Below are 115343 nucleotides of genomic sequence, written 5' to 3' on the forward strand. Positions count from 1 at the left end.
TCACCCTGGATAACACCGGGGTCAGTGATGCGAATGGCAACCAGGGCCTCGGCACCACCAGCTCCAACAACTACACCATCGACACCCAGCGTCCGGCTGCATCCATCGTGATGGCCGACACGGCCCTGAAAATCGGCGACACCTCGTTGGTGACCATCACCTTCAGTGAAGCCGTGACGGGTTTCACCAATGCCGACCTGACGATTGCCAACGGCACATTGACGTCCGTCAGCAGCAGCGACGGGGGGATTACCTGGACAGCGACGTTTACCCCTGCCGCCAGCACCAGCGACACCACCAACCTGATCACCCTGAACAATACCGGCATTGCCGACCAGGCCGGCAACGCCGGCAGCGGCACCACCGATTCGGCCAATTACGCCGTCGATACCGCCCGGCCGACCGCGACCATCGTGGTCGCCGACCCGGTGTTGAGCGCCGGTGAGACCTCGTTGGTCACCGTAACCTTCAGTGAGGCCGTCAGCGGTTTCACCAATGCCGACCTGTCGATTGCCAACGGCACGTTGACGGCCGTCAGCAGCAGCGATGGCGGGATCACCTGGACCGCCACCTTCACGCCGACGCTTGGCGTCAACGACGCCACCAACCTGATTACCCTGGCCAATACCGGCGTCGCCGACCTCGCCGGCAACGCCGGGTCCGGCACCACCAACTCGGCCAACTACACGATCGACACCGTACAGCCGACAGCGACCATCGTGGTCGCGGACACCGCGTTAAGCGTCGGCGAAACGTCACTGGTCACCATCACCTTCAGCGAAGCGGTCAGCGGGTTCAGCAACGCCGACCTGGCCATCGCCAACGGTACGCTGAGCGCGGTGAGCAGCAGCGACGGCGGTATCACCTGGACGGCGACGTTCACGCCCGCCAGCGCCATTACCGATGCCAGCAACCTGATCACCCTCGACAACAGCGGTGTACAGAACGGCTCGGGCAACGTCGGCACCGGTACCACCGACTCCAACAACTACGCCATCGACACCCAGCGCCCGACCGCCAGCATTGTGCTTGCCGATACCGCCCTCGGCGTCGGCCAGACGTCGCTGGTAACGGTCACTTTCTCCGAGGCGGTCACAGGCTTTACCCTCGCTGACCTGACGGTTGCCAACGGTACCTTGAGCGCCTTGAGCAGCAGCGATGGCGGCATTACCTGGACCGCAACCTTCACGCCGACGGCCGGAATAACCGACACCAGCAACCTGATCACGCTGAACAATACCGGCATCGCCGACTCGGCCGGCAACGTCGGCAGCGGCACCACCGATTCGAACAATTACACCATCGACAGCCAGCGCCCAACGGCCACGATCGTGGTCGCCGACCCAGTGTTGAGCGCCGGTGAGACCTCGCTGGTGACCATCACCTTCAACGAGGCGGTTTCAGGTTTCGACAACAGCGACCTGAGCGTGCCCAACGGCACGCTCTCGGCGGTGAGCAGCGCCGACGGTGGCATCACTTGGACGGCAACCTTCACCCCAAACGCTAGCGTGCGCGACACCACCAATCTGATCACCCTGAACAACGCCGGGGTCGCCGACCTGGCCGGTAATGCCGGTACCGGCATCACCAACTCGGGCAACTTCACCATTGATACGGTGCAACCGACGGCAACCATCGTGGTCGCGGACACCGCGTTAAGCGTCGGTGAAACCTCACTGGTCACCATCACCTTTAGCGAAGCGGTCAGCGGTTTCAGCAACGCCGACCTGGCCATCGCCAACGGTACGCTGAGCGCGGTGAGCAGCAGCGACGGCGGCATCACCTGGACGGCGACGTTCACGCCCACCAGCGCCATTACCGATGCCAGCAACCTGATCACCCTGGATAACAGCGGTGTACAGAACGGCTCGGGCAACGTCGGCAGCGGCACCACCAGCTCCAACAACTACGCCATCGACACACAGGCCCCGACTGCGAGCATTGTGCTTGCCGATACCGCCCTCGGCGTCGGCGAGACGTCGCTGGTAACGGTCACCTTCTCCGAGGCGGTCACAGGCTTTACCAACGCCGACCTCGCGGTTGCCAACGGTACCCTGAGCGCCTTGAGCAGCAGCGATGGCGGCATTACCTGGACCGCAACCTTCACGCCGACGGCCGGAATCACCGACACCAGCAACCTGATCACGCTGAACAATACCGGCATCGCCGACCAGGCCGGCAACGCTGGCAGTGGCACCACCGATTCGAACAACTACACCATCGACAGCCAGCGCCCAACGGCCACGATCGTGGTCGCCGACCCGACCCTGGCCGCCGGGGAAACCTCGCTGGTCACCATCACTTTCAGCGAGGCGGTTGCAGGTTTCGATAACAGCGACCTGAGCGTGCCCAACGGCACGCTCTCGGCGGTGAGCAGCGCCGACGGTGGCATCACCTGGACGGCAACCTTCACCCCGAACGCCAGCGTGCGCGACACCACCAATCTGGTCACCCTGAACAACGCCGGGGTCGCCGACCTGGCCGGTAATGCGGGCACCGGCATCACCAACTCGGGCAACTTCACCATCGATACGGTGCAACCGACAGCGACCATCTTGGTCGCGGACACCGCGTTAAGCGTCGGCGAAACCTCACTGATCACCATCACGTTCAGCGAAGCGGTCAGCGGTTTCAGCAACGCTGACCTGGCCATCGCCAACGGTACGCTGAGCGCGGTGAGCAGCAGTGACGGCGGCATCACCTGGACGGCGACGTTCACGCCCACCAGCGCCATCACCGACGCCACTAACCTGATCACCCTGGATAACAGCGGTGTACAGAACGGCTCGGGCAACGTCGGCAGTGGCACCACCGACTCCAACAACTACGCCATCGACACACAGGCCCCGACCGCCAGCATTGTGCTTGCCGATACCGCCCTCGGCGTCGGCCAGACGTCGCTGGTAACGGTCACCTTCTCCGAGGCAGTCACCGGCTTTACCCTCGCCGACCTGACGGTTGCCAACGGTACCCTGAGCGCCTTGAGCAGCAGCGATGGCGGCATTACCTGGACCGCGACTTTCACGCCGACGGCCGGGATCACCGACACCAGCAACGTAATCACGCTGAACAATACCGGCATCGCCGACCAGGCCGGCAACGTTGGCAGCGGCACTACCGATTCGAACAACTACACCATCGACAGCCAGCGCCCAACGGCCACGATCGTGGTCGCCGACCCGACCCTGGCCGCCGGGGAAACGTCGCTGGTGACCATCACCTTCAGCGAGGCGGTTTCAGGTTTCGACAACAGCGACCTGAGCGTGCCCAACGGCACCCTCTCGGCGCTGAGCAGCGCCGACGGTGGCATGACCTGGACGGCAACGTTTACGCCGACCAGCGACATTCACGACACCACCAACCTGATCACGCTGGATAACGCCGGTGTCAGCGACCTGGCAGGCAATGTCGGCAGTGGCGTGACGGGCTCCGATAACTTCAGCATCGACACGCTGCGGCCGACCGCGACGGTTGTGGTCGACCACGGCGCATTGAAGGTGGGTGAGACCGCCCAAGTCACCATTACCTTCTCCGAGGCAGTCAGTGGCTTGAGCACCGGCGACCTGAGCGTGGCCAATGGCACTCTGGGCAACCTGGCCTCCAGCGATGGCGGCGTGACCTGGACCGCGACCCTGACGCCGACAGCCAACATCACCGACACCAGCAATCTGGTCACGCTGAACAACAGCGGCGTGCAGGACGCGGCCGGCAACGCAGGCAGCGGCACCACCGATTCCAACAACTATGCCGTCGACACCCAACGCCCCACCGCGAGTATTTCCGTGGCCAACGGCACCTTGGGCATCGGGCAGACCACCACCGTTACCATCGCCTTCAGCGAAGCAGTGAGCGGCTTTGACCTGTCGGACCTGAGTGTGGCCAATGGTGTGCTGTCCAACCTGGCAAGCCAGGATGGCGGTAAAACCTGGACCGCCTTCCTGACCCCGACTGCGGTGATCAGCGATGCGACCAACCTGATCGTGCTGGATGCCGGCCAGGTCAATGACACGGCGGGTAATGCCGGCAGCGGCATTGCGATCTCCAACAACTATGCGATTGATGGCGAACGTCCCACCGCGACGATCAGCATCGCCAACCCGAACCTGACGGTGGGCCAGACCACCACCGTGACCTTCACCTTCAGCGAAAAAGTCAGTGGCTTTGACCTCGATGACCTGAGCGTGGCCAACGGCAGCTTGTCCAACCTGGCTACCAGCGATGGCGGCCAGACCTGGACGGCCACTTTGACCCCGGCAGCTAACCTCAACGACCCGAGCAACTTCATCACCCTCGATACCGGGCTGGTGAATGACCTGTCGGGCAATACGGGCAGCGGTTTTGCCAACTCCAACAACTTCTCGATCAATACCGTCACGTTGACTGGCGACCCGCTGTTTCGCGTCACCGAGCCGGCACCGTCGCAGGTGGCGACGAACGTGCCATTGCAGCCCGTTATCTTCGGCCAGCCGACCGGCAATCTCGGCTCACTCATCGGCTTCTCGCCGTTGTTTGCACCGCGCGAAATAGGCGCGGGCTTGCCGCCCCTGGGCAGTATCTTCATTCAAAACGGTGCGTCGGCGCCGAGCTTTATCGCCCAGGTGTTCAGCAACAACGACGCCGGTGATGGCAGCGGCAAGGGCTTTCTCGGCTTTGGCGGCGGCGATGGCGGAGTGTTTGGTTCAAGCTCCTTGTCGAGCCTGTTCAACCGTGAAAGCGGTGGCGACGAGAGCGGCCTCAAGGCGTTCGACAGCAAGTCGATCAAGGGCCAGTCCGACCCGGCCCACGGGTTGCGTGGCGTATTTGGCGCGCCGACCCTCGGCCAGCAATTGCAGCAACTCAAGGACACCGAACAACGCCAGGTGATTGACCTGGCGCATGCACTGCAACAGGTCGGCATCAGCGAAATGCAGGCTTGAACATACTTAACTCAAGACGCAGGAACAGGGGCGCTCCAAGGATGAAAACAGGTCATAAGTTGTTCGGCGCCAGCTTGCTGGCGCTGGCGATCGGCGGTTGTGCGGTCACCAGCGAGCCGATTGAACGCAGTGTCAGTGAGCAGCGAGCCCGCAGCGATCTGCAAGGCATGTACAAGGACCAGGAGCCGCTGAGCGGCCCGCTCACGTTGCACCAGGCCATGGCCCGTGCGGTGAAGTACAACCTCGAAGGCCGCTTGAAGATCATGGAAGAAGCCCTGGCCATGCGTCAGTCCGACCTTTCCAGCTTCGACATGCTGCCGCGCATGGCCCTGTCCGCGGGCTACGCCGGGCGCAACAACACCAACGCCTCCAGCAGCCAGAGCGTGCTCAGTGGCAACCAGTCGCTGGAACCGTCCACCTCCCAGGACCGCGACCGCCGCGTGGCGGACCTGACCATGGTGTGGAACGTTCTCGACTTTGGTGTGAGCTACATCAGCGCCAAGCAGCAGGGCGACCAGCGCCTGATCATCCAGGAACGTCGGCGCAAGGTGATCAACACCATCGTGCAGGACGTGCGCTCGGCCTATTGGCGCGCCGTGGCGGCTGAACGCTTGCTGACCCAGATCGACAGCCTGATGGCGCGGGTCAACCAGGCCCAGACCAACAGCCAGAGCATGAGCGAGCAGCTCATCGGCGACCCGGTGCAGGCCCTCGGTTACCAGCGCTCGCTGATCGAAGCCACGCGCCAGTTGCAGGAACAGCGCCGCGCGCTGTCCCTGGCCAAGACCGAACTGGCTACCCTGATCAACCTGCCCATGGGCACCGACCTCAAGCTGGTAACGCCGGATGACTACAGCGTGCCGCAACTGAAGGTCAAGCTGGCCAGCCTGGAGCAGGAAGCCCTGGCCAACCGCCCTGAACTGCGCGAGCAGGACTACCAGACCCGCATCAGCGCCGCCGAAACCCGCAAAGCCATGCTGCGCCTGCTGCCGGGCCTGGAGTTTTCGGCCGGAGGCCATTACGACAGCAACTCGTTTCTGGTCGACAACCGCTGGGCCGACTACGGCGCCAAGATCACCTGGAACCTGTTCAACGTGATCTCCGCACCGGCCGCCATCGACGTCGCCAAGGCCGGTGAAAACGTCGCGACAGCCCGACGCCAGGCGATGTCCATCGCGGTGCTGGCCCAGGTCTACGTGGCCAACGCCAATTACCAGGAAGCCGTGCGCCAGTTCAAGACCAGCGAACAACTGGCCAGCATCGACGGGCAAATCCTCACCCAGTTGCGCAACCGCCATGAGGCCGCCGGGTTAGGTGAGCTCGACTTGATCCAGGGCGAACTCAACACCCTGCAAGCCGACCTGCGCCGCGACCTGGCCTACGCCGACCTGCGCAACGCCTATGGCCAGATCTTCGCCAGCGCCGGGCTCGACCCGTTGCCCGAAGAGCTGGACTCGGACCGCGTGCAGTCCATCGCCACGGCGTTGGCTGGCCGCGAATCAGCGTGGGCTGCCGGCAATATCACCACGCCGGTGCCACGTGCCGTCGCCAAATAACCTGGTGGCGCCGACGGCGAGCGTCACTCGCCGTCAACGCGAAGCGCGCAATGGGCATCGCGGCGTGGCGATCCTGCTCACCGGTTTGCCTGCCTCGGGCAAATCCACCCTGGCCCAGGGGCTGCACGCAGCGCTGTTCGAACAGGGCCGGCAGAGCCTGGTCCTCGACGGCGACGCCTTGCGCGGTGGCCTCAATAAAGACCTGGGTTTTGCCGACAGCGATCGCCTGGAAAACATCCGCCGCGCCAGCGAACTCGCGGCATTGCTGGTGGAAAACGGGCACATCGTGATCCTGGCGTTGATCGCGCCGCTGGTTGAGCTGCGCGCGGTGTTTGCCGAGCGCCTGGGCGCGGATTATCGCGAAGTATGGTGCAGCGCCTCACTGGCGGTGTGCGAAGGCCGCGACCCCAAGGGTCACTACGCCCGGGCGCGAAGGGGAGAACTGCCGGGGTTCACCGGCATCGGCTCGCCTTACGAGCCACCGCCCCATGCGTCGCTGGTGCTGGATACCGGCGTGCTGTCGGCACAGCAGTGCGTCGAGCGGTTGCTGGCGTGGCTGGCGCCTGGGCTAGACTCTGGGAAATCGTCTTCTTAGGAGCCCGCCATGGAATCGCCTGTGCATAGCTTGTCGTCACTGTTCAAACAGCTTGGATTAGCGGATGACCCGGTGAGCATTGAGCAATTTGTGGCGGTTCATTCACCGCTCAAGCCGGAGCTGAAACTGGCGGATGCGTTTTTCTGGACCGATAGCCAAAGAGCGTTTTTGCGTGAGGAGATTCTGGAAGATGCGGATTGGGCGGTAGTGGTGGATGAGTTGAATGTGATGTTGCGGGGCGGGCGAGATGTGCAAAAAAATGTGTGAAAAGGCCAAAACTTGAAAAAAAATGGTGAGGGTTGAAAAAAACCGAGCTTTAGTTGGCTAGGTGAATTTTTTTTGAGGTTGCATGATGTCTTTACGCCTCTCTAAATGTGGGAGGGGGCTTGCTCCCGATAGCGGAGTGTCAGTCGACAGTTTATTGCCTGTTTCACCGCTATCGGGAGCAAGCCCCCTCCCACATTCGTCCAGCGGTGTCAGCGCTATACCGCTCCACTCATCCGCGAAATTGTTTCCAAACTTGACGGACGCGCATCGTTCCACCATATTGATAGTTAGCAAACTAACTGTATGCGAACGATCCCGTGCCTCAATCCCTCGAACAACTCCAGATGAACCTCAGCAGCAGCATGGTGGTGGGCGCCCGTAATTGGCGCAAAATCTGCCAGACCACGCTGGTGAGCTATGGCATCTCCGAAGCCTGCGCCGTGCCGCTGCTGATGATCGGCCGCCTGGGTGACGGCGTGCACCAGGTCAAGGTGGCCCAGGCTTCCGGTATGGAGAGCCCCTCGTTGGTGCGCCTGCTCGACCGCCTGTGCAGCGACGGCTACGTGTGCCGCACCGAGGACATTCACGACCGCCGCGCCAAGGCTTTGAGCCTCACCGAGCGCGGCCGCGAACTGGTGCAGGCGGTGGAGGCGCAGCTGGTGCGCCTGCGCAGGGACGTCCTGGCGGATCTGCCCCCCGACGACCTGCAAGCGGCATTGCGCGTTCTGCGCGCCTTCGAGGCGGCCGAGGCTGTGGCGCCTTGAACGGATTCTTGACCGGCTTTCCGCCCGCTCGCGACTGGTTCTACGGGGTGCGTACGTTCGCCGCTTCGATGATCGCGCTGTACATCGCCATGCTCATGCAAATGCCGCGTCCCTATTGGGCGATGGCCACGGTGTATATCGTCTCCAGCCCCTTTGTCGGCCCCACCAGTTCCAAGGCGTTGTACCGCGCCATCGGCACCTTGATGGGCGCGGCGGCGGCGGTGTTTTTTGTGCCGATGTTCGTGCAGTCGCCCTACATCCTGGTGGTGGTGATCGCGTTGTGGACCGGGACCTTGCTGTTTCTCTCCCTGCACCTGCGCACCGCCAACAACTACGCGCTGATGCTGGCCGGCTACACCTTGCCGCTGATTGCCCTGCCGGTAGTGGACAACCCGCTGGCGGTGTGGGATGTGGCTGAGGCGCGTACCGAGGAAATCTTCCTCGGCATCGCCGTGGCGGCGGTGGTGGGCGCAATGTTCTGGCCGCGTCGCCTGATGCCTGTGTTCGATGGCTCCGTGGCCAAGTGGTTTACCGACGCCCAGGTCTACAGCCAACGTTTTCTCACCCGCGATGTAGACCCGGAAGCCGTCAGCAGCCTGCGCGGTGGCATGGTCGCGACCTTCAACACCCTCGAATTGATGATCGGCCAGTTGCCCCACGAAGGCGCGCGGCCGCAGACGGTGCGCAACACCAAGGAACTGCGCGGGCGCATGATTCACCTGTTGCCGGTGATCGATGCCCTGGACGATGCGGTGTACGCCATCGAACATCGCGCCCCCGAGTTTCTCGCTCAGCTCACGCCATTGCTCCAAGAGGCCAACGCCTGGCTGGACAGCACCACCCAAGCAGCCCCGCTTGAACGTTGGCGCGTGCTGCGCGACCAGATCGACGCCGCGCAACCCCAAGGCGAAGCGCTGGACGACCGCCACACGCTGCTGTTCTCCAACGCCCTGTACCGCCTGGGCGAATGGGTCGACCTGTGGCAAGACTGCCGCAGCCTGCAAGCCGCCATCCAATGCGAAAGCCAGGACACCTGGCGCGCCGTGTACCGTCACTGGCGCCTGGGCCGGCTCACGCCGTTCCTCGACCGAGGCCTGATGTTCTACTCGGCGTTTTCCACCGTCAGCGCGATCATCGTCGCCTCGGTGCTGTGGATCCTGCTGGGTTGGACCGACGGCGGCAGCGCAGTGATCCTGGCCGCCGTCGCCTGCAGCTTTTTCGCCTCGATGGACGACCCCGCACCGCAGATCTACCGGTTCTTTTTCTGGACCGCCATGTCGGTGCTGCTCGCCAGCCTGTACCTGTTCCTGGTGCTGCCCAACCTGCACGATTTCCCGATGCTGGTGCTGGCGTTCGCCGTGCCGTTCATCTGCATCGGCACCCTCACCGTGCAGCCACGCTTTTACCTGGGCATGCTGCTGACCCTGGTCAACACCTCATCGTTCATCAGCATCCAGGGCGCCTATGACGCGGATTTCCTCAACTTCGCCAACGTCAACCTGGCCGGTCCCGTAGGCCTGCTGTTTGCCTTTATCTGGACCCTGATCGCGCGGCCCTTCGGCGCGGAACTGGCGGCCAAGCGCCTGACCCGTTTCAGCTGGCGCGACATCGTCAGCCTCACCGAACCTGCGACCCTGGCCGAACACCGGCATATGGCCGCGCAAATGCTCGACCGCCTGATGCAGCACCTGCCGCGGCTGGCCCTTACCGGCCAGGACACCGGCACCGCGCTGCGCGACTTGCGCGTGGCGCTGAACCTGCTCGATCTGCTCGCCTACTCGCCGCGCATCCTCGGCGTGCCACGCGTGCTGCTCAATCAGGTGGTGGAAGGCGTGGGCGGTTATTTCAAGGCGTGCCTCAAGGCCGGTGAACGCTTGCCCGCGCCCAGCGGTCTGCTGATGACCCTGGACCGCACACGCCGCGCCCTCAGCGGCCAGGGTCTGCAAGACGACGGCGACACGCGCCTGCACCTGCTGCATGCCCTGGCCGGCCTGCGCCTGGCGCTGTTGCCTGGCGTGGAGTTCATTGGCGGCACGGAAATGGAAGCGCCGCTACCCGATGGAGCGCCTTTATGATCGGTGACCTGGATATCAGCGGCGTATTCCTGCCCACGCTGCTGGTGCTGATGGGCATTACCTATGTGTTGTTTCTGGTGGTGCACGGGCTGTTGACGCGCATGCACTTCTATCGCCTGGTCTGGCACCGGGCATTGTTCAATGTGGGGCTCTACGCGCTGTTGCTGGGCGCGGTGGACTCACTCAGTCGATATTTGATGACATGAAAAAACCTTTTTTGACCATCGGCCGTGTAGTCCTGACGCTGTTGATCGTGAGTTTCGCGGTCGTCGTCGTGTGGCGCATGGTCATGTACTACATGTTTGCGCCCTGGACCCGCGACGGGCACATCCGCGCCGACATCGTGCAGATCGCCCCGGACGTGTCCGGGCTGATCCAGCGGGTGGACGTGCGCGACAACCAACTGGTGACCAAGGGCCAGTTGCTGTTTGCCGTCGACCAGGACCGCTTCAAGCTGGCCCTGCGCCAGGCCCAGGCCGCCGTGGCCGATCGCCAGGAAACCCTGGCCCAGGCCCAGCGCGAGTACAAGCGTAACCGTGGCCTGGGCAACCTGGTGCCCAGCGAGCAACTGGAAGAAAGCCAGTCCCGCGTGGCCCGTGCCCAATCGGCGCTGGCCGAGGCGCAAGTGACGGTGGATTCCGCCCAGCTCAACCTCGACCGTTCGGTGATCCGCAGCCCCGTGGACGGCTATGTCAACGACCGCGCGCCGCGCACCCAGGAGTTCGTCACCGCCGGGCGGCCGGTGCTGTCGGTGGTGGACAGCAATTCCTTCCATATCGACGGCTACTTCGAAGAGACCAAGCTCGACGGCATTCACGTCGGCATGGGCGTGGATATCCGCGTGATCGGTGACAACGCCCGCCTGCATGGGCATGTGCAGAGCATCGTCGCCGGTATCGAAGACCGTGACCGCAGCAGCGGCTCCAACCTGCTGCCCAACGTCAACCCGGCGTTCAGCTGGGTGCGCCTGGCCCAGCGGATTCCCGTGCGTATTGCCTTTGATGACGTGCCGCCGGACTTTCGCATGATCGCCGGCCGTACGGCGACGGTGTCGATCATCGATGACAAGGCCAAAGCCGGAGACCAGCCATGAAGCAACTGCTGGCCACCGCTGCGCTGGGGGTGTTGCTGTCGGCCTGCCAGGCGGTCGGCCCGGATTACAAACTGCCGGACACCGCTGCCGTCAACCGTGGCGACCTGCAAGGCGCTATCGCGGGGGAGGGCAATAACGTGGTGTCCGCGCCCGTGCCGACGGACTGGTGGAAACTCTACAAAGACCCGCGCCTGGATGAGCTGGTGCGCCAGGCCATGGCCTCCAACACCGACTTGCGCGTGGCGGCCGCCAATTTGCAACGCGCGCGCTATCAGACCCAGCAGGCCGAATCCGCAGGCGGCTGGAGCGCCGGCGCCAAGGCCGAAGCCCAGCGGTTGCAGGAGTCCGGCGAAGCCTTCTTGCTGGAAGACAAAGTCCCGGTGGGCAACATCGGCAGTGTCGGCATCACCACCTCGTATCAATTCGACCTGTTCGGCACCCTGCAGCGTGGCATCGAAAGCGCCCAGGCCAGCGCCGATGCGGCCCAGGCGGCCGCCGATATCGCGCGCATTACCCTGGTGGCCGATGTGGTGCGTTCCTACACCCAGGTCTGCGCCGCCAACGAAGAGCTGGCGATTGCCAACGAATCCCTCGACCTGCAAGCGCAAAGCACCCGGCTCACCCAGCGCCTGCGCGACGCCGGGCGTGGCGATGAAACCCAAGTCACGCGCTCGCAAACCCAGTACAAATCCCTGCGCGCTGATATGCCGCGCTACGAAGCCGCGCGCCAGGCGGGGCTGTTCCGGCTGTCGATGCTGCTCGCCAAACCGCTCGAGCAACTGCCGGCCGGCACCGCCAGTTGCGCCGAGCTGCCGCACATTGCGCAACTGTTGCCGGTGGGCGACGGCGCGGCCCTGCTCAAGCGCCGCCCGGATGTACGCCAGGCCGAACGTCAACTGGCCGCTGCCACCGCACGCATCGGCGTGGCCACCGGCGCCTTGTACCCGGACATCGCCATCGGAGCCACGGTGGGCACGGTGGGCCTGCTCGACAACCTCGGCCAGCCGGCGACCAATCGCTGGGGCTTTGGCCCGATGATCAGCTGGACAGTGCCGACCAATGGCGCCCGCGCCCGTATCCACGAAGCCGAAGCCGCGACCCAGGGCGCCCTGGCGCATTTCGACGGGGTGGTGCTCAACGCGATCCGCGAAACCCAGACCGGCCTGGCGCAGTACACCGCCATGTTGCAGCGCCGTGAGGCGCTGGCCGATGCCGAACGCTCGGCACGTGAGGCTGCGGACCAGACCCACCGGTTCTTCCAGGCCGGGCGCGAGTCGTTCCTCGCCGACCTGCAAGCGACTCGTACCTACACCACCATGCGCGCGCAATTGGCGGCGGCCAACACCCAGGTTGCGATGAGCCAGATCGACCTGTTCCTGGCCCTGGGCGGCGGCTGGGAAAGCGGACGAACGCAAGGGGTAAAACCCGGCAATCCATGAGGTGATAGCTATGCTGTGTCTAAGGGGCGTAACGCCTCGCCTGACACTGCTCGCGTTTGCTCATGGGGATTCCAATAATGAAAAACCCTTATGCTCCCGCTTTCTGGTGCGTGCTCTTCGCACTGGTGCTGTTATCGGCCGCGTATTTCTACGGGGTCATGCTCGCCCACCAACTCGACAAGGCCATGGTGTTTCTCGACAGCGCCTGTCTGGTTATCGGCACCTTGTCCATCGGCGTGGTGGCCTGGGCGTCCTATCAAAACCAGCGGGTGAAGCGAAAACTGCTTGAGCAAGGCAAGACCCGCGTAACGATCTGGGACACCAAGGTTGCCCTGCGCCGTGTCGAAACCGTGTTCGATCGCTATTTCTGGGGCAGCTACTGGCAACCCGGGCGCACCTTCCAGGAAGTCATGGGCGACCTCACCGGCACGCCCCTGGAAAAAAGCCTCGAAGTCCTCAAGAAACAGTGCGTGGTGCTCGACCGGCAGGTCGCGGACGGTAGGCACTGGCTCAATAATGCGCGGGAATTGTCCGATGTCGCCACGCAGATGGCCCGTGAGCGCTATCAGCTGGACTTCTGTGACCCCAAGACCGACACCCCCGGCAATGCGGTCATACACCGTGAGTTTGAGGTGTTGGTCTACACCTGGACGGCGCGCCTGAAGAGCTTCGATCACCAGTTGGATGAAATTGAACTGGAGTACTCCTGAACTCCTGCTGAACTGATCCCTCTGAAAGGCTGGGCCGTTTGCGCCCGCCAGTGCTAATCTTCCCCAGCCTTTCGGCCATACGGGCCAGTACTGTAGGAGCGAGCTTGCTCGCGAAAAACGTCAACGATAACGCGTGCATTCTGAATGAACGCGGTGCCTATGCGTTCTTCGCGAGCAAGCTCGCTCCTACAGTTCAAGGAAGACAGCCCACCTCTCACAGGATTTGATCAGGTCACTTCATGAATAAGCCAGCAGTCGTTCTTTTGGGTTTCGTTGTCGCCGTTGGCGTCGTCAGTGCAGGCGGCGCCTGGTACACCGGTAAACAACTGGAGCCGGTCCTGCAAACCGCGATCCAGAACGCCAACAAGGAACTGCAGACCTCCATGGCCGGGGTCGACGGCAGCGTGTCCCTGGAACTGGTATCCCTGGACCGCGGCGTGTTCAGCAGCACCGCCCATTACCGCCTCAAGGGCCAGGGCAGTGTGTTCGGCGAGCAAAACCCGAACCCCGAGCTGCTGTTCGTCGACCATATCGAACACGGCCCGTTGCCGTTCTCGCGCCTGGTCAGCCTGAAGTGGTTGCCAGTGATGGCCACCAGTCACTACGCACTGGAAAAGAACGCCACCACCGAACAATGGTTCGCCGCCAGCAAAGACGTGTCGCCGCTTAAAGGCGTGGCCAATATCGGTTACAGCCGTTCGGTCAGCGGCAATGTCGAGCTGCTGCCCCTGGAATTCAAGGACGACAAGTCCTCGGTGAGCTTCTCCGGCGCCAACCTCGACTTCGACAGCAGCGCCGAAGGCCAGAAGGTCAAGGCCGACGGCTATATGAACAGCCTCAAGGTCGCGGCGGTCGATGCCAACGGCGACGCGTTCGAAGCCGAGCTGGCCGGCCTGACCGTCGCCAGCAACCTGGCCAAATCCACCTTCGGTTTCTACACCGGCCAGAACACCATCGAACTGACCGACACCAAGGTTACCTTCGGCCCGCAGAAAGCCGTGCTGACCCTCAAGGGCTTCGAGCAGAAAGACTCCAGCGAAACCAAGGACAACAACCTGGCCGGCCGCGTCGACTACAAGATCGACGAGATCGGTTACCAGGGTAAGCCGGTGGGCTCGGCCGCCATGGCCGTCAGCATGAAAAACGTCGATATCCCGGCGATGCTGGTGCTGACCAAGCTCTACCAGGACAAGATGCAGCCGGTGCAAGCCGCTGCCGCTGCCGGCCAACCCGCGCCGGAGCTGCAACTGACCGAAGCCGAGCAGACCCTGGCCGAAGCCAACGTCAACCAGGTGCTGGCCGCCAAGCCGCAACTGGCCGTGGAAAACCTGTCGCTGAAAACCACCCATGGCGAAAGCAAGTTCAGCCTGGTACTGGACCTGGCCAAGCCGGCCTCCATGGAACTGCCGCCGGTTGAACTGGGCAAGCAGATGATCTCGCTGCTGGACGCCAACCTGAGCCTGTCCAAGCCGATGATCGGCGACGTGGCCGCGCTGCAGGCGCAGGTCGGCGGCGTGACCGACCCGAAAGCCATCGAACAGCAATCGCAGATGGCGGCCGATATGGTCAGCGGCGTGGCCGTGGGTACTCAACTGGCAACCCTGGAAGGCACCGATGTGGTGTCCAAGCTGCACTACGCCAATAACGAAGTGACCTTCAATGGCCAGAAGATGACTGTCGAGCAGTTCATCAGCTTCGTGATGTCCAAGGCCGGCGCAATGAGCGGCGCGCAATAACCCTGAAATGCAGTTAAAAATGTGGGAGGGGGCTTGCCCCCGATAGCGGAGGGTCAGTTAAAAATTTACTGACTGACACTTCGCCATCGGGAGCAAGCCCCCTCCCACATTTTGTTTTGTGCTTGGCAAAAAAACGCGTTCAGCCAATTCTGAACAATTGTTCTGAATTGCCCTTGGCCTCGCCTGGCTGAGGGATAGTTCCCATAGGAAAGCTAGGTCGGGTCCCGAGACGCCGACACCCTGATGCACATCGCTCAGGATCACCCATCGTTGCAGCTTTCCTTGTAAGGAAGCTGACGCCATGTTGCCAATCCATTCACTCAGTGCATCAGGCCGGTTGCGGTTGCTCATCGGAGCAGCCCTGTGCAGCCAATTGCTGATGCCCGCCTATGCCGTGGCCGACCCTGCCTATGACGCGCTGATCATCCAGGCCCGCAACGGCCACTTCACGCCGGCCCTGACTCAACTGCGCCAACTGTCCGCCGAACGTCAAACCCCTGGGCAGGTCAGCGATCACCTGGTGATCGCCGGTTGGGCCGGGCAGGACGCCGAAGTGCTGAAGGTGTATGAAGCCCAGGGCAAAAATCGCAACCTGACCAGCCAGGCGCTGGCCACCGTGGCGCGCACCTATCGCAATCAAAAACAGTGGGCCCAGGCCGAGGCGGTCTATCGCCAGGCGCTGGTGCGTGAACCAAACAATATCGACCTGCAACTGGGCCTGGCGCTCACCCAGGCCGATGGCGGCAAAGCCACCGAGGCGGTGCAACGTTTGCGCGCGCTGGTGGCCGCGCAGCCGAATGACCCCAACCGTCGCATGGCCCTGGGCTACGCGCTGAGCCGTGCCGGCTTGAACTACGACGCGCTGTTTGAGTTCGACCAGGCGTTTATACGCGCCGGCGACAAACCCGACGTGGCCCGTGAATACATCGTCGCCCTGCAAAAGGCCCGCCTGCCGGAAGCCGCGCTGCGCCTCTCGGCCAAGCGCCCAGGTCTGGTGGACGCGGTGACCCAGCGCCGCCTGGAAGGCGACCTCGCCGCCGAGCGCGTGCGCATCGCCGAGTTCGCCACGCGTACCGAAAAAGAACGCTACGTGGTGGCCGACCGCGCGCTCAATGACTACGACCGGCTGATCGCCCGCTGGGCCCCGGACGCCAGCGCCCATGACGACGTGGTGCGCTGGCGCATCGACCGCCTGGGCGCGCTGAAGGCCAGGGCGCGTACCGCTGAAGTGATCCGCGAGTACCAGACCCTCACCGGCGAAGGCGTGCAGTTGCCCACTTACGCGTTGCGTTGGGTTGCCGCGTCGTATCTCGACCAGCGCCAGCCGGAGAAAGCCGAACCGCTGTACCGCCAGGTGTTGACCGCACCGGATGCCGACGCCAGTTACCGCGTCGACGACAGCACCGCGTTGTTCTACGCGCTGCTGGAAAGCGACAAGATCGAGGACGCCCGCCAGGTCGCCAACACCCTGGCCAAGGAACAGAACCCCCGCGTCGAACTCAAGGGCCTGCCGATTGGCAACCCCAACGACAACTGGATGGACGCGCAACAACTGGCCGCCCAGGCCGGCACCTTCGGCGGCGACCTGCCGGGCAGCGAAGCCAGCCTGGAAGCCCTGGTGGCCAAGGCGCCAGGCAACGTCGGCCTGCGCATCGCCCAGGCCGACATGTACCGCGCCCGTGACTGGCCGCGCCGCGCCGAAGGCACTCTCAAGGAAACCGAAGCCCAGGCCCCACGCGACATCGGCCTGGAAGTTTCCCAGGCCTACACCGCCATGGACCTGCAGGAGTGGCGCCAGATGGACGCCCTCACCGACGACGTGGTTGCGCGCAACCCGGACAACCGCCAAGTGCAACGCCTGCGCCGCCTGCGCGATGTACATGACATGGCCGAACTGCGTGTCGAGGCCTACACCGGCAAAAGCTATGGCGGTGGCAATGACAACGACGCGGGTGCCGTGGCCGGTAGCCGTGACTGGGGCATTGAAAGCGTGATCTACACGCCGCCCATCGACGAAGACTGGCGCCTGTTCGCCGGTGCCGGCTACGCCACCGCCGACTTCAGCGAAGGCACCGGCCAGCACCGTTGGCAGCGCGTGGGCGTGGAGCGGCGTACCCGCGACATGACCATTGAGGCCGAAGTGTCCAACCATTCCTACGGCGATGGCTCCAAGCAAGGCGCGGCAGTGTCGATTGCCCGCGACATCAATGACCACTGGCAGTACGGCGGCAGCGTCGGCTACCTGCTCACCACCACGCCATTGCGCGCCTTGAACGACGGCGTCACCGCCAATGGCGGCAGTGGGTTTATCCGCTGGCGCGCCAATGAAAGCCGCGAGTGGAAACTGACCCTCAGCCCGTCGCACTTCAGTGACGGCAACGACCGCTTCGAAGCGCTGCTCAGCGGCCGCGAAGGCCTCTACAGCTCACCCAATGTGCAAGTCGACCTGGGCCTGGAAGTGGGCGCCAGCCGCAACAGCAAGGAAGACACCGCGTACTTCAACCCGAAGTCGGACTTCACGGTGTTACCGATGATCAACGTCAATCACGTGCTCTATCACCGCTACGAGACCCAGTGGAGCCAGCAGTTCCAGATCGGTGCGGGTACCTACAGCCAGCGCGACTACTCCACCGGCGGCATCGGCCTTATCGGTTACGGCCAGCGCTTTCGCTGGAACGACGTACTGGAAATGGGCGCCAATCTCAGCCTGATCAGCCGACCTTATGACGGTGATCGCGAACGCGATCTGCGCCTGCTCGTCGACCTCACTTACCGTTTCTAGAAGAGCCTGACCATGACCGTCCTCAGCCGTTGCTTGTTGGTCCTGGGTGTAATGCTGGCCGCCGCCTGCGCCCAGCAACCCGCGCCCTACACCCCACCCGCGCAGCGGCCAACAGCGCCGAACGAAGCGCCTTGGCCGAAAAACCATTTCCTGGGCATTGCCTATCACGACGTCAATGATCGCGACCCCGACCAGACGGTGGTGGCGGTACGCACCGAACGCTTGATCGAGCAACTGTCGTGGCTGCGGGAGAACGGCTACCAGGCGGTCAGCGTCGACCAGATCCTGGCGGCGCGCAACGGCGGCCCTGAACTGCCGCCCAAGGCCGTGATGCTCAGCTTCGACGACGGTTATACGAGCTTCTACACCCGCGTGATGCCGATTCTGCGCGCCTACCACTGGCCGGCCGTGCTGGCGCCGGTGGGCTACTGGATCGATACGCCACTGAACAAGCCGGTGGACTTCGCCGGCTCACCGCGACCGCGTGGCGAATTCCTCACCTGGCAGCAGATTCGTGAAGTGTCCCAGTCGGGCCTGGTGGAAATCGCCGCGCACACCGACGCCAGCCACACCGGGATTCTGGCCAACCCCCAGGGTAACCTGGAGCCGGCGGCGACCTCGCTGCGCTACGACCCGGCGACCCAGCGCTATGAAACCCAAGCGCAGTTCCAGGCGCGGATGCGGGCCGATGTGGCGGCCATCACGCAGAAAATCCGCAGCGTGACCGGCAAGGCGCCACGGGTTTGGGTATGGCCGTACGGCGCGGCCAAGGGCACGTCCCTGGCGGTGGTCAGCGAGCAGGGCTACCAGATGGCTCTGACCCTGGAAGACGGCCTCGACAGCCCCGGCAACCTGATGAACAGCCCACGCTTCCTGGTGGCCTCCGACCCGGACGGCGAGCACTTCGCCAACAGCATCGTCGCGGCGCAGACCCCGGCGCCGCTGCGCGTATTGCATGTGGACCTGGACAACGTCTACGACCCCGACCCGGCCCAACAGGCGCGCAATCTCGACGTACTGGTCCAGCGGGTAGTGGATATGGGCGTCGGCACGGTATTCCTGCAGGCCTTCGCCGACCCCAAGGGTGACGGCCTGGTGCATTCGCTGTATTTCCCCAACCGTCATCTGCCGGTGCGCGCCGACTTGTTCAACCGCGTCGCCTGGCAACTGCACACCCGCGCCCATGCTGCGGTGTATGCGTGGATGCCGGTGCTCAGTTTCGCCCTCGACCCCAAGCTGCCCCGCGTGACCCGCTGGGACCCGCAAAGCGGCAAGCTGGGCGCCGATCCTGATCAGTACAAACGCCTGTCGCCGTTCGACCCGCAGGTGCGCAAAATCATCGGCGAGATCTACGAAGACCTCGCCCGCAACAGCGCCATCGACGGTGTGCTGTACCACGACGACGCCGTGCTCTCGGACTTCGAAGACGCCAGCCCCGCAGCGCTCAAGGCCTATACGGCCAATGGCTTGCCGGGCAGCATCGCGGCCTTGCGCGCAGACCCGGCAACGCTGCAACGCTGGACCCGCTTCAAAAGCCGCTACCTGATCGATTTCACCCAGGAGCTGACCACCAAGGTGCGCGCCATCGCCGGGCCGCAGGTGCTGACCGCTCGCAACATTTTTGCCGAGCCGATGCTCAACCCGGCCAGCGAAGCCTGGTTCGCGCAGAACCTCGATGACTTCCTGCAGGCCTATGACTGGACCGCGCCGATGGCCATGCCGCTGATGGAAGGCCAGTCGCTGGAAAACTCCAACGCCTGGCTGGAAAAACTGGTCGCCACCGTCAAGGCCCGCCCCGGTGCGCTGGAGCGCACCGTATTCGAACTGCAAGCCAAGGACTGGCGTACCCAGCAGGCCCCCGATATCAACGCTGTGCAAATGGCCGAATGGATGGGTGTGCTCAAACGCCAGGGGGTCAAGAGCTTTGGCTACTACCCGGACAACTTCCTGGAAAACTCGCCGGACCTGAAGACCGTACGCCCGGCCCTTTCCAACCAGTGGAACCCTTGATCATGTTCGACAGAATCCTGGCTTTATTCGTGTTGGCGTTGGTACTGGGCGTGCCCCTGGGCCTGATCTTCCTGGTCACCGGGCAGTTCCTGATGGACTTCGTGTTTTTCTACCCGTTGTTCATGTCTGCGCTGTGGATCGCCGGCGGCCTGTACTTCTGGCTGCACTGGGAGCGCCACTGGCCGTGGAAGGAAGACACCCCGGCGCCGATCCTGGCCGGCAACCCGCTGATCTCGATCATCATCCCCTGCTACAACGAAGGCGATAACGTCGCCGACACCATGGCCGCCGCATTGGCCCAGGTGTATCCGAACATCGAAGTGATCGCGGTCAACGACGGTTCCAGCGACAACACCGCCGCCGTACTCGACGCGCTGGCGCTGCAACACCCACGCCTGCGCGTGCTGCACCTGGCGCAGAACCAGGGCAAGGCCGTGGCCCTGCGCATGGGGGCGGTGGCCGCGCGCAGTGAATACCTGGTGTGCATCGATGGCGATGCGTTGCTCGACAAAAACGCGGCGGCCTACATGGTTGCGCCGATGCTCGACAACCCGCGCCTGGGCGCCGTGACCGGCAACCCGCGTGTACGCACACGCTCAACCCTGATCGGCCGGGTACAGGTGGGCGAGTTCTCCTCGATCATCGGCCTGATCAAGCGTACCCAGCGCGTGTTCGGGCGGATCTTCACCGTGTCGGGGGTGGTGGTGGCGTTCCGTAAGAAGGCGCTGAACCGCATCGATTACTGGAGCACCGACATGATCACCGAGGACATCGACGTGAGTTGGAAGCTGCAGCTCGATCACTGGGCGATCTTCTACGAGCCGCGCGCGCTGTGCTGGATCCTCATGCCCGAAACCGTCGGCGGCCTGTGGAAACAGCGCCTGCGCTGGGCCCAGGGCGGCGCTGAAGTGCTGTTCAAAAATATCCGTGGCATCTGGCAATGGCGCCATCGCTACCTGTGGCCGCTGCTGTTCGAGTATTGCCTGTCCACCGGCTGGGCGTTCACCTTCCTGCTCTCGGTGTTTTTCTGGGGGCTGGGTAAATTCATGGTGTTGCCGCAGGCGATTACCGTCGTCTCCCTGGTGCCCCCGGCGTTTACCGGGCTGGTGCTGGCGATGGTATGCCTGCTGCAGTTCGCGGTGAGCATCCTGATCGACCGGCGCTACGAAAAAGACCTGTGGAAAACCCTGTTCTGGACCGTGTGGTACCCGATGGTGTTCTGGCTGGTGAGCCTGTTCACCACGCTGGTCAGCTTTCCCAAGGTGTTGTTCAACCAGCACCAGAAACGCGCCCGCTGGGTCAGCCCGGACCGTGGTATCAAACCTGCCCAAGAGGAGGCGTGACGATGAAACTGGTCAGAACCCGCCAGCACCTGGTGATGTGGATCATCGATGTATTGCTCACCCTGCTGGCCTGGGGCGGCCTGGTCTGGCTGCTGGCCCGGGGCATGAGCGCCATGCTCGAAACCCACGGCGGCCCGCGCCTGGAAGCACCGATTTTTGCCGCGCTCAATACCTTGCAGATCTATCTGTGGATCGCCCTGTTCAACGCCGTGATCCTGATCGCCTGGGCGCGCTACCAGCAGCGCAAAGGGCGCAAATTCGCCCAGCGTCGCGCCGAGGCGAATGCGCTCAGCGATCAGCACTTGAGTGAAAGTTTCAACCTCGGCGCGGGCGACCTGGAACAACTGCGCCGGCCTGGCGTGCTGGTGATCCACAACGATGAAGAGGGTGGCGTGGGAGAAGTGAAGTCCCACGTGTCCCGCGACGTCGAACGCCCCGGCCTGGCCCTGGTGCCCGGCTCGGAAAAAGACAAGGGCATTGGCTAGGCTCTTCAATGCTGTGAATACCCAATGTGGGAGGGGGCTTGCCCCCGATAGCGGTCTATCAGCCAAATAAAGATCATTCCCACGCTCCCGCGTGGGAATGCCTCCTCGGACGCTCCGCGTCCCGCCAACCGCTCACACAGGTGACGCGGAGCGTCACGGGCTGCATTCCCACGCGGAGCATGGGAACGATCCCCTAGGCGCAGCGGTTCAATCCCTGTTCTCGAAATTCCGATAAGTGGGATCCAATTCACAAAACCCCCGCGAACTTTCCTCCAATCCCCGGTACTAACCTAGCGACGACACCTGATGGCTAAATAATGGCGATCAATGGCTGCTCAGTCGAATCCTCATCGAAATAGCTGCCGCCGGTCGGATTAAACGTTTCCGCGATCAGCCTGAAAGCTGCTAGATGATTAAATTTTGTTACTAATCAATACATTAACGGCCAGGCGCACTCAAACACCCAACAGCCCAGCTTCTTGGACTGCTGGAAGTTCGATGTTAGTTTGCCGGCCCTTGATTTTCGACGGATCGAACATGCCTCTGTTAATGCCACGGACTCGGTTTCTTCTTTGCACTGTGTTGCTCACTTGCCTGGGCCTGAACACTGCATTCGCCGCCCCCACCCCCGGCGACCAGGACCTGATCCGCGACCGTCAAAACCGCCTGCTCGAAGAGCAGCAGCGGCGGCTGCAGGAACTCCAGGACCTGCCCGGCAAAGCAGCCAAGCCCGAAGCCCCGGCCACCCCCGCCGACACGCGCTGCTTCCCGATAAACGACATCGAACTCAAAGGCGCCGACAGCCTGCCGGCCGCCGACCGCGAGCGCCTGCTCAAGCCGTATATCGGCCAGTGCCTGGGCGTGTCCCAGCTCAACGAACTGCTCAAGGCCATCACCGACTACTACCTCGGCAAAGGCCGCGTCACCAGCCGTGCCTACCTGCCACAGCAGGACCTTTCCAGCGGTCACCTGCAAGTGTTGGTGGTGGAAGGCAAGCTCGAAGCCCTGAAAAGCGCCGAGGGCAGCACGGTGACCGAGCGCGAATTGGCCATGGCCTTTCCCGGCAAGGTCGGCGAGGCGCTGAACCTGCGCGAAATAGAGCAACTGGTGGACCAGCTCAACCGCCTGCCGTCCAAACAGGCGCAGATGGAGCTGACCCCCGGCAGCCAGGTCGGCGGCAGCGACGTGGTGGTCAAGAACACCGCGCAAAAGCCCTGGCGCGCCAGTCTGTCACGCAATAACGACGGCCAGAAAAGCACCGGCGAACAGCAATGGGGCGCCGGCCTTGAGTGGGATAGCCCGCTGGGCCTGGGCGACCAGTTGATGCTGCGCGGCGGCCACGACGCCATCAGCGACCATCAGAAAACCTCGAAAAACACCCTGCTCTACTACAACGTGCCATGGGGCTGGTGGAACTTCAGCTACAGCTACAACGAGAGCGACTACCGCACCTACCTGTTCGTCGATAACGCCAAGTACAAGCAGGACGGCGACAACCAGAACCACCAGCTGCGCGCCGAGCGGGTGATCCATCGCGATGACGTGAGCAAGACCTCGGTCAACGTCGGCCTGGCGCACCTGCGCACCAACAACTACCTCCTCGACGTGCGCACCGCGCCCAGCAGCAACCGCCTCAGCGAACTGCAACTGGGCATCAACCACGGCCGCCGTATCGGCAGTGCCTTCGTCAACCTCGACTTGGGCATGCAAAACGGCATCGGCCTGCTCGACGCCCAGTCGCAGGAAGAGCGCGATGAATTCGGCCGGCGCCAGCCGAATTCGCGCTACCGCAAATACACCGCCACCGTCAGCTACCTGCAACCGTTCAGCCTGTGGGGCGAGTCGTTCAGCTTCAGCAGTTTGGCCACCGGCCAACGCAGTGAAGACATCCTGTTCAGCCCGCAACGCATGAGCCTCGGTGGCTCGGCCTCGGTGCGTGGCTTCAAGGACCAGTTGCTGACCGGCGACAGCGGCGGCTACTGGCGCAACGAAGTGCGCTGGGCGCGCCCGGTGACCCTCGACTGGATGCGCCCGGCCTTCTTCGAATACGGCGCCAGCGTCGGCTACGACCAGGGCGTGATCAGCAACGACCGCTACAACGACAACCTGCATGGGCGGGTCTCCAGCAACTCCCTGGAACTGTTCGCCCGCGGCAAAAACGTCAGCACCAGCGTGACCTTTGCCCACTCGTTAGAAAGACCTGGCGTGATCACCGAGCGCGAAGCGCCGATCTACTTCCGCATGGATTTCTTCCTGTAATTCAACGCCCCGCTGCAATGAGAACCTGACAATGGACGTTCGCCAATTCGCCTTCCTGGCCCGCCAACCTTCTGCCGCCCTGAAGCCGCGCAACGCGTTCTTCGGCCTGCCCAAGCGCGGGCTGGCGTTGATCCTCGCCAACGCGCTGTTCTGGCAGCCGCTGCTGGCCCAGGCCGAGGGCATCGTGGTCAGCGCGCCGGGTACCACGGTGGGTGCGGCGGGCAATGGCGTGCCGGTGGTGAACATCGCCACGCCCAACGGCGCAGGCTTGTCCCATAACCAGTTCCAGCAGTACAACGTCGGCCCCAACGGCGTGATCCTCAACAACGCCACCGGCACCGTGGTGAATACTCAGCTGGGCGGCTACATCGTCGGCAACCCCAACCTCAAGGGCGGCGCGGCCAGCGTCATCCTCAACGAAGTCAACGGCGGCAGCGCCAGCCAGTTGCGCGGTTATACCGAAGTGGCGGGGCAGTCGGCCAAGGTCATCGTCGCCAACCCCTACGGGATTACCTGCAGCGGCTGCGGCTTTATCAACACGCCCAACGTCACCCTCACCACCGGCAAACCCATTATCGACCCGACCGGCCAGCTGAAAAGCTACCAGGTCGACGGCGGCGCCGTGACCATCGACGGCGAAGGCCTGAACGCCAGCAACGTCGACCGCTTCGACATCATCACCCGCTCGGCCAAGATCAACGCACAGATCAACGCCCGCGAACTCAACGTGATCGCCGGGCGCAACGACGTCGATGCGCAAAGCCTGAACGCCACGCCACGCGCTGACGACGGCAGTGCCAAGCCGGAACTGGCGATTGACTCGTCGGCCCTGGGCGGCATGTATGCCGGTGCGATCAAACTGGTGGGCACCGAGGCTGGCGTGGGCGTGAAGCTCGACGGTACGTTGGCGGCCAGTGGTGGGGATATTCAGCTCGATGCCAATGGGCGGTTGAGCATGGCGCAGGCGGCGGCCACCGGGAACATCAAGGTCACGGCGCAGAATGTCGATCTGACCGATAAGGTCTACGCCAACGGCAACGTGCAGGTCACCAGCGCTCAGAACCTGGTCAACCAGAAAAGCATCGCCGCCGGCCAGCGCATCGAACTCAACGCGGCCAACGTGAACAACCCCGGCATCATCGAAGCCGGCGTCGCCGCCGATAACACCCGCAACACCACCGGCGATCTGGTGGTCAACGCGCAAACCGTCACCACCTCCGGCAACCTGCTGGCCAGCCGCGCCCTGGCGATCACCGCCGCGCAGGCGCTGACCAATCAGGGTGCAATCATCCAGGCTAAAACCGTCGACCTCAGCAGCGCCAAGCTGACCAACCAGGGTGCCAGCGCACGCCTGTTCGGCGAGCAGAGCCTGGCGATCAACTCGCCGGCCATCGTCAACCTCGGCGGGCTGATCCGCTTCGGCGAAGGCCAGGCCGCCACGCTCAACAGCGCGTCCCTGGACAACCGCCAGGGCCGTATCGAAATGTCCGGTGGCAGCCTCGCGCTGACCAGCGCCGACCTGAACAACAGCGGCGGGCAAATCATCGCCAACGACCTTACCGTCAACGCCGGCAACCTGAACAACCAGAACGGCGTGCTGGTGGGCAAAACTGCCACCGTCAATGCCAGTAACCTCGACAACAGCCTCAAGGGCCTGATCCAGGCCGACGGCGGCGCGCTCAACCTCACCGTTGCCAACACCTTCAACAACAACCAGGGTTTCGCCCAGGCCAGCGCTGACCTCAACGTCACTGCCGGCAACCTCAGTAGTAATGCCAACGGCGTGCTGAGCGCCGACACCGGCAAGCTGACGCTCACCGCCGCGCAACAGCTCAACAACGCCCAGGGCCGCCTGCAGGCCGGGCAGGGCGATATCGCACTGCACGCCGCGAACCTGGATAACCAGAACGGCGTGATCGTCGGCAAGCGGCTGCTGCTCGACGTTGCCGGCGGTGACATCGACAACCGTGCCGGGCGCGTATTGGGTGACCAACTCGACGTGCGCGCTTCCGGCCTCGACAACCGCAGCGCCGGCCTGCTCGCCGGTGGTGCCCAGGGCGTCAGCCTGCTGCTCAAAGGCCCGGGCCAGTTGCTTAACGCCCAGGGCCGCATCCAGAGCGAAGGCCTGCTGCAATTGCAGGGCGAGCGTTTCGACAACAGCGCCGGCATCCTGCTGGGCCAGACCGTCGACGTGACCGCGCAAACCTTCAACAACAGCAACAAAGGCGCGCTGGTCAGCGATGGCGGCGACGTGGTGCTCAAGGTCAGCGACCTGCTCACCAACGTCGGCGGCCAGATCGATGCGGGCGAGCGCAGCGTATTGGTCAAGCAGCTCACCACCCTCAACAACGACGGCGGCACCCTGCGCGGCAAGCGCCTGGACATCGCCGCCCAGCACCTGAAGAACGACAACGGCCAACTGCTGGCCGGCGCCGGAGGCTTGAGCTACAGCGGCCACGACCTGAGCAACCGCAAGGGCCTGATCCTCAGCGGCGGCGCCCTCACCGAATTGACCACCGCCAGCCTGGATAACCAGGGCGGCACCGTGCAAGGCGATAGCTTGAGCGTCACCGCCGACAGCGTCGATAACGGCAGCGGCGGCCTGATGGCAAGCCTGGTCGGCAACCTGCAACTGACCGTTGAAGCCCTGGCCAACCGTGGCGGCAAGCTGTTCGGCAAAGAGCAGGTGACCGTCAGCGGCGCCACCCTCGACAACAGCGCAGGCGGCCAGATCAGCGGCAACCAGCTCAACCTGATCTCTCGCGACACCCTCACCAACCAGGGCGGCCTGATCGAAGCCAACCAGGGCCTGACCCTCACCGGTGGCAACCTGGATAACAGCGCCAACGGCCAACTGCGTGGCCTGGGCGGCGCCAGCAGCAGCCTCAACCTCAGTGGGGCGGTAAACAACCAGAATGGCACCCTGGAATTCGGCAGTCAGGCCTTCAACCTCGACGCGGCCAGCCTCAACAACCAGAACGGCATGCTGCAACACGCCGGCACCGGCCTGTTCCACCTCAACACCGCCAGCCTCTCCGGCAGCCAGGGCAATATCCAGGGCATGGGCAGCGCCGACTGGGCGTTCGGCAAAGTCGACGGCCTGGGTCGCGTGCAACTCAACGACGTGCTCACCTACAAGAGCGACCAAGCGCTGGCCCTCAAGGCCGGTGACCGTATGGCCAGCGCCAAGGGTTTGGTCCTCAATGTGGCCAGCCTGGACAACGGCGGCGAACTGCTCAGCGATGGCGACCTGAGCATCACCACCGGCGATATGAGCAACAGCGGCCGCGTCTCGGCCCTGCAAACCCTCACCGTCAAGGCCAACAACCTCAGCCAGAACGGCGGCCGCCTGGCTGGCGTACGCACTCAGCTCAACCTGAGCGGCACCCTGGACAACCTCGGTTTCCTCACCGCCCGCCAGCAACTGGATATCGCCGCTGCGCAAATCGACAACCGTGGCACCCTCGGTGCCCAGGGCGCGGTGAACCTGACCGCCGTCAACGGCATCACCAATGCGGCCGATTCGCTGTTGTTCAGCGGCGGCGACATGACGTTGCGCGCCAATGGCTTCAGCAACCTTTACGGTGACGTCTACAGCAAGGGCAATCTGAGCTTTGCGGCGGTAGATGGCGGGCGTGCGGCAGGTTTCAGCAACCTTTCCGGCACTGTGGAAAGCGAAGGCAATATCGGCATCAATGCCGCGTTCGTAGAAAACGCCAAAGCAGAGTTCGAACTGGGCCAAACTCTGACCAGTGGCCGTATAGAGTGGATTTGTGGCCAGCATTGCGCCGGCCACGACTGGTTCAAGCGCGGGCAGATCAACATTTACCAGACCTACCTCGAGTCGGCGATCAAGGACTCGGCACCTGCTCGCCTGGTCGCTGGCAAAGACGTGGTCATCCAGGGCGACAACGTTCAGAACCGCTACAGCCTGCTGGCCGCCAATGGCAACCTGAGCATCAGCGCCAACGACCTGCTCAATCAGGGCGCGGGCACCCGCACCGGCCAAAACAGCATCGTCGTGGGTACACCCAAAAAGATCGACACCGATTATTGGGACCAGATGGAGTTTCACGACGTCCCAGCGTTCAATGCCGCCGTCGCAGCCGGCAACTTCGATCTGGCACGGTTTGAAGCACTTAAGACGCGGTCTTCCGATGCCCGTTTTGCCGAGGTCAGTAACGTCACTACCTGGACCGACAACGGCGGCCCTGGCTACGCGGCGACGCTACAAGCCGGCGGCACGGTCAACCTCAACGTTGCTCGCACCCTGCAAAACGGCACGCTGCACAACAACACCCTGGCCCAGTTGACCGGCACCCTCGGCGACGACCAGACCGGCATCCCCGTCGGCGGTATCAACATCAACCTGAGCAAACACGCCAACGACCCGAGCGCCCAGGCGCCCGGCAGCGTATTGCCTGTAGTGAGCGTGGCCCCCGGCGGCGGCTTCGTGCCCGTGGACTACACCGGCACCGCCTTCGCCCCGGTCGACCCCACCACCTCGCCCACCTTCCAACTGCCCAAGGGCGAGTACGGCCTGTTCGTCAAGAACGCCGACCCTACCAGCCATTATCTGATCGAGACCAACCCCGAGTTCACCTCGGTGTCGGGCTTCTTCAGCTCCGACTACATGCTCGGCAAACTCGGTTTCAATTCCGACAACGCCTGGCGCCGCCTCGGTGACGGCCAGTACGAAACCCGCCTGATCCGCGACGCCGTGCTCGCGCAAACCGGCCAACGCTTCCTCGCCGGCGGCCTGTACAGCGACGCCGACCAGTTCCGTTACCTGATGGACAACGCACTGGCCAGCAAAGACGCCCTGCGCCTGAGCCTCGGCGTGTCCCTCACCGGCCAGCAAGTCGGCGCCCTGACCCACGATATCGTGTGGATGGAAAACCGCGTCATCGATGGCCAGACCGTGCTCGTGCCCGTGCTCTACCTGGCCCAGGCCGACTCGCGCAACGTGCGCGGCAACAGCCTGATCCAGGGCCGCGACCTCAACCTGGTCACCGGCGGCGACCTGATCAACGTCGGCACCCTGCGCGCCAGCAACAACCTCTCCGCCGTCAGCAGCGGCAGTATCTACACCGGCGGCCTGGTCGAAGCCGGCAACAACCTCAACCTGCTGGCCCAGGACAGCATCCGCAACGCCATGGCCGGCGAAATCCGCGGCAAGCAAGTCAGCCTCACCGCGCTCAAGGGCGATGTCACCAACGACAACACCGCCATCCAGGTACGTGACGGCGCCGGCATGCGCACCCTCACCGACACCAGCGCCGGCACCATCGTCGCCCGCGAAAACCTCGCCATCGACGCCGGCCGCGACCTCACCAACCGCGGCGCCCTCACCGCCGGCAACGACGCCAACCTCACCGCCGGCCGCGACCTCAACCTCATCGCCGCCAGCGATACCCGCGTGAAACACGAGTTCAGCGACGGCGGGCACAAATCCAGCATCACCACCGACGTCAAAAACCTCGCCGCCAGCGTCACGGCGGGCGGCAGCATCAATATGCAAGCCGGGCAAGACGTCAACATCATCGGCAGCACCGCCACCGCCGGCAAAGACCTTACCATCGCCGCCGGCCGCGACCTCAACGTCGCCTCCGTCAGCGACATGCACAACGTCGAAGGCAAGGAAAAACACGGCAAAAAACGCATCAAGACCTCGGACGACCAGACCACCCAAGTGGCCAGCGTACTGACGGCGGGTGGGGATTTTGTCAGCCAGGCTGGGCGTGATACCACGATCGTGGCGAGCAGGATCAGCGCGGGGAATGAGGCTTATCTGTATAGCGGGGATAAGTTGAGTTTGTTGGCGGCGCAGAACAGCACCTACAGCCTGTATGACATGAAGGAGAAGGGTGGCTGGGGCGCTAAGAAGACCAAGCGAGATGAGGTGACCCACGTCACGAATGTGGGGACTGAAATCAAGACTGGTGGTGATCTGTCGCTGGTCAGCGGCGGTGATCAGCTGTATCAGCGGGCCAAGCTCGATAGTGGTAAGGACCTAGCGATCACCAGTGGCGGCGCGGTGACCTTCGAGGCGGTCAAGGACCTGCACCAGGAGAGCCACGAGAAGAGCAAGAGTGACCTGGCGTGGACCAGCGCCAAGGGCAAGGGGAATACCGACGAGACGCTGCGCCAAAGTGAGTTGAAGGCACAGGGTGAGTTGGCGATCAAGGCGGTCAACGGGCTGAAGATCGACATTAAACAGATTGATCAGAACACGGTTAGCCAAACGATTGATGTGATGGTCAAAGCAGACCCACAGTTGGCTTGGTTGAAAGAAGCCGAGAGGCGCGGGGATGTGGATTGGCGGCATGTGAAGGAACTGCACGACTCCTTTAAGTACAGCCATTCCAGCCTCGGCCAAGGCGCAATGCTGGCAATCATTATCGTTGTCACCGTGTTGACGGCGGGCGCCGCCAGTGCACTTGCTGCCTCTGCAGGGAGCGCAGTCGGCGCGGGCTCGACCATGGCGGCTGCGACAGCCGCTACTGCTGCGACGTCGACCACCGCTGCAGTTGCAGGAACTGCGGCTGGGTTGGGCAACGTTATCGCGACGGCGTCGTTGACTTCGCTTGCTAGCACCGGCGTTGTTAGCACCATAAACAATAAAGGCAACCTGGGGGCAGCATTCAAGGAAACGTTCAGCAGCGACAGCCTGAAACAATCGCTGATCGCGGGTGCTTCTGCAGGTTTTGTGAATTACGCGAGTGGCAATTGGTTCGGCGCACAGAGCGACCCCGTAACTAATAAAGTAAGCGGCCCAAGCGTCGTGCCCCATTGGAACGACCCGGCAGCAATTGGCCGTTTTGGAACGATCCAATTAGCTGGTGGTGCAGTGCGCGGGACGCTTTCTGAAGCCCTTGGACAAGGGAGCTTCAAAGACGCCATGAAGGGCAGTCTTTTTGATGTGATGCAGGCGACCGCCTTCACAGGCGTTGGTGATTTTGGCAATACCTACAAACTTCAAGACAGCGGTCTAAGCAAAACGGCATTGCACGCCGTTGTAGGCGGGTTGCTTTCGGAAGCCATGGGTGGCGACTTCAAGACGGGAGCGATTGCTGCGGGTGCTAATGAAGCCCTTATTGTGACGTTGGATAAGTCACCTCTACTCAGTAGTAGTGATCCAGCAGAGCATGATCGACTGGTCAATGCAGCATCCAAGCTGGTGGGATTGCTCGCTGCCGCAAGCGTTGACGGCGATGTTGCAATGGGCTCGGAAATTGCCGGAAATGCACAATCATACAACCGCAAGTTGCACGCTCAAGAAGAGAAACGATTGGCCCAAGAGGCCAAGAGTTTAGATGCCACTAAAGGTCAAAGCCGATCTGGCTTTGAGTGGGATGCCCTCTTAACGTTTGTTGCCGGAGGTGAGGTCGATCAGAAAACCAACAATGAGCTTCAAGGGATTCTGGCCGGTTACGGTCCTACAAATCCTGAAGGGCAAGCACTAGGAGACGACCTGGCTGTTGCGCGGGGAGTTATCACTAAGCTGCAAAACGAGAAAGTCCTACTGACCTGGGGTGATGGCAGCCCCATTGTTGCGAACGGGGATCAGGTCGTCGCGTTCAAGTCTACAGATAAGCAGTACAAGGATTCGCTGCTGTTCAATCCCTCGAGCAACACAACCTACAACAACGAACCCGGTGGTGTGGGTGTTGTGCCGGATGCGTGGGCCGAGCAATACGGAGAGCGTACGGCTATCAGGAAACTTCCTGAAATCGCCGCGCTCAGTTCTGATACTGCCTCCCAAGCAGAGCAAATAGACCGGCTACGCGTTTTGGTGGGCGGTGGCATTAATTCAGATATAGATCTCAAACTGCTTGCTGAGCTTATGCCTGTAGGTGGCGTAGGCAAGGGAGCACTGTTAAGCGCAATCAAAGAGTTGGCGGCGCGGGACACATTGGCGGTTAAAGGAACGGAGGCTATCGCTGGGAAGGCTGCGGAGAATGTTTCTGGAAAGGCCATTGAGTCAGCAGCCGGTAAAGGCTTGGATGCAGCGGCGGGTAAGGGGACTGAACAGTTTGCCAACCAAGCACAGGCCAAGTTAGCAGGCTATAGCCCATGCTGTTTTGCTGCCGGGACTATGGTCGCCACCCCTGATGGTGAACGAGCCATTGACGCCCTCAGGGTGGGCGACGTCGTCTGGACCAAACCTGAAGAAGGAGGTGAACCGTTCGCCTCGAAGGTCTCGGCAACCCACATTCGCACGGATCAGCCGATCTACCAGTTGACGCTTGTGAAGAACGGCAGTGCCGGTGAAGGTATCACTGAGACTCTGCAAGTGACGCCGGGTCATCCGTTCTACGTGCCGGCGCGCAAAGGCTTTGTACCACTTATAGAGCTCAAGCCGGGTGATCAACTGCAGTCGTTGGGGGATGGGGCGACGCAAGAGGCTTCGATCTCCGTAGTATCAGTAAAGCTGCTGCAGTCGCAGGGGAAAACGTACAACCTGACGGTGGACATTGGGCATACTTTCTATGTTGGCAAGCTAAGCACGTGGGTACATAACATTGGACCTTGCTATACCTGTAATGCAGGAAGCTGTTCGATTCACGGTAATGTTGGAGATATTCCTTATGACTCAAGGAATATACGGGCTGAATTGAGCGATAAGTACGGGGTCGACAATGTATTATCTACGACTGTTCCGCCCGCAGGGATGCCTAATGTAAAGCTGGCTGGAATGCATAAAGATATTTTGCTGCCAGACGGTAACACTGCTCGTGTGGTCTTTGATAATAAAGGATTCCCTATATTTGATGACGTTACAAAATTTGACACGCATATAAACATAAGTGAATTTAGAGCGGCCAGTTACGATGGGCAGTTAAGGATGGCGACCCGCGATTTGCGGACACAGATAGAGAGCGGCGCTTTTCCGAGTTCTGCGTTTACGGACGTACAGCTTAAAGCAATTCGCAGCGGCCAGGATAAGATCCCAGGGTATACTTGGCATCACCATCAGGATACCGGTAGGATGCAGCTGGTTCCCGAAGTGTTCCATAATGGCGCGCGTCACGTCGGGTGGGAATCGATGAGTAAGGGTAAATAAAATGATCGCAGGCATAAGTTTTGATTCGTATTATGGGCCAGGTAGCCCCGTTAAAATAGAGGCATTTGAAAGACTGGCCGGCATAGCTCTTCCTGCCCTATATAAAGAAATTTGCGTGGGGTTTAATGGCGCGTTTATCTTAAATAAGCCTGTTTTTAAATTTTATAATCGTCTTCTTGGAGAGGATGTTACGAGCGGTACCGGTATGTTCTTGCCTTTCGGCGAGATCGAGGGATCATTCGAGACGATGGAGATTAAGTATCAGTATCCTCCGGAGGAATTCGTTCAAGGGTTAATTATTTTTTCGGCGCTGGGGAATGGTGACGCGCTCTGTTTTGATTACCGAGAGAATCGCTTGACCGATGATCCAAGCGTGGTGATGTGGCATCATGAATCCACACCCGGCAGTGACCTCGAATTGTCATTCGTTGCGCCCTCTTTCTCAGAGTTTCTAGGAAAGTTATTTGAACGGCTAGCTGAATAATTAAAGGTGTTAGTCGAGTGGAGCAGGCCGCGTTGTTAGCAGCGAGACGGGGCCTTACTTCTGAAAGGCGAAACGGGGATAGCTACGTTAGATTTATTTGTATAGTCGATGGAAAGCGCCAAATCATTCATTTGAATGAAATGCGTAGAATGTAGCTATGATTATAGTCAAAGATGCGCACTATGATATCTAATTCATATCCCAGAATAAGAGTTTTTATCGCATTCATGTTGTGTCCCTTTTTTTCGGGGTTAGCCGCCGTACCATTAATGTTGAACTCGATATTGATAACAGTGTTCAAGAACTCATCATTAATCGGGGAGGTAAGAGGAAGTGAAATTTTTTCGCTATTTATTACAATCCCCTTAATGGTTCAATTGATTTTTTTTCTTCCTGCATTAGTCTTTGCTCTAATATTGGTTTTTGTTAGGCCTGTGGGCAGGGTTAAAGTATACTTAATGATTTCAATTGTCGGCGCAGTTGTTTCTTCTGTGTGGATGTTTGTTGTGGTTTTTTTCTTCATAAGTAAAGTTGAAAATTATCATGTAATGAGAAATATGTTTCCCGTATCTTTGAGTTTTTTGTTAGGCGGGAGCTCTACTTGGGCTGCTGCTTATTGGTTTCTTCCTAGGCGAATATCCAGCGATTAAAGTGGGATAGAAAAAAATAGAGGGGCAGGGGGCAGCTTTATTTAAATGGCCTGAGTTAAATAAATCTGCCCAGAGCGGAGCTGAATTAGATGAGTAATTTAATTAAAAATATAAGCGACCTGCCTTCGATCGAAAAGGTCAGAAAAACTGCTCAAGGGCTGGCATTACTAGACGCGGTAATTATGCCGCAATGGGAGTACAGGTACTTTTCATTCAATTGTAATTGGGATGGGAAGGGTGAAGAGATGATGGCATCCATGAAGAACGGCGAGGGGGCCGGGTACTTTATACACTTTACTTGCGAAGGAGTTGTAGGTAAGGTTCTAGATGAAAATTTATTGTCGAATCCGCAAGAGCATTTGGATAACGTGCCCGAAAAATTTCGAGCTTTTAAAGATGAACCTGCATTTTCCAACAATAATGCAAGTTTCTTTTTCTGGCGGGAGGCTAATCAAGGCTCATGGCAGGCATCACCGGATAAATTGAAGCGGTTTCCTCTTCTGGGTTTCTTGCAAGAAGGTGCTCTTGCCTATAAAGAGTTTGCTGAAAACTGTTATGAAAAAATAATTGATATTAATATTATTGAGAAAGTCCTCGAGTCGCTGACAGTAACGACAGAACAGTTGGTTGTAATTAATTCTGAAGTTGGTTTGGACGATTTAGATGATGATTTTCTAGAGATTTTAGGCGGCACAATTTGATTGAAGATGTCTAGGTTGTTAATTTTATATGTGCGCTCTTTAAAAGCTTACCTATTTTATTGATTTTAAGTGTTCTCAAGTAGGGCGGTTGAAAACCGCCCACTTTTTATTATGAATTCTGCGAATTAAATTTCCTTCCAATTACATCCAACAAATCACAACCATTCCGCAGCGGGGAATAGGGGTCGGCCCCTGAGAAATCCCGTAATGCAAATGGTACATTACATGGTCTTGAGGTCAAAAGCGGAACCGCTAGCAAGACAAGCTACCAAGAATTTACCGATTACTTTGTTAATAAGTTTGGGGCGCAAGGGAAAGGACGAATAGAGGGCAAAGTCATCGAAAGCGCTACAACTGTCTATGTGCCGTGAAGGTGGTAAATATGAAGCTCGAAGCCGAAAATAGTCCTGTAATAATTGGTTTTAATCAGGCGTAGCTTATAAAAGCGCTAAAAAAATTAAAAAGCTACGGTTCTAGCTCGTTCGCATGCATCACTGATGATGACGGTAACTACATGCAAGTGGCTGGAGGCAGATTTACTTGTTTTATTGAACGATATGACGCTAAAAGTAAAAAGTTGTTTAGAGGTTATCATTCAAATTCAAGTATGAACTTTGAAGATGGGACCTTACTATCGTTTGGTGGGGGGCGTGTTCCGTTAAATAAAGATGAGTGGTTTAATATTGATGATGTGATTGAGGTGTTCTCTCTGTTTACCCAGAATCAGACTTTACCAGAAAATATCTACTGGCGCGAGATAAGGGTTTTGGATCAAAACGGCAATTGAGGGGAATGCGGCTAGACTACAAATTTAGAACGGGTTGTTTTTTATTGTGGTGTGAGCCAATTTTATCCGAGCTCCATTGGTCCACTTAGCGTCGGTACGAACATCACAACAGTAGAAAAGGACGTTCGAAAATGAAATATCGAAGCGTATACCGAAAAGGTCTTTCCCTAGTTATCTTGTTTAATTTAATGCTATTAGCAGGATGCACAGGCATTCCCTACGAAAAGCTCGAGGACCAGATATCCATCCAGAAGGATCTTTCCGTAACGCCCGAGGAGATCGTCACGATGAGCCAGGTAACTTGGTGCACCTATCCTTATGGTGACATGATACCGTGCCAACCACAGAACGCACTTGCGGTACAAGCGCGCACAAAACTGATACTTGCCAATTATAGCGGTCAGCACTATAAACCCATCTTAAAAATCATGGTCAATGACGTCATGTGCGCTCATCTCTACGAGTCCAGAGAGACATCACCCAATTTTTATTTATTCACCAAAGAGTATGCGCTGCAGGTTTGGACATTCGATGTTCACAATAAGCCAGATATTAAGAAAAAGAAGCTTATGCTCGACGTCATGGTGCCGGAGGGAAAAAAAGCCTATGTTGGACCAGAGGGTAACTTTGTCGAAGCTACCGGGCGGACCAGCGAGGCAACTTATGTTACGAAGACTCCTGCTATTGTCTATACAACGAATACAGAAATCATGCAAATGATCAATCCATGTGTTAAGGAGCTTAAAACACAAAAGCAGGATTAGGCCCAAGCCACGACTTGCAATAATGCTGTTAAAGCATTATATGCTATTATAGCCCTGACCTGATCCCTATGTGGTTCCTGTTTAATTGTGATGTTTCGATGTAAGGCATAATTGGCGCATTGTGGAGATTAGCCCCGAGTTTGATGATAGATATATAGGTATCGTTAATTCTTGTTTTCGGGGTTTTTGACTTTCGGTGATGTAAGTTTGTCAGTGCTGAAAACTAGTAATTAAATAAATCTGTCCCTTTTGTTTCTATTTTTAGCGCACCAAAACGGGCGACACCACGGCCGCCCGATTTTTCACTCAAGACAGCTCAGCATTAAGCCTGCGACTGATGACATCCAGCAAATCACACCCATCGCGCAGCGGAATGGCCAGCAAATGGGCGAAGTCTGAAAGCACTACGGCGTCGCTGCTGAGTTGTTCGCGGAAGGCCAGGTTTTCCAGCAGTTGGGTGACGGCCCGAATGCGGTGCACGGCGGCGTCGTGAAGGACGTCGAGGGGCGCCTGGGTGTCGATGATCAGGGCGGGGACGGTGCAGTCGTGGCCGGTCAGGGGCATGTATCGATTCATAGTTAACACTCTGTTTTGGTGGTCGGGGCCACCACTCAATCGTCGCCAAACGAATGGGTGGCAGCTGTGCGCAGGTTGGCGAACCGGCAACAGAGTAAACCGGCAGACCCGAAGGTCTCCCGCGCACAGCCGCCATAACGAGCACAGCTTTGCGGGTGCAAAAACACCTGCATGAAGCGGATTGCTTTTGCACTCTGTTGTCAGGTCGCCAAACCTGATCGCCGTATGGGCGACCGCCGGACTATAAGCCGCACCACCAAACCCACGCAAGGCATCAAAATGTCGCCTCGTCGGAGAATACCCGCAACACCTAACGTCTTCCCCTCCATTGCCGATAGGTTGTCGACGAAAAAACGCACCACGAATACAAAATCCACCCTCAAACATTAAAGGACTGATGTGAAAAACCTCCTCCTAATCCTTTTCACCACCCTCATCCTCGGCGGCTGCGTCAGCCACCCGCTCACTCCCGAAAACCGCGCGCAGATCAAGACGGTAAAAGTCCTGCCCGTGAAGTGGGAAAAGAACATGGTGTACTTCGGTCGCGAACAAGCCTGGGGTGCGGCCCTGGGGGCCGGGGTTGGCGCGGGTGTTGGCATGGCCAGCGGTGCGTCCAAGGTGGGCACGGCGGCCTTGAGCGGCGCCGGTTTGGCTGGTGGCATGAAGCTTGGGCAATTGGCCGAGATGCCGACGTCAATGGCGATCCTGACGCTGATCGAAGCGGAAAAAATCGATGTGGGTGTGTTGCTCAAGCAGGGCTTTGTCGATGCGCTGGGCAAGACCTCGACGCTCAAGGTGGTCGGCGACGATGAACCGGCCGATGCGCAGATCCAGTTGACCGTGTCCGAGTGGGGCTTTCGCCTGACCCAGGGTTTCAGCAGCGTGATTTACCCCACCCTTAGCGTGGTGGCGCAGATGAATCGCGGCGATGAGATGATCTGGCGCACCTTTGAAACGGTTACACCATTCAATGGCCAGAACGTTTATGGCTACACGCCGCTGACTTATCGCACCGACCCTGAAGCCTTGCGCCGGGCGCTGACCGGGATTACGCAGATTTCTGCGCAGTATCTGGTGAAGGAGCTCAAGTAAGGCTGACGGTGATGTAACAACGGCTAGGCGGCGTTTTTTTCTGGTTGCTCGCGTTATCGTTGACGATTTTCGCGAGCAAGCTCGCTCCTACAGGGGGGCGGTGTTGGGGCGTGTCGCTTATAGCTTTGAACATTTTGTTTATCCCAGTGTCTTTACCCCGCCCACCCGCAATCGGTCGGGCTGCATGGACTGCAGCGTTTTCAAATGACATTAAGGATTGATGTGAACCCTATTCCCCTTACGGCCCCTGTCTGCCACCGCCCACGGTGCGCGTGCCCGCGCCTGGGATTCAGAAGGGCGGCCCCGGGGGACTCATTCGGATCGGTTGATCCTTTCGCACAGCACACCTACTGCCGCCGGGCCTCTTGGCGGTTTTGACCTGTAGTTCATGGAGTTTGAAATGAAGCGCAAGCAGTTCCAGAAAAGTCTGTTGGCAATCATGGTTGGCGCGATCAGCACCCAAGTGCTGGCAGTCGAATTCGACCTGGGTCAGGGCAAGAATATTTGGGCCAATGAGACGTTTAACGAGCCGGTAACCATCACCGGCCAGTTTTCCCGAGTGGTCGATTCCAACACCACCGACCCCGCCGGCCTGGGAGTTGCCAACACCCACATTCAAGGCTCGCTGATCAATCGCGCAGACATCACGCTGGAGTCGCAAGGCGGCACCATTCGCGCGATCGCTATCGACCCGATGTTCTGGACTGGCCCGACCGGTTTGGCCCCGAGCACTGTCACCGGGGATGTGGTTCAGGCAGGCAACGTGCTGATGCGCAACGGCGCGTATGAAGGGCTTGAGATCGGCCCCACTACGATTGGCGGCAGCGTTATCAACTCCGGCACCATCCGCTCCACGCCTCCCGTGGGTACGGTGACAACGCCCGGCTACCTGGGCGGCGGCGAAGGCATTTACCTGCATGGCACCACCATTGGGGGTGACGTTTCCAACACAGGTGTGATCGATATGGCCGGCGAGGGTGCGATTGGCTTGATCCTTGACATCGACGGCGACACGCCGACCACCATCGGCGGCAAAATCCTGAACTCGGGCTCGATTACTGCCACAGGCGAGGGCGCTTGGGGTGTGGAAGTGGAAACCGACACCAGCCCTCTGCGTATTGAAAACAGCGGCCTGATTTCCGCCAATGGCAATGAGGCGAAAGGGCTGTTTCTGTACGGCGGCACCTTTGATTACATCCTCAACACCGGCACCATTGAAGCCAAGGGCGCGTCGGCCAATGCCTTCGACCTGTCCGGCGCCAGCTTTGCGCAGAACAGTGCCGCAGGTGCGCGCGGTATCGTCAACCGCGGCCTCATTACCGCCGACGGCACCGCGATCCAGGTGAGTGCGGCTGAGCAGTCCTCGCCGTTCGAAATCAACCAGCAAGCCGGCGAAATCCGCAGCAACAGCGGCATCGCCGTCGATGCCAATAACCTCGCGAGCCTGAACTGGACCGGCGGCAAGATCACCGGCGACCTGCTCAACCTCAACGCCGTCAACGTCGATGGCCAGGCAGGTTTCAGCGGTAGCCGTATCATCGCGCCGGTGTCGGTCAATTCGGGCTCGCTGAACCTTTCCGCACCCGGCACCGCCATCACCGGCAACCTCAATGTGGCCAGCGGCGCGGGCATTGATATGCACCTGGCCGACAGCGTGGTGCCGACCACGCCGTACCTCACGGTCAACGGCACGGCCAATCTGGCCCAGGCCTCCAAGCTGACCGTCAGCGCCAACCCGGGCGACTTCGCCGCGCCTAAAGCCGGCACGCAATACACCCTGCTGCAAGCCACCAACGTGCAGAACAACGGCGTGGCCGTGGCCAGTGCGTCGTCGTTGCTGAACGTGCTCAGCTACTCGGCCGATGCGCAGACGGTCAAGGCCGTGGTGGCGGTGAAAAGCGATGAGCAGGTGCAGCAGGAACTGGCGGGTGCCAGCGCGGGGGCGTCGGCCGCAACCGCCGTTAACGTGTTGAAAAACGATGTGCTCGGCCAGCTCAACCAAAACGACCCGGTGTTCCAGAGCCTGGCCAACGCCGGGACGGCACAGCAACTGGCGCAACTCGCCGACCAACTCACGCCGGACGTCAACCGTGGCGCCCTCGACGTGGCCTTGTCGGGGCAAACCGTGGTCAACGGCGCGATCTTCAATCGCCTCACCGACCAGCGTGAAAGCCACCAGGTCGGCGGTGTGTGGGTGCAGGGCCTGAGCAGCAACATGGACCAGGACGGCCGTGGCGGCAACAACGGTTACTCGGCCAACAGCAGCGGCATGGCGGTGGGTGTGGACGGTCGTGTGAACGACACCACCACCCTGGGCGTGGCGTACAGCTACCTCAATTCGAATATTCATTCGGACCTGGGCAACAAGACTGACGTCGAGGGCCACGCGCTGTCGCTGTACGGCAACTGGGCGCTGCAGAACTGGTTCGTGGATGGCAGCCTCAGCTACGGTCATAACGAGAACGACAGCAAGCGCCACGTCGCGGGCACCACGGCCAAGGGCAGCTACGACAGCAATGTGTTGGCGGCCAGTGTGATCGGCGGTTACAGCTTCAAGCCGTCCCAGGCGGTGGTGATCGAGCCGCGTGTGGCGGCGCGGTATGCCAACGTGCGCATGGATGGTTTTACCGAGAAAGGTTCGTCGGCGGCGTTGAGCACGGCTTCGCAGCGTTATGAAGTGGGCGAGTTGGGCGCTGGTGTGCGTTTGGCGGGCAACCTGCCGATGGGGGCGGGTAGCTTGCAACCGGAAGCTACGTTGATGGCCTATCACGACCTGATGGGTGATCGCGTCGCGCAAACCTCCAGCTTCGTGGCGGGTGGTTCGCCGTTTACCGTGACCGGCGCGTCGGTGGCGCGTGACAGCTATGAAGCCAGTGTGGGCGTGAACTACCAGGTCTCGGACTTCAGCGTCGGCGCCAGCTACACCCGCCAGGCACGCAGCGGTTTCGATGCTGACGGTGTCATGCTCAAGGCCCGCTACGCCTTCTAAGCCACACCGCAAAACAAGTGTGGGAGGGGGCTTGCTCCCGATTGCGGTGGTCCAGCCAATCATGCATTGACTGACTCGCCGCCATCGGGGGCAAGCCCCCTCCCACATTTGGATTTGTGTGAATCCGTCAGAACAACTTGCGCTGTACGGCCTCAACCCACGTACGTAGAGCCTGCCGCTTCCCCTGTGGGAGGGGGCTTGCTCCCGATAGCGGTGGTTCAGCCAATGATGTGCTGACTGACTCACCGCCATCGGGAGCAAGCCCCCTCCCACATTTGGATTTGTGTGAATCCGTCAGAACAACTTTCGCTGTAAGGCCTCAACCCGCGTACGTAAAGCCTGCCGCTAATCCCCTGTGGGAGGGGGCTTGAACTGGTCAAGTAATCCCGGACACCGATTACGGTGTTTATGCCGCTTTTTGCTCCATGGCTATTGGCGACAGGTAGTTGTTGTAGCTGTGGAGCCTGATTCGGTTGTATCGCATGAAGAAACTGGTCATATCCTGCCTGGCTTCTTCAACTGTCGTGTAGCCCTTAGTGGGCACCCACTCTGATTTGAGCGTCCCGAAGAAACGCTCTGTTGGTGCATTGTCCCAGCACTGCCCTCTGCGGCTCATGCTTTGCGTTATCCCATACTCCAGCAACGCGGACTGAAAGAGCTGGCTGGTGTATTGGCAGCCTTGATCCGAATGAAACATCAAGCCTGCATGTTTGCCTCGAACCTCCACCGCCATTCTCAGCGCCCTGCTAACCAGGTTCGCGTCATTGATCAGAGAAAACGCCCAGCCAACGATTCGGCGGGCGAACAGATCAATGATCGCTGCCAAGTGATACCAGCGTTTACCAACCATCAGGCTGGTGACGTCGCCGCACCACACCTGATTGATTGCGGTTGGCTCGAAGTTACGCTCGAGCAGGTTCTTGGCCACAAATGCTTCAACGCCTCTAGAGCGATATTGATGGCGGCGGCGCTGTCTGCTGGCCAGATTTGCCTCCGCCATGAGTTTTCCGGCCAGATGCCGACCTACCTTGATCTGCTGGGCCTTCAAGTGCTGAGAGATCATCCGTGCACCTGCACTTCCCCGGCTTTCGTCATGCAGTTGCACGACTTTTGCTCTAAGCGCGTCACGCTTGGTATTCGGCTCTGAGCGACGCTTAAGCCAGTCATAAAACGCGCTGCGGGAAACGTTCAGCGCACTACAAAGAAGGCGGGTCGGATATGAGCTCGACTCTCTCAGCTCCTCGATCAGGAAAAACGATCGGGATCCGACATCAAGAGAGCCGTAGCTTTTTTTAAGATTTCAGCCTCGGTCTCCAGGCGCTTGACCTTGGCTCGCAGCTGTTGAAGCTCTCGCTGTTCGTCGCTGATTGCCTTGGTACCTGCCACTGGCTGCCCTTTCTGACGCTCTTTGCGAACCTGATCAATCCAACGGCGCAGAGCCGTAGGCCCAACGCTCATCGACGCGCAGACGTCAGGAACTGAGCAGTTATCATCAAGAACCATACTTGCAGCACGTTGCTTGAACTCGCGGGTGTAGGTCTTTCGTTCTTGCATGGAACCTCCTGATTGGGCGAATCATATCGCCCTTAAGAGGTGTCCGGGATCATTAGGCCAGTTCAGCTTGCCCCCGATAGCGGTGGTCCAGTCAATGTTGTGTTGACTGACTCACCACCATCGGGGCAAGCCCCCTCCCACATTTGGATTTGTGTGAATCCGTCCAGACAACTGGCGCTTTACTGCCTCAACCCGCGTACGTAGGGCGTGACGCTATACCCCTGTGGGAGGGGGCTTGCTCCCGATAGCGGTGGTCCAGCCAATGATGTGTTGACTGACTCACCGCCATCGGGAGCAAGCCCCCTCCCACATTTGATTTGTGTGAATCCGTCAGAACAACTTGCGCTGTACCGCCTCATCCAGCGTGCTGCGTGTCAACGCCTCTACCACTTCCCGGGTGTCTGCCTGGAACGGGATGCCCACGATCAGCACCAGGTGCATCCAGGTGCGCACCGACTCGCTCTTCTTGACGCGGCCCAATTCCTTGCCGTCTTTGTCCTTGAACACGGTTTCCAGGGTGAAGGTGTTCTTGGCTGTGGACGGGATGATGAAGAACGTCACGCCGGTGATGATCGCCGAGGCCATGCTGAACTGTTCGTTGTTGTACAGGGTGGCGTCAGCGTAGATGTCCGAGTCAACCTTGTCGGTGCTCACCCGTGCGAAGCGGTTGGACTGGCGGAACCCATCCGCCACGGCTTTTTCCCACAGGGCGGCGGGTGCGCCGGCAGCGGCGTTGGCGGGGCCGCCGTTGACCTGGTTCAGCCCGGTGGTGCGCACGTACGCCGTAGGTTTCTGCGCTGGCGCGTTGGCGGTCGGTGGCCAGGTCTGTACTGGTGGCAGTTCGTGTTGCGAGTAGGACACGCAGCCCGTCAGCAAGACGGCCGCGAGTACCAGGCTGTGCTTGATCAATCCTTTCATGGGGGGCTCCTTGAGTTTACGGTTTGGCCAGTTTGGCGGTGGCGGTGTCGAGCAGTTGCGCGACGAGTTCGTTCAGTTGTTTGGCGCCCATGGTCGGAGCCCAGTATTCGCGACCGTACAGGCCCACGTTGCGCTCGAACTTGACCTCTTGTTTGCTGCTGGCCAGTTCCTTGCCGTCGCGGTCGACGATCACCAGGTCGCCGGCCAGATCGAACGTGTCGACGTAGATGGGGCCGTTGACCCAGATCCAGATCGTCAAGGTCAGCAAGGCGCCGGGTACATAACCCGGGTGCACGCCGCGATGGCCCTTGAGCGACGTCATGTTGAACTTGAGCGAAACATCCTGCTCACCCAGGCGCACCGGGTACTCGGTAACCTGCTTGAAGTAACCGGCCGCGCGCACGTACTGGTTAAGCTGCAACGTCAACGAACGGCTGATAGCGGTTTTGTTGGCGTCGTTGACGTCAGCGGCATTCACCGTCACATCAGCGATTTGCGCGCTTCGCGGGCTGCTGACAGAAGCCTGGTGTAGCGGGGCGCCGATAGGGCCGGTGACGGTGTAGGACACACAGCCCGTCATCGACAGTGCGGCAACGAGGGCCGCTGCCCGCAAGAGGATTTTCAACACGCAATATCCCTATTAATGAATGAACCAGGTCAGGGTCTCGGCACGTCGGCTCAGAACTTTAGGCCGATCCGGTTTCCCTCCCTCAGCAGCCCCATTCATCACTTAACCCTGCGTTTATTCAAAACACCTTGAGAACCGCTCTCAACCCCGTAAAATGCCGCAGCCGTTGCGGCACGACAGGTTCAGGGATGAATACAGACGCACGTGTTTCCCTCCCCGAAAATGGCCGCAGCCCTGCGCTCTGCCGATTTCTCACTTTAGGAGCAACACGTGAAGACACTGTCCAAAATCCTGCTGTCGGGCCTCACCGCCGTGGCGCTGTTGACCGTGGCCGGTTGCGCCACCGAGAGCAACCGCGCAATGCCGGTGGAGCAAGTCGCCAGCGCCAGCGTGGCCTATTCCGGCGTGCGTGTGCCGATTGCCGTGGGCAAGTTCGACAACCGCTCCAGCTACATGCGCGGCATCTTTTCCGACGGCGTCGACCGCCTCGGTGGCCAGGCCAAGACCATCCTTATCACCCACTTGCAGCAGACCAACCGCTTCAGCGTGCTGGACCGCGACAACATGGGCGAAATCTCCCAGGAAGCCAAAATCAAAGGCACCGTGCAGAAGCTCAAGGGCGCTGATTACGTAGTGACCGGCGATGTGACCGAGTTCGGCCGCAAGGAAACCGGCGACCGCCAGCTGTTCGGCATCCTCGGCCGTGGCAAGACCCAAGTGGCCTACGCCAAAGTCGCGTTGAATATCGTCAACATCAACACTTCCGAAGTGGTGTATTCCACCCAAGGCGCCGGTGAGTACGCGCTCTCCAACCGTGAAGTGATCGGCTTCGGCGGCACCGCCAGCTACGACTCCACCCTCAATGGCAAGGTGCTGGACCTGGCCATGCGCGAAGCGATCAACCGCCTGGTGGACGGCATCAATGCCGGCGCCTGGAACCCACGTAACTGATCAGCAACACCTCAAGGAGCAGTACACGGATGAGCAAGGCAGTGAAGTTGGCGCTGACGCTGGCAGCAATCGCGACGGTAACCGGGTGCCAGACGGCGCCCCAGCCCCTGTATCAATGGGAAAGCTACCAGCCGCAGGTTTACGAATACTTCAAGGGTGAGCCCAAGGAAGCGCAGGTCGAGGCGCTGGAGCGCGACCTGCAAAAGATCAACGCCACCGGCCGCAAGGCGCCGCCGGGCTACCACGCGCATTTGGGCATGCTGTACATGAACATGGGCAAAGACGACCAGATGGTGCAGGAGTTTCGTACCGAGAAGGCGCTGTTCCCTGAGTCCGCCGCCTACATGGACTTTCTGCTGAAAAACGCCAAGACCGGAGTCGCCACTAAATGAGCCTGTTAAAACTCACCGGCGCTCTGCTGGCCCTGGCCTTGCTCGGCGGTTGCGCGGCGCCCAAGACGTTTGATTACTCAGCCTACAAACAGGCGCGGCCCAAGTCGATCCTGGTACTGCCGCCGATCAACGAATCGCCGGAAGTGCAGGCGTCCTACAGCCTGGTGTCGCAAGTCACCTACCCGTTGGCCGAAGCCGGCTACTACGTGCTGCCGATCGCCCTGGTGGACGAAACCTTCCGCCAGAACGGCCTGACCACCGCCAACGATATCCAGGCCGTACTGCCGGCCAAGCTGCATGACATCTTTGGTGCAGACGCCGCGCTGTACATCACCGTCAGCGAGTACGGCACCAAGTACATGCTGATCTCCAGCGACACCTCCGTGACCGCCTCGGCCAAACTGGTGGACCTGCGCACCGGCACCACCCTGTGGACCGGCACGGCGCGTGCGTCGAGCGAGGAGGGCAACAATAACAGCGGTGGCCTGGTGGGTATGTTGATTACAGCGGCGGTCAAGCAAGTGATCAACAGCTCCACCGACGCGGCGCACCCGATTGCGGGTATCACCAGCGCACGGTTGCTCTCGGCCGGGCAGCGCACCGGCATTCTCTACGGCCCGCGCAACCCGAAATACGGCACGGACTGATAGGCGCTGCAGATCAAAATGTGGGAGGGGGCTTGCCCCCGATAGCTTAGTGTCAGCCACTGCATCTGGTGGCTGACCCACCGCCATCGGGAGCAAGCCCCCTCCCACACTGATTTTGCGAGCGTTAACCCGAACCTCGCATACCTCGCGTCTGACCTTGTGAACGGACTATTCACTCACGAGGTTCAGCCCATGTCCCGCCCTCTGCTCTTCCTGCGTCCTGCTGCCCAAGGCTTCACCCTTACCCTGCTGGTGGCGCTGGCCGGGTGCGGGCTATCTTCCTCGCCTGACCTGGCGAAACCGGCTGAGCCCGTCGCAGAGCTTCAGCGCGCGCCGGCCCAGGGCGCATTGGTCAAGCGCATGGCCATGCCTGCACCGATGCAAATGCGGGAGGCGGCGACCATGGACTACCGCAGCGAACCCCGCGAGCAATACGCCAACCTGCCCGACAACCCGGTGTACCGCGTCGCCGAGACCCCGGTCTCCACCTTCAGCGTGGATGTGGACACCGGCAGCTACGCCAACGTCAGACGCTTCCTCAACCAAGGTAACCTGCCGCCCGAAGGCGCGGTGCGCCTGGAAGAAATGATCAATTACTTCCCCTATGACTACGCGTTGCCTACCGATGACTCACCCTTTGGCGTCACGACCGAAGTCGCCGCCACACCATGGAACCCACGGACTAAACTGCTGCGCATCGGCATCAAAGCGTCCGACCGCGCCGTGGCGGACCTACCGCCGGCCAACCTGGTGTTTCTGGTGGATGTGTCCGGCTCGATGGATCGTCGCGAAGGTTTGCCGCTGGTCAAAAGCACCCTGAAATTGCTGGTGGATCAACTGCGTGATCAGGACCGCGTGTCATTGGTGGTCTACGCCGGCGAGTCGCGCGTGGTGCTCAAACCGACTTCCGGCCGCGACAAAACCAAAATCCGCAACGCTATCGACCAACTCACCGCCGGTGGATCCACCGCTGGCGCATCCGGCATCGAACTGGCCTACCAGATGGCCCGCGAAGGCTTTATCGACAAGGGCATCAACCGCATCCTGCTGGCCACCGACGGTGACTTCAACGTGGGCATCAGCGACTTCGGCAGCCTCAAGCAAATGGCCGTCGACCAGCGCAAAAGCGGCGTTTCGCTGACCACCCTCGGCTTCGGTGTGGGCAACTACAACGAGCACCTGATGGAGCAACTGGCCGACGCCGGTGACGGCAACTACGCCTACATCGACAACCTGCGCGAAGCTCGCAAGGTGTTGGTAGACCAGCTCAGCTCAACGCTGGCGGTGGTGGCGCGGGACGTGAAACTGCAAGTGGAATTCAACCCGGCACAAGTCAGCGAGTACCGCCTGCTCGGCTATGAAAACCGCGCCTTGAAGCGTGAGGATTTCAACAACGACAAAGTCGATGCCGGCGAAATCGGCGCAGGGCACACGCTGACCGCGCTGTACGAAATCGTACCGAAGGGCGAGAAGGGCTGGTTGGAACCTTTGCGCTATGCCAGAGCGCCTGCGGCTGAAAACACCTCGGCAGAATTGGCGACGGTGCGCGTACGCTACAAACCTGCGGCGGGCGGTGATAGCCAATTGATCGAACGGGCCGTCGATAAAATATCCGCCAGGCCCAGCGACGACCTGCGCTTCAGCGCCGCCGTAGCTGCCTTCGCCCAACAGCTCAAGGGCGATGGCCGCTACACTGGCAACATGAGTTTGCAGGACACCGCCAACCTGGCCCGCTCAGCCCGCGGCGACGACCCGTTCGGCCTGCGCAACGAGTTCGTACAGCTAGTGGAACTGGCCCAAAGCCTAAAACGCTGATCTCAAATCCTACACTGTCCAAATGTGGGAGGGGGCTTGCCCCCGATAGCGGTACATCAGCACCAAATGTGCTATCTGACCCACCGCCATCGGGAGCAAGCCCCCTCCCACCGTCAATCCTGCTTCGGCTGACAAAAAGGAGTTCACCCCAGCACATGGCCGTTCCAGACGATCCACCCAGCGACGAATCGCTGCTGGCCCGCTACCGCACCGGCGACGCCGCTGCTTTCGAAGCCTTGTACGCCCGCCACCGCCAAGGCCTGTACCGCTTCCTCGTTTCCCTGTGCAACAAACCCGAACTGGCCGAGGAAATCTATCAGGACACCTGGCTCAGCCTGATCCGCAGCACCACCCAGCCACAGGGCCGGGCGAGTTTTCGTACGTGGCTGTTCCAGATTGCGCGCAACCGCCTGATCGACCACTGGCGCAAGCACGGCATCCACAACCCGCTGCACGACAGCTACGACGAGCAGCTGCACGCCCAGGCCGACCACAGCGCCGGCCCCGAGCAACACCTGAGCCTGAGCCGCGACCAGGCGCGCCTCGACGCCGCCGTGCAAGACCTGCCCGAAGACCAGCGCGAAGTCTTCCTGCTGCGCCTGCACGGCGAACTCGAAGTCCCCCAAATCGCCGCCCTCACCGGCGCCCCGCTGGAAACCGTAAAAAGCCGCCTGCGCTACGCCCTGCAGAAACTGCGGCGCTTGCTGGCCGAGGAGGTAACTGTATGACTGACGCCCGAGATCCGAACGATCCGCGCGACGAAGCGCTGATCCAGCACTATCGCCAGAACAGTGCCGGCGAACCGCCCGCATTCCTGGACACATTAATTCTGAACGCCGCCCGCCGCGAAGCGCCTGCCCCCAGGCCCAGTCTGTGGCAACGCTGGGTGCGGTTGTGCCAGCAACCGCGTTGGCAGATGGCGTTTGCCAGCGTGGCCGGTGTGGCATTGCTGGTGGGCGTGATCACGCGCACCACCGAGTTTGATCAGGTGCAGAACACACGCCTCGCCGCCCCGGCAACGTTCTCCGCGCCTGCGCCCATGAGCGCGCCGCCGCGGGTCGAGTCGTTCAGCGCCGAAATGAATAGTGATGCCTTGCCCCAAGGCAAGCTGGCCAAGCGCGCAGTGCCGGACCCGCTGGAGCAGGGCTTGCAGGAAGTGTTGCGCCTGCGCGCAGCAGGCGATGATGCGGCAGCGACGGCGAAACTTGCCGAGTTGCGAAAGCGCTTCCCTGCGCAAGACCTTGAAGAGCGGCTCAAGGCATTGCAGCCTCACTGACCTCGTGGCGATGGTATCGCGCGATACCGTCGCCCTTGTTCGGTAATCATTGCACTGAACTTATTACGCAATAGCCCTATGCCATGGATGCTATTTGCTATCATTTAATTGAGCATGGTAGCCCAGAAGTCTAAAGTGAATTTAAAGTGCGAGTTGATATGAGTAAAAAATATCTTATTGAGAATTTTATGATATCCATTTTCATATTTTTCCTCTTCTTTACCGATATTTTTGGAGAGCGCACTTTTGTGGAGGATATGAGTTTCACTGTTCTGATTTTAGGAACAGGCAGTATTTTCTTGTTTCCGTTCTCTCGATTTATAATCGAGCAGACGGCGCTTCGATTCACGCGTCGTGAATTCTGGACTACCGGCTTACTGACGGAGTCGCCTGGGAAAAACGGGCTGTATGTGATTTTTTATATGGTTTGCATAATTTTTGCCATTCCGGCCGTGCTCGGATTTCTATTCTATTCGGCACTAAAAAAAGTGGCCTAAAAAGGCCACTTCGTGTTTTTAGAAAGGAAGCGCTGCGTCGAGCGCATCGTTATATTGCTTAACACGTTTATCGTCAATAAATGCACTTACAAATGCCATGATCAGCGCAAACGCCACAATCCCAACGGGTGACGAAACAGTCACTCCGAACGCGAAAGCAATCAGGCCTGTTGCCGCAGCACCTGCAAACAGTGTTTCCACTTTCAGTGCCGTGTTATTCCAATCGCCTGTCGCGTAGCTTTTACTCACTTCATTAAGCAAGTCATAGGCATCAATGGCTTTGCCTACATACCCAAAGCCTTTGGCAAATATATTCAGGTTGTTTCCCAGCTCAGCGCTATCAAGCGAATCCAGAGCATTGACGATGGCCGCGCGGTCAGCCGCACTGAATTTCTTATCCAGAGCGCCCTTGTATTGCTCAAAGGCATTCAGTGCCTCTTGTGCGCTGCGAAGCTTTTTGCCCTTTGCGCTGTCGGCCAATTCTGCTGAGAGTGTTGACATTTGCTGCCCAAATTTCTCTCCGATCTCCTTGTAAAAATCGGCAGTGAATTTAATAGCATCTTTGATTTGCGCATCGGCTTTTGCCTGCTCTTCGGCAAGACGCTCTGCTTCAGCTTTTGCTGCGGCTTCGGCAGCCAGGCGTTCGGCCTCTGCCTGCGCCGCAAGGCGTGCGTCTTCCTCCGCTTGAGCGGTAGCGATCAAACCCGTCAAGGCGTTAGATTTTTCAGTCAACAATCGAATCTTTTCAGACAGGTATCTGCTTTTATAGGCCGCGCTATAGGAGTCGACAAGTGCCTGATACGCGTGTTTGAAGCCTAACCGATCTTTATATTCACGATTGACGAAATCTACCGAATTGTGCGGTATGTCTTTCAGTAGAGGGTCCCTACCGAAGTAAGCATTGGCAGCCGCAAGACTGGCAGTGAGGTCAGTCTGTGAGGTGGTAATTAGCGCATCAACGACGGCTTTTTCTTTCTTGGATTTTTCCAATGCCGAAAGAGCATCCGCCCCAACCGCTGTAGCAATCTCCGAGTCGATATCGGCCAGCAAGCTGGGCAAGTTAGCAGCGTAAGAGTCTGCAATCTGCTTTTGCGCCCTGACAGCCAGCGCCACTTTCGTCATCGTACTGTCAGGATGACTGAAGTTCATTTTTCGCATGAGCGCATCGATGTCTGAAAAATCAACGATCTTCCCATCCCACGGCAATGGCTTGGCAATAAAACCCCCGCCTGGTAGGGGCCCCGGAGGAAGGGGTAGTGGCGGCTCTGGCGTTACGATGATTGGGGGTAGAGTAATGTCTGTCATGAATATCTCCTTGATATTTAGCTTCCTTGAGAATGCCCACCTCGCTAACGATTGCAGGGGAGGGCAAACGGCGTGAGGCAGAAGCCAGCACACCGATACTGTACATAAAAACAGTATCGATGCCAAGAAAATATGCATTTATGCATATTTTGGGAGGGTTTCATTTCACTGATCGCTTCCTTGCGAGGGAACGATCAAACGCTAAAAACAAAAAAAACCCCAGGTCTCCCGACCTGGGGCTTTTTCATTCATATCTGGTGCACCCGGCGGGATTCGAACCCACGACCCCTGCCTTCGGAGGGCAGTACTCTATCCAGCTGAGCTACGGATGCTTGTGCGGGCGACATCATACCCATGTCGACCTTGGGCGTCCATGCCGGTCTTTGGGCCTTTAAGTGTAGGAATCCGCCGCGTGCAGGCTCTGGGCCGGGGCCATCGATCAGTGCGGTTAAACCAAGTGCAACTACGCTGATCAGAAAGGTCTGACGGATATGGCGTTTTTGTTCTTTTTTTCGAACATCCTATTGCCCTGTACCCCCATTGCTCCTAGGATTCGTTTGAGATTTCAAACGCTCTGCCTCTCGTGCTCTATCTATTCACTGTGGCGCGTTGAGGCTGATTTCCCTGACGGCAGCCCACCAGGCGCCTTTCAACAACTCTAATTCGCTCCGCGTGCGCGCGGTGCTGTTAAGGAAAGCCGACATGCAGCTTAAAGACACCCAGTTGTTCCGCCAGCAAGCGTTCATCGATGGCGCTTGGGTCGATGCGGACAATGGTCAAACCATCAAGGTCAACAACCCGGCCACGGGCGAGATTCTCGGCACCGTGCCGAAGATGGGCGCCGCCGAAACCCGCCGCGCCATCGAAGCCGCCGACAAGGCCCTGCCGGCCTGGCGTGCACTCACCGCCAAGGAGCGCGCCAATAAGCTGCGCCGCTGGTTCGAACTGTTGATCGAGAACCAGGACGACCTCGGCCGCCTGATGACCCTCGAACAAGGCAAGCCGCTGGCCGAAGCCAAGGGCGAAATCGTCTACGCCGCTTCCTTTATCGAGTGGTTCGCCGAAGAAGCCAAGCGCATCTACGGTGACGTGATCCCCGGCCATCAACCCGACAAGCGCTTGATCGTGATCAAGCAGCCGATAGGCGTGACCGCTGCCATCACCCCCTGGAACTTCCCTGCGGCGATGATCACCCGCAAAGCCGGCCCGGCCCTGGCCGCCGGTTGCACCATGGTGATCAAGCCGGCGTCGCAAACCCCGTTCTCGGCCCTGGCCCTGGTTGAACTTGCGCACCGTGCCGGTATCCCGAAAGGCGTGCTGAGCCTGGTCACCGGCAGCGCCGGCGACATCGGCGGCGAGCTGACCAGCAACCCGATCGTGCGTAAATTATCCTTCACCGGCTCCACCGAAATCGGTCGCCAGCTGATGGCCGAGTGCGCCAAGGACATCAAGAAAGTCTCTCTGGAGCTGGGCGGCAATGCGCCGTTCATCGTGTTCGACGACGCCGACCTGGATAAGGCCGTCGAAGGCGCGATCATCTCCAAGTACCGCAACAACGGCCAGACGTGCGTCTGCGCCAACCGCCTGTATATCCAGGATTCGGTATACGACGCGTTCGCCGAAAAACTCAAAGTGGCCGTGGCCAAGCTCAAGATCGGCAACGGTCTGGAAGAAGGCACCACCACCGGCCCGCTGATCGACGAAAAGGCCGTGGCCAAGGTCCAGGAACACATCGCCGACGCCCTGAGCAAAGGTGCCAAACTGTTGGCCGGTGGCAAGGCGATGGAAGGCAACTTCTTCGAGCCGACCATCCTGACTGACGTGCCGAAAAACGCCGCCGTGGCCAAGGAAGAAACCTTCGGCCCACTGGCGCCGCTGTTCCGCTTCAAAGACGAAGCCGAAGTGATCGCGATGGCCAACGACACCGAGTTCGGCCTGGCGTCGTACTTCTATGCCCGTGACCTGGGCCGTGTGTTCCGTGTGGCTGAAGCGCTGGAATACGGCATGGTCGGCGTCAACACCGGGTTGATCTCCAACGAAGTGGCGCCGTTCGGCGGCATCAAGGCTTCGGGCCTGGGCCGTGAAGGGTCCAAGTACGGGATCGAGGATTACCTGGAAATCAAATACCTCTGCCTGGGCATCTGACCGGTAAGGGATTGCAGTAAACGCAGAGGGCACGAGAGCGCTGTCCCTTTGCGTGTTTTACGCCGTTATTCGCAGTGGCCGGAAAGCTGTGGCAGTCGATCATCGCATGCTGCCGTAGTTGCCTCCCCGCCACTTATCCTTGAGCCACGCCGCCCGATGAGCGGCGAATGAGGACTTTATGAGCAAGACCAACGCTTCCCTGATGAAACGCCGCGAAGCCGCTGTACCGCGCGGTGTTGGCCAGATTCACCCGATCTTCGCCGAATCCGCGAAGAACGCCACCGTGACCGACGTTGAAGGTCGCGAGTTCATCGACTTCGCCGGCGGTATCGCCGTGCTGAACACCGGCCACGTGCACCCGAAAATCATCGCGGCGGTGACCGAGCAGCTGAACAAGCTGACGCACACTTGCTTCCAGGTCCTGGCCTACGAGCCTTACGTGGAGCTGTGCGAGAAAATCAACGCCAAGGTGCCAGGTGATTTCGCCAAGAAAACCCTGCTGGTCACCACCGGTTCCGAAGCGGTCGAGAACGCCGTGAAAATCGCCCGCGCCGCCACCGGCCGTGCCGGTGTGATCGCCTTCACCGGCGCGTACCACGGCCGCACCATGATGACCTTGGGCCTGACCGGTAAGGTCGTGCCGTATTCGGCCGGCATGGGCTTGATGCCGGGCGGCGTGTTCCGAGCGCTGTTCCCCAATGAGCTGCACGGCGTGAGCGACGACGACGCCATCGCCAGCATCGAGCGTATTTTCAAGAACGATGCCGAGCCGCGTGATATCGCTGCGATCATCATTGAGCCGGTGCAGGGCGAAGGCGGTTTCTACGTCGCGCCGAAAACCTTCATGAAGCGCCTGCGCGAACTGTGCGACAAGCACGGCATCCTGCTGATCGCCGACGAAGTGCAAACCGGTGCCGGCCGCACCGGCACCTTCTTCGCCATGGAACAGATGGGTGTCGCCGCCGACCTGACCACCTTCGCCAAATCCATCGCCGGTGGTTTCCCGCTGGCCGGTGTGTGCGGCAAGGCCGAATACATGGACGCCATCGCCCCAGGCGGCCTGGGCGGTACCTACGCCGGTAGCCCGATTGCCTGCGCGGCCGCGCTGGCGGTAATGGAAGTGTTCGAAGAAGAGCACCTGCTGGACCGCTGCAAGGCCGTCGGCGAGCGCCTGGTAACCGGCCTCAAGGCCATCCAGGCCAAATACCCGGTAATCGGCGAAGTGCGTGCCCTGGGCGCGATGATTGCCGTGGAGTTGTTCGAAGATGGCGATAGCCACAAGCCGAACGCCGCTGCCGTTGCATCCGTGGTGGCCAAGGCGCGTGACAAGGGCCTGATCCTGCTGTCCTGCGGTACCTACGGCAACGTCTTGCGTGTACTGGTGCCGCTGACCTCGCCGGACGAGCAGCTGGACAAAGGCTTGGCAATCATTGAAGAGTGCTTCTCTGAGCTTTGAGCCCAGCGCCTTTCTCGATAGAAAAACCCCGCCTCGGCGGGGTTTTTTATGCCTGATGAATCACCTCCAGGCGTTGTTTGGGTTAATCCGCGATCACCACACCGATCAACGGCACGATCAACACCGTACTGATCGCCATGGACAAGACGTTGCCGATGTACGGGTGCAGGTAGCCAGGCAGGCGCCCGGCAATCGCGCAGGCCAATGGCGGCGCGATCAGCGCGCCGAGTATTGCGCTGGCTACAATCACTGTTGGGTTGCCGCCATAGGTCAACACGGCAGCGGGCACTACCGAGACCAGGGGCACATAGGTTGGGTACCAGCCACGCTCACGCCATTGCCGGCGCCACAGGATAATGCCGATGAGTGAGGTCAGCGCTTGGCCTGCAATCAGGTGTGGCAACCATCCAGATCCATAAGCGGGACTCAGGGGATTTAGTGCGTAGGCCAGCAACACCCCAGCGAGCAAACCCAGGCTGGCCCACTCATTGCCATAGAACGGCGCTTCGGAAAAGTCCGCCAGCACCCGACGTAACGTCCAGCGTATACCGTAATCGGGTGTTTTCAGAGCGGCAGCGGGAGGGATGCTCGCTTTGGGGTCAACTGCGCGACTTACCAGCACCGGCAGGGCACGGCATAGTAAAAACGCCACCACACTGCCTAAAGCCATGCCCAATACATTGCCAATCACCACCGGCAAACCCAGCGGAATGCACAGGTAGTTGACCAGCAACAGGCAGCTCGGCGTCACCAGAAGCGCGCCGAGCAAGGCGCCATTGAGCGTGACCTTCCACCCCCCGCCAAACAGCAGCACCATGGCCGCCGGCAGCGAAACAAAGGCGGCGAACGTGGGTTGCCAGGCGTCTGCCGTCAGGGTCCAGCCCCACATCGCATTGCTCAGCAGTAAGCCCAGCAATGAGCTGGTCACCAACCAGGGCCAGAGCCCCGTGCCGTAGGCGATGCTGAAGCCTTGCCAGGCCTGAGCATAACGACTGGTCCAGTAACCGAAAGCGCCACCGAGCAGCAGGCCGAGTGACGCGAACTCGTGTTTGTAGAAGGCCACTTCGCTGATATCGCCGACCACCCAACGCACCCACGCTGTCGGGCTGGGCAGGCTGGCCATCATGTCGTTGTAGCTTGGCCAGAGCTCCGGCGCCGAGGTGGAATAAACCACTGATAACCCGGTGAGCGACACTGCCAGGGCGAGCGAGGCCAGGACCAGAAGGACAAGGTGGCGAACAGGTGAGTCTGATGACAGTTTTTTTGTCGGTAGGAAAGCCATGGTCGCACCCCATCAGCGTGGCAGGCACGGGTGAAGGCGATAACCGAGCATCCCGTCATACAGGTCGCTGCGACGATCCCGTTGCAGGTCGTTGAGGCTGTTCCAGATCGGTGCGCTGCGAGCGCTCGAGAGGTCGATGTCGGCGTAAATAATCGCTTGCTCGTTAGGTGAGGCGATCTTGCCGATGGGCCAGCCGTTGGTGCCGGCAATCAGTGAACACCCAAGGTAACGTGCATCCTGTTCCTCGCCGATACGGTTGGCCGCAGCAATGAACACGTTGTTGACGTGGGCGGCCGTCATGGTTAAGTACGAGGCCATGCATTTGCCGGCTTCGTCGAACAGCGGCGGTGGGGTCCACACCCAGTTGTTCAGGCTGCAGATGATATCGGCGCCTTGCTGGGTCAGGATGCGTGGGACCTCGGGGAACCAGATGTCCCAACAGATCAGTAAGCCTATGCGGCCTATGGGGGTTTCAAACACGGGGAACCCAAGGTTGCCAGGGCTGAACCAGAGCTTTTCCTTGTTCCAGAGGTGGGCCTTGCGGTATTTGCCAATCAGGCCGTCCGGGCCCAGCAGCACGGCGGTGTCGAACAGTTGCATGCCGTCGCGTTCAGCCAGGCCTGCCACGAGATGCACCTGGTGAAACTGCGCGAAATCCATCCAGGCCCGCAGGCTGGGACCGTCTGGAACGGGCTCGGCATGCAGATAGGCGTCTTCGCGACTGTTGAATAGATAACCGGTATTGGCCAACTCGGGCAGCACAATCAGATTGGCGCCGTTGTTAACCGCTTGCAGGGCAAGGCTCAGGCTGGTTTCCAGGTTGGAAGCGCGATTGTGGGTGCCGACTTGCGGATCAAATTGCACAACGGCGACGCGTACGGGACTCGTGGACTCGTTCATGGTGCAGACCTCTTATTGTTATGAACCCACCGGAATGGGTGGGCGTTTAATAGGAAGTCTTTTTTGTTTATGCGTCAGTAGGCTGTTTCCGCTTGAGTCGTAGGCAGTTGCTGTATCAATGGCTGCCCCTGGTAACGCGGGTACTCATCCAGGGTAAACCCCCCGTTGAACGCGGCTTGGGTCGTATTGCAGAGGTTGATCACGGCGTCGACGGCGCTGCGCAGGCACGGCTCGGTCCAGCCTGCATCCACGGAAAACGATTCCCCAGCCAGATACAGGCCGGAAACATGGGCATAGTCGCGGTTGTACTGCATCAAACTGACGGCATCGTAGTAAGTCCCCGCGCGGTAGAGCTTGGCGCACCCTAGCGCGTTCTTGTCGGTCATCCAGCGTTGGACGACGGCGTTTTGTGTATCGATGTAGGGCGATATCGGCGCTTTGATATTGGCACTGCGTAACAGGATGCGGTCCAGTTCCGTGACGCACTTATTGACCAGTGTTTGGTCGTCAAAAGAGGCCAGTTTGGTCGCGTCATCCTCCCAGGTGTAACTGAGCAAGATGCAGTCATAGGGATAGGCGTCGTGGTAGCGATAGGTATACACATCGTGGATAAAGCTGTCGGTGACCATGGTCTGGGGAATTTTTCTATTGTTCGACAGGAAGCTTTTCTTGAGCGGTGCGTAGACCTTGCAGCTGGTTTCCCAGTGAGCGGTTTTGTAGGCATTGGTGACGGAATACGGCAGCATGCCCTGGCTGAAATTTTCCAACTGAATGTGTGTTTCGATAATCCAGGACGGCAGGGTCATGATCACCGCATCGAAGTCTTCATGACGTTCGGCTTTACCAGTAGGGCTGCTGGCGTGCCAGTCATAGGTCACGCGGATTTGGCCGTTTTCAAGCTTGGATAAGCGAGTCACTGAGGTATCGGTGAGAAAGCCCTTCCCGCGGTCTCGGCAGTGGTCGTAAAAGGACTGGGCGTTGACCTTGGTTTCCATAAACAGCAGGCACTCATCCAGCGCTGCGAGCCCTAGATAACGCGGCGCGTCGAACGCCAAGTCATTGCAATCTCTGAGGCTGGTTTGCCCCAAGTACGGTGACGCAACGGGATTGCCGTCAATGCCGACGCGCCCATGCACCAGTTGTAGTTGACTGCTGAAGCCGAAGATCGCCGTGCGTAAAGGGTAGAGGCAGCACACGTCATAAAACGCTCCCCAACTGCCATCGCCGATGCCGATGGAATAGAAAAGGGTGGACTCTTCCTGTGTCATGCCGAGCCCGCCAAAGTCCCCGGGAATATTGGCATTCCACGTAACACTCGCCAATGTCACCAAGTCACGGAAGGACAGGCTCTGGTAACGCGCGACGATGGCGGCCCATAGGGATTCCCACTGCGGCGTGCCATAGGTCTTTGCGACTTGGTGCGTCATCTGATCTGCAAATTGGCGCCACTTGGCATACACCTGCTGCAATTTTTCTGTTGGCGGAGGTGTATGACCTTGCGAGTTTTTCCAGATAAGCATTTGCGGCTCTAGCTGTCCCTCGAGTAGCCCTTCACGCAGGTAAATACCAGTGCTGCGCACATGCGGCGTTCCTGGATTGGGGAAGTCGGATAGCTGCAGTTCGAAGCGTTTGCAATAGTAGGCCAACAGCGATTGACCGTCTAAAGGCGATTCACCGGCCTGGTTGAACATCGGCATGCGCATGGCGCCCATTTCGAAGGGGGTCTGACCCAGCAGTGGAGATTGGCCGGAGTTGAGCGTTGATAGATGACGCCCTCCAACGCGGTGAGACTGTTCCAGCAATGTGACGTTTTTGAATCCGCACCGAAGCAATTCCCGCGCGGCGCTCAAGCCGGTGATGCCCGCGCCGACGATGCAGATTTTGTAATCGGGTTGGGTTGCCTGGGCGATGCCAAAATCGTGTTCGACCAATTTCCGATAGTTGAAGCACAAGTCCGGAGGGCTCGGGAAACGGCCTCGCCATGAGGATGGCGCGTGGTGTGGCAAGTGCTTGGCGACTAAGGCGGGGTAGTCGTAGGTGGATCCGATGGTCATGGTTCACGCTCCAGAGTCTGGCCAGTCGTGAGGAATGACCGGCGGCAATGGTGAGTGAATTTAGTGACGCGAGAAGGTGTCGGGGTGGTAGATCGTTGTGGTGAGACTGGCGTCAGATGTAGCGCGGGCCTGCAATCTTTCGACGGTAGCCCCCGCTCCTGTATTTGGTCAGCACTAACCCGCGATCACCCGATTTTTACCCTGGCGCTTTGCCTCATACATCGCCGCATCGGCGCGGCCGAACAGGCTGTCCAGGGTCGAGTCGTCTTCGCGCAGGCTGGTCAGGCCCTGGCTGACGGTCACTGTAAACGCGTGGCCTTCAACGCTGAAACTCAGCGCCTGGATTTCCTTGCCCAGCCGCTCGGCTACCTGCAGGGCCATGTCCGGGGCGCAGCCGGGCAGTATGGCGGCGAATTCTTCGCCGCCGATGCGGCCGAACAGGTCGCCACGGCGCAACACGCCTCGGCCACTTTCGGCGATGCGCCGCAGCACCTGGTCACCTTCGAGGTGGCCATAACTGTCGTTGATGTCTTTGAAGTCGTCGATGTCCAGCAACAGGAACGCCAGCGGCGTGCCCTGCATGCAGGCGCTGTCAAAGGCCTGGTTGGCCAGCTCGAAGAAGTGCCGGCGGTTGCTGCTCTGGGTCAGTACATCGGTGGTGGCCAGGCGATGCAGTTCCAGCTCCAACTGCTTCTTTTCGGTGATGTCCTCGGCCATGCCCACGACGATCATCGGCTTGCCCGGCTCGGCCTGCTGGTTGATATAGCATTTGTCGCTGAGCCAGCGGATCTGCCCATCGACCGTGACGATGCGGTATTCGCGGTCTTCCACGGCGCCCTGTTCCAGCACGCGGGCCAGGCTGTGTTCGGCGTAGTCGAGGTCTTCGGGGTGGATGCTGTTGCGCCATTCCCGGTGATCGGCCAACAGCAAACCGGCGCTGCGGCCGAATATCCGTTCGTAGGCCGGGCTGACGTACAGCACGCGACGCGTTTCCCAGTCGATGGCCCACAGCACCGCGTTCACGCTCACCAGCAGCGAGCTGAGCAGTTGCTCACGCTCACTCAGCCGCTCGACCTCGCCCTGGGCATGCATCAGCGCCAGCAGGGTCGACGCCGCCGCTGGGCGCGGTGGCTGGGCAGAGGACAGGTCAATCGGGCAGGGCTTTTCGTGAACCATCGGAACAACTCTCTCTGGGCGCGCCGCAGGATGGAACAGCGGTCACTACAAGGGGTCACCATGATGGCGAAGTGTTCTTTGAGAGAGGGGAATTGCGGTGAAGTTCCGTGATCGGGATGGATTGGCGGTGCCCGGAAAATGGCGCCAAAAAGCCAGTGTGCGGGAGGGAGAGCCCTCCCGCAGTACCGTCAGACCGCTGCGGGACGCAGTGAATAGGTCTTCAATTGGTGAGCGAAATCACGCAGAGATTGAATGCCGCTGGCCTCGGCTTCGTGCACCCATTCCTTGATCGCCGCCAGCATGTCGTGGCCGTTGGAACTGGTTTTGAGCCAGATTTGCTGCAGCGCCAGGCGCTTCTCGTAGATCACACTCAGCGCATGGCTGTGTTCCAGCATGCTCTGGATGCGCACGTGGTGGCGATCGCTCAGCAGGCTGGTTTCCCGCGACAGCAGGCGCTTGGCGCGGTGAAACTGGTGGCGCACCGAATGATCGACTTTCTCCAGCTCCTGCTTGACCAGCGGGCCGATCACCAATTTGCGGTATTGGGCCATGATCTGGAAGCGGTTGTTGAGGATCGCCATCGCGGTGTCCATGTCCAGGTGGCCCTTGCCTTCGACACGGTGGGCGATCGGCGCGACGCGCTGCACCTTGGCCAGGCGCAGGAAGCTGAACACCTTGATCCAGGCCCAGCCCAGGTCGAATTCCCACTTCTTCACTGACAACTTGGCCGAGTTGGGGTAGGTGTGGTGGTTGTTGTGCAGCTCTTCGCCACCGACGATGATGCCCCACGGCACCAGGTTGGTCGCCGCGTCGCGGCATTCGAAGTTGCGATAGCCTACGGCATGGCCCAGGCCGTTGATGACGCCGGCGGCCCAGAACGGAATCCACATCATCTGGATCGCCCAGATGGTGATGCCGATGGTGCCGAACAGCAGCACGTCGATGACACCCATGATCGCGATGCCCAGCAGCGGGTAGCGCGTGTAGAGGTTGCGTTCGATCCAGTCGTCCGGGCAGTTCTTGCCGTAGATGCGCAGAGTCTCGGGGTTTTCCGCCTCGGCGCGGTACAGCTCGGCACCTTTGCGCAGCACCGTGGACAAGCCCTTGATAACCGGGCTGTGCGGGTCATCGACGGTTTCGCATTTGGCGTGGTGTTTGCGGTGGATGGCGGTCCACTCACGGGTGTTCTGTGCCGTGGTCAACCACAGCCAGAAGCGGAAGAAGTGTTTCAGGCCAGCATTGAGCTCGAGCGAGCGATGGGCCGAATAACGGTGCAGATAGACGGTGACCCCGATAATGGTCACATGGGTCATCAACAACGTGACTGCCACCAGTTGCCAGGCTGACAGGTCAAGAAAACCGTTGTACCACATAGGCTGTATGGCCCTCAGATAAAGTAAAGAACAGCTCACGCATTATCACTAAGCCTACAGAGAAAACCAGCCGCCCTTTCAGATAGAAGTGACTGGATGTTTCTTATTCTATAATCCTCAGCCTTCGTAGGGCGATTGTGTTTTTTTGGTAAGGATTACTGAGCATATGTTGTTTTCATACCGAGGAGCCCTACGTGCGGGGCTGGTATACCTGCTGATTTCCATTCTATGGCTCCAGCTTAGCCACCATCTATTAATCAGCTTTATCGATGATCCCCGGGCCTTGGTGCATTGGCTGCAACTGCGCGGCTATGTCTGGGTAGGCCTGAGCGCGCTGGCTATTTACCTGATGGGCGCGCGGTTTGCCCGTGCCCACGCGCTGCAACACCCCCTGAAAGAAAACCGTGAACGTCTGCAACAGGCCGCTGCGGTGTTTGATTGCACCCGCGAAGGCGTGCTGGTTACCGACGCTCAGGGCCTGATCGTGCACGTCAATCGGGCGTTCATCGAAATCACCGGATACCGCCGCGAAGACGTCATGGGCCGGCCCCCCAGCCTGTTCAAGTCCGGGCGCCATTCGTCGAATTTTTATCAACAGATGTTCCAGGCCCTCGAGCGCAGCGGCGAATGGAGCGGCGAAATCTGGAATCGACGCAAAAGCGGAGAAATTTACCCCCAGTGGCAAACCATCCGCGTCATCCGTGATGACCAGGGCCACATCAGCCACTACGTCGCCGTGTTCTCGGATATCAGCGCCATCAAGGACTCCGAACACGAGCTGGCGCACCTGGCCCACCACGACCCGCTGACCGGCCTGCCCAACCGCCTGCTGTTCACCGACCGCGCCGAGCAGGCGCTGGCCTCGGCACGCGTGCACAAGCGCGGCTGTGCGTTGCTGTTGATGGACCTGGATCACTTCAAGATCATCAATGACAGCCTGGGCCACAACGTTGGCGATCAACTGCTCAAGCTGGTGGCCGACCGTCTCGAGGGGCTGTTCGGGCCTGGGGTGACCCTGGCGCGCCTGGGGGGCGACGAGTTCGCCGTGCTGGCGGAAAGTTGTCCACAGGTGATGCAGGCTGCGGCCATGGCCCAGCGCATGCTCGAGGCCATGAAGGAGCCGTTCATTTTTGACGGCAACCAGCTGTTTATCAGCGCCAGCATCGGTATCAGCCTGTTCCCCAGCGATGCGCTGAGCGCCGAGCAATTGTTGCGCAACGCTGACTCGGCCTTGTTCAAGGCCAAAAACGCGGGCCGTGAAAGCTACGCCTTGTACACCGAGGAACTGACGGCTCACGCGCAGAGTCGTGTGGAAATCGCCAGCGAATTGCGCCGCGCCCTCGACCGGCAGGAACTGCGCGTCTATTACCAGCCCGTGCACGACCTGCAGAACAGCCGTTTGATTGGCGTGGAAGCGCTGGTGCGCTGGCAGCACCCGGAGCGCGGCCTGGTGCCGCCGGCTGAATTTATCCCCATCGCCGAGCGCACCGGGTTGATTGCCGACATCGATGCCTGGGTGATGGACCAAGCCTGCCGCCAGATGTGCCTATGGTTGGCGGACGGCGCGCCGTTGGGGTTTATCGCGATCAATGTCTCCAGCCGTCTGTTTGCCCGGCGCGAACTCTATGAACAGGTCGGCCAGGTGCTCCACGACACCGGCCTGGACCCCGCCTTCCTTGAGCTGGAAGTCACCGAAAGCGCGGTGATGGATGACCCGGAAGTCGCCCTTGAACAACTGCACCGCCTGCGCGAGCTGGGTTTGCGCCTGGCCATCGATGATTTCGGCACCGGCTATTCCTCGCTGTTGCGCCTCAAGCGCCTGCCGGTGCAGAAACTCAAGATCGACCAAGGCTTTGTCGCCGGCTTGCCCTGGGATGAAGACGACGCCGCCATCGTGCGCGTGGTCATCGCCCTGGCCAAAAGCATGGGCATGCAGGTGCATGCCGAGGGGATCGAGCAAGTGGAGCAGGCGCGCTTCCTGCTGGATCAGGAATGCGACATGGGGCAGGGGTATTGGTTTGGCAAGCCGATGCCGGCGGCCGATATCGACTGGCACCGAGCCCCGGTCCTTAATTGAAATACGATCAAACTGTGGGAGGGGGCTTGCCCCCGATAGCGGTGTATCAGCTTGGTGAGGCTTGGCTGACCCACCGCCATCGGGAGCAAGCCCCCTCCCACATTGGATTGCATCAGGCCTTAATTTCAGTGGCTGAACGCAAAACCTGCGCGCAACCCCACGTCCCGTCAGAAAATTCTTTCTGGTTATATAAACATTCTTAAATAGTATTTTTAAGAATATCCGCGCTTATCTACTATCGCCCTCACGCCGCAAGCAGTGCCGCCACTGCCAGGCACTATTCATTTCAGGAGCGAGACCATGAGCGCATCTCTACGTAGCGTCGACGGCCAGGACGAAGCAGCCATTTTGCGTGAGATCCAGAGCGCCTTGCGCGATCTGCGGTTTGGCGCGGTGGAAATCACCGTACACAACGCTCAAGTGGTACAGATCGAACGCAAGGAAAAATTCCGTCTGCAGAACCCGGGTAACAAACCGAGCTGAGCAAGAACGGCGATAGACCCGCAACTATAAGAAAAGCCAACACTCAAGAATTTTCAGGAGCTTCTATGTCGTCGATTCGCCGTTACGCCCTGGCCGCATTGGCCAGTGCCGTGTTTGCCGGTTCCGCCGTTGCCAAGGATTACGAGTTGCTCAACGTCTCGTACGACCCGACCCGTGAGCTGTACCAGGACTACAACGCTGAGTTCACCAGCTTCTGGAAACAGTCCCATCCGGGCGACAACGTGAAGATCCAGCAATCCCACGGTGGTTCGGGCAAGCAGGGCCGCGCGGTGATCGACGGCCTGCGCGCCGACGTGGTGACCCTGGCCCTGGCGGGCGACATCGACGAAATCGCCAAGCTGGGCAAGACCCTGCCGGAAAACTGGCAGACCCGCCTGCAGGATGCCAGCACCCCGTACACCTCGACCATCGTGTTTCTGGTACGCAAGGGCAACCCCAAGGGCATCAAGGACTGGGGCGACCTGATCAAGAAAGACGTTTCGGTCATCACGCCTAACCCGAAAACCTCCGGCGGTGCGCGTTGGAACTTCCTCGCGGCGTGGGCCTATGGCCTGAAGACCGGCGGCAGCGAAGCCAAGGCTCAGGAATACGTCAAGGAGCTGTTCAAGCATGTGCCGATCCTCGACACCGGCGCGCGCGGTTCCACCATCACTTTCGTCAACAACGGCCAGGGCGACGTGCTGCTGGCGTGGGAAAACGAAGCGTTCCTGGCGCTGAAAGAAGACGGCGGCGCCGACAAGTTCGACATCGTCGTGCCTTCCCTGTCGATCCTCGCCGAGCCACCAGTGGCCGTGGTCGACAAGAACGCCGAGAAAAAGGGCAATACCGAGATCGCCACCGAATACCTCAAGCACCTGTACAGCCCGGCTGGCCAGGAGATTGCGGCGAAGAACTTCTACCGCCCACGCGATGAGAAAGTCGCCGCCAAATACGCCCAACAGTTCCCGAAACTGGACTTGGTGACCATCGACAAAGACTTCGGCGGCTGGAAAACTGCCCAACCGAAATTCTTCAACGACGGTGGCGTGTTCGACCAGATCTACACGGCGCAGTAAGCCAAAGTACCTGTAGGAGCGAGCTTTTTGTGGCGAGGGAGCTTGCTCCCGCTGGAGTGCGAAGCGCTCCCAGTACCGGTCCCCACGGTTCATCGGGTCGCCTGGTCCTGGGGCTGCTGCGCAGCCCAGCGGGAGCAAGCTCCCTCGCCACAACAGCTGGCTTCTACAGTGGTTTCTACCCTTTAACCAAGGACTCTTATGTCGCGTCGTATCTCCCCCGTCATACCCGGCTTCGGGCTGACGCTGGGCTACACCGTCGTGTACCTCAGCCTGATCGTGCTCATCCCGCTGGCGGCGATGTTTGTACACGCCGCTCAACTCACCTGGGATCAGTTCTGGAACATCATCTCCGCACCCCGCGTGCTGGCGGCGTTGAAACTGAGCTTCAGCACTGCGTTGTACGCCGCGCTGATCAACGGCGTGATCGGCACCCTGCTGGCCTGGGTGCTGGTGCGCTACACCTTCCCCGGACGCAAGATCATCGATGCGATGATCGATCTGCCGTTCGCCTTGCCCACGGCCGTGGCCGGTATCGCGTTGACCGCGCTGTACGCGCCTAACGGGCTGGTTGGTCAGTTCGCCGCCGACCTGGGCTTCAAGATCGCCTACACCCCGCTGGGCATCACCCTGGCGCTGACCTTCGTTACCTTGCCCTTCGTGGTGCGCACCGTACAGCCGGTACTCGCCGATATCCCCCGGGAAGTCGAAGAGGCCGCCGCCTGCCTGGGCGCCAAGCCGCTGCAAGTGTTCCGTCACATCCTCGTGCCGGCGCTGTTGCCGGCCTGGCTGACCGGTTTCGCGTTGGCCTTCGCCCGTGGCGTCGGCGAGTACGGTTCGGTGATTTTCATCGCCGGCAACATGCCGATGAAAACCGAGATTCTGCCGCTGCTGATCATGGTCAAGCTTGACCAGTACGACTACCGCGGCGCCACCTCGATCGGTGTGCTGATGCTGGTGGTTTCCTTTGTCCTGCTGCTGCTGATCAACTTGTTGCAGCGGCGCATCGAACGTCCATAAGGAGGCGCGGAACATGTCCCAATCGTCTATCTCCGCCGCGTCCTCGGCCAACGCCGCCCGGCGCGGCAGCGCCACCTCGCGACGCATCCTGATCGGCCTCGGCTGGCTGGTGTTCGCGCTGTTTTTGCTGCTGCCGCTGTTGATCGTGGTGTCCCAGGGCTTGAAGAATGGCCTCGGCGCGTTCTTCACTGCAATCCTTGAACCGGACGCGCTGTCGGCGCTGAAACTCACGGTAATCGCCGTGGTGATTTCGGTGCCGCTCAACCTGGTGTTTGGTGTCAGCGCCGCGTGGTGCGTGAGCAAGTATTCTTTCCGTGGCAAAAGCATATTGGTAACGCTGATCGACCTGCCGTTCTCGGTCTCGCCCGTGATCGCAGGCTTGGTGTACGTGCTGATGTTCGGCGCCCAGGGTTTCTTCGGGCCGTGGTTGCAGGACCACGACATCCAGATCGTGTTCGCCTTGCCCGGCATCGTGCTGGCGACCATCTTCGTCACCGTGCCGTTCGTAGCCCGCGAGCTGATCCCGTTGATGCAGGAGCAGGGCACCCAGGAAGAAGAAGCCGCGCGCCTGCTCGGTGCCAACGGCTGGCAGATGTTCTGGCATGTCACCGTGCCGAACATCAAGTGGGGCCTGATCTACGGCGTGGTGCTGTGTACCGCACGGGCCATGGGTGAGTTCGGCGCGGTGTCGGTGGTGTCCGGCCATATTCGTGGCGTGACCAACACCCTGCCGCTGCACGTCGAGATTCTCTACAACGAATACAACCACGTCGCCGCCTTCGCGGTGGCCAGCCTGTTGCTGATCCTGGCGCTCTTCATCCTGCTGCTCAAGCAGTGGAGCGAGAACCGAATCAACCGCCTGCGCAACAGCGCCGGTGAGGAATAAGTCATGTCGATCGAAGTCCGTAATGTCAGCAAGAACTTCAATGCCTTCAAGGCCCTGGACAGCATCAACCTGGATATCCAGAGTGGCGAGCTGGTGGCCTTGCTGGGCCCGTCCGGCTGCGGCAAGACCACCTTGCTGCGCATCATCGCAGGTCTCGAAACCCCGGATGACGGTAGCATCGTGTTCCACGGCGAGGACGTCTCCGGCCACGATGTGCGTGATCGCAACGTGGGCTTTGTGTTCCAGCACTATGCGCTGTTCCGCCACATGACCGTGTTCGACAACGTCGCTTTCGGCCTGCGCATGAAGCCGAAAAACCAGCGCCCGAGCGAAAGCCAGATCGCGACCAAGGTTCACGACCTGCTGAACATGGTGCAGCTCGATTGGCTGTCCGATCGTTATCCGGAACAACTCTCCGGCGGCCAGCGCCAGCGTATCGCCCTGGCCCGCGCCCTGGCGGTGGAGCCTAAAGTGCTGCTGCTGGACGAACCCTTCGGCGCCCTCGACGCCAAGGTGCGCAAGGAGCTGCGCCGCTGGCTGGCGCGCTTGCACGAGGATATCAACCTGACCTCGGTGTTCGTGACCCACGACCAGGAGGAGGCCATGGAGGTTGCCGACCGTATCGTGGTGATGAACAAGGGCGTGATCGAGCAGATCGGCTCACCGGGCGAGGTTTACGAAAACCCGGCCAGCGATTTTGTGTACCACTTCCTGGGTGACTCGAACCGCCTGCACCTGGGCGAGGATAAACACCTGCTGTTCCGCCCCCATGAGGTGTCGCTGTCGCGGCATGAGCTGGAGGATCACCATGCGGCAGAGGTGCGCGATATTCGACCGCTGGGCGCGACCACGCGGGTGACCTTGAAAGTCGAAGGCCAACCCGAGTTGATCGAAGCCGAAGTGGTCAAAGACCACGACAGCCTCACCGGCCTGGCCCGTGGCGAAACCCTGTTCTTCAAGCCCAAGGTCTGGCAAAAAGCCTAAGCTCACCCCAGTGCCAAATGTGAAATGGGGCCAATGTGGGAGGGGGCTTGCTCCCGATAGCGGAGTGTCAGTTGGCCTATGAATCAGCTGACCCACCGCCATCGGGAGCAAGCCCCCTCCCACATTCAGACCTCGCTTGGCTTGAGATCGCGACGAGCCACCGGCCCCGAGCGCGCTTCAATCTGTTGTTTCAGGTCCTGCCGCAGCCCCACCAGAAACGCCAACTCCGCCACCACAAACAACGGCCCCACGATCAGCCCCGACACGTCGTCCACAAACGCCGGCTTGCGGCCTTCGTAGTAATGCCCGACAAACTGGATCACCCAGCCCAGCACAAACAGGCCCACGCCGCTGCCCAGCCACACCGTCGTGCTTTGCGCCGCCAGTACGTGCCCGGCCCACACCGACAAACCCATCAGCACCGTCATCAAACCACCCAGCGCCAGCTCCAGGCGCAGGTAGAACCACGCCGAAAACAGCGCCAGCAGCACCGCCGGTGATAGCCACAGCCCGCCCACCGCCCATTCGGGGCGTGACAGCAGCACGGCGACCGCCACCACAATCAACGGAATGCCGATGAAATGACTGGTGATATTGCGCGGGTCGCGGTGGTAGGCGGCGTATTGACTGAGGTGGTCGACGAGGCTTTTCATTGTTATTCCTCTTGTAGGATGTTTGATCATGCCCTGTCAGTCGGCTGCCAGCGGCTGCTGATGATGATCGCGCAAGGCCAGGGTGAAGTCGAGCAGGCGGACCTATGAACCGCGATAGGTGGAGAAGCCGTAAGGGCTGAGCAACAGCGGGATGTGGTAGTGCTGGTCAGCCTGCTTGACCTGGAAAATCACCGGCACTTCGGGGAAGAAGGTTTCGCGATTCGCTTTCTTGTAATAGTCGCCGGTCTTGAACACCACGCGGTACTCGCCCGGCTTCATTTTGCGATCAGCCGGGAACAGTTCGGCGATGCGCCCTTGCTGGTTGGTCACGCCTTGGGACAGCGCCTGCCATTGGTCGCCCACGTGTTCTTCCAGGGTGACGTTGACGCCGGCGCTCGGCAGGCCATTTTCCAGGTTGAGCACATGCACGCTCAGCGGGTTGCCGTCGGCCAGGGCCAGATTGCACAGGCCGCTCAGGCTGAGGGCGGCGAGGGTCATGCTTAGGGTTTTCATCGAGAAGTCCTTGTTGACAGGAGTGGAATCAAGGGGAGATTTTCAAGCCCAGTTGCTCGGCCGCCTGTACGGCGCAGGCTTCATCCTGCGGCGCGCCGCCGGCACCGGCGATGCCCAGCGCGCCGACCAGTTCGCTCTCGGCAAACAGCGGCACGCCACCGCCGAGCAACAGCAATTCGGGCAAGCTGTTAAGGTTGGCGGCCTCGGGGTTGTTGCGCGCACGCTCGGCGAACAGCCGGGTTGGGGTTTTGGTCGACAACGCCGTGTACGCCTTGCGCTGGCTGGCGAGGCTGTTGTGCGGGCCAACGTCGTCGGCGCGCAGGCTCAGCAGCAGGTTGCCGCCACGGTCGAGCACGGTCAGCGCGGCGTTGCAGTGAGCCAGGCTGGCATCGGCCAATTGGCGCGCGGTGCGTAAATCAAGCGTGGCGTGGCGTGGCAGTTGTGGCGTCGCCTGGGCGGCAGTCGCGACGGCGAGGCTCAGGAATAAAGCAGTGCGATACATGGTGAACGCTCCAGAAGGCAGGCCGTCACGGTAGCCAGTGGAGGTGGACAAAAGCCGCACAATTTGATGACAGGTTTGTAATCAAACCCAGAGGTAAGGCATGCACGTGTTGTTAGTGGAAGACCAGCCGCAATTGGCGCAACGGATGGCCCAGGGCTTGAGCGAGGCCGGTTTTACCGTGGAAGTCGCGGCCAACGGCATGGCCGCGCAACGGTTTGTGGAAAGCACCGTGTACGACCTGGTGATCCTGGATGTGATGCTGCCGGGCCTGAATGCCTGGAAGTTGCAGCAGGCGATTCGCCAGCGCGGCGAAACGCCCGTGCTGTTCCTGACCACGCCCGATGGCATCGAAGATCGTTTGCGTGGGTTGGAATTGCATGAAGACGACTACTTGCTCAAGCCGTTTGATGCCAAGGCATTGGTGGCGCGGGTGAGGAAGGTGTTGCGGCGTGACCGAGGGCGGTGATTGCTGGGCAATCGCTATCGGGGGCAAGCTGAACTGGCCTAATGATCCCGGACACCTCTTAAGGGCGATATGATTCGCCCAATCAGGAGGTTCCATGCAACAGCGAAAGACCTACACCCACGAGTTCAAGCAACGTGCTGCAAGCATGGTTCTTGATGATAACTGCTCAGTTCCCGACGTCTGTGCATCGATGGACGTTGGCCCTACGGCTCTGCGCCGCTGGGTTGATCAGGTTCGTAAAGAGCGTCACAAAGGGCAGCCAGTGGCAGGTACCAAGGCTATCAGCGACGAACAGCGAGAGCTTCAACAGCTACGAGCCAAGGTCAAGCGCCTGGAGAGTGAGGCTGAAATCTTAAAAAAGGCTACGGCTCTCTTGATGTCGGATCCCGATCGTTTTTCCTGATCGAGGAACTGAGGGAGTCGAGTTCATATCCGACCAGCCTGCTTTGCAGTGCGCTAGGCGTTTCTCGCAGCGCGTTTTATGACTGGATTAAGCGTCGCTCAGCGCCAAATACCAAGCGTGACGCGCTTAGAGCAAAAGTCGTGCAACTGCATGTCGAAAGCCGAGAAAGCGCAGGCGCGCGGATGATCTCTCAGCGCCTGAAGGCCCAGCAGATCAAGGTGGGGAGGTATTTAGTCGCAAGACTCATGGCGGAGGCAAATCTGGCCAGCAGGCAGCGCCGCCGCCATCAGTATCGCTCTAGAGGCGTCGAAGCATTTGTGGCCAAGAACCTGCTTGAGCGTAACTTCGAGCCAACCGCAATTAATCAAGTCTGGTGCGGCGACGTTACCAGCCTAATGGTTGGGAAACGCTGGTATCACTTGGCAGTGGTCATTGATCTGTTCGCCCGCCGAATCGTTGGCTGGGCGTTTTCTCTGATCAATGACGCCAACCTGGTTAGCAAGGCGCTGAGAATGGCGGTGGAGGTTCGAGGCAAACATGCAGGCTTGATGTTTCATTCGGATCAAGGCTGCCAATACACCAGCCAGCTCTTTCAGTCCGCGTTGCTGGAGTATGGGATAACCCAAAGCATGAGCCGCAGAGGGCAGTGCTGGGACAATGCACCAACAGAGCGTTTCTTTGGGACGCTCAAATCAGAGTGGGTGCCCACCAAGGGCTATATGACAGTTGAAGAAGCCAAGCAGGATATGACCAGCTTCTTCATGCGATACAACCGAATCAGGCTCCACAGCTACAACAACTACCTGTCGCCAATAGCCATGGAGCAAAAAGCGGCATAAACACCGTAATCGGTGTCCGGGATTACTTGACCAGTTCAAGCCCCCTCCCACAGGTGAACGCTTTCCAAATGTGGGAGGGGGCTTGCCCCCGATGAGGCCCTCAAAGCCACTGCACATCTGCCTACCGCAACCCATCCCGGAACTGCCCCGGCGTCATCCCCGTCCAGCGCTTGAACGCCCGATTGAAGCTGCTGGTATCGGCAAACCCCAACAAATGACTGATCTCGGCCAATGAACACTGCGGATCGCGCAGGTGCAACAGCGCCAGGTTCTGCCGACACTCATTGAGCAGCGCATCAAACCGGCAGCCTTCATCCGCCAGGTGCCGCTGCAGGCTGCGCAGGCTCAAATGCAGCGCCTGGGCGATCCGCTCCGCGCTGGGTTCGCCGTCGGGCAGTTGCGCCTCGATGGCGGCGCGCACCTTGCGTTCCCAGGTCAGTGGTTGCAGTTGGGCCAGGGTGCGCTTGAGCACGGTTTCATTGTGTTCGGCCAACTCTGGGTTGGCGTCGTCCAGGTGGCTGTCGAAGTCGCGGGCGGCGAACTCCAGGCGGTCTTCCTCGGCGCCGAAGAACACCGGTGAGCGAAACACCGTGTGCCACGGCGCAGGGTCGGCCGGTTCCGGGCGCCGCAGGTATACCGCCAGCGGTGCGTAGTCACGCCCCAGGCGATTGCGGCAGGTGCGCACATAGATTGCCGCAAACGCATCGATGGCTTCCAGCGCCGGCGCCGGGCTGCCTTCGGGTTGCAGCAGGCGGAAACGGTAGCCGTCACCGTGACGGCTCAGCTCCAGGCTCAGGGCATCACTGACCACCTGGTGATAGCGCACGATACGCTCGAACACCTCGCGCAGGCTGCCGCTGGCCACCAGCGCATACCCCAACGCATGAAAGGTGGTGGGGCTGACAAACCTCGACACCCGCAAGCCAATCGCCGGATCGCCACTGGCCTGCACCGCCAGTTCCCACAGGCGCGTGGTGGCCGACAACGGGTAGCGCGCATTCGGGTCGTCCATCAACAGCGGGTCGAGCCCGGCCTCGCGGCAGAGCACGGCGCTGTCGAGGCCCAGGGCGTCGAGTTGCTTGCGCAGGGCGCGGGTCCAGCTGGCGAGGGAGGTGGGTTCGGTCATGGCGATTGGCGCTTGCGGTCAACAGGTTGGCGTGCGGAGCTAGCGCCCTGCGCCAGGGTTGGGTGCAGGATGCAGGCATCACTCCACTAGAGAATGGAAGCATGGACGGTACTTGTGCAAGTCCCCAGCAGATGAACGCCCAACAGCGTTCGGCGCATATCCGTGAGGTGGTGCTGGCCGAGGGCGTGCGATTGCGCCAGCGCCACCCCTGGCTGCTGCATCAGGACGCCCTGGGTGCGGGCATCCTGGCGTTTGCGCTGGTCGGCATGCTGGGTTCGGCAGCGCTCTATATCAGCGGCCAGATGGCCTGGTGGGTGTGCCTGCTGCTCAATGCCTTCTTCGCCTCACTCACCCATGAGCTGGAACATGATCTGATCCACAGCATGTACTTTCGCAAGCAGCGCGTGCCGCACAACCTGATGATGGGCCTGGTCTGGCTGGCGCGGCCGAGCACCATCAACCCATGGATTCGCCGGCACCTGCACCTCAATCATCACAAGGTCTCCGGCACCGAGGCCGATATGGAAGAGCGCGCGATCACCAACGGCGAGCCCTGGGGCATCGCGCGCTTGCTGATGGTCGGCGACAACATGATGTCGGCATTGATCCGCCTGCTGCGCGCCAAGACCTGGCGGCACCGGTTCAGCATCCTCAAGCGCGTGGTGCTGGTGTACGCACCGCTGGCGCTGCTGCATTGGGGCGCGTGGTACGTGTTCCTGGGTTTTCATGCCGCCAATGGCATCGCCAGCCTGATGGGCGCGCCCATCGAGTGGTCAGCCGGGACGCTGCAGATGATGCAGGTGATCGACATCGCCGCCGTGGTGATCATCGGCCCCAACGTGCTGCGCACCTTCTGCCTGCACTTTGTCAGCTCCAACATGCATTACTACGGCGATGTGGAGCTGGGCAATGTGATCCAGCAGACCCAGGTGCTCAACCCCTGGTGGATGTGGCCGTTGCAGGCGTTCTGTTTCAATTTCGGCAGCACCCACGGCATCCACCATTTTGTGGTGAAGGAGCCGTTCTATATTCGCCAGATGACTGCCAAGGTGGCGCACAAGGTCATGGCCGAGATGGGTGTGCGCTTCAATGATTTGGGCACCTTTGCGCGGGCCAATCGGCTTGAGCGCCAGGAGCAGCCGCGCAGCGAACTGTCGTTCAGCAAGCGATGAATGCCAACGGCAGGTCGCGGATCTGCTCGCGCGCCGGCGGCTGGTAGTGATCGTCGCTGGTCAATTCATGCAGCAGCTCTTCGCGCAACTGGTGGAATTCAAAGCTGCTGCGCTGGCGTGGATGGGGCAGGGCAATCTCCACGACCTGCTTGATCCGTCCCGGTCGTGGCTCCATCACCACCACCCGGTCGGCCAGGAAAATCGCTTCTTCCACATCGTGGGTCACCAGCACCGTAGTGATGCTGGCGCGGGCGCGGATCGCCAGCAGTTCGTCCTGCATCTGCTGGCGGGTCAGCGCGTCCAGTGCGCCGAACGGCTCGTCCAGCAGCAGAATTCGTGGGCTGGCGACCAAGCCGCGAGCGATCGCCACCCGTTGCGCCATGCCGCCGGACAACTGGTGAGGATAGGCGCGGGTGAAGTCAGTCAGGCCCACCAGTTCGATAAAGTCGGTGATGCGCCGGCTGCGCTCGGCCTCGCTCAAGGGCTCGTTGACCAGACCCAGGCCAATGTTCTGCGCCACCGTCAGCCACGGAAACAAGCGGTGTTCCTGGAACACAATGCCGCGTTCGCCACCGATGCCGTTCACCGGCTTACCGTCCACCTGAATCTCGCCGCGAAACTGCGTATCCAGCCCCACCAGCAAGCGCAGCAGCGTGGATTTTCCGCAACCGCTGGAGCCGACAATCGCAACGAATTCGCCCTCGGCAATCTGCAGGTTGAACTCACGGATGGCCTCCAATTCGAAGCCCTCCACATCGAAAGACTTGCCCACATGGTTGAAGCTGACAATCGGTGCGTTCATGCGTGTCTCCAGCGGGTGGCGCGAGTTTCCAGGCGTTGGCCGACAAGGTTGAGGGTGGCGCCGGTAAGGCCGACCAGCAGCATGCCGCTCATGATCAAGTCCATGCGCAGCAGCTGTTGGGCGCCGATCATCAGGCTGCCGATACCGCCGTTGGACGGCATGAAGTATTCCGCGCCGATGGTGCCCAGCCAGGCGTAGATCAGGCTCAGGCGCAGGCCGGCGAAAATCCCCGCTGCCGCGCCGGGCAAGATCAGGCGGCGCAGCCGTTGGGGCAGGTCCAGGCGCAGCACTTGGGCGGCTTCGCTCAGTTGGGGGGACAGGTTCAACACGCTGCGCTGGGTGGCGACAAACAACGGGAAAAACGCCGCCAGGCCGATAAACACCCACTTGGCCAATTCCCCCAGGCCAAACCAGGCCGTGAGCAGTGGCACCCAAGCGAAGATAGCGATCTGGCGCAACGCGGCGAGGGTAGGGCCGAGTACCCGCTCACTGCGCGGTGACAAGCCCAGCCACAAGCCCACGGCAAACCCCAGGCTGCCGCCCAGGATCAAGCCGCCCAAGGTGCGCCCCAGGCTTTTGCCCAGCGCGCCCGACAGCGTGCCATCCGCGACACCCGAGGCGGTGGTGTGCAGCACCGTCCAGGGGCTCACCAGGATATTCGCGTCGACCCAGCCCTGTTGCGTCGCCACCTGCCACAGCGCGAGCAACAACAGCGGCAGCAGCCACGGCTGCAGGCGTTGCCAGCCGTGGTAACGCGGGCCGCGACGGATCTGCGCCGTGGCCGGATGCGGCCAGTGCACCCAGCGCCGATCCAGCCAACCGATGCCACGGTCCATCGCCACGCCCAGCACGCCGATGACCACGATGCACACAAAGACGATATCGAGCATGAATAACTGGCGCGCCCACACCATCAGGTAGCCGATGCCTTCGCTGGAGGCGAGCAGTTCCACCGCCAGCAGCGACGTCCAACCGGCCGCGAGGGCCAGGCGCACACCGGCCATGAACGCCGGCAGGGCGGCGGGCAGGATCAGCCGGCGGATCAGCAGATGGGTGGGCAGGCGCAGCACCCGCGCGGCCTCACGCAACTGCGGCTGGGCGTCGCGCACGCCGACCAGGGTATGCAGGGTGACCGGCACCACGATGGCCTTGACCAGCACCACCAGTTTCAGCGTCTCGCCAATGCCGAAAAACACCATGAACAGTGGGATCCAGGCCAGGGTCGGCACCTGCGACAGCGCGCTGAATGTCGGAAATACCAGGCGCTCGGCACGCGCGCTGAAGCCCAGCCAGGCGCCGAGCAAGGCCCCGGCGCTGATGCCCGCCAGCAAGCCCCAGCACAAGCGCTGCAGGCTGATCGCCAAATGGCTCCACAACTCGCCGCCCGCCAGTTCCATCGCGCTGCGCCAGACTAGTGAAGGCGGCGGCAGGATCTGTTCGCTCATCCACTGCTGACGGCTGGCCAGCCACCACAGGGCAAACAGCGACAGCGGCAGCAGCCAGTGGCTGAACGACGGCCAGCGCAGGATGGGCGTTGTCAGAGGCTGGCTCAACCGTGCGCTCCGGGCCATTGAGGACTTCCCTTTCGTTATGTGATTTCGATCTTATAAAAACGTAATCAAGATGATTGTGGGATAAGAGAAGTCATTTAAAGCCTGCGCCCGGAACGCATCCAATGCATTCGAAGAATATTTTCGATGCTGTTTATGCATAGGTCGCTGGAGCCTGCGGTTTGGCTCGCATAGTGCTAAAAGCTATAAAATAGTGAATTTATAGTATTTAAAGTTTTCATCGGCCTGTGCCTACTTTCAGCTCCCCGGCGACCGTCGCCCACCAGGAGCTGCGCTTATGAAACTGCCCTTCAAACGTCTGATCACGCTGTTCGCGGGCACCGCACTGGCGGGGCTGGTGCATGCCGCCGAACTCAAGGAAATCCGCATTGCCGTGCCCGACCTCAGCGCTGGCACCCAACACAGCGGTGGCGGCATCACCGATGTGTTGCGCGAACAGCAGATCTTCGAAAAGGCCTTCGCCGACCAAGGCATCACGATTCAGTGGAATTACTTCAAGGGCGCGGGCCCGGTGATCAACGAAGCCTTTGCCAACGGCCAGGTGGACCTCGCCTACCTGGGCGACCTGGCGGCCATTATCGGCCGCTCCAATGGCCTGCAGACCCGCTTGCTCAGTGCAACGGCACGGGACATCAAGCAGTACCTCGGCGTGGTACCGGGCTCGGGCATCAAGACCCTGCAAGACCTCAAGGGCAAGCGCGTCGCGGTGTTTCGCGGCACGGCCAGCCAGTTGTCGTTCGACAGCGCATTGGCCAGCCAGGGCTTGAATGAGAAAGACCTGAAAGTCATCAACCTGGATTTCAACGCGGCCGGTGCGGCGCTGGCCGCCAAGCAGATCGACGCGACCTGGGGCGGCTCGAACCTGACCGCGCTGCAAGCCAAGGGGCTGGCCGAAATAGCCCTGACCACCAAGGACCTCGGCGGTGCCGGCAGCATCCAGGCGGTGCTGGTGGGCAGCAAACAGTTTGTCGATGAGCATCCCGACGCCGTGGCCAAGCTGCTCAAGGCCCAGCAGCAGGCGGTGCAATGGTTGACCGATGACAACAACAAGCAGGCTTACATCGAACTGGTGTCGGGGCTGGCCAGTTATCCGCCGGTGATCCTGACCAATGATTTGAAAGACCAGCAGCTCAGCGCGATTTTCCCGGCAACGCTTGATCCGGTGTTTCTTGGCAAGTTGCAGGATGCAGTGGACTTGGCGTCCAGGGAAAAGCTGATTCGCCGGTCGTTTCAGGTGAGTGACTGGGTGGCGCCTGGGTTGGTGGCGGCGGGGCTTTGAGTATTGTGGTGTCTGGGGTATCGCATCGGGGGCAAGCCCCTCCCACACTTTGAATGTGTTCGCAGTTCAAATGTGGGAGGGGGCTTGCCCCCGATGAGGCCCTTCAAACCGCCACACTCACCTCCTGCCGATCAACTTCCACCAACGTCTCGATCATCGCCTTGGCCGCCGGCGACAAGCGCGACCCGGTACGGCTGACAATCCCGCACCGCGCACTCAGGGTCTCCAGGTTCTGCGGCAGGTTGCGCCAGTGCAGCAGCACCAGCGCACCTCGGGCGATATCCTCGGCGAACGCTTCTTCGGTGCCCACGCCGATGGCATTGGACTGCAGCACAATCTTTACCAGCGCCGGGAAGTGTTCGGTCTGGATGCTCGGTGAAAAGTCCATGCGCCCGCTCAGGTTTGCCAGCAGTTTGCGAATGCCCTGGGAGATCAGCGGCGCGGCCAGCGGGTAGTCGAACATGTCGTTGGTCGACAGGCTGTCCTTGGCCAGCAGCGGGTGCCCCGGGCGGCAGAAAAACACGCCGCGCTTGGGGGTCAGCGCACGGGTCTGGAAGTTCGGGTCGGCTTCGAACTGGCGGATGTCGGCAATGAAGAATTCGATCTCTTCACGGCTCAATGCACGGCTGAGCTTTTCCCAGTTATCCACTTGGAAACTGGTGCGGATTTTCGGGTGCGCGCCGATAAAACGCGCCACCGCATCCGGCACCAACTTCACCGCCGGCGCCGGGCCGCAGCCGAAGCGCAGGTCGCCGGCATCGAGCTTGGTCATGCGCGTGACTTCACTGCTCAGCAAGGCGGCGCCATGCACCAGGGTCAGGGCGTGTTGCAACACCACCTGGCCTTCCGGTGTCGGGCGCAGGTCCTTGTGGCCACGGTCCACCAGCACGCAGCCAAATTCCTGTTCCAGCCCCTGGATACTGCGGCTGAACGCCGGTTGCGTGATGCCCATAGCGTCCGCCGCACGCACAAAACTGCGGTGTTCGTTGAGGGCGATGAAGTAGCGCAGCTGACGAAGATCCATATGCATTCCCGGCATTTGAAAAATAGGTCGAAGGCATTTGCGAGCGACGCAGCTGAGGTTTTAAATGCAAGCTCTTATTCCGTCAACGAAGCATTTGTTCAATTGCTAGATCTAAAAGGCATATGAATAGAGCGTTGACGGGAGCGTTCCACCATCCGCAGGCACATGAGGGTCACTACAATGAGCAACGCCGCATTAGCTGTTCAACCCATCGCCCAGGCACTGGAGATTCATCCGGTTGCCGGCCGCATCGGTGCCGAGATTCGTGGCATCACACTGTCCGGTCACCTCGATGCCGCCACGGTCGAAGCCATCCAGCAAGCGCTGGTGCAGTACAAGGTGATCTTCTTTCGCGAGCAAACGCACCTCGATGACCAGAGCCAGGAAGCCTTCGCCCATCTGCTCGGCGAGCCGATTGCGCACCCGACTGTGCCGGTACGCGACGGCACGCGCTTTCTGATGGAGCTGGACGGCACCCGCGGCCAGCGCGCCAATTCCTGGCACACCGACGTGACCTTCGTCGACGCCTACCCGAAAGCCTCGATCCTGCGTTCAGTGCTGGCGCCAGCCTCCGGCGGCGACACCGTCTGGGCCAACACGGCGGCCGCCTACAACGACCTCAGCGTCGAACTGCGCGCCCTGGCGGATAACCTGTGGGCCATTCACAGCAACGAATATGACTACGCCGCGCGCAAGCCGGACGTGGCGGTGGAGAAGCTTGAGGAATACCGCAAGGTGTTCACCTCGACGGTGTATGAAACCGAGCACCCGGTGGTGCGCGTGCATCCGGTCAGCGGCGAGAAAACCCTGCTGCTGGGGCATTTCGTCAAACGCCTGAAAGGCTACTCCCAGGCCGACTCGACGCAACTGTTCAACCTGCTGCAAAGCCACGTCACCCGCTTGGAAAACACCGTGCGCTGGCGCTGGAACAGCGGCGACGTAGCCATCTGGGACAACCGCGCCACCCAGCATTACGCGGTGGATGACTACGGCACCCAGGAACGCATCGTGCGCCGGGTGACACTCAAGGGCGATGTGCCGGTGGGTGTACAAGGGCAGCGCAGCCAGACCACCAAAGGCCTTTGAATTCACACAGATTCAAATGTGGGAGGGGGCTTGCTCCCGATTGCGTAGTGTCAGCCACTGCACCTGTGACTGACCCACCGCTATCGGGAGCAAGCCCCCTCCCACATTTAGACCTGTGTCGTTCTACCAGACCCCGATCTGCACGACCTTCTCCGCCTCCGGCTCCCCGTAGCGAAACCATTGGCCACGCACTTCAATCTCCGTGTGGCTGATGGTCGTGCGCCGCTTCAACCCACGCAGCCACTCGAACAGATAACCCACGTGTATCTCGCGCACATCCGCATAGGCCGGATCGGCGCCCAGGTCGTGCACTTCCTGCGGGTCGTTTTCCAGGTCGAACAGCTGCGCGCGAAAGCCGTCGTACGCCAGGTATTTCCAGCGCTCACTGCGCACCATGGTCATGCGGCAACGGTCGATCGGCTGGCCCAGGCGCTCGCGGGCCGGAGCCTGGAAGGCGTAGTCGTATTCGGCAATCGCATACTGGCGCCAAGGGGTCGGCTGACCATGCAGCAGCGGGATCAGCGAGCGGCCTTCCAGGCGGTGATCGGCGGCGGGCAGGCCCAGGGCGTCGAGGAAGGTCGGCAGGGCATCGATGGTCTCCACCAGACGCGCGTCCACCGAGCCGCGGCTGCTATCGGCACTGGCGCGCGGGTCGCGCACGATCAAGGGAATGCCCACGGCAGGCTCCAGCAGAAATTCCTTTTCACCGAGGAAGTGGTCGCCGAGGAAGTCGCCGTGGTCGCTGGTGAACACGATCAGCGTGTCATCCCAGCGCCCGTTGCTTTGCAGGAAATCGAACAGTCGCCCGAGCTGGTCGTCGATCTGTTTGATCAGCCCCATGTAGGTCGGAACCACCGTGAGCCGCACCTCGTCGCGAGAGAAATTCACGCTCTCCTGGTGCTGGCGGAACGCCTGGTACACCGGGTGATCGCTGGTCTGTTCCGGTTGAATCGGCGCCTGCACATGCTCGGCGGCGTACAACGCGTGGTACGGCGCCGGTGCGATATAGGGCCAGTGCGGCTTGATGTAGGACAGGTGCAGGCACCAGGGTTGCTCGGCCTGCTCCTGGATAAAGTCGATGGCGCGGTCGGTGGTGTAGACGGTTTCCGAGTGCTGCTCGGCGACCCGTGCCGGCAAACCGGCGTTGCGCATATGCCAGCCGCTGAGCACTTCGCCGTTTTCACCCTGTGCGGCATTGGCCCATTCATGCCAAGGGTTGCTGCCGCCGTAGCCTTGTTCGCGCAGGTAATGCGTGTAGGGCGCGGACTCGCGTTTATCCTCGAACAACGGGCTGTCGGGGTAGATGCCGTCATGACGAAAGTAGGTGTCGAAGCCCACTTCATTCAGCGGCTCGGCCTGGGCGCTTTCAGGGTCGATGTTCACGCGTTGCAGCGCATCCAGATTCGGCGTGGCGTGGGTCTTGCCCACCAGCGCAGTACGGATGCCGTGGGGGCGCAGATAGTCGCCAATGGTCAATTCGTCCAGCGGCAGCGGCACGGCATTCCACGCCACCTGGTGGCTGCTGACATAACGCCCGGTGTACGCCGACATTCGCGACGGCCCACAAATGGTGCCTTGGGTATAGGCCCGGCTGAAACGCACGCCGGCGGCGGCAAGGCGGTCGATATTCGGCGTGTGCAAATGCGCATGGCCATAGCACGACAGGTAATCGCGGCGCAGTTGGTCGCACATGATGTACAGCACATTGCGCACGGGTTGGGGCTGGGACATGAAGGCTCACCGAATGGAGGACAGGTGAGATTTTTTCGCTGTTTGGGTAGGGCGCTGGCAAGTGCATTTGGGGACTGGTTTTAATGCAGCCAATGCATGGGTGTTGCTACCAGCGCCATCGGGGGCAAGTCGAATCGTCGCACCGCCCCTCCCACACTTGATCTGTGAATACCTTCAAAATGTGGGAGGGGGCTTGCCCCCGATGGCGTCGGTTCACACAGCGACATTTTCCAGCGTGCAAATATCTTCATCCAACTCATCTATCTGCTTGATCTGCTCAATCATCGCCTCCGCCAGCGGCGACAACCGATACCCCGCGCGGCTGACGATGCCGTAGCGGGTGTAACGCTCCTCCAGGTTTTCATCCAGGCCGTCGATCGCCAGGCACACCAATTCGCCGCGAGCCATCTGCAGCACGTCGCTGTTGGCGCTGACGATGCCGATGGCGTCCGAGCGCAGCACCACCCCCAGCAGGCTGTAGCCGTTTTCGCATTCGACATTGGGCAGGTAATCCGGTCGACCGCTGAGGTCGACGATGACTTTGCGCAGGTTCGGTGGGCGGATTGTCACGGCGAGCGGATAGCTCATCAGTTCGGCGGCGCTGACGCTGTCGCGGGCGGCGAGTGGGTGGCCGACGCGGCAGCAGAAATACCAGCGGCGCGGGCGCAGGCGATGGGTGTGATAGTCGGGGTTGGCTTCGAAATGGCGGGTGTCGGCGACGAAGAATTCGAACTCTTCGCTGAGCAGGCGTTTGCTCAGGCTTTCCCAGTCGTCCACCTGGAACTGCACGCGGGCCTTGGGATAGCGCCCGATAAAACTGCCGATGGCGCGGGGGATCAAGCCGCCCGCCGGCGCCGGGCCGCAACCGAAGCGCAGTTCGCCCGCCTCGAGGCCGTTGAATTGGCTGATTTCGTTAGCCAGTTGCTGCGCGCCGCTGACCAGGCGCCGGGCGTGTTCGAGCAGCACCTGGCCTTGTTTGGTCGGCGCTAGGTCTTTGCGCCCGCGGTCCACCAACTGGCAGCCGGCGCTGTGTTCCAGGGCCTGGATGCTGCGGCTGAAGGCCGATTGCGACAGGTTCACCGTCAACGCCGCCGCGACAAAACTGCGTTGTTCGGCGAGGGCGATGAAGTGGCGAAGCTGGCGCAGGTCGATATGCATTTTTCACATCAAAAATATCCGGGAAATGCATTGGCTATGCATTAGGTCGACTCCTTATAAAGGCTATCTCTTATGCAGTAAATGTTCGTAAAAACATAAATAAATAACCTAAAGGAATATCAGAGATTGAATATTCCCGGGTTCCGGAGCCGCTCATGAGTCTGTTTACGCCCGCTGTACCTTGCTCTCCCTGGACGCTCAAGCGCCTGCCCTTGGCCCTGTTGCTCGCGGGCAGTGCCGGTTGGACGCCCAGCCACGCGGCCGAGCCGGCGCCTGCGGGCGAAAGCGCCAGTGGTCAGCTGGAGACCGTCACGGTCACGGCCCGGCGGCGCACCGAAAGCGCCCAGGCGGTACCGACGCCCATGAGCGTGGTCGGCGGCCAGGCGCTGGAGAGCCAGCGGGTGTATCGGATTCAGGATTTGCAGCAACTGGTGCCCAGCGTCAACGTCGCCTATATGCATGCGCGCCAGTCCAGCGTGTCGATTCGCGGCCTGGGCAACAACCCGGCCAGTGACGGCCTGGAAGGCAGCGTGGGGTTGTATATCGATAACGTGTACCTCGGCCGCCCCGGCATGGCGGTGTTCGACCTCATGGACATCGAGCAGCTCGAGGTGCTGCGCGGCCCGCAAGGTACGTTGTTCGGCAAGAACACTACGGCGGGGGTGATCAATATCAGCACGCGCGCGCCGAGTTTTACCCCGGAGCGCAGCATTGAAACCTCGTTGGGCGAGGACGGTTATTTCCAGACCAAGGGCACGATTTCCGGGCCGCTGACCGATGACTTGGCAGGGCGTTTTTCAGCCTATCGCACGCGCAGCGACGGCGACATCAAGAACGAGCATGACGGGCACGACCTCAATGGCGGTTCACGCCAGGGCTTTCGCGGGCAACTGCTGTACAAGCCCAATGAGGCGTTCAACCTGCGCTGGATCGGTGACTACAACGAGGAGGATTCCAGCGCGGGTACCCGTGTGCTCTACAGCACCGGGCCGACCATCAACGGTACCAACCTCTACCAGTCCAGGGCCAACGCAGCGGGCGCGACGCTGGTCGACGGCACCCACCGCAAGGTCAATCTGGACAATGACCAGCACGTCACGGTGTTTCAGGGCGGAACGTCGCTGGAGGCCAACTGGACCTTGCCGAGCGATTTCACCCTGACGTCGGTCAGCGCCTACCGCTGGTGGAACTTCACCCCGCGCAATGATGACGGGCTTAACGTGCCGGCCTCGTATAACGCCGGCGTATCGGTGGAAGACAAACAGTGGTCCCAGGAATTTCGCCTGGCGTCACCCCAGGGCGGGTTCTTCGACTACGTGCTCGGCGCCTACTACTTCGGCTCAGACCTGGATAACCAAGCCTTCGCCTATTACGGCCCCAAGGCGGACATCTGGAATGGCACGCCGACCGGCGCGTTGAATAATGTGAGCAGCGTCGGCAACGGGCACATCCGCACCGACAGCTTTGCGCTGTTCGCCCAAGGCACCTGGCACCTGACTGAACGCCTGGATTTCACCGCCGGCCTGCGCGGCACCTACGAAGAAAAAAGTGCCTGGGTGACACGCAATGCCCCGCTCGGCGGCGCAGCGGTCAGCGGCGCGGCTGCCACGGCACGGCGCGGGCGTGCCGGGGCGTATGATTCGGGTGACCTGACGCAATACAGCGCCACGCCGTCGGGCCTGCTCAACCTCAGCTATCACTTCAACGACAACCTGCTGGGCTACGCGACGCTGTCCCACGGCGAGAAGTCCGGTGGCGTCAACCTGGCGGTGGGCTCGGCGCCGACGGCCGGGGCCGACTCGCTGCTGATCGGCACCGAGCGCGCCAACAACGCCGAGTTGGGTTTCAAGAGCACGTTGTGGGATCGACGCCTGCAGCTCAATGCCAACCTGTTCTGGACCCAGGTCAATGGCTACCAGACCAACGCCTACGACCAGGACAACCGTGTGCAATACCTGACCAACGCCGGCTCCGTGCGCTCGCGGGGCGTTGAATTGGAAAGCACCCTGGTGCCGATCAAGGGCCTGACGCTGAATATCAACGGCTCGTTCAACGACGTGAGTTACCTGTCTTACAAGGACGCGCCATGCCCGCCGGAAGTCAGCCTGCGCCCCGGTGCGCCGGCGTCCTGCGACTTGACCGGGCACCAGGTGGTGGGCGCGTCGAAGTGGATTGCCAATGCCAACGGCGAGTACAAGTGGAACCTGGATAACGGCTTTGAACCCTACGTCACCGCCAGTTATGCCTTCCGCTCCAAGGCGGTGGGCACGGTGGAAGATTCCGACTACGGGCAGATCCCCGCCTATGCGCTGGTCAACCTCTCCACTGGCCTGCGCGGCAACTACGAGCAAGGCCAGTGGGATGTGTCGTTGTGGCTGAAAAACGCCTTCGACAAAACCTACTACACCACCCTGTGGACCGGCGGCAACGGCGGTTACGAAGGTCTGCTGGGCACGCCGCGTACCCTAGGCGTGACCGGGCGCTACGACTTCTAGCCCGGTGCGATAGGTGGCCGGGCTGAACACCCGCGTCACCAGCAGCATCGCTACCGCCGTTACCGTGAGCACGACCCAGGCGCTGATGAAGTTGCCGGTGAGTTCGCGCAGCCAGCCGGTCAACCACGGCGAAATCGCGTTGATCAAAAAGCCCACGCCTTGTACGAAGGCCGCCAGTTGCCCGGCCTGGCGTGGGTCGCGGTGATGGTCGAGGGTCAGCAGCAGGCTCAGGGCGAAGCACGCACCCAGCCCAAACCCGCACAAGGCCACCCACAGGTGGGGGAATGCGGTGGGCGCGATGATCAGGCCGAGGTAGCCGAGGGTTTGCGCCAACAGGCTGAAGCCGAGCAGCGGGCGACGGTCGATGCCGCGTTGCGCCAGTACCGGCATCAGCAGCGCGGCGATTACTTGGAAAATGGTCATGAACGCCAGCAACGAGCCGCTGGGCAGTACGCCCCAACCCAGTTGCTGATAGTAGGCGGGCAGCCAGGCCACCATGCTCATGTAGCCGCAATTGACCAGGCCGAAATACACCGCCAGCAGCCAGGCGCGGCGGTTGCGCAGGCCTTTGAAGGCCGGGGCAACCTGTGTATTTCGGGCGGCGCCCAGCGGCAACCCGGCCCATAGCAACAATGCCCCCAACGCCGGCAACAGCCACACGCCCAGGCCCGCCTGCCATTGCTGGAAATACGTGGCTACCAGCGGGCTGAGCAGCGCCGCCAGCCCTCCACCGGCCATCAGCGATGCCGAATACACACCCATCGCCACCGGCACGCGGCGCTGAAATTCGCGCTTGATCATCGCCGGCACCAACGCCTGGATCAGCGCTACGCCCGCGCCGCCGAGCAATGCCGTGACCAACAGCGCCGAGGCCTGGCCCATCAGCCAGCGCGCCAGGCACGCCAGCAAAATCATCACCAGTCCCAGCGCAATACCGCGCCGTTCACCCAGCCGCGCTTCTACCCTCACGCCCACCAGCGCCACCAACCCCATGCACACCACCGGCAAGCTGGTGAGCAAGGCACTGCTCTGAAAGCTCAGGCCGGTGGCTTGGCGAATTTCACCGAGCAGCGGGCTGATGGAGCTGAGGATGGGCCGCAGGTTCAGTCCCAGGACCACCAGGAGGCCCCAGCCTGCGAGCTTGCTGGCGATCGAATGGTTAAACGTCATGCAGGACCTGCCGGAGTGCAAAAAGAGGCAGGGAGTATGCCAGCCGTTGTGCTGGGTCGACAGCCTGAGCACGCCCGTGGTGAGTTGCTTGCCTGGTGCGATGCAAATCCCGTTTGAACCATGCCTTCGCTGAATATTTTGTATGCCGTAAATGCATGCAAGAACAAGCGCTTCGCGCAAAGCCACGGAAGACGCGGGCTTGACGCAGCGGGCCCATTTTTATATTCGCTTTAGATATATCCATAACTGTAAAGATTACTTTAAGAGATAAGCGCTCAACCCCGATGATTCAGCCCTCGACGGCCTTTCAAGCAGGCCTGTCGGTTTTTTGGTCTTGAAGCCGTAGGGAGTGAATCAATGGGCAATGTCCAGACCGCCGCCAGTGCACAAGAGGCGCAATGGCGCCTGGCACCGGGTGGTGAGTTGGTCGACCTTGGCCGGCCGCACCGTGCGCCGTTGGGGCAGTTACGCCTGCAACAGACCCCCAAGCGGTTTTCCAGCCGACGCGAAGGCATTCTGTTGGGCTTGTTGGTGTTGGCCTTGCACGGCGCCGTGATCTATTGGGTGAGCCAGAAGCCCACTCCGGTGCTGCCATTGGTGCCGCCGGAAATTCCGCCGATGACCATCGAGTTTTCCCGGCCGGCGCCACCCGTGGTCGAGCCGCCACCGCCCGTGCCGCCACCACCTGCGGTGGTCGAGCCGCCACCGCCGGTGGTGGATGAGTTGGCCGCCAAGCCGGCGCCGCCCAAACCGATTCCTAAACCCAAACCCAAGCCCGTGCCCAAACCTGAGCCCAAGCCGGTACCCAAGGCTATCGAACAGCCGCCAGCGCCGCCTGTACCCGCGCCGCCGGCACCTGTTGCACCGCCCGCGCCGGCCCCGGTAACGCCCGCTTCGGCCAACGCTGCGTACTTGAAGAACCCGGCGCCGGAATACCCGTCGCTGGCCCAGCGTCGCGGATGGGAGGGCAGCGTGTTGTTGCGGGTGCACGTACTGGCCAGCGGCGAACCGGGTGAGATCCAGCTGCAGAAAAGCAGCGGTCGCCAGCAACTCGATGACGCCGCATTGGCCGCCGTGAAGCGTTGGAGCTTCGTGCCGGCCAAGCAGGGTGACGTGGCCCAGGACGGCTGGGTCAGCGTGCCGATCGATTTCAAGATCCATTAATTATTCAGCTGCACAGAGGGAACACATCATGGCTTTGGCATCTCCACTTGAATCCATTGAAAGCGCGGTGATCTGGCTGTTGGTGGTCTTTTCGGTCGCCACCTGGGGCTTGGCGTTGTTGAAGGGCGTGCAATTCGGGCGCCTCAAGGCCCAGGATCGCCGGTTTCATAAAAAATTCTGGGCTGCCTCAAGCCTCGACGCCGCCGCCGAATTGACCGAAACCCAACCGGGCGCGGCAGCCCGAGTGGCTCATGCCGGTTATGCCGCGATCCAGGTCGGCGATACCCAGCACGCGGCTGACCTGAGCCAGGCCATCAATCATCAGGACCGCCTCGAACGTGCCTTGCGCCAGCAGATCGTGCGTGAACGCCGCTCCCTGGAAACCGGTCTGGCCGTGGTCGCCAGCATCGGCAGCACCTCGCCGTTTATCGGCCTGTTCGGCACGGTGTGGGGCATCATGGAGGCGCTCAAGGGCATCAGCGCCGCCGGTTCGGCCAGCCTGGAAACCGTGGCGGGCCCCATCGGTGCGGCGCTGGTCGCCACGGGCGTGGGGATTGCCGTCGCGGTGCCGGCGGTGCTGGTCTACAACTATTTCCTGCGTCGCCTGAAGCTGACGGCTGCCGATCTGGATGACTTTGCCCACGACTTCTACAGCCTCGCGCAGAAAAACGCCTTCCGCGTGCTGTTGCACCCGGCGCTGACCAAGACCAGCGCCGCCCACCCGCAAAAAGTGAAGGAGGCTTCCTGACATGGCCTTCTCCACCCAGGACAGCGACGAGGTGCTGAGCGAGATCAACGTCACGCCGCTGGTGGACGTGATGCTGGTGCTGCTGGTGGTGTTCATCGTCACCGCGCCGCTGCTCACCAATGCGATTCCGATCAACTTGCCCAAGACCGAGGCCGTGGCCCCGGTCGAGCAGAAAGACCCGCTGGTGGTGAGCATCGACGGTGCCGGCAAGCTGTTTATCAACAAGGACGAAATCCAGCCGGACCTGCTGGAGTTCAAGCTGCAGGCGGCCAAGGCCAAGGACCCCGATGTGCGGGTGCAACTGCAGGCTGACGATGGCGTGAACTACGGCGAAGTGGCGCGAGCCATGGCGTCTATCGAGCGCGCGGGGATAACCAAATTGTCGGTGATTACCGCACGTTAGTGGCAACAAAGCCTCGACGATTTTTGGGCCGTTTCCTTGGCAGGGTGCGGCCTTTTTTTTTGGATGTGGGAGGGGGCTTGCCCTAATGCCAGTCAGTTAAGAAGTAGCAGGAGCGAGAACTAACTTGTGGCGAGGGAGCTTGCTCCCGCTGGGGCGCGAAGCGGCCCCAAACAATGGGACTGCTGCGCAGTCCAGCGGGAGCAAGCTCCCTCGCCACAGGTTCGGTGCCGCCTTAACTGACTGGCATTAGGGCTTGCTCCCGATGGCGGTGTGTCGGTGCCAGATGTGCTGGCTAACACACTGCTATCGGGGCATAGGTATCTACACAATTTTGTAGCAGCCTACTGTAACCACGATGCGAAGCGAGCCGCTCTTGATCTTGCTTTTGATCTAGGCGCCCCGTTAAACCACGCTGGCCGGAATTCGACAGTGATTTGGGGGGTAAACCGGCAGGGATGCCGGTTTAGCCGCCCCGCGCCATGGATGGCGCGTGGCGGCGGCCCCCCAAATCACTGTCGGATTACGGGCACACCGAGCCTGGGCGAGGTGCCGAGTGGTGGGGCAAGAGCGTTTTGCTTACTTTTGCGCTTTTTGTACGGACCGGACACATGGTTGACGGGTGTGCGGGGACATGGTGGACACTTTGCGGCGAGCCAACTTCGTCGGAAAGCCATCATGCCTTGGACTACGAGAGACGCCATGAGCCTGAAAGAAGAGTTCGTTGCCTTAGCACGGAAACCCGGCAGCAACAAACGTGAGTTGTGTCGACGATTCGGTATCAGCCCACAAACAGCGTACAAGTGGCTCAAACGCTACGAGGCGCTGGGTCAGCCTGGTCTGCAAGAGAAATCCCGCAGGCCAGCGACCAGCCCTAAACTGACTCAGACGGCTTTGGAAGCCCAAATCATCGCACTTAGACAGGCCCATCCAGCATGGGGCGGACGCACCATTAGTAGCCTGTTGGAAAAGCGCATTGCTCCCAGCACCGTCACCAATGTCTTGCACCGCCATGGCCTGATTCAACCGCCTCAGAAGGAACATGCGGCGACGTTGCGATTTGAACACGACGCGCCTAATGATCTGTGGCAGATGGATTTCAAAGGACATTTCGCACTGCAACAAGGTCGATGCCACCCCCTGACTCTGTTGGATGACCACTCCCGGTTCAGCCTAGCCATTGATGCCTGTGATAACGAACGGGGAGCCACGGTGAAGGAGAAGATGATCGAGGTTTTTCAGCGCTATGGCTTGCCAGTTCGGATCAACGTTGATAACGGCGCTCCCTGGGGCTCGCCACGCAATCCGGGTGAAGTTTCAGAACTGAGTATCTGGCTGATTCGCCTGGGAATTCGGATCAGCTTCAGCCGTCCTCGCCATCCTCAAACCAATGGGAAGATCGAACGTTTCCACCGCTCGCTCAAAGCAGAAGTGCTTGATGGGCGTTATTTTTCCACACTGATGGAGGCTCAATCGGCTTTTGATCAATGGCGTGAGGTTTATAACCTGCAGCGCCCTCATCAGGCGCTGGGTTACAAGGTGCCTATGGACCGCTATCGGAGCAGTCCCTGGGCGTATCCACAGCAATTGTCGGAATTTGAATATGGCCCAGATGATGTGTTGGCTAAGGTTTATGACAGTCGATTTCGCTTTCAGAAACGCTACTTCAGCATCGCCAAAGGTCTGCGTGGACAACACATCGCAATACGTCCTAACGCTGAGAGAGATGGCTTATTTGACGTCTACTTCTGTCACCAATTTCTACGGACCTTCGACGTGAATAATCCTGACTACGGGGCATAATGTGTCCACTATGTCCCGCACAGGTGTCAACCATGTGTCCGGTCCGTACACGCTTTTCAAAAGTGAGACGCCGTAAGGGCGGAACCCTAAGCCGCCGTTACCGCAGCAACGGATATGTACTCGCTCTGATCCAGCATCCTGGCCGGCTGTCAGGCCGCTATCGGGGGCAAGCCCCTCCCACATTTGATCATTATTGGTTATGGAATTTTGTTATTAATAAATAGCTTCTTATTCCTTAACGAATATAAACCGCGTCCCTATACTGGTCAGCAACGTTAAACGCTGCAGGAGGGCACACCCATGCACAGCGAATCGATTCGTTACCTGATCGTGCCGGGCTGGCAAGGATCGCCAGAAGATCATTGGCAAACTCACTGGCAGAACAGCCTGCCCAACAGTGCGCGCGTGGAGCAGGATGACTGGCTGACCCCGCGCCGCGAAGACTGGGTGGCGGCGTTGGCCGAGGCCATCGCCGCCGACAGCACGCCGGTGATCCTGATCGCCCATAGCCTGGGTTGCATCACCGTGGCGCATTGGGCGGCCACCGCGCCGGTGAATTTCCTGCGCCAGGTGCGCGGTGCCTTGCTGGTGGCCCCGGCGGATGTCGAACGTCCGGCCTGCGCCCCGGCCCTGCGCAACTTTGCGCCGATTCCTACCGACCTGTTGCCGTTTCCCAGCCAAGTGGTCAGTTCCGACAACGACAGTGCCGTCAGCGCGCCACGGGCGTTGGAGCTGGCGCGTCACTGGGGCGCCGAAGCCGGCATCCTGTCGGGGCCGGGCATATCAATGTGAAGTCCGGGCACCAACGTTGGGAACAGGGTTTCGCGTACCTCTATCGCCTGCAAAATCGCCTCGAGCATCACGCTCGGCGCCGTGCATAACCTATTTCAACGCCCTGTCCCTGAGTGGATGGGGGCGGGAGCCTGCCATGAGTCTGCATGAAACCTACGGCCAGCCATTGCTGACCTTCCCCGATGCCGAAAAAAGCCCGCTGAGCATCCGCGCCAAGGCGCTGGTGTTCGTCGACCCACGTTCGCGGCAGCTGCGCGAAGAGCTGGAAAATCTCGCACCGCGTGCGCTGCCCGTGTTGATTCGCGGCGAGACCGGTAGCGGCAAAGAGCTGCTGGCGCGGCATATTCACCGTGGCAGTGATCGCTCGGGCTTGTTTGTGTCGGTCAATTGCGGCGCGATCAGCCCGACTTACGCCGACGCGGAGCTGTTCGGCTATGCCGCCGGCAGCCATAGCGGCGCGGCGAGCAGCCGGGCGGGGTGGTTCGGTTCGGCCAATGGCGGCACGCTGTACCTGGACGAAATCGGCGATTTGCCGTTGCCGATCCAGGTCAAATTGCTCGCCGCCCTGGAAAACCACGAAGTCACCCGCGTCGGCGCCCACCAACCCAGCCCGGTGGACGTGCGCCTGGTGGCCGCCACCAGCATCGACCTGGCCCAGGCGGTGGCAGCGGGCAAGTTCCATGAGCGCCTGTTCCATTATCTGAGCGAAGGTCAATTGGACCTGCCGGCATTGCGCGAGCGGGTCGGCGACATCCTGTCCCTGGCCGAATACTTCCTGGGCATCTACAGCCAGCGCCTGGAACTGCCGGTGCCGCTGATCAGCGACGCCGCCCAGCGCGTGCTGGAACGTCATAGCTGGCCGGGCAATACCCGCGAGCTGGAAAACGTTATCCACTTTGCCCTGTTGGTGAGCAGCGGCGATGAGATTCTGCCCGAGCATCTGAACCTGCCCGCCGCCGGCTCGCCGTTGGAGCAGGTGCAGCGGATTTTCGCGAACGCCAGTCCCACCGAACGGGAGACGCTGCGTACCTTCCTGTATGAGCAAAATGGAATATCAACGTGAATAAAAGATATTGTTCGGGAATAAAAAACTTAGGTATTGTCCACTCCACGCCGCGATAGCACTTCGCTGGCACTCCACATAAAAACGGTCGTTAGAAGGACATTGCATGAAAAAGGTTCTGTTGTTTACCGCACTGGCGGCTGCCCTGACTGCCAGCTTCGCCCAGGCCAACGAGAAACTGGTGGTGGCCGCCACCCCGATCCCGCACGCCGAGATCCTCGAGCTGATCAAACCAGCCCTGGCCAAGGAAGGCGTAGACCTGCAGATCAAAGTCTTCACCGACTACGTACAACCGAACGTGCAAGTGGCCGAGAAGCGTCTGGACGCCAACTACTTCCAGACCCTGCCGTACCTGGAGAACTTCAACAAGGGCAAGGGCACCAACCTGGTGACCGTAGTCGGTGTGCACGTTGAACCGTTCGGCGGTTACTCGAAAAAGATCAAAAATATTTCCGAGCTCAAGGATGGCGCCACCGTGGCTATCCCGAACGAAGGCTCCAACAGCGGCCGCGCCCTGTTGCTGCTGCAGAAAGCGGGTGTGATCACCCTCAAAGACCCGACCAATGCCCTGGCCACGCCGAAAGACATCGCCAGCAACCCGAAAAACCTGAAATTCAAGGAGCTGGAATCAGCCCTGCTGCCACGCGTGCTGGACCAGGTTGACCTGGATCTGATCAACACCAACTACGCGCTGGAAGCCGGCCTGAACCCAGCCAAAGACGCGCTGATCATCGAGGACGCCAAGTCGCCCTACGTGAACTTCCTGGTCGCTCGCCCGGACAACAAGGACAGTGACGCGATCCAGAAACTGGCCAAGGCCCTGACCAGCCCCGAAGTCAAAGCCTTCATCGAGAAGAAGTACAACGGCGCGGTCGTGCCAGCGTTCTGATGTAAGTTAAAACCCCCTTCAAGGTTTCAACGCCGGTGGCTAATAAAGCGCCGGCGTTTTTTTGTGACAGATACAGGGCGCCGAAGTGAGGCGTTAAGTTGTGGAGCGCAACTTTATACCCGTTACATTAAGGGAGTTTATTGGTTTTGTTTGTGGATTAGTTCCATTGAATGTTTTCTTGAATTGCCGGCTTATGTTTCTTAAATAATCTTACATTTGTATCTTTGTTTTTTTGTTTTTTTACCCGCAGGCTTGGAGTCGATGAAGGAATTAACGCATGGAGGCGCCGGCAAGTGTTGTCAGCTTTTTGGAGCCAATAGTTATGACTCAGCATGTATCTTCGCATCAACTGCTCACCACCTCCCCAAGCATGAGTCCGGTAGCGGCCCAGCCCCAGAGCCCTAAGAGCTTTGAATCCACCTACCCTCTAAGCGAATTCAAGCCCGTCCCGAACAATATCCATATGGTGTGGGTGGGCTCGGAACCAAGCGCCAAGCAGGATGAATACTTGCGTCAGTGGGCAGCCAAGAACCCTAACCATGAAGTCACGCTTTGGGTGGATTCCACTCAATTTGATGCTTACGCCACGAATAAGTCCACGCAGGCAAAAGCGGAAGCTATTTATCCAGGCTATCAATCAGAGCGTCCCATTCGCGGTTTATTCAGCCAGCTCAAAGTGACTACGGAATCTCCCAGGCAGCGTAAAGCTGCAGAACAGTCACAAGTCATCAGCGAGTTGAACAAAGAGCTGTCTGCCTCAAGTAACAAACAGTTGAAAGCGCTACTGCTGCCCGAGGGTGGAAACGTGACACCTGCTAACGCTCGGCAGGTACTTGACGGATTTGAGCGTTACGCGCAGCGCACCGACGATAAGTTTTATCAAGCAGAAGCCGTGATTCTGGACCAGACGACAAAATCCTGGGACCGTTACGCGAGTAACCCTCCCCGTGATATCAGTACGCTGACGAGTTTAAAAGAGCGGTTTGCCGATCAAAAGAACATTCAGATTCGTGACCTGAGCAATCCCTCGGACATTCGATTACAGAACAAAGACGTGTATCAACACGAAATTATCGGACGCAACGGTGGCTATGCTGCAGCCTCGGACGTGGCACGTTATGAAATCGTCAATCGTTATGCGGGCACTTATACGGATATTGATCTGGAGAGCGTACGACCCCTCGATGGCGCACTGCATGCCCATCCCGATTTAATGCTGGTCGGCATGGCTGAAGGCAAAAATGACGCAAAGGGCAGCGCCACCCCTTATTTCGCCAACGCCTTATTTTCCAGCCATGCCCAGAGTGCGATGCTGTCCAGCCTGATTGATGACATCGGCAACAACTACCGTTCCATGAAGGGCAATGAGTACGGCGGTGACCGTTACTTCAGTCGCCCGAATAAAAGCACTATTGAAACCACCGGCCCCAATGCATTACGCGGGCACGTCGACAAAGTGATACAGCAAGCGAAGGGGCAGCCGGATCTGGTGCGCAGCGACGCCCGCTCTCTGGCTGATCGAATATGGGACAAAGCAAAGCCGCAAAACGAAGAGTACTGGAAACTCGTGGATTCCCATTTCAAATTCCCCGACAACTACGTCAATTTTGAGACCGAAGAGCAGCAAAACAGCGCTACCAAAGCAATGGCCGGTGGCGGCCAGCCCGACACGCTGAAGAGGGGCTAAATAGTGTTGAGAGCCTTGCCTGTCGGCAGGGCTTTTTTTATCGAAGCGTTCACGTCTTGCACTTGGTTGAGTAATCCCCAATAGGTTAGCTATTTGGGTGATATTGATATGCTATTTCGGTATTTAAATTTTGCTTTTTATACCTTTAAAGTTCGCGCTACCCGACGTTATCCACGCCGGAACGGACTGCGCTCGCGGCATTACCCATGCGGCGATTTGGACTGCACATGACCTTCGATTTCGCATTTATTTTCAGCACCTTGCCGGCGTTTCTCCAAGCGGTCGGGGTGACGCTGCAAGTGGGTCTGATCGCCATTGCCACCTCCTTGCTGGTGGCGCTGATCAACGCGGCGCTGCTGGTGTTTCGCACGCCGTACCTGTCGCGGCTGGTGGCGCTGTATGTAGAGCTGGCGCGTAACACGCCGCTGCTGATTCAACTGTTCTTCGTGTATTTCGCGCTGCCGGCCCTGGGCTTGAATATTTCCGGATTCTGGGCGGCGATTCTCACCATGACCTTCCTTGGCGGCGCGTACCTCACCGAAGTGCTGCGCGCCGGTGTGGATGCGGTGCCACTGGCGCAGATCGAGTCGGGCAAGTCCATCGGCCTGTCCGACTGGCAACTGCTGCGCCATGTGATTCTGCCCCAGGCCGGCATCCTCAGCCTGCCGGCGCTGTTCGCCAATTTTATCTTTCTGCTCAAGGAGACCACGGTGGTTTCCGCTGTGGCGGTGCCCGAGATTCTCTACACCACCAAGAGCTACATCGCGCTCTACTACAAGACCTACGAAATGCTCGCCGTATTGACGCTGATCTGCGTGCTGCTGTTCTTGCCGTTGTCGCTGTTGCTCAGCCGCTTGGAAAGGAGGCTCCAGCATGGCCAGTTCGGGTCTTGAATTGTTATGGGTGTCGTTGCCGCAACTGGGCAAGGGCGCTGCGCAAACCCTGTCGATTTCGCTCTTGAGCATCGCCTTCAGCACGGTCGGCGGCGTGTTGTATGGCGTATTGCGCACCTTGGACAACCGCGTGATCAATGCGCTGCTGCGGGTTTACCTGGAGCTGTTTCGCGCCATCCCGGTGCTGGTCTGGCTGTACCTGTTGTTTTTCGGCCTGCCGATCTTCTTCGGCCTGAGCATCCCCAGTTTCTGGTGTGCGGTGCTGGTGTTGTCGTTGTGGGGCGCCAGCGAAGTCGGCGAAGTGGTGCGCGGCGCCTTGCATTCGCTGCCCCGTGGCCAGCGCGAAGCCGGCTTGTCGATCGGGCTGTCCGACCCGCAGCTGTACGGCTACGTGCTGCTGCCCCAGGCCCTGAAACGCATGACGCCGCCGACCATCAATGTCTACACGCGGATCATCAAGACCAGCTCCCTGGCGGTGCTGATCGGCGTGGTGGATGTGATCAAGGTCGGCCAGCAAATCATCGAGCGCACCTATGAGTCGGTGTTGATCTACGGCGCGCTGTTCCTGTTTTTCTTCTTTATCTGCTACCCGTTGTCGGCCGCCTCCAAGGTGCTGGAACGGCGCTGGACCCAAGCATGAGCGCATTGATCGAGTTTCAGGGTTTCAACAAATTCTTCGGCGAACAGCAGGTGCTCAAGGGCATCGACCTGAGCGTGCACAGCGGCGAGGTGGTGGTGATCCTCGGTCCCAGCGGTTGCGGCAAAAGCACCTTGCTGCGTTGCCTCAATGGCTTGGAAGTGGCTCACAGCGGGCACTTGCGGTTCGCCGGTAACGAGCTGTTGGCAAAACATACCGACTGGCGCCAGGTGCGCCAGGACATCGGCATGGTGTTCCAGAGCTACCACCTGTTCCCGCACATGAGCGTGCTCGACAACATTCTGCTCGGCCCCTTGAAGGTGCAAAAGCGCGACCCGCGTGAAGCGCGCGAGCAAGCGGAAAAACTGCTGGCGCGCGTGGGTCTGGCCGACAAGCGCGACGCCTTCCCTCGCCAGCTTTCCGGCGGCCAGCAGCAACGCATCGCCATCGTCCGTTCGCTGTGCATGAACCCGCAGGTCATGCTGTTTGACGAAGTCACCGCCGCCCTCGACCCGGAAATGGTCAAGGAAGTGCTGGAAGTCATCCAGGACCTGGCCCGCGACGGCATGACCCTGCTGATTGTCACCCACGAAATGGCCTTCGCCCGCGCCGTCGCCGACCGCGTGGTGTTTATGGAGGCCGGTCGCATCCTCGAACACAACACCCCCGAGGCATTCTTTACGAACCCGCAAACCGCACGCGCGCAGCAGTTCCTGGAGAAGTTCTCCTTTGTTTCAACACTGCCCAGAAAGATCAAGGAACCGGAGCTGCTATGAAAAAGTTACTGCTGCCACTGTTTGCCGTCGCGTTACTGGCCGGCTGCGATAAGAAGGCCGAAGAGCCTGCCAAACCTGCCGCCAGCGCGGTGAGTGCCATCGACAAGATCAAGGCCCGCGACAAGCTGATCGTCGGCGTCTTCACCGACAAACCGCCGTTCGGCTTCGTCAACGAAGCCGGCCGCTACGTCGGCTTCGATACCGACATCGGCCGCCAATTCGCCAAGGACCTGTTGGGCGATGAAAACAAAGTCGAGTTCGTCGCCGTGGAGCCGGCCAGCCGTATCCCATTCCTGCAAAGCGATAAGGTCGATCTGATCCTCGCCAACATGACCGTGACCCCTGAGCGCAAGGAAGCGGTGGACTTCACCAACCCCAACCTGAAAGTCGCGGTACAGGCACTGGTGCCGAACGACAGCCCGGTCAAGAACCTGGATGACCTGGCCACCCGCACCACCATCGTCACCACCGGCACCACTGCCGACATCTGGCTGACCAAGCACCACCCGGACTGGAAACTGCTCAAGTTCGAGAAAAACTCCGAGTCGCTGCAAGCGCTGTCGGCCGGCCGTGGCGATGCCTACGCCCAGGACAACCTGGTGCTGTTCAGCTGGGCCAAGCAGAACCCCGGCTACCGCGTGCTGGAACAGAAGCTCGGTGACGAAGCACCGATTGCCCCGGCGGTGAAGAAGGGCAATATCGAACTGCGCGACTGGGTGAACGCCGAGTTGGCGAAGTTGGGCGAAGAGAAGTTCTTGCTCAAGCTCTATGACCAATATGTGCGTAAAGAGCTGAGCGATGACACCAAGCCTGAGAGTGTGATTGTTGAAGGCGGGAAGTGGCAGGGCTGAGGCCTGGCTTTTGTGTTGGCTGTTCTGCCGCCATCGGGGGCAAGCCCCCTCCCACACTGGATTGGGTTCACAGGTTCTGATTTGTGCATATATCCAAATGTGGGAGGGGGCTTGCCCCCGATGAGGCCTGTGCAGTCACCCTCTATTCCGGCCATTGCCACGCCGGCGCATCCAGCATCCCCTGGCCCACCACTCGCGTCTCCCCCAGCACCTTCTCCAGCACAATCGAATTGCATTGCTCATCCTGCTGCAACGCCGCAATCAAGCGGCTGGCATGGGACACCACCCACACCTGGCACTGCGCCGACGCCTGGATGATCAAGCGCGCCAACGCCGGCAACAGGTCCGGATGCAAACTGGTTTCAGGCTCGTTCAGCACCATCATGGTCGGCGGCCGGGGCGTCAGCAGCGCGGCGATCAGCAGCAGGTAGCGCAAGGTGCCATCCGACAGCTCTGCCGCCGACAACGGGCGCAGCAGACCTTCCTGGTAAAACTCGATGGCAAAGCGCCCGCCCTGTAACGGTTGGATACTCAGGCGTGCGCCCGGGAATGCATCACTGACGGCGTGCTGCAACGCCTCGGCGTCGCCCACTTCCCGAATCGTCTGCAACGCGGCCGCCAGATCCCGACCGTCGTGATGCAAGACCGGCGTGCGCGTACCCAATTGCGGTTGGCGTACCGGCGCATCCCCATCGCTGCGAAAGTGGTCATAAAAGCGCCAGCCACGAATGCTCTCGCGCAGCAGCAACACTTCCGGCGAGCCGCGCAGGTTACCCACCTGATCGAACAGGCTGTGGTAGTTGGGCGTGTGCTGGGCCAGCACATCCCAGGCGCGGCCTTCACGCGCCCGCACCATCGGCCCGGAACGTTGCACCAGCAGGCTGGCCGGGCGGTAGAGGGGGCCGGCCCAGATACATTCCTTCTTGATTTCCGGGTCCAGTTTGAATTCGCTGCCGGGAACCGGAATGGGCATTCCCAGGGAGATGGCATAGCTGAAGTCCTCCCCGGCAAAGCCCAGGCGCAAGCGTTTGACGCCTTGGGCCACGACGGCCTCCACCGGCACTTCGCCGCTGTGCATGCGCCGGCTGATGGTTTCCGGCCCGGCCCAGAACGTCGAGTCCAGCCCGCCCTCCCGGGCCAGGGCATTGATCACCCCGCCCTGGGCGGTTTCGGCCAGCAGGCGCAGGGCGCGATACAGGTTGGACTTGCCGCTGCCGTTGGGGCCTGTGACCAGATTCAAGCGGCCCAGGGGCACCACCAATTTATTGATCGAGCGGTAATTGGCCACCGCGAGGGTCTTGAGCATGGCAATTGAGTCGGTAGGGGAACCATTGAAGTATGGGATCCTCCATGCAGATAAGGAACCCTGATCTAAGCTCACAGTCGCATACACACTGGCACGTCGGCATCACGCAAAAGGAGCCTGCATGGGCGGTCGCATTTCCACATTTTTCTTCGGACTTGGCTTACTGACGCTGCTGGGCGGTTGTGGCCAGGAAAAGACCGAGCCCAAGGCCCACTCGCGGGTGTTCGTACAAACCGTGCAGCCGGCAGATTTTGCCGCAGCGGTCACGCTGACCGGGGATGTCCAGGCGCGGGTGCAAACCGATTTGTCCTTTCGGGTGGGTGGCAAGATCATCCAGCGTCTGGTCGACGTCGGTGATCGGGTGACGGCCAAGCAAGTGCTGGCCAAGCTCGACCCCAAGGACCTGCAGACCAACGTCGATTCCGCCCAGGCCCAGGTCGTGGCCGAGCAGGCGCGGGTCAAGCAAACCGCCGCCGCCTTCGTGCGTCAGGAAAAGCTCTTGCCCAAAGGCTACACCAGCCGCAGCGAATACGACGCTGCCCAGGCCGCGTTGCGCAGCAGCCAAAGCGCCTTGGCCGCCGCCCAGGCGCAGTTGGCCAACGCCCGTGAACAACTGGGCTACACCGCGCTGATCGCCGATGCGCCGGGCATTATCACGGCGCGCCAGGCTGAAGTCGGCCAGGTCGTCCAAGCCACCGTGCCGATCTTCAGCCTGGCCCGCGATGGCGAACGCGACGCGGTGTTCAACGTTTACGAATCGCTGCTGGTGGAGCCGCCGCCGGACGCGCCGATCACCGTCAGCCTGCTGGATAACCCGAGCATCAAGACAGTGGGCAGAGTCCGCGAAGTTACCCCTGCCGTGGCTGCCAATACCGGCACCGTGCAAGTGAAGATCGCCCTGCAAAGCCTGCCCAAAGGTATGGAACTGGGCTCGGTGGTGAGCGCCACCGCCAATGGCCCGGCCAAGGCCAGCATCGAGTTGCCGTGGTCGGCCTTGACCAAGGACCTCAGCGAACCCGCCGTGTGGCTGGTAGACGGCGACGGCAAGGCACAACTGCACAAGGTCACGGTGGCGCGGTACCTCACCGGCAAAGTGATCATCGGCGACGGCCTTAAAGGCGGCGAAAAAGTCGTGGTGGCCGGTGGGCAATTGCTGCACCCCGGCATGCTCGTCGAAATCGCCCAGCAAGGAGCCCAGCCATGAAGCACCTGACGGTGATCCTCGCCGCCGGCCTGTTGCTGGTGGCTTGCTCCAAGGAAGACGCGCCGCCCGAACCGGTGCGCCCGGTGTTGTCCATGGAGGTGAAGGCCGAAGACCAGGCACACCTCGGTCGTTTTGCCGGCACCATTCAGGCCCGCTACGAAAGTAACCTGGGCTTCCGTGTGCCGGGCCGTATTGCACGTCGCGCGGTGGACGTTGGCGCCGAGGTGAAGAAGGGTGCCTTGCTCGCCGTCCTCGACCCCACCGACCAGCAGAACCAATTGCGTGCCGCCCAGGGTGACCTGGCGCGGGTGCAGGCACAGTTCATCAATGCCCAGGCCAATGCCCGCCGCCAGCAGGAGCTGTTCGACCGTGGCGTCGGTGCCCAGGCGCAGTTGGATGTGGCCCAGACTGACCTGAAAACCACCCAGGCGACCCTCGACCAGGCCCGCGCCTCGGTCAATCAAGCCAAGGACCAGCTCAACTACGCCGAGCTGCGCACCGACCACGCCGGCATCGTCACCGCCTGGAACGCCGAGGCCGGCCAGGTGGTCAGCGCCGGCCAGCAGGTGGTGACCCTGGCCCGCCCGGATATCAAGGAAGCGGTGATCGACCTGCCCGCCGGCCTCGCCGAGCGCTTGCCGGCGGATGTGGTGTTCCTGGTGGCCGGGCAACTGGACCCAAGCGTGCATACCACCGCCATCGTGCGCGAGATCGAGCCCCAGGCCCAAAGCGCCACGCGTACCCGGCGCGCACGCTTGAGCCTGACTGACACGCCCACCGCGTTTCGCCTGGGCACCGCCATCAGCGTGACCTTGAGCAGCGCCATCGCGCCGCGTATCGAGCTGCCGTTGAGCGCCTTGCAGGAAGTCGACGGCAAGACCCGCATCTGGTTGCTCGACACCCAGAGCCAGACGGTGCAACCGCGTGATGTCACGGTTGTCAGCCGTGACGTCGACAGCGCAGTGCTCAATGGTGGCATCAAGCCCGGCGAGCGCGTCGTCACCGCCGGTGTGAACAGCCTGAAACCCGGGCAAAAAGTCAAAATCGACGAGGACAGCCCGCGATGAAAGGCAGCTTCAACTTATCCGACTGGGCCATCAAGCATCAGTCCTTCGTCTGGTACCTGATGTTCGTCGCGTTGCTGATGGGCGTGTTTTCGTACATGAACCTGGGGCGCGAGGAAGACCCCTCGTTCACCATCAAGACCATGGTCATCCAGACCCGCTGGCCGGGCGCGACCCAGGAAGAAACCCTCAAGCAGGTCACCGACCGCATCGAGAAAAAACTCGAGGAACTCGACTCCCTCGATTATGTGAAGAGCTACACCCGGCCGGGCGAATCCACGGTGTTCGTGTTCCTCAAGGACACCACCAGCGCCAAGGCTATCCCGGAGATCTGGTACCAGGTTCGCAAGAAGATCGACGATATACGCGGCACCTTCCCTCAAGGTTTACAGGGGCCGTCGTTCAACGACGAATTCGGTGATGTGTTCGGCTCGGTGTACGCCTTTACCGGCGATGGCCTGTCGATGCGCCAGTTGCGCGACTACGTGGAGCAGGTGCGCGCCGAAATCCGCTCGGTGCCGGGGCTGGGCAAGGTCGAGATGATCGGCCAGCAGGACGAAGTGATTTACCTGAATTTTTCCACACGCAAACTGGCGGCCCTGGGCATCGATCAGCGCCAGGTCGTGCAAAGCCTGCAATCGCAGAATGCCGTGACCCCCGCTGGGGTGATCGAGGCCGGGCCGGAGCGGATTTCCGTGCGCACCTCGGGGCAGTTCGCCTCGGAGAAGGACCTGGCCAACGTCAACCTGCGCCTGAATGACCGCTTCTATCGCCTGGCCGACATTGCCGACATTAGCCGGAGCTACGTCGACCCGGCGCGGCCGATGTTCCGTTTCAACGGCAAGCCGGCGATCGGTTTGGCGATTGCGATGCAGAAGGGCGGCAATATCCAGTCGTTCGGCAAGGCGCTGCACGGGCGCATGGATGAGCTGACCGCCGACCTGCCGGTGGGCGTCGGCGTGCACAAGGTTTCGGACCAGGCCGAAGTGGTGGAAGAGGCCGTCGGTGGCTTTACCAGCGCGTTGTTCGAAGCGGTGATCATCGTGCTGGTGGTGAGTTTTATCAGCCTGGGCATGCGTGCCGGGCTGGTGGTGGCGTGCTCGATTCCGTTGGTGCTGGCCCTGGTGTTCGTGTTCATGGAATACAGCGGCATCACTATGCAACGGGTGTCGTTGGGCGCCTTGATCATCGCCCTCGGCCTGCTGGTGGACGATGCGATGATCACCGTGGAGATGATGATCACGCGCCTGGAAAAAGGCGAAACCAAGGAGCAGGCCGCGACCTACGCTTACACCTCCACAGCGTTCCCGATGCTCACCGGCACCCTGGTGACCGTCGCCGGTTTCGTGCCGATTGGCCTCAACGCCAGTTCGGCGGGTGAGTACACCTTCACCTTGTTCGCGGTCATCGCCGTGGCGATGCTGGTGTCGTGGGTGGTGGCGGTGCTGTTTGCGCCAGTGATTGGCGTGCATATCCTCAGCGCCAACGTGAAGCCCCATAGCGCCGAGCCGGGGCGCATCGGCCGCGCGTTCAATGGCGGCATGCTCTGGGCGATGCGCAACCGCTGGTGGGCCATCGGCATCACCGTGGGCCTGTTTGTGGCGTCGGTGTTCTCCATGCAATTTGTGCAGAACCAGTTCTTCCCGTCGTCGGATCGCCCGGAAATCCTCGTCGACCTCAACCTGCCGCAAAACGCCTCGATCAACGAGACGCGCAAGGCGGTCGACCGTCTGGAAGCGATCATCAAGGACGATCCGGACATTACGCGCTGGAGCACCTACATCGGCCAGGGCGCGATCCGATTCTACCTGCCCCTGGACCAGCAATTGGAGAACCCGTACTACGCGCAGTTGGTGATCGTCAGCAAGGGCCTGGAAGAGCGCGGTGCGTTGATCGCACGTCTGCAGAAGCGCCTGCGCGATGATTTCGTCGGCATCGGCAGCTTTGTGCAACCGCTGGAAATGGGCCCGCCGGTGGGACGACCGATCCAGTATCGCGTGTCCGGCAAAGACACCGACCAGGTGCGCAAGCACGCCATCGAACTGGCGACCTTGCTCGACCAGAACACCCACCTGGGCGAGATCATCTACGACTGGAACGAGCCGGGCAAAGTGCTGCGCGTCGACATCGCCCAGGACAAGGCACGGCAACTGGGCCTGTCGTCGGAAGACGTGGCGCAGTTGATGAACAGCGTGGTCAGCGGCGCCTCGGTGACCCAGGTGCACGACGACATTTACCTGATCAACGTGGTCGGCCGCGCCGAAGACGCCGAACGCGGTACGCCGGAAACCTTGCAGAACCTGCAGATCGTCACGCCCAACGGCACCTCGATTCCACTGCTGGCCTTCGCCACCGTGCGTTACGAGCTGGAGCAGCCGCTGGTGTGGCGTCGCGACCGCAAGCCGACCATCACCATCAAGGCCGCAGTGCGCGACGAGATGCAGCCGACCGACCTGGTCAAGCAGCTGGCGCCGACTATCCAGAAGTTCAGCGACGGCCTGCCGGTGGGTTACAAGGTCGCCACCGGCGGTACCGTGGAAGAAAGCGGCAAGGCCCAGGGCCCGATTGCCAGCGTGGTGCCGTTGATGCTGTTCCTGATGGCGACGTTCCTGATGATCCAACTGCACAGCGTGCAGAAGATGTTCCTGGTGGCGAGTGTCGCGCCGCTGGGGCTGATTGGCGTGGTGCTGGCGTTGATTCCCACGGGCACGCCCATGGGGTTTGTGGCGATCCTCGGTATCCTCGCGCTGATCGGCATCATCATCCGCAACTCGGTGATTCTGGTGACACAGATTCATGAGTATGAGGTGGCGGGGTATTCGCCATGGGATGCGGTGGTGGAAGCCACCGAGCATCGGCGCCGGCCGATCCTGCTCACGGCGGCGGCGGCGAGCCTGGGCATGATCCCGATTGCGCGGGAAGTATTCTGGGGGCCGATGGCCTACGCGATGATTGGCGGGATCATCATCGCCACCTTGCTGACGCTGTTGTTCCTGCCGGCGCTGTATGTGGCCTGGTACAAGGTCCGCGAGCCAAAGCAGGAACAACAGGAAAACCGCGGTTAAAAATGTGGGAGGGGGCTTGCTCCCGATGAGGGAGTGTCAGTGGATGTATCTTTGGCTGACCCACTGCCATCGGGGGCAAGCCCCCTCCCACATTTTGATCTCCATTGGGATATTTGAGACGTGGGAAACTTCCGGAAGCGACGGGTGTTGCCCTGGTCACCCGCTGAGCGCTTTACCCTCCGGCCTCCACCTCTCAACGGTCGCCTGCCATGAACCGTCTGCGTCATATCTTGCTGATCTGCTGCTTCCTGTCGCCCCTGGCATTTGCCAGCACCGTATTGGAAAACCCGTTGTGGCGAGTCGAACTCGACCCGGCCACCCTCGCCATCCGTGTGACACCCAGCGGCCAACCCGAGGTTCAAGCCTCCAAAGGCGTATCGGCCCGCGCCGTCAGTCAACTCGCACAAAACGATCAACAGGTCAGTTGGCAATGGGACGACGGTGCCTATCGCGTGACTGCCAGCCTTGAGCAGCGCGACCTGCTGCTGTCGATCAGGGCGCGGGAAGACGGTGAGCTGCCGATCCTCGTGCAGCCGGCGAGCGCCCTGGGCAAGGGGTTGATGTGGCCGTTGGCCGAAGGGCATTACGTGCCGGCCGGCAATGCCCTGTGGAGCGAGTTCCTGGTAGAGCAGGGCGATATCAACACCACCCAGGACCTCAGCCTGCCGCTGTGGGGTGTCGATCACGGCGCCTTCACCCTGAACTGGCTGCTGACCAATCCCTACAACAACCGCCTGCGCTGGCAAGGCCAGGCGTTGTCGTTGGCCCATGAGTTCACGTCGCTCGCACCTGCCGCGCCCATGACCCTGTTGTTGCACCTGGGTGGAAGCGACCCGCTGGCCGGCGCCAAGCGCTATCGCCAATGGCTGGTCGAACAGGACCGTTACGAACCCTTGGAGGCCAAGCTGCGGCAAACGCCGGGCGCGCAAAAACTGCTGGGCGCCAGCCATGCCTACCTGTGGGGCAATGACCTGCTGGCGCTGGAGGATGTGCGTGATTGGCCGCTGTTGCTCAAGCGCTTGCGCGATCATGCGCTCAAGGGCCTGTTGGACAAGGACTCCGCAGCGCTGCTGGCGCAGCCGCGCAGGTTGAATCGCTACGAGCAAACCGTGCTGTTGCGCGGCCTCAACGCGGCGATCAACCAGAAGGCCCGGCAGAGCTGGCAGGTGGACGAGCCCGATATGACCCGTCTTGCCGCCCGCTACGGTGAGTTGCGTCGCGAACAAGCCGTGGATTTTGCCGTTGCCCTCGGCGGTAGCCCCGACACCTGGGGCAGCAAGGTAGTACAGACACTGCGCGACGCCGGGCTGCCACGCTTGATGCTGACCCTGGGCGAAGGCTGGGAAGGCGGCCTGTGGCACCCCGAAACCATCCGCGCCGGTGTCGACGCGGGCTACCTGATGGCGCCCTACGACTCCTATCAAACCGCGTTGTCCGCCACCGAAAATCCCGACTGGACCACCGCCCACCTGGGCAGCAAGGCCTACCGCGACTGCGCCATTGTATTGAAGGACGGCCAGCTCAAGACTGGCTTCCAGCGGTCCGGCCACTACACCGATCCGCGCTGTGTGCGGCCGTTATTGGAAGCGCGGGTGAAAGCCGTACAGGCCAGGGCCGGCTTCAACGCCTGGTTTCTCGATGCGTACGCTACCAGCATGCTGCTCGACAGCTACCGCGACAGCGCACCGATGACCCAGGCGCAAAACGCTGAAGGCAATATCGATGCGTCCCGTTGGCTGAACACCACGCTGCAATTGCCGACAGGCTCCGAAGACGGCAACACCGTCACCGCCCAGGGGATCCTGTTCGCCCATGGCATGCAAACCCCGGTGCTGGGCTGGGGGGATCGCGACATGACTCAGGACAAACAGTCGCCCTACTACGTGGGCAACTGGTATCCGCCGGAGCAACCGGCGGTGTTCTTCAAGTCGGTGTCGCTGAACGAGCCGTTTCGCACGCTCTACTTCGATCCGACGCTGCGCCTGCCGCTGTACCAGGCGGTGTTCCATGGCTCTGTGATCACCACCCATCACTGGCTGTTCGATAGCCTCAAACTGAGCAATGTGCGGGCTGAAAATGAGCTGACGCAGTTGCTCTATAACGTACCGCCGCTGTATCACCTGAGCGCTGCGACGCTCAAGGAACGGCTGCCGTTGATCCAGCGCCAGGACCGTTTTTTCCGCCCACTGCATGAGCGATTGGCGACTCAGGCGATGACTGATTTTCGCTGGCTGACCGCAGATAAACAGGTGCAGCAAACCACCTTTTCCGATGGCACGCGCTTGGTGGCGAATTTCTCGGCGGGAGAAAAACAAGGCTATGTCGGGCGCAGCGTGACGGCGCTGGTGGCGGGTGAAAACCCGGTGGTGTATCAGGTGGATCAGCGGGGCCATTGAGACTATCGGGGGCAAGCCCCCTCCCACATTTGAACGCGTTCCCCTGTGGGAGGGGGCTTGCTCCCGATAGCGTCAGCCCAGGCAATACATCACTTAAACCCGACGCCACACACTGGCCAACCAAGGCTGCTGCTCCCGAGGCAAGCCCGCCGGCCGGTAATAGTGCTCCAACTCCACAAACCCCGCCGTCGTCAGCAATGCCCGCCAGGCCTCCAGATCGTGATAAGACCCATACCGTGGCCCATTCCAGCCTTCCTGGTTGTCACCGCGAGGGTTGGAGCTGAACAGCACGCCCCCAGGCTTCAACGTGCCATGCAGTTGCTTGAGGACCCGGGGCAATTCCTGCTTGGGAATATGAAACAGCACCGCATTGGCAAACACCCCATCGAAGCGCCCGTCGGGCAGGTCCAGCTTGAGGAAGTCCTGCTGCAACACCTCGCAGCCACTGTCCTGCCGCGCCATCTGCGCAAACCGCTCGGAACCATCGAGCCCCACGGCGATATGCCCCAGGCGTGTAAAGGTCTGCAGATCCCGCCCCGGTCCGCAGCCAAAATCCAGCACGGTAAACGGCGGCGTGCCGTGGATGTGCCGCAGCAACGCGTCGATGTTCTGGCTCACATCGTGATCGCGGGTGCCCTCGCGGAAGTCTTCGGCCACTTTGTTGTAATGGCCGAGGGTGGTGGCGGTGATCTGGTTAAGGTCGTCGGGCTTGAGGGTCATGACAGGCAATACCGGGCGCTGGGATGCGCCGACTATACCTCACCTCTTGTTCAGCACCCGCGCCAGTCGATCGCCGCCGAGTTGGATCACCGCCACCAACACCACCAACAGCACAATCACCGTCAGCATGATCTGCGTATCGAAGCGCTGGTAGCCATAGCGGTACGCAATGTCGCCCAGGCCACCGGCGCCAATCGCCCCGGCCATGGCCGACGAGTTGATCATGGTCACCAGGGTAATGGTGAATCCGCCGACGATCCCCGGCAGCGCTTCGGGCAACAACACGTGCCAGATGATGTGCCAGCGGCGGCACCCCATGGCCTGCGCCGCTTCGATCAAGCCATGGTCGACCTCGCGCAGGCTGACTTCGGCGATGCGCGCAAAGAACGGCGTGGCCGCGATGGTCAGCGGCACGACTGCCGCCCATACGCCGTAGGTGGTGCCGACGATCAGGCGCGTGAACGGGATCAGCGCCACCATCAGGATCAGAAACGGGATGGAGCGGAACAGATTGACGAAGGCCCCGAGCACCCGGTTCAGCGCCGGTGCCTGGTAAATGCCGCCCTTGTCGCTGGTGACCAGAAACACCGCCAGTGGAATCCCTACCAGCAAGGCGATCAACGACGACACGCCGACCATCAACAAGGTGTCGATGGCGCCCTGTACTAAACGATCAAACCACATAGCCCAGCACCTCCACCTGTTGTGCCCAGTTCGCGGCGCGGTTGCGCAGTTCTTCGGTGCTATGGGGCGAGCCATTCACCGCCAGCAGCAGTTGCCCCAAGGCATGCCCCTGAATCCGTTCGACACCGCCCTGCAGCAGACGCACGCGGCCGCCGAGGGCGCTGAACAGCGCGGCCAGGTCGGGTTCATCGCTGGCACTGCCGGTGAACTGCAAGCGCAGCACCACGGCGGCTTCCGGCGATGCAGGCTGGGCATGCAAACGGTTTTGCAGTTCTTCCGGCAGCCCATGTTGCAGCGGCGCCAGCAGGGTCTTGCTGACCTCGTGTTGCGGGTTGCCGAACACTTGCCACACCGGGCCTTGCTCGACTATGCGCCCATGCTCCAGCACCACCACGCGGTCGCAGATGTCGCGGATCACCGCCATTTCATGGGTAATCAACACGATGGTCAGGCCCAGGCGCCGGTTGATCTCGCGCAGCAGGCCGAGAATCGATTGGGTGGTTTCCGGGTCGAGGGCCGAGGTGGCCTCGTCGCACAGCAAAATCTCGGGGTCGTGCACCAGCGAACGGGCGATGCCCACGCGCTGTTTCTGCCCGCCCGAGAGCTGCGCCGGATAGGCCTGGTGCTTGTCTTGCAAACCCACCAGTTCCAGCAGCTCACGCACCTTTTGTTCACGCTGCGGCTTGGGCACCCCGGCGACCTTGAGCGGCAGTTCGACGTTCTGCCAGACGGTCTTGGCCGACATCAGGTTGAAGTGCTGGAAGATCATGCCGATGCGCCGGCGCAGCGCGACCAGGCGGTCTTCATCGAAGCTGCCGATATCCACCTGATCGATCAGCACGCGCCCGCTGCTGGGTTGTTCCAGGCGATTGATGGTGCGGATCAGCGACGACTTGCCGGCGCCGCTGCGGCCGATGATGCCGAACACTTCGCCGCGCGCAATCACCAGGTCAATGCCTTGCAGGGCATGCACCGTGCCGTCATAGGTTTTGCCCAGGTTGATGAAACGCACATGGGCGCTGTTCAAGTCCGGATGCAGTTCGGTCTGCTCGGCGTCCCTGGGCAATGTGCCCAGGTCGCGCAGTTGGGCGTTGGCAGCGGTCATTTTTTATCGTCCCAGCCAACCTGGTAGAGCTTGCCGAGGGATTTATCCAGGGCGGCGCGCACCGTCGGCGAGTGCTGGTAAATGTCGACGAACTTGATCACCCTCGGGTCGGTTTTGCTCTTGGGCTGGATCACGAACTGGATCACGTATTCCGGGTGGTCGAGGCCATCGAACAGCAGCGCCGACTCGGCATCGAAGGTCTTGGACAGGCGGATGTACGCCGGGTAGCCCTGCACCAGGTCGGCGTCGTCATAGGCGCGCACCAGTTGCACGGCTTCCACCTGCAGGATCTTGATCTTTTTCGGGTTGCTGACGATGTCGTCTTCGGTGGCCTTGTAGCCCACGCCCGGCTTGAGGGTGATCAGCCCGGCCTTGGCCAGCAGCTGCAGGCCGCGCCCGCTGTTGATCGGGTCGTTGGCGATGGCCACGCTGGCGCCTTCGGGCAGGTCATCGAAGCTTTTGTACTTCTTCGAATACAGGCCGACGTTGTTGATGATGCCCGGCGCATAAGGCACCAGGTCAAAGCCGGCGGCGGCCTTGGCATTTTCCAGGAAGGGGATGTGCTGGAAGTAGTTCACATCGATATCGCCAGCGGCGAGGCTGACGTTCGGCGCGATCCAGTCGGTGAATTCCACCAGTTCAACCTTCAGGCCCTGTTTGCCGGCTTCTTCTACAGCGGCTTCCAGGGGAATCGCGAAGGCGGCGGTGGTGCCGACTTTCAACGGCGCATCGGCGGCGAATACGGCCGAGCTGAACAAGCCGAAGGCCAGGGAGAGCACTATTTTTTTCATATGAATTTCCAATTGTAGGAGCGAGCTTGCTCGCGAAAAACTTGAGGGCGCCTCGGTAAACCAGATGCACCGCGTTATCGTTAACGATCTTCGCGAGCAAGCTCGCTCCTACAGGGGTTAGTGTCGATAGGTAGATCCGGTGTGTTGTTCGGGTAGGCGAGCGGCGCCGTGGAAGACTTTTTCGCGCAACGTTCCCTGCTCATATTCAGTCTTGTATGAGCCACGCTTTTGCAGCTCCGGCACCACCAGATCAATGAAATCCACATAGCTCTCCGGCGTCACGATGCGCGTGAGGTTGAAGCCATCCAGGCCGGTTTCGCTGATCCATGATTCCAGTTCGTCGGCGACCTGCTCGGGCGACCCCACCAGCGTGATATAGCGCCCACCGAGGGCGTGCTGCTCGAGCAATTTGCGCCGGGTCCAGTCGTTGTTCTGCAGGTTCTTGGTCGCCGACTGGATGGCGTTGCTCTTCACGTACTGGATCGGTTCATCCAGTTCGTACTCGGAAAAGTCGATCGCCGTGGACGCCGAAAAGTGCGCCACGCCGGCCTCCGCGCTGGCATAGCTGAGGTACTCGGCGTGCTTGGCCCAGGCCAGTTCCTCGGTCGCGCCGACGATCACGTTCAGGCCCATGAACACCTTGATGTCATCCGGGTTGCGCCCGGCCTCCACCGCGCTGGCGCGCACTTTGTCCACCTGAATTCGGGTCGCGGCCTTGTTCTGCCCGCTGATGAACACGCACTCGGCATGGCGCCCGGCGAACTGCAGGCCACGGTCCGAACTGCCGGCCTGGAACAGCACCGGCGTACGCTGCGGCGATGGCTCGCACAGGTGATAGCCCTCCACCTGGTAGAACTCGCCGTGGTGTTCGATCTTGTGCACCTTGCCCGGTTGCGCATACACCCGTGCCTTGGGATCGTTGACCACCGCGTCATCTTCCCAGCTGCCTTCCCAGAGTTTGTACAGCACCTCCAGGTATTCATCGGCCTGGTCATAGCGGCGGTCATGCTCGACCTGTTCGGTCAGCCCCATGGCCTTGGCGGCGCTGTCGAGGTAGCCGGTGACGATGTTCCAACCCACCCGGCCCCGGCTCAGGTGGTCAAGGGTGGACATGCGCCGGGCGAACAGATACGGCGGCTCGTAGGTCAGGTTGGCGGTGAGGCCGAAGCCGAGGTTCTGGGTGACGGCCGCCATTGCCGAAACCAGCAGGAGCGGGTCGTTGACCGGCAACTGGATTGCTTCCTTGAGCGGCACGTCGATGGACTTTTGGTACACGTCATACACGCCGACGATATCGGCGATAAACAAACCGTCGAACAGCCCGCGCTCGAGGATTTTTGCCAGGTCAGTCCAGTACTCGAGGGTCTTGTACTGGGTGGACGTGTCCCGTGGATGGGTCCACAAACCGTGGTTGATATGCCCGATGCAGTTCATGTTGAAGGCATTGAGCAGGATTTTTTTCTTGCTCATCAGATAGTCCCCCGCAGCGGCGGGTTTTCATCGTTGAGGTAGTAATTGCCCACCGCGTGGTATTTCCAGCGCACCGGGTCATGCAGGGTGTGCACGCGAGCGTTGCGCCAGTGGCGATCCAGGCCATGCTCGGCCAGGGTCGCCTGGCTGCCGGCCAGTTCGAACAGCGTGCTGCCGGCGACCAGGGAGATTTCGGTGCTCAAGGCGCGCACTTCGGCGACGGCGATGGAGGCGGCCGCGACGGTCTGGGCATTGCTGTCGGCCTGGGCGCGGTCGAGGAATTCGCCCGAGCGCTCCAGCAGCGCTTCGGCGGCGTGCAGGCGAATGCTCAAGTGGCCGAAGCTCTTCAAGGTCAGCGGGTCATCAGTGGCCTTGTCGCTGCCCGAGTCGATCCAGGGACGGGTCTTGGTGCGTACAAAATGCAGCGCGTCTTCGAAGGCGGCGCGGGCGATACCGGTGTCGATGGCGGCATGAAGAATCTGCGCCAAGGGGCCGACGGTGGTCGGGCGTTCGAAGGCGCTCTGGAACGGGATCACGTCCTGCGTCGCCACCCACACGTTGTCGAATACCACTGAGCCGCTGCCGGTGGTGCGCTGGCCGAAGCCGCTCCAGTCGTCGATCACGCTCAGGCCCGCGCTGTCGCTGGGCACGAAGGCGAGTTGCTGAATCCCATGTTCATCCACCACCGAGGTGGGGATGCGCTGGGCGTAGATCGCGCCGGTGGAATAGAACTTGCGGCCGCTGATACGGAAGCCATCACCGTCGCGGGTGATTTTGGTGACGCGGTCATGAGCGGTTTTCGTGCCCAATTCCGCCAGGGCGTTGCCGAAACGCTGGCCGGCCAATACTTCGGCATACAGGCTGCGTTGCTGGGCCGGGCTGCCATTCACGCGCAGCACTTCCAAGGCGTAGAAATGGTTTTGCGGAATCTGTCCCAGGGACGCATCCGCCTGGGCGATCAAGGCGATGACCTTGGCCAGGGTGACGTTGGACACGCCAGCACCGCCGTATTCCTTGGGCACGCTGATGCCCCACAGGCCGGAGCGCGAGAACACGTCCAGTTCGGGCAAGGGCAGGCGGCGCTCGCGGTCGCGCTGGGCGCTGTCGCGGCGCAAGTCTTCAGCCAGGTCGCTGGCGACAATAAGGGCTTGTTCGTCGCTGGTGATGACCGCGACGGGGTGAGAGAAAGTCATGATGTTCTCCAGATGTCTGGTCGGTCAGATCCAGGAATGGCGAGCCGGCAAAGTGCCGTTCAGGCGATAGGCGCCGATGGCGTGATACTTCCAGCGCACCGGGTCATGCAGCGTGTGGACCCGCGCATTGCGCCAGTGCCGGTCAAGGTTGAATTCGGCGAGGGTGGCGCGGCTGCCGGCCAGCTCGAAGAGTTTTTCGCTGACCAGCAATGACACCTCAGTGGTGAGCACCTTGGCTTCGGCGACGGCGATCGACGCGCGTGCGGCGGACTGCGCGGTGATCGGCGCAGCGCTGACCTGGTCCAGCACCTGGCCGGCCTTGCGCAACAGCGCCTCGGCGGCGTGCAGTTCGATTTTCAGCTTGCCGATATCGGCGATCACGTACAGGTCGTCGCTGGCCCGCTCGACCTTGGCGTCGATCCACGGGCGTGAGCGTTCACGTACAAAGGCGATGGTGTCGTCCAGTGCGCCACGGGCGATGCCGGCGTCTATGGCCGCCTGGATCAATTGCGAGACGGCACCCTGGATATTCGGGCTTTCGCCCAGGCGCCAGTTGTCCACCACCAGTTCTGCGTCCACCGGCACCCGGTCGAGCAGCACGGTGCCGCTGGCGGTGGTGCGTTGGCCAAAGCCCGACCAGTCATCCACGATGCGCAGCCCTTCGCTGCCACGGCGCACGAACGCCATGACCTGTTTGCCGTCGTCGTTGAGGGCTTTGATGGCCACCCAGTGCGCAAACAGAGCGCCGGTGGAGTAGAACTTCTGGCCGCTGACCACGTAGCCGTCACCCTCGGCGGTGATACGCGCCTTGAGCTCCAGGGTATTTTTGGTGCCGCGTTCCGGGCCGCCATTGCCGATGCGCCAACCGTCGATCACGCTCTGGAACAGCTGCTTTTTCTGGCGCTCGCTGGCGGTGTTTTGCAACAGGTGCAGGATGCCGAAATGGTTCTGCGGGATCTGCCCCAGGGCCGGGTCGGCCGCGCTGATGATCGCGAAGACCTCGGCCAGGGTGACGAATGAAACCTGCGGGCCGCCGTATTCACGGGGAATGGAAATGCTGCCCAAGCCGCTGCGGGTGAACTGTTCGACCTGCGCCCAGGGCAATTGGCGTTGCTGGTCGCGCTTGGCGGCTTGCAGGCGCGCGGCGTCGGCCAGCTCATGGGCGGCGCTCAGCGCCTGGGCGTCGTTGCGCAGCACCGTGGCCGGCAACAACAGTGGGGCTACGTCCAGATCACTCTGGAGGGGTGTTAGAGCCAAGTTAGACATCAGCGCCGCTCCTTGGCTGCACGTAATGCCCTGGCGTTATGCACCGGGGTAATTCTGACCATACCGACCTCGCATTCAATGAAATAAAAACAAAACAATCAGGAATGTCCGGTGGTCCGGTGCATATACCCTAAGCGTGTTTATTTTTTAAATAAACTAACTTTTAGGAATATGCATAGAAGGCGCGTCACCCCGGTTCGCAGGGAGAGCCGAAAGGGCGGGGTTGATACACGTCCTTGACTGCGCCAGGGCAGGTGGGAACCCAGGCGGCGATACGCAAGGTGCGGGCTGGCGCCCAGCGTGAATTGTTGCCGACGCGGTCCAGGATGCAGTAGGTCACCTCCAGGCGGCAGTCGTCACCGCCTTCGATAATGACTGTCGAAGGCACCCAGACCTGCACCGCCAGGCCGACGTCCCTGGCCTGGATGTTCGGCAGGTCCATGCGCACGTCACCCCAGCGCAGCGTGATGGCATCGCCACTGGCCATGTTCGCGTACGGCTCGATGCTCAGCGGAATTCCGCGTTGCACCTGGCGACTGTTGACGCCCTGGCGGCGGATGGTCTCGGGCAGGCTGACCGGCGCGAGGTTCTGGTTTTCGTCGCTGTACAGGGCCGACGGCGCGCCGCCCGGGTAGTTGGTTTTGACCCGGACCTGGGTGGTGGCCGAGCGCGCCGGGCCGTGGCCGATCTGCATGATCTGGTAATGCACCCGCGCCGGGCCATCCTGTACAAAACTTTCCGGCACTCGCAGGTGGGTAGGCGTGCCGATTTTGCCGGCGGTCACCCGGCGTGAGGCGGCAAAGCAGTTGTTCCAGAACAGCTCGATCAGGTCGCCTTCTTCCATGCCGGGGTAAGGTGCGATGTCGACCTGCAATTGGGCAGCCGCGTGGGCACTGATGCCGTTTCGAACGGCTTGGGGCAGGGTGGGTGCGGTCAGCATGGCCGGGGTTGTAGTGTGCGTCATAAGTGATCTCCTTGATGCAGCCAGCAGCAATCGTTCCGGGCCTGGGCGCGGGTGCGCAAAGGGGCCGAAAGAACGATTCAGTGAGTAGCCGGGATAGGATCCAATCCTCTGGACGCTAGATAAGAGGGTTGGGCCGGGGGCGTCAATGGCGGCAAAAGGCTAAACGGCGGGTTGGAGGATATTCAGAAGGGTCTGACTGGAAGGGGTATTTCAAGAGGGGCGCAGCGTGGTGTTTTACCGGCGGCAATGGCGATTCGATGTAGGAGCGGCTTTTTGTGGCGAGCAAGCCCGCTCGCCACAATGGGCAGGGTCAATGGGCGAGAAACTTGCTCAGGAACTGCTGGGTGCGTTCTTCCCTGGGATTGGCGAACAGCGCCTTGGCTTCACCCT

The 115343-nt window shown here is 60.7% G+C and carries 91 protein-coding genes, 1 tRNA gene and 2 pseudogenes (2 of these 94 running past the window's edge); 61 read left to right on the top strand and 33 right to left on the bottom strand.

Features of this window, described 5'->3' with window-relative positions; all coding sequences use genetic code 11:
• The 21 genes from C4J93_RS00760 to C4J93_RS00860 all read left to right on the top strand — a co-directional run.
• Window positions 1–4916: the 3' portion of an Ig-like domain-containing protein gene (locus tag C4J93_RS00760; protein WP_124428328.1), read on the top strand. The gene continues 2962 nt to the left of window position 1, outside the view; 4916 of the gene's 7878 nt are visible here — the last part of the coding sequence; its start codon lies off the left edge, out of view; it ends in the stop codon at window positions 4914–4916.
• 41 nt (window positions 4917–4957) lie between these two features.
• Entirely contained in the window at window positions 4958–6472 is a 1515-nt protein-coding gene (locus tag C4J93_RS00765; RefSeq protein ID WP_124428329.1) for a TolC family protein, read from the top strand.
• A complete protein-coding gene (cysC, locus tag C4J93_RS00770) occupies window positions 6456–7067 on the top strand; it encodes an adenylyl-sulfate kinase (RefSeq protein WP_124428330.1) in 612 nt (203 codons plus the stop codon). The genes C4J93_RS00765 and cysC overlap by 17 nt, the downstream gene beginning before the upstream one ends.
• 9 nt (window positions 7068–7076) lie before the next feature.
• Window positions 7077–7334, top strand: coding sequence for a DUF2789 domain-containing protein (locus C4J93_RS00775; RefSeq protein ID WP_124360704.1), 258 nt, complete (start codon window positions 7077–7079; stop codon window positions 7332–7334).
• A gap of 344 nt (window positions 7335–7678) precedes the next feature.
• Complete coding sequence (locus C4J93_RS00780) at window positions 7679–8098, top strand: MarR family winged helix-turn-helix transcriptional regulator (RefSeq protein ID WP_124372366.1); 420 nt, start codon at window positions 7679–7681, stop codon at window positions 8096–8098.
• Complete coding sequence (locus C4J93_RS00785; RefSeq protein WP_124428331.1) at window positions 8095–10173, top strand: FUSC family protein; 2079 nt, start codon at window positions 8095–8097, stop codon at window positions 10171–10173. Before C4J93_RS00780 ends, C4J93_RS00785 begins: the two co-directional genes overlap by 4 nt.
• Window positions 10170–10379, top strand: coding sequence for a DUF1656 domain-containing protein (locus C4J93_RS00790; protein WP_003187469.1), 210 nt, complete (start codon window positions 10170–10172; stop codon window positions 10377–10379). Before C4J93_RS00785 ends, C4J93_RS00790 begins: the two co-directional genes overlap by 4 nt.
• Window positions 10376–11266, top strand: a complete 891-nt coding sequence (locus tag C4J93_RS00795; protein WP_124428332.1) for an HlyD family secretion protein — start codon at window positions 10376–10378, stop codon at window positions 11264–11266. Before C4J93_RS00790 ends, C4J93_RS00795 begins: the two co-directional genes overlap by 4 nt.
• Window positions 11263–12705: an efflux transporter outer membrane subunit gene (locus C4J93_RS00800; protein WP_124428333.1), complete on the top strand. Its 1443-nt coding sequence runs from the start codon at window positions 11263–11265 to the stop codon at window positions 12703–12705. The genes C4J93_RS00795 and C4J93_RS00800 overlap by 4 nt, the downstream gene beginning before the upstream one ends.
• Before the next feature lie 77 nt (window positions 12706–12782).
• Entirely contained in the window at window positions 12783–13415 is a 633-nt protein-coding gene (locus C4J93_RS00805; RefSeq protein ID WP_124365346.1) for an NADH:ubiquinone oxidoreductase subunit N, read from the top strand.
• A 239-nt stretch (window positions 13416–13654) separates the two neighbouring features.
• Window positions 13655–15151 carry a YdgA family protein gene (locus tag C4J93_RS00810; protein ID WP_124402640.1) on the top strand — a complete coding sequence of 499 codons (1497 nt, stop codon included), beginning with the start codon at window positions 13655–13657 and terminating at the stop codon, window positions 15149–15151.
• 301 nt (window positions 15152–15452) lie between these two features.
• Window positions 15453–17933, top strand: coding sequence for a poly-beta-1,6 N-acetyl-D-glucosamine export porin PgaA (gene pgaA, locus C4J93_RS00815; protein WP_124428334.1), 2481 nt, complete (start codon window positions 15453–15455; stop codon window positions 17931–17933).
• A gap of 12 nt (window positions 17934–17945) precedes the next feature.
• Complete coding sequence (gene pgaB, locus C4J93_RS00820) at window positions 17946–19943, top strand: poly-beta-1,6-N-acetyl-D-glucosamine N-deacetylase PgaB (protein WP_124428335.1); 1998 nt, start codon at window positions 17946–17948, stop codon at window positions 19941–19943.
• A gap of 2 nt (window positions 19944–19945) precedes the next feature.
• Window positions 19946–21286 carry a poly-beta-1,6-N-acetyl-D-glucosamine synthase gene (gene pgaC / locus C4J93_RS00825; RefSeq protein WP_124428336.1) on the top strand — a complete coding sequence of 447 codons (1341 nt, stop codon included), beginning with the start codon at window positions 19946–19948 and terminating at the stop codon, window positions 21284–21286.
• A 2-nt stretch (window positions 21287–21288) separates the two neighbouring features.
• A complete protein-coding gene (pgaD, locus tag C4J93_RS00830) occupies window positions 21289–21771 on the top strand; it encodes a poly-beta-1,6-N-acetyl-D-glucosamine biosynthesis protein PgaD (RefSeq protein WP_124360714.1) in 483 nt (160 codons plus the stop codon).
• Between the two features lie 537 nt (window positions 21772–22308).
• Window positions 22309–24030: a ShlB/FhaC/HecB family hemolysin secretion/activation protein gene (locus tag C4J93_RS00835; protein WP_124428337.1), complete on the top strand. Its 1722-nt coding sequence runs from the start codon at window positions 22309–22311 to the stop codon at window positions 24028–24030.
• A 31-nt stretch (window positions 24031–24061) separates the two neighbouring features.
• Window positions 24062–33097, top strand: coding sequence for a filamentous hemagglutinin N-terminal domain-containing protein (locus tag C4J93_RS00840; RefSeq protein ID WP_124428338.1), 9036 nt, complete (start codon window positions 24062–24064; stop codon window positions 33095–33097).
• A gap of 1 nt (window position 33098) precedes the next feature.
• Complete coding sequence (locus tag C4J93_RS00845) at window positions 33099–33581, top strand: SMI1/KNR4 family protein (RefSeq protein ID WP_124418985.1); 483 nt, start codon at window positions 33099–33101, stop codon at window positions 33579–33581.
• Window positions 33582–34320: 739 nt separating this feature from the next.
• Entirely contained in the window at window positions 34321–34932 is a 612-nt protein-coding gene (locus C4J93_RS00850; protein WP_124428339.1) for a hypothetical protein, read from the top strand.
• 514 nt (window positions 34933–35446) lie between these two features.
• Window positions 35447–35719 (top strand): hypothetical protein, encoded by a 273-nt coding sequence (locus tag C4J93_RS00855; RefSeq protein ID WP_124428340.1) that lies wholly within the window; start codon window positions 35447–35449, stop codon window positions 35717–35719.
• 131 nt (window positions 35720–35850) lie between these two features.
• Entirely contained in the window at window positions 35851–36483 is a 633-nt protein-coding gene (locus C4J93_RS00860; RefSeq protein WP_124418988.1) for a hypothetical protein, read from the top strand.
• Window positions 36484–36789: 306 nt separating this feature from the next.
• Here the strand turns inward: C4J93_RS00860 and C4J93_RS00865 are convergent, their stop codons facing one another.
• Window positions 36790–37047 (bottom strand): hypothetical protein, encoded by a 258-nt coding sequence (locus C4J93_RS00865; RefSeq protein ID WP_124372368.1) that lies wholly within the window; start codon window positions 37045–37047, stop codon window positions 36790–36792.
• A gap of 411 nt (window positions 37048–37458) precedes the next feature.
• Here C4J93_RS00865 and C4J93_RS00870 point away from each other — a divergent pair, with 411 nt between their 5' ends.
• Together C4J93_RS00870 and C4J93_RS00875 are read left to right on the top strand one after the other, a co-directional pair.
• Window positions 37459–38151, top strand: a complete 693-nt coding sequence (locus C4J93_RS00870; protein WP_124428341.1) for a hypothetical protein — start codon at window positions 37459–37461, stop codon at window positions 38149–38151.
• Between the two features lie 400 nt (window positions 38152–38551).
• Window positions 38552–41140, top strand: a complete 2589-nt coding sequence (locus C4J93_RS00875; protein ID WP_124428342.1) for an autotransporter outer membrane beta-barrel domain-containing protein — start codon at window positions 38552–38554, stop codon at window positions 41138–41140.
• A 406-nt stretch (window positions 41141–41546) separates the two neighbouring features.
• Here the strand turns inward: C4J93_RS00875 and C4J93_RS00880 are convergent, their stop codons facing one another.
• The 4 genes from C4J93_RS00880 to C4J93_RS00890 all read right to left on the bottom strand — a co-directional run bounded on the left by C4J93_RS00880 (window position 41547) and on the right by C4J93_RS00890 (window position 44240).
• A complete protein-coding gene (locus C4J93_RS00880; RefSeq protein ID WP_305955627.1) occupies window positions 41547–42389 on the bottom strand; it encodes an IS3 family transposase in 843 nt (280 codons plus the stop codon).
• Complete coding sequence (locus C4J93_RS27250; protein WP_256660109.1) at window positions 42386–42694, bottom strand: transposase; 309 nt, start codon at window positions 42692–42694, stop codon at window positions 42386–42388. The genes C4J93_RS00880 and C4J93_RS27250 overlap by 4 nt, the downstream gene beginning before the upstream one ends.
• Window positions 42695–43024: 330 nt before the next feature.
• Complete coding sequence (locus tag C4J93_RS00885) at window positions 43025–43612, bottom strand: hypothetical protein (protein WP_124369157.1); 588 nt, start codon at window positions 43610–43612, stop codon at window positions 43025–43027.
• A 16-nt stretch (window positions 43613–43628) separates the two neighbouring features.
• Window positions 43629–44240 carry a hypothetical protein gene (locus C4J93_RS00890; RefSeq protein WP_124413495.1) on the bottom strand — a complete coding sequence of 204 codons (612 nt, stop codon included), beginning with the start codon at window positions 44238–44240 and terminating at the stop codon, window positions 43629–43631.
• Window positions 44241–44510: 270 nt separating this feature from the next.
• On the opposite strand from C4J93_RS00890, the gene C4J93_RS00895 reads away from it, so the two are divergent.
• The 7 genes from C4J93_RS00895 to C4J93_RS00925 all read left to right on the top strand — a co-directional run bounded on the left by C4J93_RS00895 (window position 44511) and on the right by C4J93_RS00925 (window position 49818).
• On the top strand, window positions 44511–45191 hold the full coding sequence (locus tag C4J93_RS00895) for a CsgG/HfaB family protein (RefSeq protein WP_124360727.1): 681 nt from the start codon (window positions 44511–44513) through the stop codon (window positions 45189–45191).
• Window positions 45192–45220: 29 nt separating this feature from the next.
• Window positions 45221–45583 carry a DUF4810 domain-containing protein gene (locus C4J93_RS00900; RefSeq protein WP_124365366.1) on the top strand — a complete coding sequence of 121 codons (363 nt, stop codon included), beginning with the start codon at window positions 45221–45223 and terminating at the stop codon, window positions 45581–45583.
• Window positions 45580–46230, top strand: coding sequence for a DUF799 domain-containing protein (locus C4J93_RS00905; protein WP_124365367.1), 651 nt, complete (start codon window positions 45580–45582; stop codon window positions 46228–46230). Before C4J93_RS00900 ends, C4J93_RS00905 begins: the two co-directional genes overlap by 4 nt.
• 192 nt (window positions 46231–46422) lie before the next feature.
• Entirely contained in the window at window positions 46423–48045 is a 1623-nt protein-coding gene (locus C4J93_RS00910; RefSeq protein WP_124428343.1) for a VWA domain-containing protein, read from the top strand.
• Between the two features lie 155 nt (window positions 48046–48200).
• Window positions 48201–48773 carry an RNA polymerase sigma factor gene (locus C4J93_RS00915; RefSeq protein WP_124428344.1) on the top strand — a complete coding sequence of 191 codons (573 nt, stop codon included), beginning with the start codon at window positions 48201–48203 and terminating at the stop codon, window positions 48771–48773.
• Window positions 48770–49321 carry a hypothetical protein gene (locus C4J93_RS00920; RefSeq protein WP_124428345.1) on the top strand — a complete coding sequence of 184 codons (552 nt, stop codon included), beginning with the start codon at window positions 48770–48772 and terminating at the stop codon, window positions 49319–49321. The genes C4J93_RS00915 and C4J93_RS00920 overlap by 4 nt, the downstream gene beginning before the upstream one ends.
• Window positions 49322–49479: 158 nt before the next feature.
• On the top strand, window positions 49480–49818 hold the full coding sequence (locus tag C4J93_RS00925; protein ID WP_124428346.1) for a colicin E1 family microcin immunity protein: 339 nt from the start codon (window positions 49480–49482) through the stop codon (window positions 49816–49818).
• A gap of 18 nt (window positions 49819–49836) precedes the next feature.
• Here C4J93_RS00925 and C4J93_RS00930 read toward each other — a convergent pair whose 3' ends face one another.
• Both C4J93_RS00930 and C4J93_RS00935 read right to left on the bottom strand, forming a co-directional pair.
• A complete protein-coding gene (locus C4J93_RS00930; RefSeq protein WP_256660122.1) occupies window positions 49837–51123 on the bottom strand; it encodes a colicin-like pore-forming protein in 1287 nt (428 codons plus the stop codon).
• 255 nt (window positions 51124–51378) lie between these two features.
• A tRNA-Arg gene (locus C4J93_RS00935) sits at window positions 51379–51455 on the bottom strand.
• Window positions 51456–51825: 370 nt separating this feature from the next.
• Between C4J93_RS00935 and gabD the strand changes: the two genes are divergently transcribed.
• A complete protein-coding gene (gene gabD / locus C4J93_RS00940) occupies window positions 51826–53268 on the top strand; it encodes an NADP-dependent succinate-semialdehyde dehydrogenase (protein WP_124428347.1) in 1443 nt (480 codons plus the stop codon).
• A gap of 178 nt (window positions 53269–53446) precedes the next feature.
• Window positions 53447–54724 (top strand): 4-aminobutyrate--2-oxoglutarate transaminase, encoded by a 1278-nt coding sequence (gene gabT / locus C4J93_RS00945; RefSeq protein WP_124428348.1) that lies wholly within the window; start codon window positions 53447–53449, stop codon window positions 54722–54724.
• Between the two features lie 82 nt (window positions 54725–54806).
• On the opposite strand, the gene C4J93_RS00950 is transcribed toward gabT, so the two are convergent.
• The 5 genes from C4J93_RS00950 to desA form a co-directional block, all read right to left on the bottom strand.
• On the bottom strand, window positions 54807–56006 hold the full coding sequence (locus tag C4J93_RS00950) for a hypothetical protein (protein ID WP_124428349.1): 1200 nt from the start codon (window positions 56004–56006) through the stop codon (window positions 54807–54809).
• A gap of 12 nt (window positions 56007–56018) precedes the next feature.
• Window positions 56019–56906, bottom strand: a complete 888-nt coding sequence (locus C4J93_RS00955; RefSeq protein WP_124428350.1) for a nitrilase family protein — start codon at window positions 56904–56906, stop codon at window positions 56019–56021.
• A 74-nt stretch (window positions 56907–56980) separates the two neighbouring features.
• Window positions 56981–58960: an FAD-dependent oxidoreductase gene (locus C4J93_RS00960; RefSeq protein WP_124428351.1), complete on the bottom strand. Its 1980-nt coding sequence runs from the start codon at window positions 58958–58960 to the stop codon at window positions 56981–56983.
• 174 nt (window positions 58961–59134) lie between these two features.
• On the bottom strand, window positions 59135–60136 hold the full coding sequence (locus tag C4J93_RS00965) for a sensor domain-containing diguanylate cyclase (RefSeq protein WP_124428352.1): 1002 nt from the start codon (window positions 60134–60136) through the stop codon (window positions 59135–59137).
• Between the two features lie 188 nt (window positions 60137–60324).
• A complete protein-coding gene (gene desA, locus C4J93_RS00970) occupies window positions 60325–61509 on the bottom strand; it encodes a delta-9 fatty acid desaturase DesA (RefSeq protein ID WP_124369170.1) in 1185 nt (394 codons plus the stop codon).
• Window positions 61510–61675: 166 nt separating this feature from the next.
• Between desA and dibA the strand changes: the two genes are divergently transcribed.
• From dibA to C4J93_RS01000, 6 genes are all read left to right on the top strand, one after another.
• Window positions 61676–63586 carry a phosphodiesterase DibA gene (gene dibA, locus C4J93_RS00975; protein WP_124428353.1) on the top strand — a complete coding sequence of 637 codons (1911 nt, stop codon included), beginning with the start codon at window positions 61676–61678 and terminating at the stop codon, window positions 63584–63586.
• Window positions 63587–63886: 300 nt separating this feature from the next.
• A complete protein-coding gene (gene oscA / locus C4J93_RS00980) occupies window positions 63887–64069 on the top strand; it encodes a sulfur starvation response protein OscA (protein WP_003170956.1) in 183 nt (60 codons plus the stop codon).
• Between the two features lie 65 nt (window positions 64070–64134).
• On the top strand, window positions 64135–65145 hold the full coding sequence (locus C4J93_RS00985) for a sulfate ABC transporter substrate-binding protein (protein ID WP_124428354.1): 1011 nt from the start codon (window positions 64135–64137) through the stop codon (window positions 65143–65145).
• 198 nt (window positions 65146–65343) lie between these two features.
• Window positions 65344–66162 (top strand): sulfate ABC transporter permease subunit CysT, encoded by an 819-nt coding sequence (gene cysT, locus C4J93_RS00990; RefSeq protein ID WP_065949976.1) that lies wholly within the window; start codon window positions 65344–65346, stop codon window positions 66160–66162.
• 13 nt (window positions 66163–66175) lie between these two features.
• Window positions 66176–67048, top strand: coding sequence for a sulfate ABC transporter permease subunit CysW (gene cysW, locus C4J93_RS00995; RefSeq protein WP_122686303.1), 873 nt, complete (start codon window positions 66176–66178; stop codon window positions 67046–67048).
• 3 nt (window positions 67049–67051) lie between these two features.
• Window positions 67052–68032, top strand: coding sequence for a sulfate/molybdate ABC transporter ATP-binding protein (locus C4J93_RS01000; RefSeq protein ID WP_124360744.1), 981 nt, complete (start codon window positions 67052–67054; stop codon window positions 68030–68032).
• A gap of 125 nt (window positions 68033–68157) precedes the next feature.
• On the opposite strand, the gene C4J93_RS01005 is transcribed toward C4J93_RS01000, so the two are convergent.
• The 3 genes from C4J93_RS01005 to C4J93_RS01015 all read right to left on the bottom strand — a co-directional run bounded on the left by C4J93_RS01005 (window position 68158) and on the right by C4J93_RS01015 (window position 69700).
• Window positions 68158–68685 carry a DUF962 domain-containing protein gene (locus C4J93_RS01005; protein ID WP_124369173.1) on the bottom strand — a complete coding sequence of 176 codons (528 nt, stop codon included), beginning with the start codon at window positions 68683–68685 and terminating at the stop codon, window positions 68158–68160.
• 102 nt (window positions 68686–68787) lie between these two features.
• A complete protein-coding gene (gene uraH, locus C4J93_RS01010) occupies window positions 68788–69198 on the bottom strand; it encodes a hydroxyisourate hydrolase (protein WP_124360746.1) in 411 nt (136 codons plus the stop codon).
• Window positions 69199–69226: 28 nt separating this feature from the next.
• Window positions 69227–69700, bottom strand: a complete 474-nt coding sequence (locus C4J93_RS01015; protein WP_124428355.1) for a heme-binding protein — start codon at window positions 69698–69700, stop codon at window positions 69227–69229.
• Window positions 69701–69800: 100 nt separating this feature from the next.
• Here C4J93_RS01015 and C4J93_RS01020 point away from each other — a divergent pair, with 100 nt between their 5' ends.
• The 3 genes from C4J93_RS01020 (at window position 69801) to C4J93_RS01025 (ending at window position 71408) form a co-directional block, all read left to right on the top strand.
• A complete protein-coding gene (locus tag C4J93_RS01020) occupies window positions 69801–70166 on the top strand; it encodes a response regulator (RefSeq protein WP_124402694.1) in 366 nt (121 codons plus the stop codon).
• 94 nt (window positions 70167–70260) lie between these two features.
• Entirely contained in the window at window positions 70261–70569 is a 309-nt protein-coding gene (locus C4J93_RS27255; protein ID WP_256658866.1) for a transposase, read from the top strand.
• An 8-nt stretch (window positions 70570–70577) separates the two neighbouring features.
• A complete protein-coding gene (locus C4J93_RS01025; RefSeq protein WP_256660177.1) occupies window positions 70578–71408 on the top strand; it encodes an IS3 family transposase in 831 nt (276 codons plus the stop codon).
• A gap of 121 nt (window positions 71409–71529) precedes the next feature.
• Here the strand turns inward: C4J93_RS01025 and C4J93_RS01030 are convergent, their stop codons facing one another.
• Window positions 71530–72534, bottom strand: coding sequence for an AraC family transcriptional regulator (locus C4J93_RS01030; protein ID WP_124428356.1), 1005 nt, complete (start codon window positions 72532–72534; stop codon window positions 71530–71532).
• Window positions 72535–72635: 101 nt separating this feature from the next.
• Here C4J93_RS01030 and C4J93_RS01035 point away from each other — a divergent pair, with 101 nt between their 5' ends.
• Window positions 72636–73706 carry a fatty acid desaturase gene (locus C4J93_RS01035; RefSeq protein WP_124369177.1) on the top strand — a complete coding sequence of 357 codons (1071 nt, stop codon included), beginning with the start codon at window positions 72636–72638 and terminating at the stop codon, window positions 73704–73706.
• On the opposite strand, the gene C4J93_RS01040 is transcribed toward C4J93_RS01035, so the two are convergent.
• Entirely contained in the window at window positions 73693–74508 is an 816-nt protein-coding gene (locus C4J93_RS01040) for an ABC transporter ATP-binding protein (RefSeq protein ID WP_124428357.1), read from the bottom strand. The two genes, C4J93_RS01035 and C4J93_RS01040, sit on opposite strands and share 14 nt — an antisense overlap.
• Window positions 74505–76079: an ABC transporter permease gene (locus C4J93_RS01045; RefSeq protein ID WP_124428358.1), complete on the bottom strand. Its 1575-nt coding sequence runs from the start codon at window positions 76077–76079 to the stop codon at window positions 74505–74507. The genes C4J93_RS01040 and C4J93_RS01045 overlap by 4 nt, the downstream gene beginning before the upstream one ends.
• A 277-nt stretch (window positions 76080–76356) precedes the next feature.
• On the opposite strand from C4J93_RS01045, the gene C4J93_RS01050 reads away from it, so the two are divergent.
• Window positions 76357–77358 carry an ABC transporter substrate-binding protein gene (locus C4J93_RS01050; protein ID WP_124360753.1) on the top strand — a complete coding sequence of 334 codons (1002 nt, stop codon included), beginning with the start codon at window positions 76357–76359 and terminating at the stop codon, window positions 77356–77358.
• A gap of 103 nt (window positions 77359–77461) precedes the next feature.
• On the opposite strand, the gene C4J93_RS01055 is transcribed toward C4J93_RS01050, so the two are convergent.
• A complete protein-coding gene (locus tag C4J93_RS01055) occupies window positions 77462–78382 on the bottom strand; it encodes a LysR family transcriptional regulator (RefSeq protein WP_124360754.1) in 921 nt (306 codons plus the stop codon).
• A gap of 180 nt (window positions 78383–78562) precedes the next feature.
• Between C4J93_RS01055 and C4J93_RS01060 the strand changes: the two genes are divergently transcribed.
• Window positions 78563–79468 carry a TauD/TfdA family dioxygenase gene (locus C4J93_RS01060; protein ID WP_124365392.1) on the top strand — a complete coding sequence of 302 codons (906 nt, stop codon included), beginning with the start codon at window positions 78563–78565 and terminating at the stop codon, window positions 79466–79468.
• Between the two features lie 123 nt (window positions 79469–79591).
• Here C4J93_RS01060 and C4J93_RS01065 read toward each other — a convergent pair whose 3' ends face one another.
• Window positions 79592–81199 carry an alkaline phosphatase family protein gene (locus C4J93_RS01065; protein ID WP_124428359.1) on the bottom strand — a complete coding sequence of 536 codons (1608 nt, stop codon included), beginning with the start codon at window positions 81197–81199 and terminating at the stop codon, window positions 79592–79594.
• Between the two features lie 213 nt (window positions 81200–81412).
• The gene (locus C4J93_RS01070; RefSeq protein ID WP_124428360.1) at window positions 81413–82357 is read right to left on the bottom strand and encodes a LysR family transcriptional regulator; all 945 of its coding nucleotides are present in this window, start codon (window positions 82355–82357) and stop codon (window positions 81413–81415) included.
• Between the two features lie 155 nt (window positions 82358–82512).
• Here C4J93_RS01070 and C4J93_RS01075 point away from each other — a divergent pair, with 155 nt between their 5' ends.
• The gene (locus C4J93_RS01075; RefSeq protein ID WP_124428361.1) at window positions 82513–84852 is read left to right on the top strand and encodes a TonB-dependent receptor; all 2340 of its coding nucleotides are present in this window, start codon (window positions 82513–82515) and stop codon (window positions 84850–84852) included.
• Here the strand turns inward: C4J93_RS01075 and C4J93_RS01080 are convergent.
• Window positions 84823–86022 carry a CynX/NimT family MFS transporter gene (locus C4J93_RS01080; RefSeq protein WP_124428362.1) on the bottom strand — a complete coding sequence of 400 codons (1200 nt, stop codon included), beginning with the start codon at window positions 86020–86022 and terminating at the stop codon, window positions 84823–84825. The two genes, C4J93_RS01075 and C4J93_RS01080, sit on opposite strands and share 30 nt — an antisense overlap.
• 357 nt (window positions 86023–86379) lie before the next feature.
• Between C4J93_RS01080 and C4J93_RS01085 the strand changes: the two genes are divergently transcribed.
• From C4J93_RS01085 to C4J93_RS01145, 12 genes and pseudogenes are all read left to right on the top strand, one after another.
• The gene (locus C4J93_RS01085; protein WP_124428363.1) at window positions 86380–87186 is read left to right on the top strand and encodes an energy transducer TonB; all 807 of its coding nucleotides are present in this window, start codon (window positions 86380–86382) and stop codon (window positions 87184–87186) included.
• 25 nt (window positions 87187–87211) lie between these two features.
• On the top strand, window positions 87212–87934 hold the full coding sequence (locus C4J93_RS01090; RefSeq protein ID WP_124365087.1) for a MotA/TolQ/ExbB proton channel family protein: 723 nt from the start codon (window positions 87212–87214) through the stop codon (window positions 87932–87934).
• A 1-nt stretch (window position 87935) separates the two neighbouring features.
• Entirely contained in the window at window positions 87936–88337 is a 402-nt protein-coding gene (locus C4J93_RS01095; RefSeq protein WP_124360761.1) for a biopolymer transporter ExbD, read from the top strand.
• Between the two features lie 675 nt (window positions 88338–89012).
• Window positions 89013–90137 carry an IS481 family transposase gene (locus tag C4J93_RS01105; protein WP_124428365.1) on the top strand — a complete coding sequence of 375 codons (1125 nt, stop codon included), beginning with the start codon at window positions 89013–89015 and terminating at the stop codon, window positions 90135–90137.
• A 300-nt stretch (window positions 90138–90437) separates the two neighbouring features.
• Window positions 90438–91018, top strand: a pseudogene (locus C4J93_RS01110) (alpha/beta hydrolase).
• A gap of 47 nt (window positions 91019–91065) precedes the next feature.
• On the top strand, window positions 91066–91992 hold the full coding sequence (locus C4J93_RS01115; protein WP_124360763.1) for a sigma 54-interacting transcriptional regulator: 927 nt from the start codon (window positions 91066–91068) through the stop codon (window positions 91990–91992).
• Between the two features lie 106 nt (window positions 91993–92098).
• Window positions 92099–92881: a MetQ/NlpA family ABC transporter substrate-binding protein gene (locus C4J93_RS01120; protein ID WP_124428366.1), complete on the top strand. Its 783-nt coding sequence runs from the start codon at window positions 92099–92101 to the stop codon at window positions 92879–92881.
• A gap of 322 nt (window positions 92882–93203) precedes the next feature.
• The gene (locus tag C4J93_RS01125; RefSeq protein WP_164485223.1) at window positions 93204–94568 is read left to right on the top strand and encodes a TcdA/TcdB catalytic glycosyltransferase domain-containing protein; all 1365 of its coding nucleotides are present in this window, start codon (window positions 93204–93206) and stop codon (window positions 94566–94568) included.
• A gap of 227 nt (window positions 94569–94795) precedes the next feature.
• Complete coding sequence (locus C4J93_RS01130; RefSeq protein ID WP_124428368.1) at window positions 94796–95461, top strand: amino acid ABC transporter permease; 666 nt, start codon at window positions 94796–94798, stop codon at window positions 95459–95461.
• Complete coding sequence (locus C4J93_RS01135) at window positions 95442–96101, top strand: amino acid ABC transporter permease (protein ID WP_124428369.1); 660 nt, start codon at window positions 95442–95444, stop codon at window positions 96099–96101. The genes C4J93_RS01130 and C4J93_RS01135 overlap by 20 nt, the downstream gene beginning before the upstream one ends.
• On the top strand, window positions 96098–96874 hold the full coding sequence (locus tag C4J93_RS01140) for an amino acid ABC transporter ATP-binding protein (RefSeq protein ID WP_124360767.1): 777 nt from the start codon (window positions 96098–96100) through the stop codon (window positions 96872–96874). The genes C4J93_RS01135 and C4J93_RS01140 overlap by 4 nt, the downstream gene beginning before the upstream one ends.
• Window positions 96871–97725 carry a transporter substrate-binding domain-containing protein gene (locus C4J93_RS01145; protein WP_124360768.1) on the top strand — a complete coding sequence of 285 codons (855 nt, stop codon included), beginning with the start codon at window positions 96871–96873 and terminating at the stop codon, window positions 97723–97725. The genes C4J93_RS01140 and C4J93_RS01145 overlap by 4 nt, the downstream gene beginning before the upstream one ends.
• Before the next feature lie 142 nt (window positions 97726–97867).
• Here C4J93_RS01145 and C4J93_RS01150 read toward each other — a convergent pair whose 3' ends face one another.
• Window positions 97868–99031, bottom strand: a complete 1164-nt coding sequence (locus tag C4J93_RS01150) for an AAA family ATPase (RefSeq protein WP_124428370.1) — start codon at window positions 99029–99031, stop codon at window positions 97868–97870.
• Between the two features lie 121 nt (window positions 99032–99152).
• Here C4J93_RS01150 and C4J93_RS01155 point away from each other — a divergent pair, with 121 nt between their 5' ends.
• From C4J93_RS01155 to C4J93_RS01170, 4 genes are all read left to right on the top strand, one after another.
• A complete protein-coding gene (locus C4J93_RS01155) occupies window positions 99153–100235 on the top strand; it encodes an efflux RND transporter periplasmic adaptor subunit (RefSeq protein ID WP_124428371.1) in 1083 nt (360 codons plus the stop codon).
• Window positions 100232–101302, top strand: coding sequence for an efflux RND transporter periplasmic adaptor subunit (locus C4J93_RS01160; RefSeq protein ID WP_124428372.1), 1071 nt, complete (start codon window positions 100232–100234; stop codon window positions 101300–101302). Before C4J93_RS01155 ends, C4J93_RS01160 begins: the two co-directional genes overlap by 4 nt.
• Window positions 101299–104364, top strand: a complete 3066-nt coding sequence (locus C4J93_RS01165; RefSeq protein ID WP_124428373.1) for an efflux RND transporter permease subunit — start codon at window positions 101299–101301, stop codon at window positions 104362–104364. The genes C4J93_RS01160 and C4J93_RS01165 overlap by 4 nt, the downstream gene beginning before the upstream one ends.
• A 209-nt stretch (window positions 104365–104573) precedes the next feature.
• Complete coding sequence (locus C4J93_RS01170; protein ID WP_124428374.1) at window positions 104574–106760, top strand: glycoside hydrolase; 2187 nt, start codon at window positions 104574–104576, stop codon at window positions 106758–106760.
• A 93-nt stretch (window positions 106761–106853) separates the two neighbouring features.
• On the opposite strand, the gene C4J93_RS01175 is transcribed toward C4J93_RS01170, so the two are convergent.
• From C4J93_RS01175 to tcyN, 10 genes and pseudogenes are all read right to left on the bottom strand, one after another.
• A complete protein-coding gene (locus tag C4J93_RS01175) occupies window positions 106854–107480 on the bottom strand; it encodes a bifunctional 2-polyprenyl-6-hydroxyphenol methylase/3-demethylubiquinol 3-O-methyltransferase UbiG (RefSeq protein WP_124428375.1) in 627 nt (208 codons plus the stop codon).
• Between the two features lie 39 nt (window positions 107481–107519).
• Window positions 107520–108164, bottom strand: coding sequence for a methionine ABC transporter permease (locus C4J93_RS01180; RefSeq protein WP_034117212.1), 645 nt, complete (start codon window positions 108162–108164; stop codon window positions 107520–107522).
• Complete coding sequence (locus C4J93_RS01185) at window positions 108154–109269, bottom strand: methionine ABC transporter ATP-binding protein (RefSeq protein WP_124428376.1); 1116 nt, start codon at window positions 109267–109269, stop codon at window positions 108154–108156. Before C4J93_RS01185 ends, C4J93_RS01180 begins: the two co-directional genes overlap by 11 nt.
• Entirely contained in the window at window positions 109266–110060 is a 795-nt protein-coding gene (locus tag C4J93_RS01190; protein ID WP_124428377.1) for a MetQ/NlpA family ABC transporter substrate-binding protein, read from the bottom strand. Before C4J93_RS01190 ends, C4J93_RS01185 begins: the two co-directional genes overlap by 4 nt.
• Before the next feature lie 10 nt (window positions 110061–110070).
• Window positions 110071–110196 (bottom strand): annotated as a pseudogene (locus tag C4J93_RS27260) (outer membrane lipoprotein carrier protein LolA); the annotation flags it as partial.
• The gene (locus C4J93_RS01200) at window positions 110178–111530 is read right to left on the bottom strand and encodes an LLM class flavin-dependent oxidoreductase (RefSeq protein WP_124428378.1); all 1353 of its coding nucleotides are present in this window, start codon (window positions 111528–111530) and stop codon (window positions 110178–110180) included. The pseudogene C4J93_RS27260 and the gene C4J93_RS01200, both read right to left, overlap by 19 nt.
• Window positions 111530–112723 carry an SfnB family sulfur acquisition oxidoreductase gene (locus tag C4J93_RS01205; protein WP_124428379.1) on the bottom strand — a complete coding sequence of 398 codons (1194 nt, stop codon included), beginning with the start codon at window positions 112721–112723 and terminating at the stop codon, window positions 111530–111532. Before C4J93_RS01205 ends, C4J93_RS01200 begins: the two co-directional genes overlap by 1 nt.
• Window positions 112724–112747: 24 nt before the next feature.
• Complete coding sequence (locus tag C4J93_RS01210) at window positions 112748–113989, bottom strand: SfnB family sulfur acquisition oxidoreductase (protein ID WP_124428380.1); 1242 nt, start codon at window positions 113987–113989, stop codon at window positions 112748–112750.
• A 187-nt stretch (window positions 113990–114176) separates the two neighbouring features.
• Window positions 114177–114953 (bottom strand): hypothetical protein, encoded by a 777-nt coding sequence (locus C4J93_RS01215; protein ID WP_124428381.1) that lies wholly within the window; start codon window positions 114951–114953, stop codon window positions 114177–114179.
• A gap of 310 nt (window positions 114954–115263) precedes the next feature.
• Window positions 115264–115343: the final stretch of an L-cystine ABC transporter ATP-binding protein TcyN gene (tcyN, locus tag C4J93_RS01220; RefSeq protein WP_124360781.1), read on the bottom strand. Its footprint extends 667 nt past the window's final position; the window shows 80 of its 747 coding nt (coding positions 668–747); its start codon lies off the right edge, out of view; it ends in the stop codon at window positions 115264–115266.

Source organism: Pseudomonas sp. R2-37-08W (genome assembly GCF_003851705.1).
Classification (GTDB): domain Bacteria; phylum Pseudomonadota; class Gammaproteobacteria; order Pseudomonadales; family Pseudomonadaceae; genus Aquipseudomonas.

What these genes read in the sequence shown, in the direction of transcription:
- C4J93_RS00765 (WP_124428329.1), top strand. Translation starts at nt 4,958, where the DNA reads ATGAAAACAGGTCATAAGTTGTTCGGCGCCAGCTTGCTGGCGCTGGCG.
- C4J93_RS00775 (WP_124360704.1), top strand. Translation starts at nt 7,077, where the DNA reads ATGGAATCGCCTGTGCATAGCTTGTCGTCACTGTTCAAACAGCTTGGA.
- C4J93_RS00780 (WP_124372366.1), top strand. Translation starts at nt 7,679, where the DNA reads ATGAACCTCAGCAGCAGCATGGTGGTGGGCGCCCGTAATTGGCGCAAA.
- C4J93_RS00790 (WP_003187469.1), top strand. Translation starts at nt 10,170, where the DNA reads ATGATCGGTGACCTGGATATCAGCGGCGTATTCCTGCCCACGCTGCTG.
- C4J93_RS00795 (WP_124428332.1), top strand. Translation starts at nt 10,376, where the DNA reads ATGAAAAAACCTTTTTTGACCATCGGCCGTGTAGTCCTGACGCTGTTG.
- C4J93_RS00800 (WP_124428333.1), top strand. Translation starts at nt 11,263, where the DNA reads ATGAAGCAACTGCTGGCCACCGCTGCGCTGGGGGTGTTGCTGTCGGCC.
- C4J93_RS00805 (WP_124365346.1), top strand. Translation starts at nt 12,783, where the DNA reads ATGAAAAACCCTTATGCTCCCGCTTTCTGGTGCGTGCTCTTCGCACTG.
- C4J93_RS00810 (WP_124402640.1), top strand. Translation starts at nt 13,655, where the DNA reads ATGAATAAGCCAGCAGTCGTTCTTTTGGGTTTCGTTGTCGCCGTTGGC.
- pgaA (WP_124428334.1), top strand. Translation starts at nt 15,453, where the DNA reads ATGTTGCCAATCCATTCACTCAGTGCATCAGGCCGGTTGCGGTTGCTC.
- pgaB (WP_124428335.1), top strand. Translation starts at nt 17,946, where the DNA reads ATGACCGTCCTCAGCCGTTGCTTGTTGGTCCTGGGTGTAATGCTGGCC.
- pgaC (WP_124428336.1), top strand. Translation starts at nt 19,946, where the DNA reads ATGTTCGACAGAATCCTGGCTTTATTCGTGTTGGCGTTGGTACTGGGC.
- pgaD (WP_124360714.1), top strand. Translation starts at nt 21,289, where the DNA reads ATGAAACTGGTCAGAACCCGCCAGCACCTGGTGATGTGGATCATCGAT.
- C4J93_RS00835 (WP_124428337.1), top strand. Translation starts at nt 22,309, where the DNA reads ATGCCTCTGTTAATGCCACGGACTCGGTTTCTTCTTTGCACTGTGTTG.
- C4J93_RS00840 (WP_124428338.1), top strand. Translation starts at nt 24,062, where the DNA reads ATGGACGTTCGCCAATTCGCCTTCCTGGCCCGCCAACCTTCTGCCGCC.
- C4J93_RS00845 (WP_124418985.1), top strand. Translation starts at nt 33,099, where the DNA reads ATGATCGCAGGCATAAGTTTTGATTCGTATTATGGGCCAGGTAGCCCC.
- C4J93_RS00850 (WP_124428339.1), top strand. Translation starts at nt 34,321, where the DNA reads ATGAGTAATTTAATTAAAAATATAAGCGACCTGCCTTCGATCGAAAAG.
- C4J93_RS00855 (WP_124428340.1), top strand. Translation starts at nt 35,447, where the DNA reads ATGCAAGTGGCTGGAGGCAGATTTACTTGTTTTATTGAACGATATGAC.
- C4J93_RS00860 (WP_124418988.1), top strand. Translation starts at nt 35,851, where the DNA reads ATGAAATATCGAAGCGTATACCGAAAAGGTCTTTCCCTAGTTATCTTG.
- C4J93_RS00865 (WP_124372368.1), bottom strand. Translation starts at nt 37,047, where the DNA reads ATGCCCCTGACCGGCCACGACTGCACCGTCCCCGCCCTGATCATCGAC.
- C4J93_RS00875 (WP_124428342.1), top strand. Translation starts at nt 38,552, where the DNA reads ATGAAGCGCAAGCAGTTCCAGAAAAGTCTGTTGGCAATCATGGTTGGC.
- C4J93_RS27250 (WP_256660109.1), bottom strand. Translation starts at nt 42,694, where the DNA reads ATGCAAGAACGAAAGACCTACACCCGCGAGTTCAAGCAACGTGCTGCA.
- C4J93_RS00885 (WP_124369157.1), bottom strand. Translation starts at nt 43,612, where the DNA reads ATGAAAGGATTGATCAAGCACAGCCTGGTACTCGCGGCCGTCTTGCTG.
- C4J93_RS00900 (WP_124365366.1), top strand. Translation starts at nt 45,221, where the DNA reads ATGAGCAAGGCAGTGAAGTTGGCGCTGACGCTGGCAGCAATCGCGACG.
- C4J93_RS00905 (WP_124365367.1), top strand. Translation starts at nt 45,580, where the DNA reads ATGAGCCTGTTAAAACTCACCGGCGCTCTGCTGGCCCTGGCCTTGCTC.
- C4J93_RS00910 (WP_124428343.1), top strand. Translation starts at nt 46,423, where the DNA reads ATGTCCCGCCCTCTGCTCTTCCTGCGTCCTGCTGCCCAAGGCTTCACC.
- C4J93_RS00915 (WP_124428344.1), top strand. Translation starts at nt 48,201, where the DNA reads ATGGCCGTTCCAGACGATCCACCCAGCGACGAATCGCTGCTGGCCCGC.
- C4J93_RS00920 (WP_124428345.1), top strand. Translation starts at nt 48,770, where the DNA reads ATGACTGACGCCCGAGATCCGAACGATCCGCGCGACGAAGCGCTGATC.
- C4J93_RS00925 (WP_124428346.1), top strand. Translation starts at nt 49,480, where the DNA reads ATGAGTAAAAAATATCTTATTGAGAATTTTATGATATCCATTTTCATA.
- C4J93_RS00930 (WP_256660122.1), bottom strand. Translation starts at nt 51,123, where the DNA reads ATGACAGACATTACTCTACCCCCAATCATCGTAACGCCAGAGCCGCCA.
- gabD (WP_124428347.1), top strand. Translation starts at nt 51,826, where the DNA reads ATGCAGCTTAAAGACACCCAGTTGTTCCGCCAGCAAGCGTTCATCGAT.
- gabT (WP_124428348.1), top strand. Translation starts at nt 53,447, where the DNA reads ATGAGCAAGACCAACGCTTCCCTGATGAAACGCCGCGAAGCCGCTGTA.
- C4J93_RS00950 (WP_124428349.1), bottom strand. Translation starts at nt 56,006, where the DNA reads ATGGCTTTCCTACCGACAAAAAAACTGTCATCAGACTCACCTGTTCGC.
- C4J93_RS00955 (WP_124428350.1), bottom strand. Translation starts at nt 56,906, where the DNA reads ATGAACGAGTCCACGAGTCCCGTACGCGTCGCCGTTGTGCAATTTGAT.
- C4J93_RS00960 (WP_124428351.1), bottom strand. Translation starts at nt 58,960, where the DNA reads ATGACCATCGGATCCACCTACGACTACCCCGCCTTAGTCGCCAAGCAC.
- C4J93_RS00965 (WP_124428352.1), bottom strand. Translation starts at nt 60,136, where the DNA reads ATGGTTCACGAAAAGCCCTGCCCGATTGACCTGTCCTCTGCCCAGCCA.
- desA (WP_124369170.1), bottom strand. Translation starts at nt 61,509, where the DNA reads ATGTGGTACAACGGTTTTCTTGACCTGTCAGCCTGGCAACTGGTGGCA.
- dibA (WP_124428353.1), top strand. Translation starts at nt 61,676, where the DNA reads ATGTTGTTTTCATACCGAGGAGCCCTACGTGCGGGGCTGGTATACCTG.
- oscA (WP_003170956.1), top strand. Translation starts at nt 63,887, where the DNA reads ATGAGCGCATCTCTACGTAGCGTCGACGGCCAGGACGAAGCAGCCATT.
- C4J93_RS00985 (WP_124428354.1), top strand. Translation starts at nt 64,135, where the DNA reads ATGTCGTCGATTCGCCGTTACGCCCTGGCCGCATTGGCCAGTGCCGTG.
- cysT (WP_065949976.1), top strand. Translation starts at nt 65,344, where the DNA reads ATGTCGCGTCGTATCTCCCCCGTCATACCCGGCTTCGGGCTGACGCTG.
- cysW (WP_122686303.1), top strand. Translation starts at nt 66,176, where the DNA reads ATGTCCCAATCGTCTATCTCCGCCGCGTCCTCGGCCAACGCCGCCCGG.
- C4J93_RS01000 (WP_124360744.1), top strand. Translation starts at nt 67,052, where the DNA reads ATGTCGATCGAAGTCCGTAATGTCAGCAAGAACTTCAATGCCTTCAAG.
- C4J93_RS01005 (WP_124369173.1), bottom strand. Translation starts at nt 68,685, where the DNA reads ATGAAAAGCCTCGTCGACCACCTCAGTCAATACGCCGCCTACCACCGC.
- uraH (WP_124360746.1), bottom strand. Translation starts at nt 69,198, where the DNA reads ATGAAAACCCTAAGCATGACCCTCGCCGCCCTCAGCCTGAGCGGCCTG.
- C4J93_RS01015 (WP_124428355.1), bottom strand. Translation starts at nt 69,700, where the DNA reads ATGTATCGCACTGCTTTATTCCTGAGCCTCGCCGTCGCGACTGCCGCC.
- C4J93_RS01020 (WP_124402694.1), top strand. Translation starts at nt 69,801, where the DNA reads ATGCACGTGTTGTTAGTGGAAGACCAGCCGCAATTGGCGCAACGGATG.
- C4J93_RS27255 (WP_256658866.1), top strand. Translation starts at nt 70,261, where the DNA reads ATGCAACAGCGAAAGACCTACACCCACGAGTTCAAGCAACGTGCTGCA.
- C4J93_RS01030 (WP_124428356.1), bottom strand. Translation starts at nt 72,534, where the DNA reads ATGACCGAACCCACCTCCCTCGCCAGCTGGACCCGCGCCCTGCGCAAG.
- C4J93_RS01035 (WP_124369177.1), top strand. Translation starts at nt 72,636, where the DNA reads ATGGACGGTACTTGTGCAAGTCCCCAGCAGATGAACGCCCAACAGCGT.
- C4J93_RS01040 (WP_124428357.1), bottom strand. Translation starts at nt 74,508, where the DNA reads ATGAACGCACCGATTGTCAGCTTCAACCATGTGGGCAAGTCTTTCGAT.
- C4J93_RS01045 (WP_124428358.1), bottom strand. Translation starts at nt 76,079, where the DNA reads ATGGCCCGGAGCGCACGGTTGAGCCAGCCTCTGACAACGCCCATCCTG.
- C4J93_RS01050 (WP_124360753.1), top strand. Translation starts at nt 76,357, where the DNA reads ATGAAACTGCCCTTCAAACGTCTGATCACGCTGTTCGCGGGCACCGCA.
- C4J93_RS01055 (WP_124360754.1), bottom strand. Translation starts at nt 78,382, where the DNA reads ATGGATCTTCGTCAGCTGCGCTACTTCATCGCCCTCAACGAACACCGC.
- C4J93_RS01060 (WP_124365392.1), top strand. Translation starts at nt 78,563, where the DNA reads ATGAGCAACGCCGCATTAGCTGTTCAACCCATCGCCCAGGCACTGGAG.
- C4J93_RS01065 (WP_124428359.1), bottom strand. Translation starts at nt 81,199, where the DNA reads ATGTCCCAGCCCCAACCCGTGCGCAATGTGCTGTACATCATGTGCGAC.
- C4J93_RS01070 (WP_124428360.1), bottom strand. Translation starts at nt 82,357, where the DNA reads ATGCATATCGACCTGCGCCAGCTTCGCCACTTCATCGCCCTCGCCGAA.
- C4J93_RS01075 (WP_124428361.1), top strand. Translation starts at nt 82,513, where the DNA reads ATGAGTCTGTTTACGCCCGCTGTACCTTGCTCTCCCTGGACGCTCAAG.
- C4J93_RS01080 (WP_124428362.1), bottom strand. Translation starts at nt 86,022, where the DNA reads ATGACGTTTAACCATTCGATCGCCAGCAAGCTCGCAGGCTGGGGCCTC.
- C4J93_RS01085 (WP_124428363.1), top strand. Translation starts at nt 86,380, where the DNA reads ATGGGCAATGTCCAGACCGCCGCCAGTGCACAAGAGGCGCAATGGCGC.
- C4J93_RS01095 (WP_124360761.1), top strand. Translation starts at nt 87,936, where the DNA reads ATGGCCTTCTCCACCCAGGACAGCGACGAGGTGCTGAGCGAGATCAAC.
- C4J93_RS01105 (WP_124428365.1), top strand. Translation starts at nt 89,013, where the DNA reads ATGCCTTGGACTACGAGAGACGCCATGAGCCTGAAAGAAGAGTTCGTT.
- C4J93_RS01115 (WP_124360763.1), top strand. Translation starts at nt 91,066, where the DNA reads ATGAGTCTGCATGAAACCTACGGCCAGCCATTGCTGACCTTCCCCGAT.
- C4J93_RS01120 (WP_124428366.1), top strand. Translation starts at nt 92,099, where the DNA reads ATGAAAAAGGTTCTGTTGTTTACCGCACTGGCGGCTGCCCTGACTGCC.
- C4J93_RS01125 (WP_164485223.1), top strand. Translation starts at nt 93,204, where the DNA reads ATGACTCAGCATGTATCTTCGCATCAACTGCTCACCACCTCCCCAAGC.
- C4J93_RS01130 (WP_124428368.1), top strand. Translation starts at nt 94,796, where the DNA reads ATGACCTTCGATTTCGCATTTATTTTCAGCACCTTGCCGGCGTTTCTC.
- C4J93_RS01135 (WP_124428369.1), top strand. Translation starts at nt 95,442, where the DNA reads ATGGCCAGTTCGGGTCTTGAATTGTTATGGGTGTCGTTGCCGCAACTG.
- C4J93_RS01140 (WP_124360767.1), top strand. Translation starts at nt 96,098, where the DNA reads ATGAGCGCATTGATCGAGTTTCAGGGTTTCAACAAATTCTTCGGCGAA.
- C4J93_RS01145 (WP_124360768.1), top strand. Translation starts at nt 96,871, where the DNA reads ATGAAAAAGTTACTGCTGCCACTGTTTGCCGTCGCGTTACTGGCCGGC.
- C4J93_RS01150 (WP_124428370.1), bottom strand. Translation starts at nt 99,031, where the DNA reads ATGCTCAAGACCCTCGCGGTGGCCAATTACCGCTCGATCAATAAATTG.
- C4J93_RS01155 (WP_124428371.1), top strand. Translation starts at nt 99,153, where the DNA reads ATGGGCGGTCGCATTTCCACATTTTTCTTCGGACTTGGCTTACTGACG.
- C4J93_RS01160 (WP_124428372.1), top strand. Translation starts at nt 100,232, where the DNA reads ATGAAGCACCTGACGGTGATCCTCGCCGCCGGCCTGTTGCTGGTGGCT.
- C4J93_RS01165 (WP_124428373.1), top strand. Translation starts at nt 101,299, where the DNA reads ATGAAAGGCAGCTTCAACTTATCCGACTGGGCCATCAAGCATCAGTCC.
- C4J93_RS01170 (WP_124428374.1), top strand. Translation starts at nt 104,574, where the DNA reads ATGAACCGTCTGCGTCATATCTTGCTGATCTGCTGCTTCCTGTCGCCC.
- C4J93_RS01175 (WP_124428375.1), bottom strand. Translation starts at nt 107,480, where the DNA reads ATGACCCTCAAGCCCGACGACCTTAACCAGATCACCGCCACCACCCTC.
- C4J93_RS01180 (WP_034117212.1), bottom strand. Translation starts at nt 108,164, where the DNA reads ATGTGGTTTGATCGTTTAGTACAGGGCGCCATCGACACCTTGTTGATG.
- C4J93_RS01185 (WP_124428376.1), bottom strand. Translation starts at nt 109,269, where the DNA reads ATGACCGCTGCCAACGCCCAACTGCGCGACCTGGGCACATTGCCCAGG.
- C4J93_RS01190 (WP_124428377.1), bottom strand. Translation starts at nt 110,060, where the DNA reads ATGAAAAAAATAGTGCTCTCCCTGGCCTTCGGCTTGTTCAGCTCGGCC.
- C4J93_RS01200 (WP_124428378.1), bottom strand. Translation starts at nt 111,530, where the DNA reads ATGAGCAAGAAAAAAATCCTGCTCAATGCCTTCAACATGAACTGCATC.
- C4J93_RS01205 (WP_124428379.1), bottom strand. Translation starts at nt 112,723, where the DNA reads ATGACTTTCTCTCACCCCGTCGCGGTCATCACCAGCGACGAACAAGCC.
- C4J93_RS01210 (WP_124428380.1), bottom strand. Translation starts at nt 113,989, where the DNA reads ATGTCTAACTTGGCTCTAACACCCCTCCAGAGTGATCTGGACGTAGCC.
- C4J93_RS01215 (WP_124428381.1), bottom strand. Translation starts at nt 114,953, where the DNA reads ATGACGCACACTACAACCCCGGCCATGCTGACCGCACCCACCCTGCCC.